This window comes from Paenibacillus antarcticus (genome assembly GCF_001637225.1).
In the GTDB taxonomy this organism is placed as follows: Bacteria; Bacillota; Bacilli; order Paenibacillales; family Paenibacillaceae; genus Paenibacillus_AQ; species Paenibacillus_AQ antarcticus.
The window spans coordinates 1-115,343 of sequence record NZ_LVJI01000030.1; the positions used below are offsets into that span (position 1 = coordinate 1).

The window sequence follows — 115,343 nt, forward strand, 5'->3', positions numbered from 1 at the left end:
GAAGTATGGATAACGTTGTCATGTAGTGGCAAGTATGGGGCGTCTAGCTTCATATGTTTCATTCTGTAAAGCAGGTCGAACACGCCGTTAAGCAGTACATCCATTTCTACAACCATGAACGCTTTCAAAAGAAACTAAACAACCTGAGCCCCTACGAATACAGGACTCAGGCTGCTTAAATATTGCTTTTTGTTAATTGTCTACTTGACAGGGGTCACTTCAAAAGACGAATAGTCTACTTATGTAGATGTAATTTGATAGTGGATGATCTTTTATAGTATCCACTATCAGGTACAGTGCAGGTTAAATTGCGTATCGATATTCAAAAAAAATTAATTTCCAGAAATACCAATTGAATGATTGTTTGTTTTTAATATTAAGTATTCAATGACATTATCATCAGTTTGGTCGAGTTTGAAAAATGGCTTATTGAAATCCAACACATAATCTTTAAAAAATATAAATAGAGGACTGTCACTCTTCTTAGACCAAGGCACTTTGGAGATTTTTTTTTTGATTTGATTTATTTTATTTTGTGTCTCCTTCTCCAGGCTACAGTGTCCAGAAAAATCATGTATTGGCAAAAATAAATTACTAAGCATAAAGTCTTTGACTTTTTGTCGATCTAAAGGTCCATTAAAATATTTATCATTAATTTGTTCAATGATTGTATTCATTATTTCGTTAATTAAAGCCCTTACTTTTGAATAGCGGTATCTACGCTTCTTAGTATCTAAGTAGAACATAATAGAACCTATTGTAAAGTAACTTTGGTCTGTTTTTAGGTAGTTAATAAGTAAGCTTTCAGGAAGGTCTCGTTGAAATCTGCGCATAAATAGTATTAGATTATTAAGTTCAATATAATGTGTGTTTATGTTGAATTTTAAAGTTTCAAGGCACTTTTTAAAGATTATATTTAATGATTGATCTAACAAATTTTTTTTGGAATATGAACTGAATTTGGTCATAAACTTAATGAATTTTTTTATATGAGCGGAAGTTATAGAAAAGATCAAAGAATAGTGTAAAACATCAGTAAGTGACATAAGGTAGTAAGACTTTATTTCTGAGCTTTCATTCTCAATAAATTTAAATATTTCTTCAAGGTGATTATCGAATGAATTGAATACATAACTTATGATTTTTTCGGACTGTTTAGGGTATTCTGCCATAATCCATCGTAGCTCATCAATTAAGTTGAAATTTAATCTATCAATTTGTTTTTTTGTGAAACCAACATTTGTGATTGTATGTTTAGTGAAGAACTTCAGAAAATATTTATCAAGAATAGTTTTAAATTTTGGTACCCACATCCTGTCTTTTAAAAAAGGACGAACTTCGTAGAATACTTTGGATTGGTTTATATCAAGCTTATAATATTTACAAGTCTCATCATATAAAGAACGTGTTATTTCTAAGATATCTTTATTATTTGAAAATATAAATATATCATCAATAAAGCGAACAATTTCATAGTCTTTTTTATGATATATTTCTTTTTTCTTTAATGAGTCGTAGACAATTAAGTCAATTCTCGATAGAACTATTTCTGCGACACTTCTTGAAAATTCAGGTCCTACAACTATTCCATTTGTTTCATTGTAATTAGCTTTTTGCATTAGCGAATCTAAAATGTAGGAGAATCTATTTTTTTCCCGTAATAAATCTTTAGCTAGTTCTTTTCCACCCAAATATGCCCAATCAATACTATGAGTATAAATGTGGTCAAAACAACTTTTAATATCAATTTTCAATAAATATTTGTACTTCATCTCAAGGCTTTTAAACAAATTGTCTTTGTAAAAATTAGTGATTCGGTTATATTTCCATTTCACGAAGAAACTATCTACGTACTCTTCGGAATCATTATTTTTATACTCTAAATTCTCGTCAAGTAAAAATAGCATTTCATTTTGTATTTTATCTTCTGATATTTTCTTTGTAGTATTGATTCCGGATGGGTATCTTACTGAAAAAATAGAATTGTTTTTACAATACTCAATGAGTTCAAAACCAAATTGTTCAATGAATTTTTGCATCTGAAGCTGGGAGAAAGGATGAACTAAACTTAAAAATCTTTTTGTCGTATCATCTTTCCATATTGAAAACTGAATTGGTATAGAATACTCATTACCATATTCCGCCAAATTAAGATTGATATTAGACCAAACTTGATTATCCTTTATATGTCGATAAAGCTCAACATTAGAGTAGATAAGGGGGATTTCATAGGGTAAAGTGTCTGTCAGAATAAAAATTTTACTGTCGATTTTCATCCAATATTCTCCTTTCTTTGGAAGTATGATATGATTATATTAGAAACGTTGGCTGCGGTACAGTAGTTCCTAGTTTTACTGCCTATTATCTTTATTAATTTGGGATGACTTGGATTTTATCCGGAATCCTGAAAAAACACAACCACCAGTTTGTACGGGCCAATGTTCTAACTTTACGACTGTAGGAGTAGGTGGGGAATTAATGAGTATTATTACAGATGAAATGCTGGAAAGTTACTTATTGTTACTTGGATCAAGGCTACGAACAGGGACAGATAAAATAACACCTACAAATTTCTATTTGGAGAAATTAGATAATTATCAAGTGATTAAAAATAAAGTTCAAGATGGGACTTATAAATTTACTAGATTAAAAAAGATTAAATTAGATAATGGAAGAACAGTATGTATACCTACTATTCGTGATCGTTTAACCATGGAAATATTAAAGGATAGAATAAAAAAAAAATATAAAGTTAGATATAATCATAGAGATTTTATTATCAAAACTATCATTGGAAAATTGAACAGTGGTACTCCGTTTCATGTAATTAGATTAGATATTAAAAGTTTCTTTCCAAGCATATCACATAGTAAATTATTGCAAAAACTTAGGAATGCCTCTTTATTGAGTTACAGTGAATATGAATTAATAAAACGATTATTAAGATTATCTGAAGGTAACATAGGAGTACCACAAGGGTTATCGGTTAGTAGTATTTTGTCTGAAATATTTTTGGAGAGTTTTGATGGTGATTTAAGAAGATTACATCCAAGGATTAATTACTATTGCAGGTATGTTGATGATATTATTATTTTTATTAATGGTCACCTGTCAAAAACAGAGGAAATTGAAGTGAGAAGACGCCTTGAAGAAATCTTTGAACATCACAATTTAAAGTCAAATATCGAAAAAGAGCAGATAATTAAATTGTCAAAAAAAGTTAAGGATGATTTTGACTATTTAGGTTATAACTTCAGCTATGACAATGTTAAATTAAAAATAACAATATCAGAGAATAAAGTTAATAAGATAAAGGGAGTTATAGATACTTACTTCGATAACTTTCAGCAAACTCATAAAAATGTTCATTTATTGTTAGAGCAGATGAAATATATTACCAGTAAAAAAAGTCTTTATAAGAACGGAAGATTTTTAGACAAAAGAGGTGATTTAACCTACTATAATCGAAAGATTTACTATGGAATAATTGAAAGTTATAAAGAAATAGGTGGCGAAAGTGAATTATGGAATTATTTTGATAGATACATAAAGGGCAAGCTATTAAGTTGTAGAAAGAAAAATTTAATAACTGGTGGGGAAACTCTACGAGAATTGCACAGCTATTCGTTTAAAAGAAATTTCATTCAAAACAATATTTATAAACTAAATAAGCTTAGGAAGTATGAACTTATTTCGTTACTGATGGAGTTAGATAAGTCACTGGTGTTAAGAACTCTTTCCAGAGAAAATAGGATTCAACTCCTCGAAAGATACTTTAAACTAGTAGACCTTTGAACTATGTTGGTAATCCTTATAGGGAAGAAAATATTGAAGAAAGACACTTGCAATTACTATTGCAAGTGTCTTTCTTATCTGTTAATTGATTTTAATAATATTATCATATTGGAAATATTTGTATCGGGTGTGAGTGTGAAACTTCTTGATGCTATCGGTTGAATACTTCAACAGTAAGTTACATTTATTTTCTCATAGACTCAGGACCTTCTATTTCTACAACATGTGTAGTGTTTTGTTCATTAACACTCGAAAAAATGAAAAAAATCGTAAGTGACGGGGTAAGAAGGGAATGAATTTTCAAATACTAATGCAATAATAGAAATATTTTAAATTGGAAAACTCAAATAGCTATATATTTGCCTCAGGTTCATATTAAATAATTGGAAGGATTATAAGAGAACAGGTCGAATTTAATATATACAGGGATTATAATGGAGAATTTACAAATTAGGAGAACAAGCATGAAACGAATATATTCGATACCTAAGTTGTTTTGTACATTAGTGATTATGGTGATATTGGGAATGGTTTTCACAAAAATATTTAACAACAACAAATGGCTAACCATTACACAACAAGACGTTGATTCATTATTAAATACTGTTTGGCAGGTTCATGCAGGAATTACAACTTTGAGCATAGCTATATTGGCATTATTAATTGGATTTAGTCAACAAAAAAAATATGGTATGAAGGTGTTAGATTTCTTATTAAAGGAAAATAGAAGGTTTGTAAAGTTCCAAGATGAAGTGATTTTAGGTTTGGTACTAATCCTTGTCCAATACTTCTTTGTAGCTTATTCAGCATTAGCGGGTGCAATCTTCATTTTTACTATTAGTATATTATTGACTATTCATATGCTTCACTCTAGCATTAAGTTAATACTTTTCGAAGAAGTAGTCAAAAATGAAATGAAAGCCTACATATTAAAACAGTGTAAAGATGCTATAGAAAAAGAAAATCTTATGGTTGAATGAGGCAGAGATATGAAATATTCTTTAAATCGTTTGTATTTGCATACAATAGATCTCATAAACAAAAAAGAGATTGATGAAATCAACCAAAACATAGACTTGTTTGGTGATATCCTAAGAACAATTGTACAAGAGAGCAAAAATCCAACTAAATCACAGTTTATGAAAGTATGGTTACAATATGTTGATCAAATCGGTGAGAAATTAATTGAGAATGGTTTGGCAAAGTTGGCGGTTGGTATGTCGAGATCGTTGTATGCAGTTATAGAAAGAGAGCATCGTGTTCCATTAGTTTTTGGTAACATGATAAAAAATTTATTGAAGCAAATCCCTGAACAGAAAAGCAGTGAATCGGTAAAAGAGTTGAACCTATTGTTTTTGCTTGACGATATGTTTAATAATACTGGTATATATGATGGTCAGTATTATAACCATGATGTTGTGATTGAGTTCAGTAGATATTACTATTTCATATCAAAAAATAAATTTCTAAATGATTTAGAAAAATCATCCCTAATATCAGAGTTATTTCAGCACTGTATGTATCTAATGTATTACAAGAGGACAGAAGAAGATTTGGAAAAGATACAAATCGTATCTAATATAATCTTATACTTGCTGAAAACAATGATAGATGAAAAAGACGTTGCTAACTTTAATCAGAGTATAGACATCCTAAAAGAATCGGATTTTTTAATTCGTGATAGTATTAATCTTGTATCAATGCATTTAAAGATTGCCGTGTACCTTTATTATCTTGGTATTAAAGAACCGCTAACTTCTGAGGGTAGACATCAATATAAAAGAATGATGCTTTCGGGAAGCGATTACTGGCGTGATCTATTATTTGGTACCAGTCTTTGGGGTAATTATAGCGAAGTCCAAAATGCATTGTCTAGTTGGGAACGTTTAGAAGGAAGTAATGCAAAATGGTTGATGATGAAGAGTGTTGTTAGAGAATTTTTTCTTTTTTATGATTTGGTCTCTGGAAATTTAAACATCGATCGCATCCCAGAAGATATATTGAACGAATCAGAAGTATTCTCGTTCATTAGTAGTCACTTCAATGGTTCGAAAATCAATGTAGAGACAATTCAAGAATATCATCAATTCAAGAAAATGATTGGACTTGATGGAGATGAAGAAAGTGCCCGGATTGAAATCATGTTATTAAGTGAGCAAATATTGATGCGATATAAAGAGATAAAGTTCAAAGAAGTAAAGATTGCCTCTAAAGCAGTGGATGTTATAAATCATAACATAAAAATTATTGAGGAAGAGAGTAAAACAATTACTTACAATAATCCTTACTTTATTTCAGCGGGCAATGGATTTGACGTTGCCGAAGAGTTAGAAACATATATGTTTAACTATAATTTTAGTACTCATATTCAGTTTATCGCTACTAAAAAAGAAGCGAAAATAGAATTTTATCTTAGAACATATAAAAGAAAATTAGAAGATTTCATTTTGGATGTCTTTGAACAGAAAGGATTTATCAAAGAATCCTTGACTTATGAAGAAAGACATAAGATTAGTAAATTGTTTAGGTTAGTAGATTCAATTACTAATGACGAATCTGTAAATATCAATAGTTTTATATATGGTATTTCATCAAACACGAGTATTTTATATCGAGAAGATGAAAGTGAAAAGATTCGGTTACAAAAATTTATAGAGGGTATGAATGCCTTTGAAACGGATTATTTTGTATGGGTAGGTTTTGATAGTAAACTAACACGACTCTTGGTAAGAGATATTGAAGTTAAAATTAATGATTTATCCGATATTGAGATCAAAAAGGAAATGGAAAAGAACAAGTTGAGTGATGGACAGTTCAATCTCAATATCGTCAACGATGTTTCTGTCTTATTTAACGAAGATGAGGCTACCGAATACTTAAAGTTAAGTAGGAAAATAGTATCTATATCGTTGAGATTTGATGCAAAAATAATAGATATACCGGGATTTATTATAAAAGTAACCAAATGATCAATACTAGACGAAATTATTTGTTCTGTTCCTTTCCACAAACGAATTAACAAGTGTTTCTTTATTTGGAAACAGCTATTACCTGAAAGGGGGAATCGAGTAGAGTTTGAATCTGATGAATAAAGAATTTTGTATATTTTTCAGCGGATAACAGACTGAAATCGCTTGAGTGAAGCCTGTTAAGTTATAAGTGTAGCTCTCAAAATCACAAACAAGGTTATGGCGGGATAGTAATGGATCTAATAGATAGAAGTCTAAGTAAGGCGTTCGTATCACTCGTAACTCTTAAAATTAGTAACTCCAGAACTTTCCGAATTGGTCAATAGATAACTACTCACGGAGAACGTTAGAGATTTTTTCTGCTGCTATAGCTGACGCAAAGGCTGCGATGCAATTACCAGATAAATTAGTCAAAGATCTGCTGGAAGACCCTACGAATAGAGAAGAGATTTTTCGCTGGATTCTTGAAGGCATAGAACCTGGTCAAATGACGAATGAACAATGCCCATTCATTAATTTTTCGTAAGGGAATGGATATTTTTTAGTAACTTCATTCTTCAAATCAATAGGCAGCATGTGAACATAGATCCTTGTGGTTTCAATGGATTTATGTCCAAGAACCTGCTGCAAAATTTCAATGGGCATTCCTTCTTTTATACAGTTCACAGCAAAGGTGTGTCTCATACTATGGACAGTGTAATCCCCCTTCATTCCAATCGTTGTGTATATCTTGTCCATCCAATATTGAACATTTCTTATACTAATAGGCTGCCTCGTATCATAGCACCTCTTCGTGAAAAATGGATCTTGGTTTCTCACATCCCATTCATAAATTCCCGTTCGTGCAAGAAAATCTAGTATAGCAATCTTTACCTCAGGGTACATAGGTACATACCTCTTGGTGTTATTTTTGCTTTTTCTAATAAATATAATATTTTCAGTGATATTAAAATCACAAATCCGGAGGCGGACTGTTTCGGATATTCTGCAACCAGTAGTTAATATGAAATATATGATCGACCAATTTAGAAATGGCCAAGAACCGATTTTAGCGGTATTCAGTAATGGTTCTATATATTCGTCTGGTAAATAACGGGGGTTGAGATCATCAGCCCAATTCTCAAAACGATGGCGTAGATCTTCACTAATATACTTCCTCGTGTACGCAAATTCGAATAGATTTTTTATTATTGCTTGTTGATACGTATTTTTTGTTTTAGGGGTGAGATCTACCCCTTTTTTAGGGCGACATGTTCTCAAAAATTCATATAGTAAATCATCATTTAGATCAATAAGTTGAATAAAACTCTTTGTTGTCGACTAATTTAAGTTAAGAAATACGTTTACGAAATGTTACGGTCAGTGTGCAGAAAAAACTGACCCTCTTTGTTTTCCAAAGATACATATTTACCCCGTACATGCACAGATAGGCATCTGCCCACATAGAATAAAATGACCGTTAACGCAGTAGGTTGTTGTATTCAGTAGGAGGTGTCATCTTTGTCTGGACTGATCAGTATGATTGCTTTATTTATCAAGGAACTCACGCTTCTGGTATCTTACGTCAAGAACAATGCATTTCCCCAACCTCTTTCCGAGAAAGATGAGAGCAAGTACTTAAAGTTGATGGCCGAAGGAGACGGCTACGCACGAAATATGCTGATTGAACATAACTTACGACTCGTAGCGCATATCGTCAAGACATTGTGAACACGATCCGATGTAGTTTTGTTGGACAAGTTACATTATTTATAGAGCACATGTGGGGTGCTTAATATTGATGGTTCTGAATGATGTAACCCTACAATAAAGCCCTGCTATAACCAATAAAAAAATCCCGAAAATTGAATAAATCCATGATAAAATCGGGGATGAATGGACAAAGCGGAAACCTCAAACCTCAAACCCATCATGCTTAAATATTGCATTATTTCTGTTTGTAGTAGCCGTATAAAAGTTTATCTATGTCGAAAATTGTAGAATAATCGAGATATCATATGGAAAGTAGGGCTTTTTTATCATTTATTGTATTAAATTTGTTTATACATATCATGTTTGTTATTATTAACCTATATTTACCAATATGTATGGCTCGATAATATACCTCACGTTGAGATAAGAATTACACCTTGCGATTTTTAGGATCATATTATTCTCGTACTGATACCATTTAAAGTAAGAGAGTTTAGCAAGTGCGGTAATTGAGGTGGAGCCAGTAAGATTTCTGGAGCTGGCCAGTTCTCATCACAAATATTACGAGGTTTATGTTTTGAAGAAAAGTCTAATGTTACTAGCAATATTCTTGCTTATGTTTACTGCTTCTCCATAATTCTCATTTGCTACTAATGGGGATACGTTTACAATAACAATGTATATGAATTTGATAGTGAAACTTATAAAAAAGTAAAACAATACAATAACTTGACCGTAGAGCTGTTGTCAGCAATTGATCTCTTTTTTGTTTTAGACACCAAAGAGGAAGTAATAAAAGTTGATAACGTTTCTTATGAAGTACATCATGATACAGAGTCAAATATAACTATAATTTCAGCTCAAGGGACGCTGATTACTGGTGAATCATTCGTATTGAAAATAGGGTATGACAAAAAAGAGAATGCAAATGGTGATATAATTATTTCGGTTCCTTCTATTGGTAATGAATTTCCTAAAGAGACATTCATACATTTCAATAATAATGAGTGGATTTCACTAGAAGATATGCATGAGATTATAGAAAGAAACAGCCAGACAATGGTAATGCCAATGGCTGACAATCTATCTTATGTAAAATCATCTAAATATGGTAACTATACTTTTTCAAATATACAATGGAATACTACCAATCTCGTTTCAAATAATGATAATAACTTACAGATGAAATTTCAGCCACTATTTTCGAGTATTAATACTTGGAAGGACCCTTATGGTAATACTGGAGAATTAATCAAGAAGCAGTCTGAAATCTTCACTGTATTGACTCGATATCAATCATATGCAACTACATCTCCATATGCTATTGCATACACATATCCGATAGTGAGAGAAACAAGTCAAAAAACTATCCCGATTGCACTTTCTTACGCAGGAATAGGATCAGAAATTCAGATTCCAATTGGTTCAACTAACACTAAAACAGATGGTAACCCTGCTCGCTGGGATCTCAATATTATTTCGATTCCATTACAAGATTCAAACGGAAGAGATCTTGATAAATATACTATTCAAGGGACAACGAAAATTACTGGAGCAGGTAGTAATGTTAAAATTCAGGCAGGTATTTATGTGGAAATTGGAGCCATGTATTCCTTTGGTAATAGACCAGTCCAGTGGACAACCTTTATCGATACTTATACACATGATTTTACTGCAAAAGTCCAATAAATATTCGCGAGTACTATTCGCAACTGTTGAACCTAGCACTGTTCCACCTTATCAGAGCAAAATAGCTTGCGTAACTCTATTTAGCACCAACAAAATCTTAGATTCTACGCAATGTAAATACAGAAAGATGCTGAACAAGCCGCATCTTAGTCCTCTCCTATCGGATTATATCTTCGAATTTATCCTACTTATGGAAAGATTGGTTTCTGCATTTTGCTAAGCTATGATGACTGGTAAATGAAACATTCATTAAGTACTAGGTCTGCATCTGTCTATTCTTGTTTGTTGTTGAGTAGGACATACAACAAACAGGTATAGCAGATGTTTTTCAATTTTAATCTTATATATATATTATGAAGTACTGATTTGGGTTTTGAGCCAAGTTTTCTTTTTAAAAATACATGGAGGTTGGTTATTAGCCAGTCTTTCAATAGGGGTGTGAGAGTATGAAAAACCTCCTGATTTTATTTTTGCTAATTATTCTCATCTCGGGATGCAGCAAAGATAACATAAAGAAGGCCACAGATTATTTATTGATAAATCAAGAAAATGAGATCTCGGTTGTTGTTTTTACAAATAAATCAATGGAAGATTCATTTATAGAAACATTACAGCAGAAAATAGATTACATTAATAATAACTTGAAAATTGATAAATCGATTACTAATGTATCTTTTATTGATGTTAGAGAAGATCAAAAATATAATTACGAGAGTATATTTGACTTGAAAACATATCCCCAAATTATTCTTTTTGAGAATGATGAAATCGTTTTGGTAACTACGGATTCGGATGAACTTGTCCGGTATTATGAGTAATAATCAGACTATTCCTATTTAAAAAAATAAATTTCAGGAAAATTTGGCGTAAACTTGGAAATAGCATTGCAACAAGAACCACATTCCAATGTAGCTCGAAGTATTTCTGAATTTCTTTATAAAGATTCTTGACACAACTTTATAATCTCTCCATTCTGCTGTATAAACGAGGTCTTCTTTTTGTCTTTTTAGCAGTAACCCCTATCCAGTGTCGAATGAATCCATCATTCAAGAATTAATTCATTATACCCATGTAATATGGTTACTAGAACTTGTAAAATACGATTGTACGCACGGTCAGGCTGAATTATATAACTTAAAGCTCGCTTTACCGGTAAATTAAAAAGGTCGATTATGGTCAGTTATCACTATGATTGACCTTTTTTTGTTATGTTCGTTTCTTGAGTTATTTTTCAAATCTATCGCAACTGTAGAAATACCCTAATACGATAGGGAAGGTGAATAGTAAATAAATACCTGAACAAATTATGAGAGCGGAGCCTGTTATATAGTCCGTAATATTTTAATAATTTGTATTTGTGGGTTTAAGGGGAGATTTAAACCATTCCACTTTTGCCAAAATACATATTTCCCCCGTACATGCACAGATAGGCGCACGCCCACATAGAATAAAATGACCGATACGCAGTAGGTTGTTGTATTCAGTAGGAGGTGTCATCTTTGTCTGGACTGATCAGTATGATCGCTTTATTTATCAAGGAACTCACGCTTCTAGTATCTTACGTCAAGAACAATGCATTTCCCCAACCGCTATCCGAGAAAGATGAGAGCAAGTACTTAAAGTTGATGGCCGAAGGAGACGGCTACGCGCGAAATATGCTTATTGAACATAACCTGCGACTCGTGGCGCACATCGTCAAGAAATTTGACAACACAGGCGAAGATCTCGAAGATCTGATCTCAATTGGGACAATTGGCCTGATTAAGGCAATTGAAAGTTACCAACCGAATAAAGGAACGAAATTAGCAACATTTGCTGCTCGGTGTATTGAAAATGAAATATTAATGCATTTGCGTTCCCTCAAAAAAACACGTAAAGATGTATCTCTCCACGATCCCATTGGAACGGATAAAGAAGGTAACGAAATCACTTTGATTGATATTCTAGGTAGTGAAGCAGACGACGTGGCGGATCTCGTTCAACTGAAGATTGAGAAGAGTAAAATCTATCGTAACCTGGATATATTGGACCCACGTGAACAGGAAGTCATTAAAGGCCGATTCGGACTGGAGCAGGGCGGAGAGGAACGAACGCAGCGGGAGATTGCGAAGGAACTTGGGATTAGCCGTAGCTATGTGTCACGTATCGAGAAGCGGGCATTGATGAAGTTGTATCATGAGTTTTATAAGGTGAAGAGGTAATAATGAGCCTGCTAGTGTGACTAGCTATATTAAATATAGCAGCGTTTTCGCTAACAAACATATCGTATTCGTTGATTTCATGAAGTACGTTTAGTTATCCTGTACGGAGTAAGGTATATAGCGCTTTATAAAAAGCGTCTTCATCATGATGTTCAACTGGGGTGCAGTTCAACTCCAGAGGGACATCTTTTTTCGTACTTTCAGTATGACGTTGCATCTTTAAGATATAATTCCGGAAACGTAAATGGTACTACTTTTTTGTGTATTTTCCACCCTCCCCGCAATCTATTCGACAACCTAGTCTGCGGAAACTTTCGCACTTCTATTAGATCAGTCATTTGAATAAATTGGATAGTGATGTACCTGGTTTATTAACTAGAATCTTCATTTAAGCGAAGGCATAGGTGATATTTATGGACAGGTATTGTCGAAACATACGTTAAAAGGAAGTCATGTAGAAATAGCAGATATCAACAATGAATAGGTTATTGACATTAAGGATATCTCGTGAAATACTGTGATAAATGCGATACAAATTGTATCGAGAGTCTCGTTTTAGTACGAGTGTTTATGTGTAGTGTACTAGTAGCTAGGAACAAAATAGTTGAGAAGGAGGTTTATGAAATGAAAGTTTCTACTCGAAAATATGTCATTTTCTTGTTAGTTATGACATTTATGACTGCACAGATGTTTAGTTTGAAAAACCCTTCGGTTCAAGCCGCATCGTCGGAAAGTGACGGTGTAGTGAATAATGCGGTAGTTACTGAGAATCAACCAGGTCTAACACCTATTATGGGTTGGTCAAGTTGGAATGCATTTAGAATTAATATTAGTGAACAACTTATTCATGAACAAGCAGATGCGATGGTGAGCAGTGGCATGCAAGATGCAGGATATCAATTTGTGAATTTGGATGATGGATGGATTGGTGGACGAGATGCATCTGGGGTGCCTCAACCTAATCCCAAATTTCCAAGTGGTATGAAATCATTAGCGGATTATATTCATTCTAAAGGATTAAAGGCGGGAATTTATACAGACGCAGGCAGAAAAAGATGTGCTACGATTTATGACAATGACCCATATACAACCGTAGGAGATGGCAGCTATGACTATGGTCAACTGGATTTTAATACATACATTAAAACATGGGGATACAATTTTGTGAAAGTTGATTGGTGTGGTGGACAAGAAATGCGCCTCGATCAGGAAACCGAGTATAAGAAAATCAAGCAATATATCGATAATATAGGGATTTCTACGTTATATGAAATTTGCAGTTGGGCATTCCCTGGGGCGTGGGTTACCGATGTGGGATCGCAGTGGAGAATTTCTGGAGATATCTCACCTCATTTCTCATCCATTACAAATATTATTGATATCAATGAAAAATGGGCTCAATATGCAGGACCGGGCCACTTCAATCATATGGATATGTTGCAGGTCGGTAATGGAATGACCTATGAAGAGGATAAATCTCATTTCAGCATGTGGGCTATCATGGCTTCACCTCTCATTGCGGGTAATGACTTACGTACGATGTCCGCACAGACGAAGGAAATCCTTACGAATAAAGAAGTGATTGCCGTTAACCAAGATCCTATGGGGATTCAAGGCATTCGTGTGGTAAAAAACGGGGACAAAGAAGTGTGGGCGAAGCCGTTGGAGAACCGCTCCAGTGGTGCAGTGGCATTATTTAATCGGAGTAATTCAGCGACGAATATAACTGTGAACTGGAATGACTTAGGGATATCTGGATCAGCATCTGTTCGTGACTTATGGGCTCATCAGGATAAAGGTTCATTTAGTAGTTTATATACAGCTAATGTTCCAGCACATGGTATCATAGTTCTTAAGATCAAAGCTAATTCAGCATTTGGAATGGATAATTTCCAGTTTAGCAAAAACTCAAAACAGGATATTGCTGTCTCCATGGCAACGGACGGGAAATCGTTCATTGATTTGAAAAAAGGTAGCGAATTACTAGTTAATGGTCAAGATTATGTCATTGACGGAGAACGATTAGTTCTCAAAAAAGAATATTTGAAAGCACTAACGAATGGTAATATCACATTTACCATGAATTATAGCGAAGGATGGTCACAAAAGATTAGTATCGAGATTGTAGGTCAAGATGGTTTCGAATACTTAAGTGATTTACCATGGGATAAAGCTGTTAGCGGATGGGACGTTGTGAGAAAAGATAAAGGTGGGCCGGAAGGATATGATTTGAAAATAAATGATGTCGTCTATCCAAAAGGGATATGGACGAATTCCAACTCTGAAATTATATATAAACTCGACGGCAAGTATCACGAATTTAAAGCTTTTGTTGGGAATGACGACTTTCAGCGACCGAATGGTAGTATTGTATATCAAGTATGGACAGATGGCACGAAGCGATTTGACAGCGGTCTCATGAAAGGCTCTGAGAAGGTAACGAAAGAAATTTCCTTGAATGTAGCTCAGAATAACGAACTTAAATTGATTGTCCTTGATGGTGGAGATAATAACTGGTACGACCGTTCTATCTGGGCCGATGCCAAATTATTGTTTAAAGATGACAATGCGACACTCAGTGGTATACAAATTGGAAGCACCATGCTCGATGGTTTCGACAAAAATAAATACGTATACGATGTAGAACTTCCTCCTGGAACGATGACAGTACCGACTGTCACGGCAACGACATACAACTCTTATGCTAAGGCAGTCGTTACAGAAGCTACAGCACTTCCGGGAACGACAACAATTAAGGTGACGGCAGAAGATGAGAAAAGTACGCAGTTGTATTCCATTAATTTTAAGGTTAACGATCCCGTAACAGTAACAGGCGTTCAAATAGACAAACCGGCAGTTACATTAAAAGCTGGTGCAACGAGTGAACTCATTGCAACGGTATTACCTAACAATGCCACGAACAAGAACGTAACTTGGTCGAGTTCTGATGTAACTATTGCTAAAGTGGAAGTGGCGAATGGAAAAACAGTTGTAACCGGGGTGAAAGCGGGTAATGCAACGCTCACAGTGACAACCGCTGACGGAAAATTTACGGCAGTAAGTCAAGTCACGGTGGGAAGCAATACCCCGGAAGGTCCCATTGCGACCTTATCTGGTGATAATTCGGTCAGGGCAGGACAGCTATACAGTGTGGTGTTAGGCCTAGGAAATGTGATAGACAATGTGTACGCTGAAGATATCTCACTGAATTATGATTCAAATGTATTTGAATTTGTATCCGCCCAATCCATTAAATCCGGCGTTAGTCTTATAGAGACTAAACAAGCTGCACCGGGTAAGATTCGTTTGATTGTAGCTAGCCAAGGAGCAAGCGAAGGTATAGTAGGCGATGTTCAAATGTTGGAGTTGATTTTCAAATCGAAGAATTTAGAGCAATCGGCTGTTGGAAGTATTGCAGTAGTAAGTGCCATGATCGCAGATGGCATAGGCAACGAGATTGAAGCGGGATTGAATACGCTTAGTGTTCAAATATTATCGGGAATTTCGGGTGATATGAACAACGACGGCAAAGTGTCCATTGGGGATTTGGCCTTCGCAGCGGCGAACTACGGTAAAGATGACTCGAGTCCGGACTGGAATCAAGTTAAGATTGCAGACATCAACAATGACAAGGTCATTGACATTAGCGATCTCGCAGCTATAGCGAACAAAATTATTCAATAGTCACGTGCAACACACAATGGAGGGGAGAAGTAATCCCCTCTTTTTATGATACGGAAAACGATGGAAGATAGGTTTCAGCTGTCCTCCTCATAAAGGGAACAGAGGAACGTTGCTGAATACCCGAATCGGTTTCGATCCGTAGTTAACATGGTAATAACATCACAAATAAGATAAACCGATCACTGTTGGTCTACAACAGTGATCGGTTTATTTTTATTTGACATCTGGTCGTGTTCAGAAAGTAGGATTAGGAAAAAGGTGAATAACGTATAGCTCAACTATTTTTACATAGGATTTCTAGAGCAATAGATATATTATGATGATTACAGGAAAATATTAGAATGAAGTATTTCCAAATCGAATTAGGGGGAGAAGAGGATTCGTTATTTTAAAAACACTATAAAAATGAAAATTATGATTTCCTTTTTAGTCGTACTAATTTTACCCACAGCTTGTATAAGTATCAGTTCTTACGTTATTTCTAAATCTTTACTTACTGAGAGAGTCAGCGAATCCTTCATGGATAACTTATCGTACCTAGGTCAATCCCTGGAGTTTGACATGGGGGAGTGGATAAGGATCATAGATCTACTACAGGTAAATCATACGATCGAATCTATATTCACTTCAGAATACGACAACGAGACAGAATATTTCTTTGACGTAAAAAAGGCGGGACAGGTATTCGATGATTGGGCATATGCCTCTAATATGTATACATATATATCATCTCTAGTAGTTGTTGGGGATAATGGGAAAGTCATTCGGTATGGAGAAGATGTAGGGCGTTTGAACGTTGAAGAACTGTTGCAGAAAGACTGGGCTAGAAAGATAGATCAATCCAATGGTGAACTCGTATGGATAGGTATTCATGAGAATTATGCAGGTATTCATTACCGTAATCCATATGTCGTCTCCCTTACCAAAAAGTTAGATTATGGGGGAAGTCAGGCTTTAGTATATATAAGCTTTAAATCACAGTTCTTTTTTGATAAGTTGAATACCAAACATGATCCGAATAACGATTTATTCTTACTCGATTCACATAATCGAATCGTATATAATCGTGATCCAAGTCTTATAAATCAGTTATATGAGAATCATCTTAATATTCAGAGTAAAGGATATTCGATGATTACCAATCAGAGTGGTGAAAAACTTTTAGCAGCAAGAGTGACGATATCTAATACGGGATGGAGTGTGGTAGAGACAATTCCGTATAAGACGCTAACACAAGGGAGCACAATGATTTTTAAAGTCACTACCATTGTATTTCTACTATCTTTTCTTGTAACCGGTTTCGTATGGTTCTTAATTACCTCTAGAATCGTTAATCCGATTCAACGACTTACGAGAACGATGAATAGGGTGCGAGGTAATGAGCAGATTGTGAGGGTGGAAATTCAGAGCAATGATGAAATTGGTCAATTAAATCGAAATTTCAATTATATGATGGAACGTATTGATCGATTGCATCAAGATAATTTGCGAGAGCAAGCAGAGAAGAATGATGCGGAATATCGTGCATTGCAATCTCAAATCAATCCTCATTTTCTTTATAATACGTTGAATTCAATACGTTGGATGGCGATCATTCAAAAGGCTGACAATATACGTGAAATTATTGAGGTGCTTGGTCGCTTACTGCGAAATACAATCAAAATGAACGATACAATTATTCCGATTCGAGTCGAACTTGAATTGTTAAGAGATTATATTCAAATTCAGAAATTAAGGTACAACGATAAATTTGAGGTAGAATTTTTGTTCGATGAAGAAATAACCGAATATCAATGTATAAAATTTATATTACAACCGATTATCGAGAATGCGATTTTCCATGGAATTGAGCCCAAAGAGGGACGTGGAACCATTACCATTCGATTGTTCATAGAATCCGAAGTTTTATGGATAGAAATCTATGATAATGGGGTGGGGATGGAGCAAGAAGTATTGAATAAACTACTAATGGCTAACGACAAGAAGGGGAGTATCGGGTTAATCAACGTCCATGAACGAATACAACGAACTTTTGGACAAGACTATGGTCTTTTCGTTGAAAGTGAGTGTGGAACCCATACTCTAGTAAAGATTAAGCAGCCGGTTATTACATCAATTGCGGAGGGTAACGATGATTAAAGTACTTATTGTTGATGATGAGATGTTATCGAGAGTTGGAATTAAGTCTTTAATAGCTTGGAATGAAAAAGGCTATATGGTTGTGGGAGAAGCGGAAAATGGAAGAAAAGCATTTCAACTCATTCAGGAGCTACAACCAGATATTGTAATTTCGGATATAAAAATGCCTGTAATGAACGGAATTGAATTAATTGAGCAAGCCAACAAAGGACCGTATCAACCTGCTTTTATTATTCTTAGCTCCTATGATGATTTTGACTATGTAAAACAAGCGTTGATGCTTGGTGCCAAAGACTACTTTCTCAAACTGGAGCTAACCCCGGAGCAGCTCTTGGGAGCGATGGATAGGATTAAGGATGAACGATTTGCCGAACAGAAACAGTTTCCTAAATTTAAGCAGTCTTATGTTGAACAATTAACGGCGAATGATTACCAAATCGTTAAAAATAATTTTCTCAAAGAGATTATTCAGGGCAGAAACTGCGAAGAGGAAGAAATCCAAAGTAAGCTAAATGCACTAGGTATTTTACTTCCTAAGGAACGACTTCAATGTGGGGTGGTTCTCATTAATGGGATGGAGGTTTACCCAAAATATAAAAAAAATGAACGTCACCTATTCCAATATACAGTTGAAAATATCATTTCGGAAATCGTATTAGATTATCGGTTTGCACATGCTGTAGTTTCTCAGTCTAAGGAAATTATCATTGTTTTTGCACATGAAGAATCCGATCAAATGGACCATGATATGCATGAACTCATGAGAGCAATCATGAAAGCGTTAAAAGTATATTTAAACATTACGGGGTCCACGGGTACTTCCAAAATACGTAATGGATATCATTCCATTAAACACAGCTATAAAGATGCCTTGGAGGATGCCAACCAAAGTTCTCAAGTTAATTTGATCCGTTTTGAGGTAGGTAAAGATGAACTTGTATCGGAGATCAATCATTTCATTAAAAATTTTGAACATGTTCTACATACTTTTGATATGGAGAAATTAAAGCACTGTCTTGCTCAACTTATCGAAAAAATAAAGAGAGTCTCAGATCGGTCTAAAGATGTTCTGAAAAGTCTTTGTTCTACATTGTTGCTGTCGATTAGTAATTTCATTACCAATCAAGCCAAGAATTTGACACTGGAAGAAGTATGGGGTTCAAACCCTTTTCATTCCATAGAACATTTACATACAAACTTTGATTTTATTGTATGGTTCGAGGAGTTTGAGAATTCTATATCTAGTATATTCAACAGCTTGGGTGAATCTAGTAAATTAATTCATCAAGCGAAACAGTATATTCATAAACATTATTCTTCGAATGTCTCACTTGAGGGCATCGCTGACGAATTGAATATATCACCGAATTATTTAAGTACTTTATTCCGTAAGGAAACAAGTGAAAGTCTAGTTGAATATTTGACGAGATACCGTATTGATAGAGCAAAGGAATATTTATTAACGACTCATTATCGGGTGTATGAGATTGGTCAAATGGTGGGTTATGAAAGTGAGCAGTATTTCAGCAGAGTATTTAAGAAAGTTGTAGGTATGCCACCTGCAAAGTATAAGCTATAGATCGCATGATGCTATGAATGGGGGTGCAGCATGAATAGAACTTTACGAGTATATGTGAAATCATTCGCCATGATAATAATGACGACAGGTTTACTGTTAGGATGTGGGATAAACAACAATAGCAAGCTTCAGTTCGTCGATAGTCTGGACGCTAACGGTATTATCGAGGAAGAGAAAACGGTGTTGAAAATATATGTTGATTCGATCAGAGCGCAGGATACCAACTTTTTGGATGTAGTTCATGCATTTGAAAGGGATACAGATTATAAATTGGAATTCAACTTAATTCCTGGGGACGGGAAGGATATTTATAAGAAGATTGATATTGATCTCGGCTCCAAAAAGAGTGATACCGATATTATTCTTTTTTCGAATCCAATTCTTTTGGACAAGTATAGTGAAAACAATATGTTACTTCCGATAAATGACCTCATAGATGAGCAAGCGTACGATGTGGATCGTATATACGGTGATTACATCACTACATATAATGATAACATTTATAGTTTACCAGCTGGTGCAGGACGCTGGGCCGTATACTATAACAAAAAAATATTTGATGATGCCCACATCCCTTATCCATCAGGTGCATGGACATGGGATGATTATATTGAGACTGCACAGAAATTAATGGTTGCAGGCCACAAGTTCGGTTCCTACATGCTGGATTATGATAACTATCTGTATTTTATTGCAAGACAAAAGGGGATACCTTTATATAAAGAAGATGGATTATCCAATTATGATCATCCATCCTTTAAAGAAAGCTTAAGGCTCTTCGCGGAAATAGGAAATGTTTATCAAATTCAGCCGAATTGGCTAGAGTTCAAGACGAAGAAATTACCTTGGGACGGGTTTATGACAGGCGAGTATGGATTGACTTTGATCGGAACGTGGTACACCAACATGTTCTTAGACAAGAAATTATATCCTCGAGATTGGGAGTTTGGAATTACGCAATTACCTACCCCTTCAGATGGATTAGGAGACAATAATCTAGGAAATGTAAATAGTATTGGAATAAATAAATATAGTAAGCATCCTTTAGAAGCTTTTGAGTTTGTTAAATATTTCGCAGAGAATAACTATAAGTTTACAGGTGACTTACCTGCACGTATCGACTTAAAGGAAGAGGACCGAATGAGCATTTTTCGAAAAACGGAAGAGAAGTTGAACGGGGAAGTTACGGCTCAGCAATTTAATGATGCGTTATATAACACTGATTTAGGATTTATGAAGGAAAAAATATCTGGGCCTGTGGCCTTAGAGTATAGCCAGATTATTTTAGAAGAGGGAGAATTATATTTGATTGGTGTCAAATCGTTAGATGATGCGGTTCATTCCATCAAAAGCAGAGTAGATACATTGATCACAGATAAAGGCGTACAATAACAGCACTAATAATATATTGAGTAGTCCGAGGTGCCTATTTATTAGGTACCTCGGATTTTTTGGGTTTTCGTGATGATTTACATTAAATCTTAAAATAATCCAATATTTCAATAGATAAGATAAGAAGTGACTCGATCGCGAGTTAAGATCACCTTCATGTCCAATAAATTGAATTGGATAAGATAAGTTCGCAAAGGATTATGCATTAATACAAGCTATGAAATCTTCTATACTGAAATTGTAATCAACAATATAAATCAATGGGGGTATAGAAATGAACAGACGATTAAAATTGGTTCTCGTCGTTTCCATGTTAATAAGTTTATTAGCAGGTTGCGGATCAGGCGGAGCGACGGATACAAATTCAGCAGAGGGAACACCTAATTCTTCTGAATCAACGACTTCAACAACGTTGAGAATCTATGTGGATGGAAATCGTGCCAAAGATAGTAACTTTTTGAGTGTGGTAGAAGCATTCAAAAAAGACACAGGTATTAACTTGGAATTTAATATTGTTCCCGGTGATGGCGTTGAAATATATAAAAAAATAGATATTGAGCTAGGAGCAGGTGACAAGTCTACCGATCTTATACTTCTGACGAATCCGATTCTCTTAGATAAATATGCTAAAAGCGGATCATTACTCCCCCTAAATGACTTAATAAGTACAGAAAAGTATGATGCAAAAGGAATATTTGGTGAATATTTGAATGAATATGACGGTAACATTTATAGTCTTCCGTTTGCAGTTAACAAATGGGCTGTCTACTACAATAAGAAAATTTTTGACGATGCAAATGTTCCGTATCCTTCAGGGGCTTGGACGTGGGATCAATATATCGAAACGGCCAAGAAATTAACAGACAAGGATAAAGGCATTTATGGTTCATATATGCTTGACTATGATAACTATATGTACTTAACTACACGTCAAAAAGAAGTTTCAGGCTATAAAGAGGATGGAAGTTCGAATTATGACAATCCAATGTTTAAGGACTCGTTACAATTTTTCGGAGATTTAGGTAACAAACACAAAATACAACCAAGCTGGCTAGAATTTAAAACGAAAAAATTAGCATGGGATGGTTTTATGACAGGGAAATATGGGATGCATGTTATTGGAAGTTGGTATACGAATATGTTCTTGGATAAAGAAGCTTATCCTCGTGACTGGAAATTCGGAATGACAGAGTTGCCGACACCAGCTGATGGCACCGGTAACAACAATATTGGTATAGTCCAAGGGTTAGGGATCAATGTTAACACGAAAAATCCTAAAGAAGCCTTTGAATTTGTGAAATATTATGCGGAGAATGACTACAAATATTCAGGTAACTTGCCTGCACAAGTTAAGTTATCGGCGGAAGATATTAAAGGGATGTTCCAGACCCTAGTGGATAAGCTAGATGGAGAAATAACGGTCGATGATATAAACAAGGCGATGTATGATAATAATCTTGGATTCTCAGATGAAAAAATTGTTGGTACTGCGGCTTCGGAATATAGCAGTATCATATTGCAAGAAAGTGAATTGTATCTAATCGGAGAGAAATCACTAGATGATACTGTTAAATCCATTAAAGAACGTGCAGATCAAGCGATTAAAGATCAGACATCGAAGTAAACTTAACGATTCTGATTCATGACGGGTTGGGCTACCATAGTGTAGCCCACCTACTATTTTGAGGGGTGAATAGGCTTGAGATCATTAAGAGCTATGCTTAGAACAGATGAAGCACGAGCAGGATTATTATTCGTTCTTCCATTTTTCATTGGTTTTCTCACATTTAATATATTTCCACTTATATACGCAATATTCATTAGTTTTGTAGATTATAACACGTTGAAACCAAGCTTTAATTTTATAGGATTTGATAATTTTGTACGGATATTTCATGATCATATCGCATTGAGTGCCTACGTAAAAAGTTTTATATATACATTGGTATATGTACCAGGTGTGATCATTCTTTCCTTTCTATTAGCCTCTCTCCTGAATCGGAAGTTCTACTTCAGACCAGTCAGTCGGACGATGATATTAGTTCCATACGTTGCGAACGTAATTGCAATTGCTATGGTGTGGTCAATCATATTGGATCCATATGACGGTCCAGTAAATGCCTTATTAAATCTTGTAGGAATTGATAATCCACCGTTGTGGTTAGGAGGGGTAAGTACTTCTCTTCCGACCATTGCACTGATTAATGTGTGGCAGAATATTGCATTCCAGACGATTGTATTCTTAGCTGCATTACAAGGTGTACCTAAAGATTTATATGAAGCAGCAGAACTAGATGGGGCAGGAAGATGGCGCAGAATAAAACATGTAACCATTCCGATGGTCTCGCCAACAACTTTTTTCCTCATCATTACGAGTATTATTAACTCTTTTCAGAACTATGCATCGGTGCGTTCTTTGACGAATGGAGGACCTGGGGTTTCTTCAAGGGTTATCTCACTAAATATTTACGAGGAAGCATTTACGTATAATCGATACAGTTATGCGGCAGCCCAAGCGATCATTTTATTCGTTATTATTTTAATTATTACAATCATCCAATGGAAGGGGCAAAAGAAGTGGGTTCATTATTAAAGACTAACAATAAGCTCCAATCCAAATTCAAGTTATCGACTTTTCTAATTTCCTTCGTAATCTTTCTGATGGGTCTGATGATGATTGTCCCCTTCTTGTTTATGATCTCTGCGGCATTTAAGACAAATGCACTTGTGTTTGCTGAGCCGCTTAACCTGATACCGGAAACGATAAATTGGAATAATTTTCAGACTATTTTTAAACACGATTATTTCTTCAAATGGTATGGCAACTCAGTCTATATTGTTATTTTAACCATGGCTGCTCGATTCATTGTCGTAACGATGGCCGCTTACGCTTTTGCAAGATTGAATTTTCCATTCAAAGAGGCTATTTTCTTTCTCTTTATTTCAACGATGATGATTCCACCGGATACAACGATTATTGCGAGATACATGTTGTATAAACATTTGCATATTTACGATACAAGTTGGGCATTAATTCTTCCTGCAACCTTTGATGTATTCTTTATATTCTTACTAAGGCAGTTCTTTATGGGTCTACCTAAAGAGATTTCAGAATCTGCGGTCGTGGACGGATGTTCACAGTTTAAAATCTATTATCGAATTATTCTCCCGCTTGCTGTTCCAGCACTGGTAACGATGTTGTTATTCACCTTTATATGGACGTGGAATGATTTTGTTAATCCTTTTATTTTTATATCGAGTATAGATAAGCAGTTAGTCACCGTGGGATTGGAATACTTCCAGCAAGAGGCGGGTACGGATTACGCATTACAGATGGCAGGGGCTTGTATTATTGTGATTATTCCAGTCATTCTCTTTGCTCTATCACAGAAATATTTTATTCAAGGAATTGCAAGTACCGGTATTAAAGGTTAAACATTAAAAACTTCTTCTACATCTAAAGGAGATACGTATAATGAAATCGGTATTTTTACCAATAGATCAAAATGGAAATGTAGTACATGCACATGGAGGACATATACTCAAGGATCGTGGGAAATTCTATTGGATCGGTGAAGACCGCACTGATCGTAATAAGGTTTCGTGCTATGTTTCGACCGATCTCGTGACTTGGTCCTTCTGTAATCATATTCTGACCGTTGATTCCCACACGGCTTCGCATTGTGTGAGAACTTCTCCAGAATTGGATATACCTGAGCAGCAGGCGGAAATCGGTCAAGGATGTAACATCGAGCGTCCCAAAGTGTTATATAACGAAACAACACAACAATATGTGATGTGGATGCATTGGGAACGTCCTTCCGACTATAGTCACGCACGTTGCGCCGTAGCCGTGTGTGATACCATCGATGGGGATTATACCTATTTGGGAAGTTTTAATCCGATTGGGCATATGTCACGTGACTGTACGCTATTTAAAGATGATGATGGTATAGGTTATTTTATTTCGGCAGCACGAGATAATGACGACTTACACATCTATAAACTCTCGGATGATTATTTAAGTATTGATAGATTGGTGCATGTTCTGTGGCCAGGTCAGCAAGGAGAAGCTCCAACACTGTTCAAGCGCAACGGTCTTTATTATATGCTGACTTCAGGTTGTACCGGTTGGGCACCGAACCAAAGTGGCTATGCCTATGCAACTTCCATATCAGGGGATTGGTGTTTGCCTAAAGATCTGGGCGACGAAACAACGTATCGCTCCCAGCCCACCTGTGTAATACCGCTAGAAGAGCAAGACGGCAGTATGAGTTACTGGTATTTAGGCGATCGGTGGGGTGGCAGTCATGACGACTATTACAAATCAAAGTATGTGTTGCTTCCTTTGAACTTTGTTTCTGATACGGAGCTAATACTAGATTGGCAGGATGATATCGACCTTCCGGTCGGTTAGACGTATTCAAGTACTAGAGCAACAATCAATAATATAATGATAAATCCAATTTCATTGAAAAAAATCCGCCGAAAGCTCTAGGCTTTCGACGGATTTTTTGTGTGATCTAAAGCATAATAGCTAACTAACTCCGCTCAATAATTGTATTCAACGTCGTACGATCTAAACCTTTCACCAAGGTGATCAGTAATTCTTTAGCCGCTTCATAATCATCTGTATGTATGATGGAAGATGATGTGTGAATGTAGCGGGAACAGATTCCAATGACTGTTGAAGGAACACCGATGCCACTAAGATGTACTTGACCAGCATCTGTGCCTCCTGGTGAGACAAAGTATTGATATTTAATCTTGTGCGTATCTGCCGTATCTTGTACATACTCGACAAGTCCGCGATGTGTAAGCATAGAAGGATCGAAAATCCGTAGTAATGCACCATTTCCGATATGTCCGAAGGATTGTTTGTCACCTGTCATATCATTGGCTGCACTAGCATCTAGAGCAAAGAAAATATCAGGTTGGATCAGATTTGCTGACGTGCGAGCGCCTCGTAATCCGAGTTCTTCTTGGACAGTTGCACCGATGTATAACGTATTCGGAAGTTTCTCTTTGTGGAGCGCTTCTAAACATTCAATAGCAAGACCTACACCATAGCGGTTATCCCATGCTTTTGCCATGATTTTCTTAGGGTTGGCAAGTGGCGTGAAATCGCAGATAGGGACGATTTGTTGTCCTGGATGAATACCGAAAGATTCTGCCTCTGCTTGATCATCTGCACCAATATCTAGATACATCGATTTGATGTCAACGGGTTTACTACGTAGTGCTTCATCTAGAAGATGCGGTGGAGTGGATCCTACTACACCGATAATAGGGCCGTTGTCAGTCATAATCTGAAGACGTTGTGAAAGTACAGCTTGGCTCCACCAACCTCCAAGGGGTTGGAAACGAATCATACCAGCTGGCGTAATCCCGGTTACAATAAACCCTACCTCGTCAAAATGTCCTGCTACCATCACTTTAGGGCCGTTCTCATCTCCGCGAAGAACACCAAAGAGACTTCCTAATCTATCTTGTACAAACTCTTCCGTATATGATGACATGGCATCTTTAACCCATGCCCGCAATTCTCGTTCAAATCCTGATGCAGCTGGAAACTCTGTAAGGTGGCGGAACAAATCGATCGTCTTTTGATTCATTGAAAGAAAACTCCTTTTTAGTTATGTTATGACGATGTTTTTCATCGTATTAAGTATGAACTTTGTCTTATAGATTGTCTATAACAGAAACGACCTGCACCATTTTCGTTAGAATGGAATAACATGCAATGGGTGAATGCACCGTATTAGGCAAAAGAAAGGAGCACATATCATGAATTTGACGTTGAAAAAACGCATTGTGATTTATGTGTTGTTTATTTTGTTGATAATCATATTGCTGTATCTCTTTTAATTTCGAACTAACATATGAGTTGTTTTGTGGGTGTCTTCGAGTTCTTTCGAAAGACGCTCATTTTTCTATTTCCAGCTATTCATTTCCTTTAGTTCTGTGTTGGTGATTGGAAGTATCAATTATCACGAATAACTTGTCACTTATCAATGAACACTTTTATTTTGCATAAAAAAATACGTCCAATTTAGGGATTATGCCCAATATACTTAGAACTATTCATCATGTACAATGTAATAAATGTAAAATAACAGGAGGGTTTATAGCTTATGCCCATTCGTAAAGAGTCCATCCAAATCATTTCAGCGCTTCGTTCTAATCTAGAATCATGCATATTAGGGAAATCCATGGAGATAGAATTGTTGCTAACTTCACTTCTTGCTGGTGGTCATGTTCTTATTGAAGATGTCCCAGGTACAGGTAAGACTCAGCTGGTAAAGGCGCTTGCGAAATCCATTAGTGGTAATTATCGTCGTATTCAATGTAATCCTGATATTTTACCAAGTGATATTACGGGTGTATCTATATTTCACCCACGAGACCAACAATTTTATTTTCGTCCCGGTCCAGTGATGACCAATATATTGTTAGTGGATGAAATTAATCGTGCTACGACTAAATCTCAATCAGCTCTACTTGAAGTGATGGAAGAGAGGAATGTTACGGTGGATGGAGAGACACATGATCTCCCACACCCCTTTATGTTAATTGCGACTCAGAATCCGATTGATTTCGAAGGGACATACACGCTTCCAGAAGCTCAGCTTGACCGGTTCATGATGAAGATTAATCTCGGATATCCAGATGCATCTACAGAGAAACAATTATTGTTGAATCATCAAATAGGGCAACCAGTAGATCGCTTGGAACCCGTCACCCATATGGAGCACATCGCTATGATTCAGCAAGAAATTCGAAATATACATATAAATGAAGTGATTGTTGACTATATGCTTGAATTAATTCGAAGAACACGTGATCACCAGGCTGTTCTTTTAGGTGCTAGTCCAAGAGCATCATTAGCTTTTATGATGGCATGTAAAGCGTATGCGTTTCTACAAGAAAGAGATTACGTACTCCCGGATGATGTTAAGAAGCTAGCCCCTTACATCTTATCCCACCGAATTTTACTTCGCTCAGAATCACGTCTTGAAAGTATACATGTCGAATCTGTTCTAAATGGCATTATCCAAGGGGTCAATGTACCTGTGACCATGATGATGGGCGATAAAGGATGAGTTCTATCTTCAAGTCCATTGGAAGGGGACTACGCAGGCCTAGAGTGCAAGTGGTCCTTATTGTATGGGGAATCAGTCTATTATATTTATTGTTTCAAGGTGGCAAGACTTCTTCCATGCTATTCGCGATGTGTAGCATACTTGTGGGTTACTTACTGTTAGGCGGATATAGTGGAATGAGTAGAGCAGTGGGCAAGCGACAACTTACATTGGTTAATGAACAATTTGATCTGCTACATGCAGGTGAGCAGATGAATGTTAAGCTTAACGTTAATATTCCTGGGTATCTTCCATTTCCCTATATTATTCTTCGAGAAGTACTAAGCAAACATAATGGTCAATCATGGTCTTTTGAAGAGAGTGTGATACCTAGTTTTCGTGGGCAAGCACAGCTAGTATTTAGGACGCCACCATTGGAACGAGGTAGATACCATTTCAAGGATACAGACTGCGTGAGTGAGGATATCTTTGGATTACTGGAGAATAAAGGAACCATTCATGCTCCAGGGCAATTTCGAGTTATGCCACGTACAGTTTTTATTCCATATTGGCAGTTATTCGATCGTAATTCTCGTCTCGTTGGGCCTCAGACAGCACTATCTTCTTCTCGCAGGGAAACGACACAGATCAACGGTGTACGTGATTATGTATACGGGGACCGCTTAACGAGAATTCATTGGAATGCGACTGCGAGAACGGGGGCTTGGAAATCCAAAGAGTTTGAACATGAATCTGTTCCCAAAACGATGGTCATTCTGGATGCGATAGCAACACATTACAGTTCAGAGGCGCAGTTTGAGCTTGCCATTTCTGTGGTATCTTCTCTACTGGAATATAGGAACCGTGAACGATTTGGAATTGGGTTGTGTACTCTTGGAAGTAGAACGAATGTGATAGCGTCAACAGAAAGCGTACTTGAGCGGCAGAAGATGTTACATCACCTCATTGATATGGATGCTGATGGTGTAGGCCAACTACTTCCAAAGCTTGAATCGGCATCTCGCCTCTTTCCGCAAGGCGCTTATTTCATTCTAGTGAGCCCTAGTAGCGGTCCATCTGTGCTGGAGTTAATACGTTGGGCGGATATTCGTGGGATGAGTCCCACACACCTGCATATTCTTAATTCAAAGGGTGATTTATCGAAAGATTGGGTCTCTGCATTAAGACGACGCGGTATCCATGGGTGCGCTGTTTCTGCACTAGAAGATCTACCTAACGCAATAGGAAGGGGATACGCATGACCAACCGTAAATATTTCCTCAAATATGATTGGTTAACCTCGGTTTCCTTTCTTTGGATATGGATCGTTGCACAGCAGTGGCTGACTTACACTGAACCGTTTTGGTTCAAAGAAACCACTTCATTAGTAGGTAGAACCCTCATTATAGTAGTGTTGATTGAGGTCTTGCTACCGGTTAAGAGGATTTACCGGATTCTTCTCGAATGTGGGATCATTCTCTTAGTGCTTCGATATACCCTGATTGAATACGATGTTTACAAGCCGATTGGTGAAGGGTTTGATTATTATATCAGCAGGTTTCACCCCTATATCTGGTTTGCATTTGGTGCAGCGTTAATTTGTCTGTTTCTTGCTAAGTTTATAATGACTCAAAAGCGGATCCTTGTGTTCATGGGACTTAATATTGTTGCAATCGCTATACTTGATTCCTTCTCTTCCATGATTCTTTGGGATGAAGCTGCATGGATGGTACTTGCTATGATGGGATGGTTGGTAAGTCATCACTTTCAAGGATTCAAAAGGAAATACCCTGAAGGTTGGAGAAATCTGCTTGAATACCCATTCGAAATGATCGCTCATATTGTACTGATTTTCTCAGTAATCTTTCTACTGGGCGTCAACATGCCTAAGATTTCCCCGATATTACAGGACCCCTATTCTGCATGGACAGGGAGAAATGAGTCTGTAGGGGAAAGGGAAAAACAACCAGAGGTTGGAGTGTTAGATGTACAACCATCCGTGTCAGGTTACAGTGTTGAAGATAATGAGCTAGGTGGCGCATTTGAATTCGACTATTCTTTGGTAATGACGGTTCATTCTCCTAAACGAAATTATTGGCGTGGAGAAACAAGAAGCATCTATTCGGGAACAGGCTGGGAAAATGAATCCAAAGAGCCAAATAAGTTTGAAGATGTTGTCGTTGAGGAAGAGCTGAAACAAGCTACTGAAACTATGTTACAGACGGAGAAAGTTCAACAGACGATGAAGTTCCAAGATAGTAACGAGTTTCCAGTACTATTTGGTGCATATGCGATTACCTCTGTGCAGACGCTAGACGGCGAGAAGGATATGCGCGGAATTCAGTGGAAGGATTCACAAGCAGAACTTCATTGGAATAGTGAGAGTAACCCATCACAATATCCAGAAACGTATTCGATCACTTCGGAAGTTCCCATTGTTCCAGTAGAAGAATTAAGAAAGAAATCCTTCGAAGATTTGTATGGGGATTCTAATGAAAAGGATTATTTGCAAATACCTGATGGTTTCCCAAAACGAGTTAAAGAACTTGCTAAGGATTTGACAGAATCAGCTGTAACTCCGTATGAAAAGATAACTTTATTACAAACATATCTACAAACGAACTATGAATATACGAACACACCAAATCTATCTCTCAAAAAAAGTGATGATTTCGTGGATAGTTTTTTATTTGAGATTCGTGAAGGTTATTGTAATTACTTCTCAACCTCAATGGCCATGATGTCAAGATCTCTTGGCATTCCAGCTCGTTGGGTCAAGGGGTATGCTCCAGGAAGCCAGCCACAAATGGATGAGTTCCGTATGATGCGACCAGAGCAGATGGATCCAGATTCATACAGGGTGACTAATGCTGATGCGCATTCATGGGTGGAAGTTTATTTCGGGCCATATGGTTGGATTCCAATCGAAGCAACACCAGGGTTTACTATGCCTCTTTATACTGGAAGCGAGAGTGTGGATGAGACGGAAACGGATCAGCTGAATAGTGAAGAGGGAGACGATAAAGAAGGAGTTAACTCGACTTACTGGGGATTGAAATCGCCTTGGATCAAAGGGGGAGTTATCACAGTAATTACGGTGCTACTCTTATGGCTGGGTTATATAGGGTGGCGCTCGGGTGATTCTTTACATTTCTTAATACGTCGACTACGGATGAGAAAAAAACTATCTCCAGCTGAGAAAGTGGTTATTGAGACTGAACGTTGCTTAAGATATGTGCATAAACAGGGCATGACACGTGAGAAGCATGAGACATTACGTGAAGCCGTTATGAAGTGGCAGGAGAGTGCCCCAAATCTAGAGCCAACCTTAAGTGCTCTTCTACAAATTTTCGAGAAAGCACGGTATAGTCCTGAAACAATTGCGAGTGATGAATGGCGTGTGGTACAGAAGGTTGGAGAACAGCTAAAAGTCTCTTTAAGAGCTAAAAATAAAAGGTAGTCATAGCCTCGTCCTTTTTGCTTATGCAAAAGGGGCGGTTTCTTTTGTAATAACTCATGATATTATGGTATAGTTTGTCGTATGAAACTGAGGTGACTTGACTTGTTTGAAATGTTGCTGCCTAAAGTACGGGTGAATACAGTATTTGATATCGATTTGGAAGATCTATATGCACAGGGATACCGAGGGATTATTACGGATTTGGACAATACGCTTGTAGGTGCCAAAGCACCGCTTGCCCATCCGGAATTGATCGCTTGGTTTGAATTGGTGAAAAAGAATGGATTTCAATTGATCATTGTATCCAACAATCATCTAAAGCGAGTATCGGATTTTGCTACTCCATTGGACATTCAATATGTACACGAAGCCCGTAAACCTTCTCTTAAGTCGTTTAATAAGGCAATGAAGATGATGGGACTTTCAAATACAGAGACGATTATGGTAGGCGACCAAATGCTGACTGATGTATTAGGTGGTAATCGGCTTGGGTTACTTACAGTATTAGTACTACCCATCTCGGTTCAGGACGAAGGATGGGGAACAAGAATCAATCGGAGAGTGGAGCGCATTGCGCTTAAGAGTCTTCGAAAAAAAGGATTATGGCTCGAGGAGGAACATAAAGAATGAAAGAATCTATTGGCGAGCAAGAAGCCATGAACTGTAGCGGCTGTGGTATTACACTACAAACCGAGCAATCAGATCTACCGGGTTACGTACCACCCAAAGCGCTAGAACAAGAGCAGATTATTTGTCAGCGCTGTTTCCGTATTAAGAATTACAATGAATCATCGTCCGTTACGGTGGATCAAGACGAATTCTTGAAACTGTTAAGCCAAATTGGCAATAAGAATGCACTTGTTATTCATATTGTTGATCTGTTCGATTTCCAGGGTAGTATGATCTCTGGATTACAACGTTTCGTGGGGAATAATCCTGTTATCCTTGTGGTAAACAAGATTGACCTTCTTCCGAAAGTGACGAACTGGAACAAAATTAAGAACTGGGTTCAACAACAAAGCAAAGAAGAAGGTCTTAAAACGGAAGAAATCGTGCTAGTTAGTGCCAAGAAGAACCAAGGATTTGAGCGCTTGCTTGAGACGATAGCTACTTACCGTGGAGATCGAGATGTGTATGTTGTTGGTGCAACCAATGTAGGTAAATCAACTTTAGTGAATCGTCTCATCCGCGATTACAGTGACCTTGAACAAGAACTAACGACTTCTCGTTATCCAGGTACTACGCTAGATATGGTTAATATACCACTTGATGATGGACGTTTTATTATTGATACACCGGGTATCGTATACCCTTGGCGTTTCAGTGAGCTCGTGAGCCGTGAAGATCTCGGAGCAACGATGCCTGAAAATCCGCTTAAACCAATGGTTTACCAGTTGAATGAAGGTCAGACCTTATTCTTTGGTGCTATGGCTCGATTTGACTTCATACAAGGTGAACGCCAATCATTTACATGCTTCCTTAGCCCGCAGATTGTGATTCACCGTACGAAGTTAGAACGTGCGGACTCACTATATGCAGACCATGCAGGAGTGATGCTGACTCCCCCTAACCAAGCTAATTTAGCGAAGCTTCCCGAATGGACAAGACACGAATTTAGTCTTAAAAAGGGTACTCGTTCAGATGTGTTTATCTCAGGTTTAGGTTGGATCAAAATCAATAGTGATCAAGGCGCTTTAATAGCAATCCATGTACCACGTGGTGTGAAAGTTCTAACTAGGCCTTCTTTGATATAGACGAATCAACAGAAAGCGGGTGAAATAAGAATATGTTATGGAGTGAATTATCTTCAGAACAGAACAAGAGGATGCTTCTCGCGGTGATCGGAGATCCTATCGCTCATTCTAAATCCCCTGTCATGCATAACGCTGCTTTAGAAGCGCTTGGTATCGAAGGGGAGTATTTCCCCCTGCACGTTAGTCCTGAGGATCTGGGTAGTGCGATCTCAAAGTTCAAAGAGCTTGGATTCAGAGGGATTAATGTGACTATTCCGCATAAAGTAGATGTAATGAAATATCTAGATCAAATAGACGACTCCGCCGTTCGGATTGGTGCAGTGAATACCATTGTGAATGAGAATGGTATTCTCACCGGATATAACACGGATGGGATTGGTTACGTCCGTTCGTTGAAGGATGAGACTCATGTTGATTTGCGTGGGAAGTCAATTATGGTCTTAGGAGCGGGTGGAGCCGCTCGCGGCATCATCTCTGCACTTGCTCAAGAAGACCCGAAGACCCTTGTAATCGCAAATCGGACTGAGGACAAAGCTATCCAAATGGCAGAGGAATGGAAATCAGTGGTGAACATCTCAGCGATCACCATAGACAAAGTGTCTGATATTCTGGCTGACATGGATGTTGTAATTAATACAACGTCTATAGGGATGCATCCTAACACGTCTCATACGGCTATCGATCCAGAATTGATTCCACCTGGAATCATCGTTAGCGATTTGATTTATAACCCGCTAACGACTGAATTTCTGAAGAAGAGCCATGAAAGAGGATGTACCATACATGGTGGTCTTGGCATGTTTGTCAATCAAGGTGCATATGCCCTTGAATATTGGACGGGGAAGCCTGCACCAATTGAGATGATGCGGACTGCGGTCTTGAAGAGTCTTCAGAACTAAGTAAACAATAGGCTCTAAATCTAACTAGTACTTGAAAAAAATGTGTAATGACAGAAATTAGCGAAGGTGACGGAATTGTACTGCAGAAGCGTGAGCGCTCGCCTTTACCATCGGATTTCTACCGCTATAAGCGGTATATGATCAAGAAATCTGATGGTAACAGCGATCGAAAGTACAATCCGTCACCGTAGCGCTCATCTACAGACTGTTTTCAAACACTAGATTATGTTAAGCCACCAAAATATTAATTATTTGAATTGAAGGAGCTTGAATATTACATGTTAACCGGCAAACAGAAACGTTTTTTACGTTCACAAGCACATCATTTGGATCCTGTATTCCAAGTAGGTAAGAATGGAACGAATGATCATTTGATTCGTCATATCGTAGAAGCTATTGAGAAGAGAGAACTTATGAAAGTTACAGTTCTTAACACTTGCCTTGAAGATAAAAATGAAATCGGAGCAGAATTAGCTAAACAATCTGGTGCGGAATTAGTTCAAGTTATCGGAAAAGTGGTTGTACTGTATAAAGAATCAAAAGATAATAAACAAATTCAACTGCCTTAAGTTGGGGAGGATTCAGCATGAAGATAGGTATCATGGGTGGGACCTTTGATCCACTTCATATCGGACACTTGCTTGCAGCGGAATCGGCTAGAGATTCTTATCAGTTAGATGAGGTCTGGTTTATGCCAAGTCATATTCCTCCTCATAAAGAGAAGGCTGGAGCGACGGGTGAACAACGCTTAATGATGGTAACCGAAGCGATTAAGGACCATCCTTCTTTTAGAACGCTGGATATAGAGGTGAGAAGAGGTGGCGTTTCCTACACCATAGACACCATCGAAGAACTTCAAGAGATCTACCCATCAGTTGCCTTCTATTTCATCATTGGAGCAGATATGGTTAACTATTTACCTAAATGGGATCGAATTGAGGATTTATCCGAGATGCTAACGTTTATTGGGGTGGGTCGTCCAGGTTCACCTTTAGATCTGCTTACACTTCCGTCCTATTTACAACATAAAGTGCTACTGGCTGACATGCCACTTGTGGATATTTCCTCTTCTGAGATAAGAGAAAAAGCAGAAATGGGGCATTCCATCCGTTATATGGTGCCTGAACGAGTGTATGAATATATAATAAGGAGCGGGTTATATGAAATTCAGCCGTGATGAACTTATTAAAGTCGTATCAAGTCAGATGCCGGAACAACGTTGGCAGCACACCCAAGGTGTAATGGATACGGCAGTAAAGCTTGCAGAACAATATGGCGCAGATCCTGTGAAAGCAGATTTAGCAGCAATTTTACATGATGTAGCTAAATACTGGCCGATAGAGACGTTAAGAACGGTTCTCTCGGACAATCAGTTATCTGATGATCTCTTGTTATACAACAAGCAACTTTGGCATGCTGAAGTAGGTGCTTTTGTAGCAAGTCATGAATATGGAATTGAAGACATTGAAATTTTGGATGCCATTCGCTATCACACAGCTGGTAGGGTTGGTATGACTAGACTTGACAAGGTGGTATGTCTAGCTGATTATATTGAGCCGGGAAGAGACTATCCTGGTGTGAATAATATTCGGGAACTAGCCAACCATAGTCTAGAGGGAGGCCTAGTAGCTGGGTTGGATTCTACAATCAGTTTACTAGTGTCACGTAGGCAAATAATATACCCGTTAACGGTATTAGCACGTAATGATTTGATAAAGCAAATGGGGGCGAATTCATGAGTCAAAAGTTTATTGGACCTGAGAAATTGTTGGATTTAGCGGTAACTGGCGCGCAAGATAGAAAGGCAATGGACATCGTTGCACTGGATTTAAGAGGGGTATCTTTGGTTGCTGATTATTTTGTTATTTGTCATGGTAACTCTGATGTACAAGTTCAAGCTATTGCTTCCGAAATTCGTAAGTCGGCTATGGAAGCAGGTACTAACATTCGTGGAATCGAAGGAATGAATTCCGCTCGTTGGGTATTGATGGATTTGGGAGACGTTATTGTTCATGTATTCCACCGCGATGAACGTGAATTCTATAATCTTGAGAAATTATGGTCTGATGCTAAGGTAATGGAATTAGTATGAGCTTAGTTGCGGGTACAGTTGTTTCACTAGAAGTGGCCCGTGAGGTGTCTCCATATGGTTTTTTTCTATATGGAGATGATTTCGATGTGTTACTTCATTACACGGAAATTACAGAAGAAATAAAGCCTGGCGACATATTAGAAGTATTTATATTTTTTGATACAGAAGGCCGCTTAGCTGCAACAATGAAGAAACCGTATTTGACACTTGATGGACTAGCTAAGTTGGTTGTGGCAGATATTAATCCACGCCTCGGTTGTTTCCTCGAAATGGGACTTGGTCGTCAGTTGTTGCTTCCTATACGTGAATTACCTGAACTTAATGAGTTGCACCCACGTGTAGGTGATTCTGTATTTGTCACCATGGAGCACGATAAACAGGGAAGATTGCTTGCTAAGTTAGCTGGAGAGTATGAGCTGGAAACGTTAACCTTTGCGGCACCTTCCTCTTGGATGAACCAATGGATGGACGCAACCGTGTATAAATCACTTCAGATGGGCACGTTCGTGCTTGTCGATGGTGGCGTGGTTGGATTCGGGGTTATTGGACTCATTCATTCTACGGAACGCACGCGCATGCTTCGTCTTGGCGAAGAAGTGAAGGTACGTATTAGCCATATTCGTGAAGATGGAAGAGTCAATCTTTCCATGGTCCCTCTGAAGGAGGTTGGACGTGATCTGGATGCTGAGAACTTATTGGTATTCCTCAAGGAACGTCCAGGTGGAGGAATGCCTTATTCTGATGCTACACCGCCAGATATTATCAAAGAACGATTTGGCATTAGTAAATCAGCATTTAAACGAGCAATTGGTAAGTTGCTTAAAGAAGGCTTGATTACGCAAAAAGAAAATTGGACGTATCTCGTGAATCCGGAGTCTACTCCAAATGAAGAGGTACAGTCTTAATCCTATACTGAATCATGGTATTCGAAAGAGAGTGAGGTGTCATTATGTCATCCTACCGGAAATTTGCATATGTCTATGATGAATTAATGGAGGATATGCCATACCCTGACTGGATACGTTTCGCCCGAACGGCTTGGGAGAAACATGGGATGCCTCATACTGTAGCTGAGCTGGGTTGTGGGACGGGTAGCATTACCATACCACTAGTGAACTCTGGATTTGAAGTGACAGGTATTGATCTTTCATCGGATATGTTGTCTGTTGCCCGCGGCAAGATGGATGGAACGCCGCAGGGTAGTCGTTTTCAACGCGAAGGAAGTATACGGTGGGTTCAACAAGATATGACAGCGTGGGAATTGCCAGAACCGGTGGATTCTGTGATATCTTTTTGTGACTGTATTAATTATCTCGTTGAAGAATCGGATGTTATATCTATGTTCGCGCGAACATATGAGGGCTTAAAGCCAGGAGGAACGTTCCTCTTTGATGTACACCATCCCAATACGATGAAACGTTATGATGAAGAACAGCCGTTTGTGCTGGATGAACGTTCTGTTTCTTATATTTGGACATGTGATCTAGATCAGGAACGTTGTGAGATTGAGCATCATTTAAGCATTTTTGTCCGTGATGAACAAGGTGGAGATCAGTACCGACGTTTCGAAGAGATTCATGTTCAGCGTGCGTACGATCCTGAGTGGATGAAGGTGGAACTCGTAAAAGCTGGATTCCGTGATATCAAAATTTATGCGGATTTTGAATGGACCGAAGCAGATGAGGATGCGCAGCGGCTCTTTTATGTGGCAATCAAATAGTTGTATCTTTATGAAGCCCTGTGATATTCAGGGCTTCATTTTTTTGATGACTACATCATATTTGGCGTATACTTGAGTAGTGAGTTTTTAGAAGTGACGAATAAAATTAACGTATAGGAGTGGATCAAATGGAATTTAAGAATAGCACAGCTATCATTACGGGTGCAGGAAAAGGGATCGGCCTAGCTATAGCAACTTCACTTGCTAAGGAAGGTGTGAATTTGGGTCTGATCGCTAGAACAACTTCAGATTTGGAAGTGCTTCGTAACACACTAACGGAAGCTTATGGTGTCAAAGTTAGTATTGCGACAGCAGATGTTTCTGTGAAGAGTGAAGTCGACCACGCTGTAGAGGTATTGAAAGAGCAATTGGGTTCCATTGATATTCTGATCAATAATGCTGGGTTCGCAGAGTTCGGAACATTAGTGGATATGGATTCTGATGTGTGGGAAAAAATGATCCAGGTTAACTTGATGGGTACTTATTACGTTACTCGTGCAGTACTTCCTACAATGATAGAGCAAAATAGTGGAAATATCATCAATATCGCATCAACTGCAGGAGAAAAAGGATTTGCAACGGGCTCCGCTTATTGTGCTTCTAAGTTTGCGGTATTGGGCCTGACTGAATCTGTGTTGCAGGAAGTTCGCAAATTCAACATTCGAGTTATGGCTTTGACACCAAGTACAGTCAACACGGATTTAGCTAAGAATGCTGGCTTGAAAATAGGTGATGAAGATCGTATGATGCAACCTGAAGATGTAGCTGAGTTAGCACTAGCAACATTGAGACTTCCACAGCGTGTGTTTGTGAAAACAGCTGGGCTATGGACAACGAATCCACAATAATGAATGCTTAAATAAGCCTTGGATCCTTTGATCCAAGGCTTATTTGTACTGGGTTTAGGCATGGCATATAGGATATAATCATATGCTCCTATTGTATTTCCAGTTCTCAACGATGTTCTACAAGGTCGATACTTCCAAGAATGATGTGTGCTAGACCAAAGCCTAATACGCCATACGCGGCAAGTTTATACTTGCTACCAAGCAGTGCAGCACCCGATGCGGATACGACAGTTCCAAGAACAGCAGGAATTATTCCTTCACGCATATGAACACGCTCCCTTAGATTGGTTTGGAAAGACAGATAGTAGTGTTTGTTTCTTGTTAATAAATTATACAAAATGATGGTTATGCCCGGTCGCAATTAGCTGAAGAATTCATCATATGGAATCGGGTCTCTGGTTGACTTATCCTCCTTGTTTCTGTATAATATGGTTCATCAAAATGCATATTTTAAACGTTGATGAGGAGTAATAATTTCGAGACTTCACTCAGAGAGCCGGCGGTTGCTGTAAGCCGGTTGATAGACCGAAACGAACTTACCTCGGAGTCATGATATGAATATGGAAAAGTCAAAGACGCTGCAATTTAGGTCGTCAGATTTCTATATATAAAGTATCATCGTCTTGCCCGCGTTAAGGGTTCAAAGTGAGTGGAAGACAAAGCATGTATTCCGCTAACTAGGGTGGTACCACGGGAATCTAACCTCTCGTCCCTAGCGATCATACGCTACGGATGAAGAGGTTTTTTTGATGAGTAAATACGCTACATATTATATCGCGCACAGTTGCGAAGGGGGAACACAAGTCATGAGCGAACAACAGCCACAAGGCCAGGGTTATCAGGCACAAGCCATTGAACCGAAATGGCAACAATATTGGGATGAGCATAATACTTTTAAAACAGGGGAAGATCCAGCGAAGCCTAAGTTCTACGCTTTGGATATGTTTCCATACCCATCGGGAGCAGGTCTTCATGTAGGGCATCCTGAAGGTTATACAGCGACAGATATCGTATCGCGTTATAAACGGATGCGTGGTTATAATGTTCTTCATCCTATGGGTTGGGATGCTTTCGGTCTACCAGCAGAGCAACATGCTATAGATACAGGAGAACATCCAAAGGGATTTACAGTTCAGAATATTAATAATTTCCGCCGTCAGATCAAATCTCTTGGTTTCTCATATGACTGGGATAGAGAGATTAGCACGACGGACCCTGAATATTACAAATGGACGCAATGGATCTTTATCCAATTGTATAATAAGGGACTTGCTTATGTCGCTGAAGTGCCAGTCAATTGGTGTGAAGCATTGGGTACAGTACTTGCGAATGAAGAAGTTATTAATGGGTTGAGTGAGCGCGGAAATCATCCTGTCGTTCGTAAACCGATGAGACAATGGATGCTGAAAATTACAGAGTATGCGGATCGTTTGTTGGATGACCTAGAAGAACTAGATTGGTCTGAAGGTATTAAAGATATGCAACGTAACTGGATTGGTAAATCCAAAGGCGCTGAAGTGAAATTTGAAATTCAAGGTCACGAGGATCAACTTGTGGTATTCACAACGAGACCAGATACGTTGTTCGGTGCAAGTTACTGTGTCCTAGCTCCGGAGCAAGAGTTAGTCGCTCGTATCACGACAGAAGAGCAAAAGGCAGCTGTAGAGGCTTATAAGGTTCAAGCTTCACACAAAAGTGATCTAGAACGTACAGATTTGGCTAAAGACAAAACGGGTGTCTTCACAGGGGCTTATGCGGTTAATCCAGTGAATGGCGCTACGATGCCAATTTGGATTGCAGATTATGTTCTTGCTGGATATGGAACAGGAGCGATTATGGCTGTTCCAGGTCATGATAGTCGTGACTGGGAATTTGCCAAACAGTTCGGACTAGAAATTATAGAAGTGGTTAAAGGCGGTAATATTGAGGAAGAGGCTTACAGCGGAGACGGAGATCATGTTAACTCTGAATGGCTTAATGGTTTACAGAATGTAGAGGCTATTGCGAAAATGATCGCTTGGCTAGAAGAGAGTGGCAAGGGTCAAGGTAAAATCACATATCGTCTGCGTGACTGGTTATTTAGCCGTCAGAGATATTGGGGAGAGCCGATTCCCATCCTTCATCTAGAAGATGGAACGATGAAGACTGTTCCTGTGGATCAATTACCACTTGTCCTACCAGATGTGGATCAAATCAAGCCATCAGGTACAGGGGAATCACCACTTGCTAACGTTCTTGAGTGGGTGGAAACGATTGATCCTGAGACTGGAATGAAGGCTCGTCGTGAGACGAATACGATGCCTCAGTGGGCAGGAAGTTGCTGGTATTACCTACGCTTTATTGATCCACACAATGATAAAGAGCTATGTTCCAAGGAGAAGCAGCAACAGTGGCTTCCAGTAGACCTTTATATCGGTGGAGCAGAGCATGCAGTACTTCACTTGTTGTATGCACGTTTCTGGCATAAGGTTCTGTATGATCTAGGGATTGTTGATACGAAAGAACCATTCCATAAACTTGTAAACCAAGGAATGATTCTAGGTACTAATAACGAGAAGATGAGTAAATCCCGTGGGAATGTCGTTAACCCAGATGAAATCGTTGAAAGCCATGGCGCGGATACCCTTCGAATCTATGAAATGTTTATGGGTCCATTAGAAGCTACTAAACCATGGAATATTAGCGGAGTAGAAGGAAGCCATCGGTTCCTTTCTCGTGTATGGCGTCTATTCGTCAATGATGAAGGTAATCTAAATAGTAAAATTGTCGATGGTGAAGGCAGTGATGAATTTAAACGAGTGTGGCATAAGAGCATCAAGAAAGTAACCGAAGATTTGGATAACTTACGATTTAATACAGCGATTAGTCAGTTGATGATCTTTGTTAATGAAGCTTACAAGACAGATGAGTTGCCACGTCGTGCTCTAGAGGACTTTGCGCAACTTCTGTCCCCAATGGCACCGCACATTTCCGAGGAGTTGTGGCAGCGCCTTGGACATGAAGACAGTATCACGTATGAACAATGGCCAACATATGACGAGTCGTGGACTGTGGATTCAGAGATCGAGATTGTCGTGCAAGTGAATGGTAAAATTGTACAGCGTACCTTGATTTCAAAAGAAACGAATCAAGAGGACATGCAAGCGCATAGTTTAGCTCTTCCAAGTGTGGAGCAAGCCATTGCAGGTAAAACCATCCGTAAAGTCATTGCTGTCCCAGGAAAATTGGTTAACATTGTTGTTAGCTAATATCACCTAATAATTCATCTAGTTTCTCAACATCTTCAATATATTTGTTGTGGGTCGTAGTAATTAGATTATGAAATACGCCATCTAAACTGTGGTTTAATTGGGATAAAGCTTGTGCAGTAATACCTCCAGGTACGGCTACCAGGTCTTGAAGTTGAAGAGGTGTTAGCCCACCTTGGGTTAATAAGTTGCCTGTACCAAGCATCATCTCACTTGCGAGACAGGTGATTTCCTCACGGGAAATGCCTGTCATCTCCACAGCAGCATCGATCCATTTTATTAAGAAGAAACTCATAAACGCAGGCCCGCAGCTAGTGAAATCAGAATTAATGCGAGCCTGCGTTTCTTTTATTTCTATCGGTTTGCTGATGAAAGAGAGCAGGTCGTGCAGAATTTGCTGATCTTCCTTTTGGATTCGGCTACCATACATAACTAATGAGGCGCCACTTCCAACCTTATGAGTTACGCTTGGAATGATTTTGGCAATCTTACAAGATAGATTATTCTCCAAATGATGTATTTGTACAGGACTAGTAATAGAAACGAGAAGTTGATCTGATTGAACGTGATCTTTAATTTCTTGTATCAAAGTGGCAAATTGAAGAGGCTTAACACAGATGAATAGAATATCGCAGCTTCTTACGGTGTCGATATTGTTAAGAGATACATTTAAACCTTCATGGCGTTCGGTGAGTAAATGGAGTTTTTCCTTTGATCGATTACTTATAAATAGCTGCTGAGGCGTTATTGCCCCAAAATATATGAAGGAATCTATTAAGAGGCTTCCCATACTACCGGTTCCAATAAGTCCTATCCTCATGTGGCATTCCCTCCTTTCATAATTACGGTAATGACATAACCCTTCTTCTTAACATATGCATTAGAACCTTTACCTCATGACGAATTTACAGATTAGAACAAGTAATTTTATTTATTTGTCTTAAGATGATGTATTCGAAATATTGAAATTTCTTTCCATTCCAATGTGATAGGGGTGTAGTGAGATGAAACGTAAAGCAATAGGTATTATGGTTGCCTTATTAGGTAGTGGAGGAATTCTATTATCTGGTATTGGGGAAAGAGGAAATATTGAGGGTTGGGAGCCTTTAAACTTACAAGTGGCGCAAGCATTAGGAGAGGAAACGTCTTCTAACGAGAAGCAGGGGGTTCAAGAAGTATCCACGAGCAATGTAGTAGGCTCAGCGGCTGATTCGAAGTTAACTGAAATCACAGTCAATGAGAATAGTGTTAATTCTCCCCCCTTGGATAATAAATTAGGGACGTCGACTGTCGCGCAGAAGGTGGATCAAGTGAAGACGAATGAGCAGACGTCACCAACGGCTACTACGTCAGATGCTGCAAATATTCACAAAATAAATGTGAACACCGGCGGAATTAAAGAATTAATGGAGCTTCCGGGTATTGGAGAGAAAAAGGCTCAGGCTATAGTAGACTATCGTAATCAGAATGGACCTTTTCGGAAAATATCAGATCTTAATGATGTAAAAGGGATCGGAACGAAAATGATGGCGAAAATTGCCCCTTATGTCGAATTGTAGATTATAATATACAATAAAGGAATACAGAGGGGGAGAATGAAATGACAGATACACGTAAAGACTGGGATACATATTTCATGGACATTGCATATATGGTATCTACTCGTTCTCGTTGTTCTCGTCGACATGTAGGAGCGGTACTAGTTCAAGGTAAGAAACTACTCGGAACAGCTTATAATGGAGCTCCGATGGGGATGCCAGATTGTTCAGAAGCAGGTTGTATGATCTCTGAGGAAGTGTCTCTGGTCCATATTGATGGGGAACAACAGATGATAAAGAAGCAACGTTGCATTCGTACCATCCATGCTGAACAGAACTTATTACTTTTTACAGACCGTATTGATCGAGAAGGTAGTACAGTGTATGTAACGGATGAACCTTGTTGGACATGTGCGAATATGTTGGCTAACAGTGGTATTGTTGAGATTGTATTTCACAGATCCTATCCTAAAGATACGGACAAGGTAACTCAGATGATGAATAGTAAAGGGATTGTTTTTCGCAAGCTTCAATCGTATGAACCGCCTAAAGATACATTAACAACGGTTTCGAACTAGATTTATATATAAATTATATATTGTGAGTATTGAATAGAGGAAACACCTCTTTTGCGAGTATAGCCGCAGAAGAGGTGTTTTTATTTGTCTAAGAAAGGAATGTGATGAGAGATGCAAGATAGACCCCTGTTGTTATTTACCTTATGTTGGATTGCTGGAAGTAGTGCTGCATGTCTATATTCGGGCTTTACATTAGGTTGGATATGGGCTATTGCTTCGGTTGCACTTCTAATATCTATGATTCTATTTAAAGTAAGAGTGGGAATGATAGTTATAGTATGGCTTGCACTCACGGTATCAGGTGGATACTGGGAGTGGCATGATCATTCTAATGTGTCAATGGTACCTCAAGCTGTGAAGCAGGACATATCTATCCTTACTGGCATGCCAGTCGATGTAGAGGGTGTAATTATCTCATCCGTGGAAGTGGATGGGGATCGAGCGGATATGAACGTGAAGTTGTCTGGAATAAATTCATCTGAAATATTGGAGACCGTACTGGTGCAAGTGAAACTTTTAACGAAGGAGCAACAACAAAAGGCACTAGAATGGCAGCGTGGTGATGAAATAAAACTAAGCGGTACCCTAGAGATCCCTGCACCTGCGCGCAATTTTGATGGTTTCGACTATCGAAAGTATTTGCGTACGAAAGAAATACACTGGATTGTGAAGGTAAAAGGATTACAAAACACAGTGGTGCAATCTCCAACTTCATGGAGTATATCAACACTTTTTCGAGTGAATGATGCGTTAAGAGCAAAGCTTGCATCGAAGCTAGATGCATTGTTTCAAGAGCCTCATGCTGGGTTTATGAAAGGTCTGATTATAGGAATGCAAGATGATGTAGACCCAGTAACATATAATCAATTCTCTCAACTTGGTTTAACACATATACTAGCTGTATCGGGTACCCATGTTGCTGTATATGTGGCCTGCTTAATGATCCTGTTATCGTTGTTTAGACTTTCACGTGAGAAGATACTCACAATCATTATTTTACTAGTGCCTGCTTATGTACTTCTTACGGGATTCAGCCCTTCAGTTGTTCGGTCTGGTATAATGAGTATGATTACTCTTTATGCAGCAAGACGAGGATTACTGAAAGATGGACTTCATATTATTAGTGCGGCTGCACTCTTGATGTTGGTGTGGAATCCTTATTTATTAATAAATGTAAGCTTTCAACTATCGTTTATCGTTACGTTAGGTTTGATTATATATGTACCTTTGGCGATGCCTTTGCTCAGTAGAGTGCCTCGTAAATTAGCGGGTGCGTTAGGTGTAACGGTTATAGCTCAGTTTACTTCTTTTCCGTTAACGATATATTATTTTAACCAGTTCTCGATGCTATCTGTTGTAGCTAACCTGATACTTGTCCCACTCATTTCCGCAATAGTGATGCCACTTGGAATGGTTTCATTAGCACTAGGGTCGATCTGGATGCCTGCTGGCAGATATGTGGCATGGGTTGTGGAATGGCTCGATAATATGAGCTTTACGTTGGTCGAATGGATGAATATTCATCCAGCGTTTATAACGATATGGCGTTCACCCTCTATTGTTTGGATTTGTTGTTACTATATTTTGTTGTATGTCCTACTGAGGTTGGGGAAATTATGGGTACATCATGTTCAACCACTTCCAATATCTGTTGACGATACGATTCCTTTAGAAGGCGTAGGCGTACATCATATGCAACAGCTACAAGAGCGAGGGAATAAGTTAACTTGGAAACAGTACATCGTGGCTCCACTGATACTCTCATTTATTGTCTTACTGTATGTGGGATATCAACCTCTGTCTCTGAAGGGAGCGGGACTGGTACAATTCCTAGATGTTGGTCAAGGTGACAGTATTCTAATTACAACGCCTGAAGGGAAAAATATTCTTGTGGATGGCGGTGGAACATTAAATTTCAGCAAACAGTCCGACTCATGGAAGGCTCGAAAAGAACCCTTTGAAGTAGGAACTAAAGTGCTTGTGCCCTTGTTGAAAAAAAGAGGTATTCATCAGCTAGATGCTGTTATTCTTACGCATGGAGATCAGGATCATATTGGTGGATTACAAGCAGTACTAGATCAGATCCCTGTGAAGGCCATTTTATTTAATGGGACATTAACGGGTACGTCGACGCTCGAAAAATTGTTATTAACGGCTCTCGTGAAAAAAGTTCCCATTTATGCTGTGCATCAATCGATGGAGATGCATCCAGATCCATTTACGAGTATGATATTCTTATCTCCAGAAATGACACAAGATGAACAAATAGAATTGCCTATCATAAAGGACCAGAATCATTCTTCTTTAGTGTTTACACTCGAAATGAATGGTGTGCGCGTATTATTAACTGGAGATATGGATGAAGCGAGCGAGAATGAAATCTTAGAGGACGCAACAAATTCGATATTCCAAATTCAGGGTATAGATATAATAAAGATTGCTCACCACGGCAGTAAGACATCTTCTTCTAAAGAGTGGCTTGCCAATTTGAATGCTACAACAGCAGTTATCTCTGTAGGTGTTAATAATTCCTATGGTCATCCTAATTCTGATGTGGTTGATCGGATCTTAAATCAAGGCTTAAGTATATTTCGAACGGACCAGCAAGGAGAGATTCAAATGAAACTTCATCATAAAAAGGTATGGGTTAGGAATAAACTTAAATAGGTCATGTGGGGGCTTGAACTTCATCTCATACTCTTGTAAGATTTCCATAGAGAGTCTTATAACCTGACTATTTATAGTTAACTTTCATGATCAATCTCCACTTGTTATGGGGGTTGAGTTTTTTGTGATTAGATGACATGTATTTTAGATACATAATCTTTTGAAAATTATTATAAAAAAATGATTACAAATTGCAACAATTTGCTGGTCTTACACGTCAGTAAGATTGCAGGGAGAGGGGGATCCTTTGTGGTAGAGCTCGGACTCATTAGAGCGGCTCAATCGGGCGATCGCGACGCTCTAATTACCCTATTACGAGATATTGAACAACATGTATATCGGACGGCCTATTATATCTTGAATAACGAACAAGACGCACTGGATGCTGCTCAGGAATCATTAATCCGTATTTATACTCGAATTGACTCTTATGAGGAAAAAGCGAAGTTTAAGACATGGGTACAACGGATTGTGACTAATATATGTATAGATAAATTTCGTCGTAATAAACCAACGGTGTCTATGGATGAACATGAGTTTGTTTTTCCAGATAAACAGGATGTAGAACAATTAGTATTGTCATCTTACATGGCAGAGGATATTCAGGAAGCAATCAATCAACTGCCAGAACATCATAGAACCGTTATTGTATTAAGGTATATACAAGATTTCTCCTACAACGAAATTGCTGATTGTTTGAATCTTCCACTAAATACGGTTAAATCATATCTATTCAGGGCAAGACAGCAATTACAGAGTATGCTTCAAGAGTATCAGAAAGGAGGTGTATCAGGATGAAATGTCCAGAGGTGATTGAATGGATGCACCGTTATTTGGATAACGATCTAAATGAAGAAAATACGACTCGGATGATGGAACATATTGCCCGTTGTCCAGAATGTGCGGAATCTTTCCGTATGCTTAAATCACTGTCTCATGAGCTTGCAGAACTTCCTCTTGTCAATCCGAAATACAGCTTGGTCGATGCTATTATGCCCCAACTTGATGCTTTGGATCGTGCACGGCTTGAGAAGTGTGCTTCGAAAGAGCGTTCGTCTGATGAAATGGTTCCTGTGTCTCCTGTAATTGTCCCTAAGAGACGATTGTTCACAGGTACGGCAGCAAGAACTGTGATTGGCGCTGTCGCAGCTATGGGCATACTAGGCGTAGCTATTTATGGTTATTCTCCACAAGAAATTGAAGATGCTGAGATGCAACAACCCGTTGCTAAGGTCTCCGATAAGGTCGCCTCTGCCGAGCAGAAGACTGTCGATAATAATGCTGCTACTAATAATGCAGATATTTCAGTGGCTACTTCTGGTACGACTCAGCAGGATGGTCTTAGTTCTGATTCAGTAGATAGCCTGAATAAGGAACCCATTGCTCCAGACCCAACGGTAGGAAATGAAGGAAGCGTTCCTTCAGAACAGGATAAAGCATCAGACACATCCGCTGGGACTAAGAGTTCGGATCCAAGTTCTACGAAAGTAGCGGATACACCGAAGCTAACCAAAGAGGATCCGCCGAAACCATCTAAGGATGTTGCGGATAAATCTAGTGCCCAAGATAAATCTAGTGCCCAAGATAAATCCAGGACGGTAGAGCCAGTTCAAGGGCTAGCTTCCAGCAGTATGAATGAAGTTGTCCCCAAAGATACGAGTATTAGTGATGCGCCGAAGGCAGTAACCGTTGACCCACCAATTCCATCTCAAGATAGCCTTATGACGCAAATAAGAGCATTTGGTTTGGATGCAACTCAGTCATGGGAATCACCGGATGGGAAAGTGCAAGCGACATTGGAAGATCAGAAACTGGTTATATATCAATTACCCTTAGAAATGGAAATAAAAAACTCCATAATTCAAAGTATTGAATTAAATGGTACTTGGGTGTCGGGGGAATGGTCTGCGGATAGTAAAGTGTTTACGTATCAGTTATCTCAAGAAGGTAAAGTGTCTAGTTACACTTATCCTAATGATGCGGCAGCAGTTGTAGCTCCATAAAATATTTTGCGAAATAAACGCACCGTTCATGAAGCATAAGAATATGTTATATTACGGTACAGTCGCAGTAACACTTAGATATTCAGCCATCAATATAAATAAGGAAGCCCTAATCGTTATGGCCACTGGCAGGGAAGTTTCTAGAGCTTTCTGTTGTCGGTGTTTATATAGATGTGCTGGGACATAAGGAACCTTGAGTGAAAGCTCGAGGTTCCTTTGTTATGGTTTGAAAGTCATTTTTTTGGTAGAATCATTAAAGAGCATTCAAGGGGTTATGCGTAGAAGTAAAAGAGAGGGAGATACCGTGGATATCAAAACAGCAACGAAAGCTATCAAACATGGAGATGTTTCTCCTGTGTATCTGCTATACGGATTGGAGAAGTATCAAATAAAAAAGTTTACTACCTTGTTAGAGGAGCAATTGCTTCAAAAGGAAGATCGTGATTTTGCCATTGTGAACTATGATCTGGCGGATACACCACTTCAAGTTGTCATTGAGGAAGCAGAGACAGTACCTTTTATGGTGCCACGAAAATTAATCTTTGTCCGAGATGCCTCTGTTTTCACAGCAGGTAAAGAGGGCGGTAAGATTGAACATCGTATTGAAGCGCTATTGGAATATATGAAGAATCCTGCTGAATACAGCATCCTTATATTTCTCGTATATCATGAGAAGTTAGATGAACGGAAGAAAGTAGTTAAGGCGCTGAAAGCTGCTGGGGTTGTTCTTGCGTTCGCTCCATTAGGGGGAGAGGAATTACTAGGCTGGGTGACTAAGGAGACGAAGCAGAGAGGCTGCGTATTAGCACAAGGGACAGCTGAGGCACTCATTAGAAACGCAGGAACACAACTTCAGACATTAACAGCAGAACTGGATAAGCTTTGTTTATATGCTGGAGAGGGTGGGACGATTGATCTCGATACCGTGGAGCAGTTAGTAGCCCGCAGTACGGAACAGAATGTCTTTGCACTAGTTGAGAATATTGCTAATCTGCGATTAGAACAAGCGCTGGGTATATTCTATGAGCTTCTTAAACAACGCGAAGAACCAATTAAGATAGCGGCGCTCATCACAAGACAGTTTCGAATTATTTTACAGGTGAAGGAATTGGCTAGTCAAAGTTATTCACAGCAACAAATTGCATCACAGCTTAGTCTTCATCCATATGCTGTTAAAATAGCGGGTGAGCAAGCTAGAAAGTTCAAATCAGGGGATCTTAGACAAATATTGAATAGGCTTGCGGATTTAGATTTCCAGATGAAGACGGGGAGAATAGAAAAGGTACTTGGATTAGAGTTATTTTTATTACGATTACAAAATTAAAATTAATATTGCATGCTAAAAAGTCCTGATCAGCTAACTTGCTGTTCAGGACTTCTGCTTTTGTCGTATGAATAGCGCATCTTATGCTTGAGCATTAAGGGCGTTAAGTTTTTTCGCCAAGCGAGATTTCTTACGAGCAGCTGCATTCTTGTGGATCAAACCTTTAGTTACAGCCTTATCCAATTTCTTGGAAGCCAATTGAATGGTAGTATTAGCAGCTTCAACTTCATTATTTGCCAGCGCGTTGTCAGCAGCTTTAACAGCTGTACGAAGCGCGGATTTTTGGGAAGCGTTGAGCGCATGACGTTTGTCGTTCGTTTTTACGCGTTTGATTGCGGATTTAATATTTGGCATTGCATTCACCTCCTGAAAGACATTCGATAGATATCGAAATGATTCACAACTTAAAATAGTTTAGCATGGGGCATTATAAAAAGCAATACTAAAAAAGGGTTTGAATAAACATATCGCTTCTCTCGCACACTATCATGAGAAGAAGAAGGAGGTTAAATACGGATGACTTTAGATTTGCAGAATTATAACGTTCGTACAGATCTTGCTGTAGATGCTAAGGAAATGGCAGAAAAAAGATATAACGCACCTATTCCAGGTGTAGATGAAGAAGTTTCTGAGCAAGACGGAATCAAAATCACGCGATTAAATGTACTGAATGACGAAGGGTCAAGAATGATTGGTCGAGTGAAGGGGCATTATGTGACGTTAGAAGTGCCAGGACTTCGTGATGGTGATACGGGTTTGCAAGGAAGAGTAGCTGAGGCGTTGGCTCGAGAATTCGAAGATTTCTTAACGCTGATTGGGATAAGTAAGACTAAATCGGTCTTGGTCGTTGGTCTAGGGAACTGGAATGTTACCCCTGACTCTTTAGGGCCACTTGTTGTAGAAAATATATTAGTCACACGCCATTATTTTGAGTTGGTACCCGATCAGGTTGCCCCCGGATATCGGCAATTAAGCGCAATTGCCCCAGGCGTACTCGGGGTAACTGGGATTGAATCAAGTGAAATTGTACAAGGAATTATAGATCGTACAAAACCTGATCTGATTATTGCTGTGGATGCGCTCGCATCCAGATCGCTTGAACGGGTAAATACGACCATCCAGATTGCTGATATAGGTATTCACCCTGGATCTGGGATAGGTAATAAACGACGGGGATTAACAAAAGAAGTACTAGGTGTACCTTGTATCGCTATTGGTGTACCTACAGTTTGTTATGCGTCTACGATTGTGAATAATGCGATCGAATTGATGAAGAAACATTTAGATCAGGAAACAAACCAAACGAAAGAAATTATCGGGATGTTGGACGATATGCCTGAACAGGAACGTCTAGGCTTAGTTAAAGAAGTGTTAGAACCTCTTGGGCATGATCTGATTGTGACACCGAAGGAAATTGATAAGTTTATTGAAGATATGGCCAACATCATTGCTACAGGGTTAAATGCAGCCTTACATGAGGCGGTTGACCCAACTAATGTAGGTGATTATACACATTGACGATTAAGGTGTGCCGAAGAAGTTCCGAATCTATCGGAACTTCTTTTTTTTTGTATTTTGGTTCTAGTGAATCTCTAAAGTTCATAGATTTGAAGTATAAGAGATTTCAGGAGGACATAAGACATGGAAAGTAAATGGTTTCAAATTTGGAATATACGCAAATGGCGAGCTAAATGGATGTCTATTCTAACAATGGGACGCACTTTTTTACTACTGACGTTAAGTTCGATGGTTTTCTTCGTACTCTTAGGCGTTGGTGGGATAGCGGAGAATAAATTCAATTCTTCGCCGGTATCATCCATGAAGGGTTTTGCTTCATCGCTTTCTAGTGACTTTTTTAAAGATATGCTGGGAATGGAGATTCCCCATCTGAGTAAAGGGCAAACATCTTCCACTTTTTCAGGTGAGAAAATGACCACATTTGTATTTCAGTTACTTACCAGTGTGAATCCGGGAGATCCTAGAAGTCTATTAGCGCGTGAATTACCAGGTATGGATGCAAATGATCCAGTTCTACTTCGAAGTGCTTCTGGGAATGTAAATATGGAGGCTCCGGAGGATTACCATCCTGATTCTGCTAAGGTTGTAGACAGTGCCAAATCACAAGAAAACGAAGGTGTTCTCCCAGACCCGATCACTCCGGAACCAGTCACTAAGCCTGGTGATGACAAGGATCCGGATAAAGAAATTTCGAAGGAAACACCTGTGGATAGCAACAGTGAGGTGCTAATCTATCATTCTCACGCTCGTGAAGCATTTAATCCATTAGTAGGAACATTTAGCACTAATCCAACCTCAGCATTACCCTCCCAAAATGTCATGCAGGTGGGAAGTTATATCGCGAGTGAACTGAAAGCTAAAGGTGTTGCTGCAATTCATCTGAAAGATGACTATCCCTCTTATATAAAAGATTACAGTTACAAGTTCTCTTATAAATATTCCCGTCAAGCAGTTAAGACAGCACTTGCACAAAACACTAAATTAACGTACTTGCTCGACATTCACCGTGACTCCCAGCGTCATAAAACGACAACGGCTGTGATTAATGGCGTAAGTTATGCACAATTGTATTTCATCATTGGGCATGAGAACAAAAATTGGAGAGAAAATGAAGCTTTTGCTAATTCTATAAATAAACGTTTAGAAAAATCTTATCCGGGCATATCAAGAGGTATATGGGGGAAAACAGCAGAGCAAGGTAACGGTGAATATAATCAGTCGCTCTCACCCAATAGTATTGTGATTGAGATTGGTGGGGTTGATAGTACGGGAGAAGAACTTAAGCGGACATCTCGTATTTTGGCGGATACGATTTCTGATGTGTATTTCGCAGATCAGAAGGCGAAGAAGGCGAGTGCCGCTAAATCTGAATCCACAACGAAGAGTGGCAACTAAAGCGCTAAATGGATACCTAAAAGGAGGGGGACGCTAATGTCTCGTTTCACTAAAAAAATGTGGATGATTAGTTTGTGGGCTGGGTTAGGACTTCTAATAGGGATACAGTTAGCAAATCCTAGCCGGGCCTCTTCAATCCAACCTAATATCAGTAAGGTGACCACGCCAAAATCGGTGCAGGAGATTACAGTGCCATTACCACAGGGTATTCCAAACTCAGGCACTGCGGGATCTTATACCATTACAGTACAGGCGAATCCTGCTCCTGTGCAGAAAGATATTATTTCTGAACAGCAACAAGTGGAGGCGCCTGACTATTCAGATAAAACACCTAAGCAGATTTTAATACCAGAGAGTTCTAAACCGACAGTCGATGTATTAGCAGATAAAACGGCCAATTTATTACAAAAGGCATCTCAAGAGAGTATTCAATTCGTGGTATCCCTATTCAGTTCTGCGACGAAATAAGTATTATAAATGACCTCCAATTTTTTGAAATGTATGTGGGATTGCCGCTGTTACCTACAACTGTTATAATGAGGTGATTGATACATCAGGCTGTTTGTGGGGGTAAGGCATGACGGACGTATTCGAAAGACAAAAGAAAATTCGTAATTTTAGTATCATTGCACATATAGACCATGGTAAATCTACTTTGGCTGACCGTATTCTTGAGCATACGGGTGCACTGACTTCTCGAGAAATGCAAGAGCAAGTGTTGGACAAGATGGATCTCGAACGTGAACGTGGGATTACAATTAAGTTGCAAGCTGTTAACTTAAAGTACCTTGCTGACGATGGGGAAGAGTACATTCTGAATTTAATTGATACACCTGGACATGTGGATTTCACGTATGAAGTATCACGAAGTCTTGCAGCTTGTGAAGGCGCATTACTTATTGTAGATGCTGCTCAGGGGATTGAAGCTCAGACGCTCGCTAATGTCTACTTAGCGCTGGAGAATAACTTGGAAATTTTACCTGTTATTAACAAAATTGATCTTCCAAGTGCGGAACCAGAACGAGTAAGACAGGAGATTGAGGATGTTATCGGGTTGGATGCAAGCGAAGCAGTACTAGCATCAGCGAAGGCAGGAATAGGAATTAGGGAAATATTGGAGCAGGTTGTAAAGCAAGTTCCATCTCCGACAGGGAATCCTGACCAACCGCTTAAAGCTTTGATCTTTGACTCTCACTATGACGCTTACAAGGGCGTTATTGTATATATCCGAGTCATTGACGGTAGCATTAAAGCGGGATCCAAGATCAAGATGATGGCGACAGACAAAACGTTTGAGGTTATTGAGGTCGGTGCCTTCATGCCTAGCATGACCATCGTGGATGAACTGAAAGTGGGAGATGTCGGCTTTATTGTTGCTGGTATCAAGCACGTTGGGGATACACGAGTAGGGGACACGGTAACCAATGCGAAGAACCCTACGGCGGAAGCATTACCGGGTTATCGTTCAATTAATCCAATGGTGTATTGCGGATTATATCCAATTGAGACTTCGGAATATGTAGATTTACGAGAAGCGTTAGAGAAACTGCAGTTAAATGATGCATCGCTAACCTTTGAGCCGGAGTCTTCTAGTGCGCTTGGTTTTGGATTCCGTTGTGGATTTTTAGGGCTACTCCATATGGAGATCATTCAGGAACGTATTGAGCGTGAATTTAATATTCCACTCATCACTACTGCACCAAGTGTTATCTATCGAATCGCGATGACCAATGGGGATATGATTACGATTGATAACCCATCTAATTATCCGGAAATCGGTAAGATTGACCATGTAGAAGAACCTTACGTTAAAGCATCCATTATCGTACCGAATGATTATGTGGGTATGGTTATGGAACTGTGCCAGAACAAACGTGGAGAGTTCGTAAACATGGAGTACTTAGATGATAAACGCGTAACGATTATCTATGAAGTTCCACTGTCGGAGATTGTCTATGACTTCTTTGATAAGTTGAAGTCCGGTACGAAGGGTTATGCATCGTTTGACTATGAAATATCGGGATACCGTACATCAAATCTTGTCAAAATGGACATCTTGCTTAACAATGAACAAGTGGATGCTCTTTCATTCATCGTACATCGCGATCGTTCGTTCAATCGCGGGCGTATTATATGTGAGAAGCTACGCGAAATTATTCCGCGTCAAATGTTCGAGGTTCCTATTCAAGCAACGGTAGGTACGAAGGTAGTCGCACGTGAAACTGTAAAAGCAATGCGTAAGAACGTATTAGCTAAATGTTACGGTGGAGATATATCTCGTAAGCGGAAGTTGCTTGAGAAGCAAAAAGAAGGTAAGAAGCGCATGAAGCAAGTCGGAAGTGTTGAAGTTCCGCAGGAAGCATTTATGGCGGTACTGAAGATCGACGACTAAGTAAGCAAGTATTGCGTAGATTTAGAGTAAACACAGGGGAGCCGCTGCGGCTCCCCTTTTCTAACAATATAAGTATGATATCTAAAGAATGAAGGGGATTATTATGGCTGAACTTAAGCATAACAAGCAAAATGGACATCTGGGAAGCCGTAAGCCTCAAGCGGTTTATTTGCACATTCCTTTTTGCACAAATAAGTGTTTTTACTGTGACTTTAATTCATATGTGTTGAAAGATCAGCCGGTAATGGACTATTTGGTTGCCTTAGATCGTGAAATGGAATTGACGGTTAAACAGACACCTCCGGGTCAGATTAAGAGTATCTTTGTAGGTGGAGGTACACCAACGGTTCTTAAACCTGATGAAATGGCTTATTTCCTGAAGTCAGTTCGTACGCATTTCCCAGATTGGTCTGACGATATTGAATTCTCGATGGAAGCGAATCCTGGAACAACGGATCTTGAGAAGTTGACGGTCATGAGAGAAGGCGGTGTGAACCGTGTCAGCTTCGGAGTACAGGCATTTCAGAATGATCTGCTTTCAGGAATCGGAAGAATTCATAATACAGATGATGTGTATAAAAGCTTAGAGAATGCTCGCAAAGCAGGCTTTGATAATATGTCGATTGATTTGATGTTCGGTCTACCTAATCAGACGCTCGAGATGTTATCTGAGAGTGTAACGAAGGCTTTAGAGCTTAATTTGAATCATTACTCGATATATAGCTTGAAGGTGGAAGAAAATACACTTTTCCATACAATGTATCAGAAGAACCAATTGCCTTTGCCTCATGAAGATGATGAGCTTCAGATGTATCTTTTGTTGATGGATCGGATGAAACAAGCGGGATACAATCAATATGAAATTAGTAATTTTTCTAAATCTGGTTTTGAAAGTCGTCATAACATGACGTATTGGCTCAACGAAGATTATTACGGTCTGGGTGCAGGTGCACATGGCTATGTGGGGCGTCAGCGCCATATGAATATCAAAGGAGTCAATCCTTATGTAGAAGGTGTAAAACAAGGTCTTCCACGCTTAGATAGCTTCCCTATTTCGAAAGAAGAAGCAATGGAAGATTTCTTAATGGTGGGACTACGTGTTATGCAAGGTGTATCCAAAGCCCATTTTGAAGAGCAATTCGAAGATCATATGGATATCGTGTTCGCGAAACAGCTTGATAAAATGTTGAGTGCAGAACTTCTGGAGGCGACTGCTGAGGGTTATCGGTTGAGTCAAAAAGGAATATTGTTTGGAAATGATGTCTTTGCTGAATTTGTAGGATCAATCGTGACAAATTAACGTCTTGAACTTTTATGCGTGCTGTTGTATATTTATTCATATTGATTGGCAGCATGTGTAAGGGGGAAGAGGTATGTCAGTGTTATGCAGAAAAGCAGTTCCAGCAGATGTGGAACATCTTTTTATAATGATAGAGGGTTATGCTAAAAGGGGAATCATGCTCCCGCGTTCTGTCAAGGTATTGGAACAACAACTAGATCAATTTGTTGTAGCAGAACACTTAGGCGTAGTGATCGGTTGCGGTTCATTATGCCGACTTGGGACAGATTTAGTGGAGATTCGTTCACTAGGTATATTGGAAGACTATAAAGGCCAGGGAATTGGTTCAATGCTGGTAGATGCCTTAATTGAGGAAGCGAGACAGCAGAATATTCCTAAAGTAATGGCCCTAACATATGAAGTTTCGTTTTTTGTGAAGAATGGGTTTGAAGTCGTAGAGAAAGAAATTTTCCCTGAAAAGGTGTGGACGGACTGCGTATTTTGCAGTAAACAACATTGTTGTGATGAGATAGCTGTGCTTAAGATACTGAACTGACTTGACAACAATTAGGTCAGTTTGGTATTTTTGTATTAGCAGTTAGCACTCATTGCTTGTGAGTGCTAACGAAGATGGAATATAGATAGCTGCGAGGAGGAGAAAGAGTTGTTAACTGAACGCCAAAGAATGATATTGAATGTTATTGTTGACGATTATATCCGTTCTGCCGAACCTGTCGGTTCTCGCAGCATTTCCAAGAGACCTGATGTTGGGTATAGCCCAGCTACGATACGTAATGAAATGGCCGATTTAGAAGAATTGGGATTTCTTGAACAACCCCATACTTCTGCTGGTAGAATACCTTCACATAAAGGCTACCGTTATTACGTGGATCACATGACTCCATGGAATTCTATCGCTCCAGCTGAACTAAACACGATTCGAACTTTTTTTGCAGAAAAACTGAATGTCATGGAGCAGGTCATCCAACAATCAGCTATGATTCTTTCCCATATGACAAACTATACATCCATTTTACTTGGACCAGAAGTGTTTCATACGTCTTTACGTCACTTTCAGTTGCTACCTCTTAATGAGACGACAGCAGTGGCTATTATCGTAACAAGCACTGGGCAGGTAGAGAATAAGACAGTAGCTATTCCCGCAGGGGTATCTGTTTCGGAAATGGAGAAAGTGGTGAATCTGCTTAATAGCAAGTTAGTTAATGTACCACTCTTCAAGTTGAAATCTCGTTTGTATTCCGAAGTCGCTCAAGAGCTTGAGAGATACACCTCTCATTACGAAGAGCTGCTCATCGTACTGGATTCTGTACTGGATAGTGAACATGATCACCAAGTGTATTTAAGTGGAACAACAAATATGCTCACGCAACCCGAATTTAAAGATGTTGATAAAGTCAAAGATATTCTCGATTTACTTGCAGAAACGCCTACACTTATGAAAATGATGACGCCAACCGCTGGAGAAAGTGGTATTCAAGTAAGAATTGGTACAGAGAATGATCATCAAGCGTTCGCCAATTGTAGTTTGATTACAGCTACCTACTCTCTGGAAGGGGAGTCACTAGGTACCATTGGTATATTGGGACCTACTCGGATGGAATATGCGAGAGTCATGAGTATTATGGAGATTATTTCTAAAGATTTGACAACATTATTATCACATTGGTACAAATAGGGAGTGAGAATAAATGAGTCAGGGACAGCAATCCGTTCGTGAAGGTGAGGAGCGATACGCTACCTTGCTTAACAACAGCAGTGCAGTCCGCGCCATTACTTCTGCAGTCGAAGGTACACTCGGTCCTAAGGGACTCGATGTAATGCTAGTGGGTACCAGAGGAGAAGTAATCATTACCAACGATGGCGTCACTATTTTGGACAGAATAGACGTAAGTCATCCTGCAGCAAGCTTACTTATTCAGGTAGCTCGATCTCAGCAACGGAAAGTAGGAGACGGCACAACCTCTGCAACGGTATTAGCGGGTGCGCTAGTGCAAGAAGGAGTTGCTCAGATTGTGAAGGGGGTCCCGGCCTCCAAAGTCGTCTCAGGCATGCAACAGGGAATTGAATTCGCAATCGAGTCAATGGAACGTCGAACCAGGAAGATTACAGGCCTCATGGATCCTTTGTTAGAGAAAACAGCTTATGTTGCTGGACGAGAACGAAGAGATATCGTGAAGCTAGTCATGGAAGCCGCTTTAAAGGTGGGCATGGAAAGACTCAAGGACCCTACATTTCATTTGGCTGATTGTGTGATTGCGATTGAGAAAGCTAATAATGAAGTATTCGAAGGTTTGTTATTGCGCCAAAAGCCTATGCATTTCCTTGGAAATAAAGTTCTTAAGGATATTCGAGTATTAGTACTTCAAGATGCGTTAGAACCAGAAACCTTAGATGAAGAAATATTAACGACGGAAGCAGGATTTGCCCGTTATATGGAATTAAGGGAACAGTTCGGCAGAGAGTTAATGAACTTGACTCATCTGGGTGTGGGTGTCATCTTGTTGGAACGTGGGATTCATCCTGATGCTGAACAGTTCTGTCTGGATCATGGTATACTGGTCATTCAGCGCATTAGTCGTGTTGATCTAAGTCGAGTATGTGAAATGACGGGCGCCGTTCCTGTTAGACGTACCGCGTTACATAAAGATCCAGAACAACTGCAACGTATATTAGGAAGCTCACCGCGGGTCGCTTATGATGAAGAGCTTGAGCGTGTTCGTATGCAAGCTCAAGATAGTAGTCAGGAACCATTCGTGACTGTGGTTGTTGGAGCAAGTACGGCCGAAATCGTGGGGGAATCAGCACGGATCGCAGGAGATGCGGCATCTGCCTTGCAGGCTGCCGTATCAGGAGGCGTGCTGCCTGGTGGAGGCACAACTGAGTTGGCTGTTTCCTATGAATTGGAGCGTCACCGGGAAATAGTTACAGGTATGGAGGCATACGGTATTGCTGCAGTTGCAGCAGCCTTAAGAAAGCCTATGTCTCAAATTTTGCTGAACGCGGGTTATAATCCTCTTGAGAAATTAGAGGAGGCACGTGCAGCTCAGATTGCAGAGAATAGCGACAGCATGGGAATCGATTGTGACACAGGACTCGTAATTAATTATGAGCTTGCTGGAATTATAGATCCTGCTCTCGTCAAGTCTCATGGACTGAAAGCTGCTGGTGAAGTCGCAACAGCAGTCCTTCGTATTCATAATGTGATTAAGATGAGGGAAGAAGATGGACGGTTGAATGATTAGGATTACCGTTATTCTTATTGAACTCATATAACATAATCAAAATTTGTAATGAATTCATTTTAAAGTTTCCTAAGGAGGTGAAGACATCATGAAAGAAGAACAACAGGACATTAACACGGTTCCAGAAGATACAAATAATATTGAAATTATTGAAGAACTAAATGAGGAACAATCAACGTCTTCGCTTGAACAAGAACCGGTATCTATACTTGAGCTGGAGCGCCTACAAGCACTTGCGGATGAGAATCAACAACGTGTTCTACGTACTCAAGCAGATTTCGATAACTATCGCAAACGTACGCAGAAAGAGAAGGAAGAATTCGCTAAATATGCATCTACTAAGCTAATTACTGAGCTTTTACCAATTGTAGATAACTTTGACCGAGCGTTTAGCGCGGTTGTTGAAGATAATCTGAATGAGTCTTTTTCAAAAGGGATGAATATGATTTATCGTCAATTGGAAGGTGTACTACAGGCAGAAGGTTTAGTTCCTATGGACAGTGTGGGTCAACCATTCAATCCTGAATTTCATCAAGCCATTATGCAAGTTGAGAGTGAAGAATACCCAGAAGGTACTGTTGTTGAAGAAATTCAAAAGGGTTATATGTTGAAGGATAAAGTACTTCGTCCCGCAATGGTAAAAGTAAGTCAATAGTTGATGAATTAGGATTATCTAAATATTGTTATATAGAATTACAATGATGACCATATTGAAGGAGGAATTTTAGAATGAGTAAAGTAATTGGGATTGACTTAGGTACAACGAACTCATGTGTTGCAGTTATGGAAGGCGGCGAAGCCGTAGTTATTCCTAACCCAGAAGGTGCACGCACAACACCATCAGTTGTAGGTTTTAAGAAAGACGGGGAGCGTATTGTTGGTGAAACAGCAAAACGTCAATCGATCACTAACCCTGACCGCACAATTATGTCCATCAAACGTCATATTGGTACAGATCATAAAGAACAAATCGATGGTAAAGATTACACTGCACAAGAGATTTCTGCGATTATTCTACAGAAGCTTAAATCAGATGCAGAAGCATACTTAGGACAGACTGTTACGCAAGCGGTAATCACAGTTCCTGCTTACTTCAATGATAGTCAACGTCAAGCAACGAAAGATGCAGGTAAAATTGCTGGTCTTGAAGTTCTACGTATTGTCAATGAGCCTACGGCTGCAGCACTTGCATATGGTATGGAGAAGACAGAGGATCACACGATTCTTGTATATGACCTTGGTGGTGGTACGTTTGACGTATCTATCCTAGAACTAGGCGATGGCTTCTTTGAAGTAAAAGCAACAAGTGGTGATAACCGTCTTGGTGGGGATGACTTTGACCAACTCGTTATTGATCATCTAGTAAGTGAATTCAAAAAAGATCAAGGTATTGATCTAGGTAAAGATAAAGCGGCTGTACAACGTTTGAAAGATGCTGCAGAAAAAGCGAAAAAGGAATTGTCTGGTGTATTAACTACAACGATCTCCTTGCCGTTCATCACTGTAGTTGACGGCGTACCACAGCATTTAGAGATGAACCTAACTCGTGCTAAATTTGATGAATTGACAGCTACTTTGGTTGAACGTACGCTTGGTCCTACTCGTCAAGCGCTGAGTGATGCTGGAATGACTGCTAACGATATTGATAAAATCGTTCTTGTTGGTGGATCTACACGTATTCCTGCTGTTCAAGATGCGATCAAGAAATTGACAGGTAAAGATCCTCATAAAGGTGTTAACCCGGATGAAGTTGTTGCACTAGGTGCAGCTGTTCAAGCAGGCGTATTGACTGGTGATGTGAAGGACGTAGTTCTTCTTGATGTAACACCATTGTCTCTTGGTATTGAAACTGCAGGCGGTGTATTTACGAAGATGATCGAACGTAATACGACGATCCCTACAAGTAAATCTCAAGTATTCTCTACTTATGCAGATAATCAACCAAGTGTTGAGATTCATGTTCTACAAGGTGAGCGTCAAATGGCTGCTGGCAACAAAACGCTTGGACGCTTTATGCTAGGAGATATTCCTCCGGCACAACGTGGTATTCCACAAATTGAAGTTACTTTTGATATTGACGCTAACGGAATCGTTAACGTATCTGCAACAGATAAAGGTACAAATAAAACTCAGAAGATTACTATCACATCTTCAAGTGGTTTGAGTGATGATGAAGTTGAACGTATGATGAAGGATGCTGAAGAGCATGCGGAAGAGGATCGTCTACGTAAAGAGTTGATCGAAGCTAAGAACAATGCTGACCAACTTGTTTACTCAACAGACAAAGTGATTAAGGATCTAGGTGAGAAGATCGATGCATCTGAAATCGAGAAAGCTGAAGCAGCGAAAGAAAAAGTGAAATCAGCTCTAGAAACAGATAACATTGAAGATATCACTAAGGCAACTGAAGAGTTGACGGAAATCGTTCAACAATTGTCCATGAAGTTGTATGAGCAAGCTGCTGAGGCAGAGCAAGGTACTGAAGGCGAAGCTGAAGCAACTGGCGCAGCTAAAAAGGATAATGTTGTTGATGCAGATTACGAAGTTGTTGACGAAGATAAAAAACAAGAGTAACCTATAGAAAGTTTCCTTCATAAATTGTGGTAGGAAAAGGGGAAGGTCAAAGCTGGGGCATCCCGTGCTTTGGCTTTCCCTTTGTTACAATGAACAGCAACTATTTATAAGATAAATAAGATGGTATGGGGTGGAAGAGTGGCTGAAAAGCGCGATTATTACGAAGTGCTGGGCGTTAGCAAAAGCGCACCAGATGAAGAAATTAAGAAGGCCTATCGCAAACTTGCACGACAATATCATCCAGATGTGAACAAGGCCGATGATGCTGAAACAAAGTTTAAAGAAGTTAAAGAAGCCTATGACGTACTAAGTGATGGGCAGAAGAGAGCTGGATATGATCAATATGGACATGTTGATCCTAACCAAGGAGGATTCTCTGGTGGTGGCGACTTCGGTGGTGGTATGGGTGATATATTTGATATGTTCTTCGGTGGTGGCGGACGCCGTGATCCGAATGCACCACAACGTGGGAACGATCTCCAGTACACGATGACTATCGAGTTCAAAGAAGCTGTATTTGGTAAAGAAAATGATATTACTATTCCACGTACGGAGAATTGTGATACATGTCATGGTTCGGGTGCTAAGCCTGGAACGAAACCTCAGACTTGTCATGTGTGTCATGGTAGTGGACAAGAAGAAGTTGTACAGAATACACCATTCGGACGTATGGTGAATCGACGCACTTGTTCGACATGTAGTGGTAACGGTAAAATCATTAAGGAACGTTGTACAACTTGTCAAGGACAAGGCAAAGTTAAAAAACAACGTAAAATTCATGTTAAGATTCCTGCAGGTGTAGATGATGGAGCACAATTGCGGATGACGGGTGAAGGTGAAGGCGGAGTACGCGGGGGTCCATCAGGTGACCTGTATATTGTTATTCGCGTGAAATCTCATGAATTCTTTGAACGTGAAGGTGACGATATTTATTGCGAGATCCCGCTGACTTTTGCTCAAGCTGCTTTAGGTGATGATGTTGAAATTCCAACATTAACTGAAAAAGTAAGGCTTAAGATTCCAGCAGGTACTCAGACGGGTACATTCTTCCGTCTCAGAGGTAAGGGAGTGCCACGTCTTCGTGGTATTGGCCAAGGAGATCAGCATGTTAAAGTTGTGATTGTTACGCCAAGTAATCTAAGCGATGAGCAAAAAGATTTACTTCGCCAAATTGCCTCTTTAGACGGCGAGAAGACACATGAACATGAACAATCATTTTTTGATCGTGTGAAGAAGGCTTTCCGCGGAGATTGATCCATTATTAACTATCATAGGATTGCATAGAAATTGTAAGCTCAGCCTTTATGGCTGAGCTTTTTTTGTATTTGTTAACACGCATAATTAGAAGAATGAAGCGGTAACCTAGGGGTATGAAAGCGTAGGTGAGAATAGAAGATGGGTGAAAGAAATATTCTAGCTTATTTCAAAAGTCCTGAAGAAGCAGATCAGGTATCACGAAAGCTTGCGTCATTACGGGTTGTTGATATGTCCATTAACCGATTTGGTTCGTACATGGGAGGTGAGCTTAATCCTTCCGAAGGGATTCTTACGGCTGCTTCTACACTGAGTGGCGGTATGAGTGATAGAGGTCAGGATGGGACGCGAGGATTTGATATTCTACTAACCGTTGTGACAGAGAATGATTCTTTCGATCAAGCTATACGTATTATTGAAGAAGCTGGAGGTATGGTGTAGTCATATCCTAATTTAGAGGAAGGAAGGTTGAATGGAATGACCAAATATACGCACGAGAAGAATGTGAAAATGACAAAGACAGAGAAGATTATTGAACTGATGTCCGCCAAACAAGAAGACGTAGAATTCTCAGCACTCGAAGCAGATCAGGAAGATGTTGAAGCAATAAGAAGAAGTGAAGCAGCAGATGGGCGACAGTTAAAAAGAATGAATCGTGACGAAAAATAGTTCCTTCACTTGGATCATGAACGCATAAGGGTTGGAATGGATTAGAATATGGCTATGTCGTCTATATATGGACGACATAGCCATTTAATTATATAGTTGAAATTTTGTACACAGAACTCTTTGTATAGTACAATGATATTTATGCAAAAGTACGAGGGGGATATTTACATAATGTTATGGCATGAGTTTACGATACATACCACGGAAGAATCAGTTGAGATGATTTCTAATTTCCTGCACGAGGCAGGAGCGGGTGGCGTGTCCATTGAAGAATCAGGAACGTTAAATAAAGTACGGGATACGAAATATGGTGAGCTATATGATATGCCACTTAATGATATTCCAGAAGGGCAGGCTGAGATCAAAGGCTATTTCTCTTTGGAGTTGGAGCTTGACTCGATTACGGTAACGTTGAAGCAGCGAATCGAAGAGCTGGGTGAGTATGTGGATACCGGTGATGTTCGTTATGAGAGCAAGACGGTCAATGAAGATGATTGGGCTGATGCATGGAAGAAATATTTTAAGCCCTTGCGTGTATCCAAGACCCTAACGATAAAGCCAACATGGGAAGAATATACTCCTGAGTCTGAAGATGAGAAGCTTATTCATTTAGATCCGGGAATGGCATTTGGTACGGGTGCGCACCCAACCACATCTCTTTGTCTACGCACGTTAGAGAATGTGATTAAAGGTGGCGAAGAAATTATCGATGTCGGAACGGGGTCAGGTATATTGGCTATCGGCGCCATTCTACTTGGAGCAAAGCATGTTCTAGCTGTAGATTTGGATCCTGTTGCAGTACATAGTGCTAAGGAGAATACGGCTTTTAATGGAATGCAAGATCGTATTACGGTTAAAGAAAGTGATCTACTCTCGGTATTCAAGCACCAATCAGAAGGCGTGAATTTAGGCGTGACTGTGCCTGTTAATATGGTTGTTGCAAATATTCTAGCGGAGATTATTTTATTATTGATTGATGATGTGTACCAAGTGTTGGAGCCTGATGGAATCTTTATAACGTCCGGAATTTATAAGAATAAAGAACATGTGGTTCAAGAGGCGCTTAAGCTCGCCAATTTTGAAATAATCGATGTGAATCGTGAAGAAGAATGGATTGCCTTTGTGGCTAGAAAGAGGTAAGTATGGATTTTCTAAATAAGATATTGATTTATCCGATCGACAAAATGCCGTTTTTCTTAATAGCGATCGTGTTGGCTTTTACGGTACATGAGTTCTCGCATGCCTATTTCGCCAATAAATTCGGTGACCCAACAGCGAAGTTGTTAGGACGAGTGACCTTGAATCCAGCTGTTCATTTTGATTTGTTTGGTATTATATTGTTAGTTATTGCAGGATTTGGTTGGGCAAGACCCGTTCCCGTGAACCGTGATAATTTTAACCGTCCACGACTAATGGGCGTCATTGTATCTATTGCAGGGCCGCTTAGTAATTTTGTGCTTGGTGTAGTGGGTGCTTTGATTTATGCAGGTCTTGTACAATTCGGTGTTCTAGATTCCATTACGAATCTGAAATTAGCTGAAGCGATTGCGACCTTGTTCTATTTCATTATTATCATGAACTTTTTCCTATTTCTATTTAATCTTATCCCATTACCTCCTCTGGATGGGTACCGTGTGCTGGAAGACGTTGTACCACGTGAAGTTAGAGGTAAATTACAGAAATTTGAACAATGGTCGATGTTAGTATTTCTACTAATTCTGTTTATTCCAGAACTTCAGAAATATACGATTGCCCCTTTGTATACCGCAGCTATGACGATGTATGTGAATTTTATTAATATGTTTATGGTGATGTTTGGGGCTTAATTTATGTAAGGATAGGATGTGGATAAACAATGCAACGATACTTTGTATCTGTGGAACAATTCAAGGACAATACAGTAGAGATTACTGGGGATGATGCGAGACATATTACGAAAGTGATGCGTGGTAAGGTAGGAGATAAGATCATTGTAAGTGACGGTCTATCTCGCGAAGCGTTAGTGGAGCTATCAGTATTAGAGCAAGATCTAGTTACTGCTAATATCGTTGAACATCTCGATATGTTACAAGAAGCACAAGTGAAAGTTACTGTGGCACAGAGTCTTCCCAAAGGGGATAAGATGGAGACGGTTATTCAGAAGTGTACAGAAATCGGCGCTGTGTCCTTTGTACCATTTCTCTCAGAACGGACCATTGTTCAGTATGATTCGAAGAAAGAAGAGAAACGTCTAGATCGATGGCGTAAGATTTGTAAAGAAGCTGCTGAGCAAAGTCATCGTAATATCGTTCCAGTAGTTGAGCCTTCAATGACATGGTCTCAGCTTATGAAGTCATTTTCAAAGTATGATGCCGTATATTTCTGTTACGAGAAAGAGCATGGGTTACAATTACGTGATGCTCTGACTCCCTTTATCCAAAGTGTAACAACCGGTAGTGCACCTAAAGTGCTTCTCATGGTTGGTCCAGAAGGTGGATTTAGTGAAGCAGAATGCCGTAAAGCTGAGGAAGCGGGCGCTATAAGTGTAGGATTAGGACGTCGGATTCTTCGCTGTGAGACTGCCGGTATGGTTGCCCTTTCCTGCATATTATATGACTTTGGTGAAATGGGCGGAGTCTAACGCACGCTATTCACCATCCATAGATACTTGCGGACAATCACACGTTTTAGCGACAATATGGACAGGGATTTCATTTCCAAGATAGTGGAAGTGAAATCCTTGTTGTTATTATTTTTAATACTATGGAATGTTGGGGGTCATCATCTATGGCACGCAAAGAGATCTCAGCAGGTGGTGTCGTGTACATGAAAGAGCAAGAGGGTCTTCGGATACAGCTTATACTGGACCGTTACGGCAAGATATCCTTACCGAAGGGTAAGATGGAGCTTGGAGAGACGATTGAAGAGACCGCTCTGCGTGAAATTGAAGAGGAGACAGGCATACTTGGAGAAATTGTCTCCCCTGTAGATATTATCGCGTACACGTATCAGAATCCCGTTTATGGTGAAGTTAATAAGGAAGTACACTATTATCTAGTGGAAGCCAAGAGTGGTCATCTGAAACCGCAGGTTGAAGAGATCAATGAAGTGTCATGGTATGATTCTATGGTGGCTTGGAATCGTCAGCTAAAGAGTGGTTATCGAAATAATGATGCTATTCTTAAAAAGGTTCTGTTACTATTAGGAGTAAATGTCTGATAGATCTATATAGATATACGATTATCTATCCTTCTCCAAAGTGGGAGATAACATATAGGCAGTGCTATAAGCGAGCATAGAATGTTAAATATCGTCTGCGAATGGGCAATTTGGCTACCCAAGTCGCTGGATATCCATGCGGATACATGATGTAACTGTTGAATAAAGGGCATGAATAAAGCGGCACCACCAACATTCAATACGACATGAGTCCAAGCAACAAATTTGCCTGAGGGAGTACTTCCTGCTGTAGCAATAACCGCAGTAAGGCAAGTACCTATGTTTGAACCAAGGACGATAGCAATACCAACCTCTACGGGAAGTGATCCAGAACTGGCCAGCCCCATCGCAAGACCGATGACCGCTGCACTACTATGAATAAGAGCGGTTAGGCATGCTCCAGCAGCTATTCCCCAAAGGACATTCTGAGAGGCGCGATCGATGAACCATGCGAAGACACCGTAGGTATCCAATGTGGGGCCAATGGATTGCATGACACGAATGCCAAACATGACTAGTGCAAATCCAGCTATTGCGAGAGAAATGTATTGTATGGGCTCGTAGAGATGCTTGAACCGGCGAAGTTTCCACGAATCTCGATCGTTAGCGACCACAGCAATGGCCCATATCGCTAGGGCTAGAAGTAGCAGAGGTGCTGCGATCTTTCCTATCTGTAAACCGATTAACTCGGTCGTTAGACAGGTACCAATGTTGCTTCCCAGAATAATACCAATTGTTCTAGCGTAGGTGAGTAGACCGGCATTCACAAGCCCCATGGTGATGACGGTTACTGCTGTACTGCTTTGTAGAATGGCAGTAATGACTGTGCTGAATAACATGCCCTTGAGAGGGGATTCGGTTGCTTTTCTTAGGAAAGAGGTCAAGAAGGGACCGGCCCAACGTGCTAAAGCGACTTCCATGACTTTCATACCGAAGAGAAAAATGGCGAGTCCGTATATAATGGGGAAAATAATAGATTGGAACATAGAGTGAGTCTCCTTTAGTGATTCTTGTCCTATGATTTACTTATATGTTCATGGCTCTACAGCCATGACAAACATGACAGAACCTGTGGTGACAACATGTGCACGTGCAGGTATATATTAGGGAGTGAAGTATAGTGGCATCAGTTATTTTACATCGTAGTCAGAAGAAAAGATTGGAACAAGGACATCCTTGGGTATACAAAAGTGAAATTGCAACGGTAGAAGGGGAACCAGAAGCAGGACAATTGGTGAATATTCTTAATCATCAGAAGCGCTATCTCGGGACAGGTTATTATAATGCTGCTTCACAGATCACGGTTAGAGTCGTTTCTTACAAACCGCTGGAAGCAATGGATAAAGCTTTCTTTGTTGATCGCTTCCAGAACACGCTACAGCATCGTGAGCGCTTCACCAAGGGAGAGAAAGCTTATCGATTGGTCTATGGTGAGGCGGATTTCTTACCTGGTCTAATTGTAGATCGATTCGGTGATGTACTTGTCATCCAATTGTTAACACTTGGTATGGACGTGTGTCGCAATGATATTGTGGAAGCATTAGTACAAGTTATGAAACCACAGGGAATTTATGAACGCAGCGACGTATCTGTGCGTGAACTAGAAGGCCTGGAACAAGTGAAGGGTCCTTTGTACGGAGAGTGTCCACGCCATGTGACCGTTCGTGAGAATGGTCTTGCTATTAAAGTCGATATTGTTGAAGGACAGAAGACGGGTTATTTCTTCGATCAACGTGAGAACCGCGCTTCGATTGAGCCTTTAATGACAGGTTGGGGTGGAAGAAGTGGCATCACCGTACAGGAAGTTGAACAAGATGGTATTACGAAGGAACTACCAGTGAATAAGAGTGGCAGTGTTGTTACATTCCCTTATTGGGATGGAGCTACAGTGTTAGAATGTTTCTCACATACAGGTAGCTTTACACTACACGCTTGTAAATACGGAGCTAAGAAGGTAACTTGTCTGGATATTTCTCAACATGCTATTGAGAGCGCTCAGGAAAATGTTGATTTAAATGGATTCACAGACCGAGTAGAGTTCGTCGTAGATGATGCTTTCCAATATCTCCGCACACAGGTTAAGGGTGTCGATGAGAGGGAGAAAAGATCTACTCCGGGTACAGGAAAGAACAAGATAGATACTTCTAAACCGATGACTCCAGGTGTTGGAAGAACATGGGATGTTGTTATTCTTGATCCTCCAGCATTCGCTAAAACGAAGAGTGCAGTTCCTGGGGCATCTCGCGGTTATAAAGATATTAATCTTCATGGGATGAAGCTGGTAAATGAAGGTGGATTCCTCGTAACGGCAAGCTGCTCTTACCATATGCGTCCAGATATTTTTCTAGAGACGATCCAAGATGCCGCATTAGATGCAGGTAAGATTCTTCGTCTAATTGAGTGGCGTGCAGCGGGTAAAGACCATCCACAGATTCTAGGTGTGGATGAAGGTCACTATCTTAAATTCGCTATCTTTGAAGTACGTAGTAAATAATGTTCAAAAAAAAGCATCCTTTTCTCAATTTATTTGAGAGAAGAATGCTTTTTTTTGTCGCCTCAATAAATGAGGATTTATCAAGTTAGTTATGGATCTATTATAAAAAAATAAATTTTTATTGCTTGATATCCCATTTATTTATGTTATTAAATTGACCGACATTGGCGGGTTTACCTTCGATGATATCCTTAGAAACGGCTTGTAAACGTTTCTCGGAATAGATGGCAAGTGCAGGAAGATCCTCATGAAGTATGGCTTGGAGCTGATTGTAAATAACAAGGCGCTTGGCTGGGTCAGTTTCAGTCTCACCCTGAGCAATAAGTGCGTCCACCTGTGGATTATTATATTTCAGGAAATTATTCTCGTTATTGCTTTGAAACAAAGTTAAATATAAGCTCGGTTCAAAATAATAATCACGATTAAAGATCGTTAAATCATAATCTCCGCTGTCTACTTTTCCAATCAATGTACTGAAATCGAATTTTTGTATTTTCACATTCACACCAACAGCAATTAAGTTCTGAACGAGTATGTCGGCAGCCTGTTCGCGAAGTTTGTTCCCTGATGGGACAAGCAGAGAAACCTCACGTTGTGAATCCCAATTGGTTTCTTGGAGCAACTGTTTTGCTTTTTCAGGATCATACGTATATAACTTGGTTTCTTTGGCGTAGTAAGGGTGATTGATCGGTACACCTCCATCGATAATATCTGCCTGACCTTTAAACAGTTGATCAACGATCAGTGGACGGTTAATCGCATAAGCGAACGCTTGGCGCACTTTAGGATCCGTGATCTTCGTTACATTGAAAAAAAGTTCTGCTGGTTCGGATGGCGTACTTGAGGTGAGGTTGATATTAGGAAGGTTTTTTATAGTTTCATAATCTGTGATTGGGATCAGTCCAACAGGTAAGGAGTTTAATTGAATTTCATTGGTTTGCAGTTGAGCTACCAGGTTGGTTGCAGGTAGTACTTTCACGATGATTTTATCCAACTTAGCAATATCGAGATAGTAGTTCTCGTTACGTACTGCTTCAAAATATTGGTCTTTGGCAAATTTGGAATATTTGAATGCACCGATGGTTACCGTTGGATTCTGGAAATAGGGATCTGTGGCAAGTTGTTCAGGGTTTATATCTTTTAAGATGTGTTCTGGCAAAAAGTTGATATTCGTACCGAATTTTTCTTTGAAGATATTAGGGTCAATGGGTGTCTTACTCTTTACTTCAAAGGTTTGTTTATCAATAATCTTCAACCCTGAAATTTCAGTTTGTCCTGCAGGGATTTTACCAGCATCATCTAATCCTTCAACGAAAGCAATTCGAACGGTACTTTCAACCTTGGGATTGAGTGCAGTTTTTAAAGTGAAGGCTACATCAGCTGTCGTGAAAGGGGCATTGTCATTCCATTTAGCGTTCGGATTCAATTTAACGGTAAACGTTTGGTTATCTGTTGATTCAATAGATTCGGCAATCTTAGGGACGAATTCAAATGATTCAGTTAGATCTAAGAGTGAATCATTAATAATGCCGAGTACAGTTTGGGAAGCGGAATCTCCTTGATGGTTAATTTGGTTTAAAGTTGTAGGGGAATTTACAATACCAATGGAGACTACTTTTGGTTTTGCAGTTGCTTCTATCTTCTCCGCTATGGTGGTATCCGTTTTTTCTGGTGTAGTACTTTGCTGAGTATCTGATTTATTTGTAGTTGAACTGCAAGCGGAAAGGATAATAACAAACATAGTTAATAAGTTAATGAATAGCATGCGTTTCATTGGAAGTTCCCCTTTATGGATCAGATTGTTGAAAATGGTCATTAAGTTATTGCTTTGGATCTAATGCATCTCGAAGGCCATCGCCCATGAAGTTAATGGCTAATACAGTGACCAACAGGATTGAACCAGCAGGTACCCACAGCCAAAGTTGATTGGTTAATACGGTTAAAGATTGAGCATCGCTTAGCATATTTCCCCAACTAGGTGTTGGTGGTTGAATCCCCATCCCGAGAAAGCTAAGTCCTGCCTCACTTAAGATAGCAGCAGCCACACCGAACGTAGCATTGACAATAATGGGGCCCAAGGCGTTGGGTAGAATATGACTAAACATAATGCGCGCTGGACTGAGTCCAAGGGCAACGCCTGCTTTTACATAATCCAATTCCTTCAGCGATAGCACACTTCCTCTAACTAGACGTGCTACGGTAGGCCAAGAGAATAGGGCTAGAACAAGAATGATGGTAGTAAGACTTGAGCCCAGTATACTGACGACGACCAAGATGACCATTAAATAAGGAAATGACATAAAAATGTCGGCAAGACGCATGACGATCATATCCATCCAACCGCCATAATAAGCAGAAATTAAGCCAAGTATGGTGCCTATAGTGACGTAGATGGATACGGTGATAAAGCCGACGATGAGAGAAATTCTAGTCGCATAGATCAGTCGACTTAGAACGTCTCTACCCACTTGATCCGTACCGAGCAAATGAGTAGTAGAAGGGGAGGCTGAGAACACAGCAGTCAATTCATTGGGATTATGTGGCGTTAACCATGGAGCGAATAGTCCAGTAAGTATAAGTAGGATGATAACGACAAGTCCTGCTACGGCCAAACGGTTTTTCCTGAAACGACGGATGATCTGCTGGGTGTATCGTTCTTCAGGTTCAGATTCTATCATTTGGGCAGCGTCCATTCGCGTAGTTGGGTTCACTCGGATATCGGTCATGGACATGTACATTCCTCCTTCTAGTTATATTTGACACGTGGATCTGCGACAAAATACAAAATATCCATGAATAAATTGGTTGCGAGTACAATAATCGCTGCTATGAAATTTAAGCCCATTAGGGTGGGATAATCTCTAGATAAGATGGATTGCATCGTTAGCTGCCCAATACCTGGCCATTGAAAAATTTGTTCAATAATAATGCTACCACCAAGGAGCAATGGAATTTCCATACCGAAAACGGTGATGATCGGAATAAGCGCATTACGCAGTGCATGTTTATTCGTTACGATAAACGCATGCAAACCTTTGGCGCGAGCAGTTCGTAAATAATCTTGTTTGAGCACATCGAGCATACTTGCACGTACATATCTTATTTTCTTGCCGATAATAGCAATCGTAAGGACGGAGACGGGAAGAATGAGGTGTTTGATTCGATCCGCAAAGTTGTCATCACCTCCAATCGTCAGCATCCCACCTGTAGGTAATATTTTAAAGTGAAGAGCAAACAGATAGATTAGACCTAATCCAAGAAAAAACTGTGGCATAGAAGTCCAAATAAAAGATAAACCAGTGATGATGTAATCGAAACGGGTATTTTGTTTGACGGCACTTAGAATGCCGATTGGAATAGCTATTAGCAGTCCCAAGGTTAAAGAAATGGAAGTTAACATAAGTGTGGGTCCAATACGTTCTCCAATGATATGTGTAACAGGAGCAAAGGAGCTGAACGAATAACCGAAACCACCTTGAAGTAATTGCCAAAGCCATTTGAAATATTGAATGATGAGGGGATCGTTAAGTCCTAGCATCTCCTTTTTTGCTTCCACTAATTGTTGGGGTGTATTAGGATCGATGAACATATCAACGGGATTGCCAGGTGCTAGATTGACAATACAAAAGTTGAGAATGGTAATGCCTATTAATACGGGTATCGCAATAAGCAAACGTCTCACAATGTATGGGAGCATATAGGGCTTCCTCCTAACCTAAGGGATAATGACATGCAACCGTATGAAGGAAGCCCGTGAGAAGCGGTTCTTCGTTCTTACATTTGTCTTGCACATAAGGACAACGTGTATGAAATCGACATCCCATAGGTGGGTTCGCGGAACTTGGGACTTCACCCTGTATAATCAATCGTTCTTTGTTGCGTAGTTTGGGATCAGGCAACGGGCTTGAATTTAATAAAATCTGGGTATATGGATGCTTGGGATGATTGAATAAATCGGCTTTGTCTGCTAGCTCTACGATTTTTCCTAGATACATAACGGCAACGCGCGTACTTATATATTTCACTGCACCTACCCCGTGCGCAATGAACAAATAAGTGAGATTCAACTCTTGTTGCAAATCCTTAAGAAGATTCAAGATCTGCGCTTGAATAGATACATCGAGGGCTGAGACAGGCTCGTCACATACAATGAACTTGGGCTTCAAGGAAATGGCTCTTGCAATCCCAATTCGTTGCCGTTGCCCGCCAGAGAATTCGTGCGGATAACGATTTTTGTAGGAGCGGGGCAAGCCCACCGCATCTAATAATTGATCGACATTCTGCTGTACCTCATGGGGCTTAACAAGTTTATGTACAATAAGGGGTTCAGATAGAATATCATTGATCTTTTTTCGCGGATTTAACGATGAATAAGGGTCTTGAAATATAATTTGTATGTTTTTGCGAATCGGCTTTAATTGTTGATTAGAATACTGAGTGATATCTTCATTCTGAAAAAAAATCTTACCGTTGCTTGGATTCTCAAGCCGTACTATAGAACGACCAATGGTGGATTTACCACACCCAGACTCTCCGATGAGCCCTAGCGTCTCCCCTTCGTAGATATTCAGACTGATGTCATCTACAGCTTTGACATGTCCTACGGTCCGAGAGAAGATTCCTTTTTTAATGGGATAGTACGTTTTTAATCCCTCGATCTGGATCAATGGCGTCTGGGATGGCGACTCTTTGGCTTCGATCATTTCATACCCCCTTAATACAGCCAGCATTTCACTTGGTGATTAGGCTTTATTGTCTTTAAAGTCGGTTGTTCATGAATGCATTTCTCTGTAGCGTACTCACAACGGGAATGGAACCTACAACCTTGAGGCATCCGCTGTATGGAAGGTACAGAGCCAGGAATCCCGAATAATCGATTGTTGTCGTTATTCTCCGTACCTGGAATGGATTGTAATAATCCTTGTGTATAAGGGTGGAGAGGCTTCTCAAATATGGAGAAGACATCGGCTTCTTCAACAATTTGGCCTGCGTACATCACAATTACTTTGTCAGCCATTTCTGCAACGATACCCAAGTCATGTGTGATTAGCATAATTGCCGCACCACTTTCTTCTCGGAGCTGTTTCATCAGTCGCAGTATTTGAGCTTGAACAGTGACATCAAGTGCAGTGGTAGGTTCATCTGCAATAAGAAGCTTGGGTTTGCAAGCAAGGGCTATAGCGATCATGACACGCTGGCGCATTCCGCCGGATAATGTATGTGGATATTCTTTTAGAATGGCCTCGGGCCTTGAAATACCAACTTTAGTCAGCATTTGAATTGCGTAAGCCTTTGACTCCTTACGATTTAGCTTCATATGCAGACGGATCGTTTCTATTAATTGATTACCAATCGTAAATACTGGATTGAGGGAGGTCATAGGCTCTTGAAAGATCATTGCGATTTCTTTACCTCGAAGCTTACGAAGGTCTGCCTCTGATAGCTCAGTTAGGTTAGCGCCATTAAACCAAATCTCCCCTTGTTGGATGCGACCTTCCTTACCAAGCAATCTCATGATGGATAAGGATGTAACGCTTTTTCCACAGCCAGACTCTCCTACGATTCCGATCGTTTCACCAAGTTTTATCTGAAAACTGACCTCATCGACAGCTGTCACATCGCCTTGATCAGCACGGAATACGGTTTGCAATCGATTGACTTCCAGTAAGTTCTTCATCACTTACACGAGAACCGGAGCTTTTGTGTCGCTAGGGATAGCTGGAATATAAGCATTTCCTTTCGTCGACTGCAAGAATTCTGCTTTTGCTTGCTCGAGAACTTCCTTTCCATCAACTAGTAGTTCATATGCTGAAAGCGCGATAATCTTTGCGGCATGAATCATACCTTTAAAGCCGATGGGGGAACCAAATGAAGCAGTAGCTTGCCATGTATGTAACGGAATGCCGACAGCTGAGCAGGTTGTTCCGACCTGTCCGACGGGTGTAATCCATGAGACATCACCAAGGTCTGAAGATCCTCCGATACTCCCCCCAAGTGTTTTATAACTAATAAATTCAGTTGGCAGAAGCGTATTTTCATGGATGCCGAGTAGGGCAAGCATTCGCTGAGAGTTTTCTCGCGATGTTGGATCAAGCGTTTGAACAAGTGCTTCTGCAAAGGCATGATCTTTCTTCGTAAATTGGAGTGGACCAACATCTTCTCTTTGCTTGAACATAAGCTGATTCAGGGTATCATTCACGTTAAAATCGTAGGCGCCCGCTTTGATTTCAAAGCTTACTTCCGTCTCAGTCATTAATGCAGCGCCTTTGGCAATCTTGATCACACGTTCGAACAACGCATCGACTTGGACACGATTTGCGCCTCGTAAGAAGTACCAAGTACTTGCTTTATCCGGCACAATGTTGGGTGCAATTCCTCCGTTCGTGATGGTGTAGTGAATGCGAGTGCCATCGATTACATGTTCCCGCAAATAGTTAGCACCTATGTTCATTAATTCAACGGCATCCAGAGCGCTTCTACCCAAGTGAGCAGTTGCAGCATGAGCCGTACGTCCAGTGAAAAAGAATTCTACGGATGTAAGTGCTGAAGTTCTGAAATTAGACACCATATTTGCAGTTCCCGGATGCCATGATAGTGCACAATCTAAATCATTAAAGGCACCTGCTCTTGCCATAAATGTTTTCCCAGATAACACTTCCTCAGCAGGACAGCCATAATAACGTATCGTACCTACGATAGGGTCTGCTTCAAAGTGATTTTTGAGAGCAATAACGGCTGCAACACCAGCTGTTCCTAGTAGATTGTGACCACATCCATGACCAGGACCGTTTGTATGAACTTCTTCTTTTACAACCCCTACCGTTTGGGATAACCCAGGAAGAGCATCATACTCACCTAAAATTCCTATAATGGGATGTCCTGTGCCGAATTCTGCGACAAATGCAGTTGGAAGATCTCCCACATTTGTAATGATAGAAAATCCATTAGCCTCTAAAAGAGATTGTTGTTCTTGTGAAGCAAAGTTTTCGTTAAATGCAATCTCTGGGGTTTCCCAAATCTTCTTAGCCATATCTACAAATTGGTCTTTGTGGTCATCTAACCACTGTACTAAATGTTGTTTACTCAAGTTATTCCTCCTTTTGGTCTCATTGATGTTACATAGATGCATGAATTAACCCAACAATTTAACTGTGAATAATGGGGATAATATAGCATATTAATTATTCGATGTATATTAACATGGAATAGAAATCTTCTATTCCATAAGAGTGATACTCTATGGCAATGCTTACACCCTTGATAGAATGCTACAGTCTGAATTTTGTGAATTCGTTATAACCTATACGAAGCAACAATGATTACGGAAACATAGAGATGTCCTATTCTCTAATAGAAGATGGTGATCGAACTTCAATTGACTTATCTGGAAAATTTATGATAATTTTAAGACAAATTTTAATCCCTAATTTATTTGATGTAAGTCAGATGAATATAGGAGGTCATTAGAATTTGAGAAAAAATGCGATTGAGCAATGCTTAAATACCCATTATTCATGTGGGTATAATATTAATTAATATTTGAAAGGTGGAAAAAGAAATGAGTAGCTTAAATTGCCTTGTATGCAAGTCTGATTTTAGCGTGGAAGAAGATGCAACAACGGGGGAAATCGTGGAATGTTCCTCATGTGGTCAAGAGCATGAGGTGCATGCTGTTCACAACTTAATAACTATAGCGCTCGCTCCTGAGATTGAAGAAACTTGGGGTGAGTAAAAGGGGTTGGATTATGAGCAATCATACAGATGTATTAATCTGTGTAACTAAATTACGCGAGGAAGAAAAACGCATATCTGATTTTCTTAAAGAGGATGGATTTAATGTTGAGATTAACCTTGATTCCATGGATTTGCCTCTGGAAACAGAACAATCTGAGCAAGTCGGATTAGCCCTCATTCGGTGTCTTTCGCAAAAACAGGCATTAAGTCGATCAACTCTGCTGGAGTTAGCAGGCCTTGAAACGCTCAATTCAGTTAAGGCGATTACGATTTGTACCAATAAAATTCATCAATCTATTGTGTTTCATAAAGCTAATATTCCGCAACCCAGATTCAAAGTGGCCTTTACTGCATCTCATATTACGGAATCGTTCGACGACTTTCATGATGGGTTTGTGATCAAACCTGCGAGTTCTTCTTGGGGACGAGGAATTGCTAGAATTGTCGGAAAAGATAGCTTGGATACATGGATTGCGGCAAGGGAATCTTTAGATCCCACGCAACAATCCTTCCCAGTACTGGTTCAAGAATTTATTGATAAAGGCGATTTCGATATCCGAGTTGTGATTGTTGGAAGTAAGCCCATTGTAGCTTTCCGGAGAGTATCCATCGACAACTGGAAGACCAATACACATCTTGGTGCGGAAATTGAAACGATGGATATCAACCCAGAAATCAGATTTATTTGTAAGCAATTAATTGATGTTTTGGGAGAAGGTATTTATGGATTAGATTTATTTTATGATTTCAAGAATAACTGTTATCTCGTGTGTGAAATTAACCAAAACCCTGAATTCGCCAAGTCTTGGAAAGTTCATGGTGTGGATGTTGCGGATCATATTGCTCAATATTTAAAACACAAAATAGCATATAAAAGTAAATTTGCTCAAATCATTAATTCTTAATGAAGGAGGAACCATGGCAGATTCCGTAATAAATAAAGATAATTACTTCTCGCTTTCATTCGTATTATCTAGAGTTCTTAATTCAGGGGTCATTATGAGTATTGAAAAGAATGAGAATGAATTAAAAGGTCTAGAGAAGAGCATTGGCAAGATTACCAAGGCTAAACACGTAGCTTTATTCAATAGCTATACAGGTGCCGTACATGGTGCATTATGGGGACAGAATATTGTACATGGTTCATCTACTCGACTAGAGGAACCAAGTAACCAGGAACAGAAATTTTTGAATTGGTTAGGCGTTAAATTAGAGAGTGATCTAGATATTGAACTTGGTTTTACAACCATTTTAGTGAATTGGGAGAATCTTAATGACTTAGAGTCCTTGGTTTCATCAAAGACCAAGGACTCTAAGGATCACACACTAGTATTAGATTTCACAGATTTAGGTTTTGGACCATGTGCAGCATTAGCCGTAAATGATATTTCAGTTTGGAAGAAAGCGGAGAGATTAAAGATTTTTGGTGCTTTTGATTTAAAAACGATGTGGACGCAAGAAGAAAGTGATTCTGAAATTGAGCCAGCCATTCAGTTTAACTATCGGTTGAGCCCCCTCGTGGGGGCATGTGTGAAACTAACACTGTTAAGGAGGAATCGCAGGGATGAAGACTGACTTTATACAAAAGCTGTTGGAACTTCCAACAGACGACTGGATTACAGCTGATCTGGCTTATACGGGTGGCCCTGCGGTCATTCCTGAGGATGTCAGAAAAACAAATTTCCCAATCATCACCAAGGAAGACGTCATGCAGATGTTAATCTCGATCCAGCAGGATCCAGATCGTGTGATCGATGAATTTACGGAGAAGTATCGTCAGTATGTGGGAGCCAATTATGCGATTTCTACAGCAAGCGGGACTTCTAGTCTTCACCTTGCTCTAGTGGGAGTAGGCGTACAACCAGGGGATGAGGTTATTCTGCCAGCGTTCACGTTTATTGCTACGGCACAGGCTGTTGTAGCTGCCAAAGCGATTCCGATATTTGTAGATATTGATCCGCAAACCTATTGCTTGGATCCTGCCAAAGTAGAGAAGGCGATCACAAGTAAAACGAAAGTGATCATGCCCGTCCATGTGCATGGCTTGCCAGCGGATCTCTCGAAATTAAGTGAAATAGCTAAGAAATATGCTTTACGCTTGGTTGAAGATGCTTCACATGCGCATTCAGCTTCGATTGATCATCAAATATGTGGTTCCATCGGTGATGGGGCTGGTCAAAGTTTAATGGCAGATAAGAACTTTCCTGTTGGAGGAGAAGGTGGAATAGCCTTCTTCAAGGAGAAAGAAGATTACGAGCGAGCCTTAGCTTTCCTCGAAGATTCGGGTATTGATTACAGAATGTCTTGGATAGCAGCAGCTTTTGGAATCAGTCAGTTAGAGCGTCTCCCGTATTATGATGCTATTCGAGCGAGAAATGCAGGATATCTCACGAAGGTTCTGTCGGAGACGAAGCTCTTTAGAGGTCCGATTGTACCCGAAGGTTCGAAACACAGCTATAACATGTACCGAATCAAGATATCGCCAGAGAATTTGGGTTTAGAGGATCTTCCTGATTATAAAGTGAAGGATGCTATTCAAGAACTGGCGATGAGTGAAGGTGTGTTTGCAAGAGAATGGCAGAATGTTCCGATCCCAGGGCATCTTCCTTTTAAGAACAAGATTGGTTTTGGGAACGGTTATCCATTTACATTATCTGAGCGGGATGATTTAGGTTATGACATTCATAACTTCCCGGAAACGCTGAATATGTTGCGGTCTACCTTAACGATATGCAGAGAATTAAGATCACCTATTGAATATGAAAGAATTCAAGCTTACGCCTTAGTTTTCCAGAAAATTGATGCTAATCCGGACATCATTCGTCAAATTGTAGAAAGAAACACGAATGACTCAGTCTTGTATGAAAGGGATGCTAGATTAGGATGAGTACATCGGATGATCGTATAAAACGAGTAGCTATCTTAGGCGGAACTGGTTTTACAGGCGCTGAAATCTACAGGCTGTTAAGCAAACACCCTTTTTTCAAGGTGGAATTTGTCTCTTCAGAATCGAAAGCTGGAAGTCCCGTAGATAAACACTTTATGGCGTTTAGGCATGGGAAGAAATCGAATGCTCTTAAATTTAGTAAAATTTCTGACTTGAATAGTAACTATGACATCATATTCTCCTGTTTACCGACGGGGGTTCTGCCCCAATTTATTAATCAGATATCCCTGCATACGGACTATATTTTCAATGTAAGTGGTGATTACAGAGTTTCGGACCTGGATCTCTTGCACAAACATTATCCAGAGACGCTACAGCATGAATTCGAAGGATCTAGTTATTACTATATTCCTGAGTTTAGTGAAATTGATCATCAAGTTAAAGTTGTAAATCTCCCAGGTTGTATGGCTGTAGCAACGATATATAGCTTATATCCACTATTGGCCCATGACTTAATTGAGAACCGTATCGTATCTGATGCTAAAACAGGCTCTAGTGGAGGCGGGAAAACGACGACCGAGCATCATGCTGAGCGTACGAATAATTTTCGCCCGCATAAAGTACATGGGCATAGACATAAGCCAGAGATCGAATTTGCCTTCAAGACTTATTTTCAAAAAGAAATTGATCTACAATTTTCTACGTTTAGCCTTGATCTACCTAGAGGCATCATGGTTACGTCATATTCGGTTCTAAAAGAGGGTGTTTCTGAGATTGATGTGAAAAAGGCCTTTTATAGCACATATTCATCCACACCGTTTATTCATTATTTCAATTCTAACGTTGGACATAATTCTAATCCTATGATCAAAACGGTAGCGGGTACGAATTACGCCGAAGTGGGTGTATATATCGACGGAAAGAATTGTGTATCTATCGCCAGTATAGATAATTTAATAAAAGGTGCTGGGGGACAAGCGATTCAGGCTGCAAATCTCTATATGGGTTTCCCAGAGGAGACCGGGTTGCGATCTGAATTGGAAGGGGTATGGCCTTAATGGATCACTTATACGTTATTAAATTAGGAAGTAGTACCCTGGTGAACCATCCGGAAATATTTGAGGAAATTGCTGCAATTGTACACAGAGGTGGCAAGATTCTCTTGGTAGCAGGTGGCGCCGAAGGGATTAAACAGAAATATAACAGTATCGATCGTGAGATGCCATTTCTTACGTTAGTCAGTGGGGATGAAGTTCGTTACTGTTCGCCTGAAGAAATGCCTATTATTCGCGCTGCTTATGACGAATTTATTATTCCGATCGTAAATGATAATTTGAAAAAACATCATCTTGAAGTGTACTCGCAATCTGGTGGAGAGAATGACATCGTCTTTGGCGCAAAAGCTAAACCTCTGAAAGTATTAAAAAACAATAAACCTATCATTGTCAGAGATTCGTTATTTGGTAACTACACAGGCTGTAATGTGGAATTCTTGAAAGCTACATTAGCTACATTTGATGTCGTGTGCCTGACACCTCCCATCATAGATAAAGAGCTTGGCGAGTTCATTAATATTGATGCTGACGTGTTAGCAGCGCATTTAGCGATCGAGTTAGAAGCGCAACATCTAAGGTTTGTCACGAGTACGTATGGAATACTTACGACCATAGAAGATGAAAGATCAACCATTTCGGATGTTTATTTAGGTGACGAAATACATTCGATTAAAGGAAGAATGAAACAAAAGGTACGGGCTGCAAATTTAGCGATTCATCATGGGATTTGCGATGTATGTATTACCGGACCTCATACATTAGAGGGCACAGGTAAAACGTGGTTTTGGAATATGGAAAAAGATCTAAATGATATGGACTTGTTGAATAAGGTTGTGCGTATTCCTTCGATTTCTCAAGGTGAACATGAACTAGCTCGCTATTTGTTGGATACGATCCAATATCCAGGCGTTTCAGGCCGAATTGATGAAGTTGGTAACATTGTGTTTCAAAAAGGCAATGGACCTAACAAGCTCTTGCTTTTAGGGCATTTGGACACAGTTCCGCATATTTGGAAGGTAGAAAGTGATAGTCAGGGTATTACAGGCAGAGGTGTAGTAGATGCCAAAGGGTGTTTCGTAAATTTTATTCATATGTTGAGAGATGCTGAGGTACCTTCGAACGGTTCTTTACTGGTCATTGGTGCCGTAGAAGAAGAAATATCCTCTTCTAAAGGAGCGCATTACATTAAGGATCATTACAGTGCTGACGCTGTGATTATTGGTGAACCTAGTGGAGAAGGTAGTCTAACGTTGGGCTATTATGGACTTTATAAATTGGAGATTACGATCAGTCGACCGCAAGAACACACCGCTGCCAAGGATGCGCTGAGTGTCATCGATCAATTACATGTGGTTGTCGAAGAAATACGTTCAAGGGTGCAAAATATAGACCCACAATGCCTTTCTTCACTCATTGATATTCAACACACCAATGACAAAGGGATACTCACGGTAACAGGGATACTCAATTTTAGGATTTCACCACCTGCTGGCAAGGCATACGCTTCGAAGATCGAATTGGATTTCGGCGAAGAGGTAATTGTGAAGGTCTTACGGGCAACACCAGGATTTGCGAATCCACGTAATTGTGTATTGGTCAAAGCATTTATTCGTAGCTTCGCTAAGGAAGAAAAGTCCATTCATTATATAAAAAAACGGGGCACCAGTGATATGAACACATTGGCAACGACATGGGATGCTACGCCAATGGTGGCTTATGGACCTGGAGATTCCAGCTTAGATCATACGAATCATGAATATTTGCATATTCAAGAGGTGGAAGCAACCAGAACTATTCTTAAAGAAGCGGTTGGAGAATGGTTTAGGCTGAAAGGGAGTGAATAATATAGATACCTTATATGAGTATGAGCCTATTCCGTATTCAGAGCACCTAAATAACTTGGTTGCACTCACCAAAGAGGCAAGGAAACTGATTATAGATATGGCGGCATCTGAGACGGGGTGCCATATTGGTGGGAGTTTATCCGTTATAGATCTTCTTATAGGGGTGTATTCCAAGTATGTAAAAGACGAGAATACGACTATTGTTCTTAGTAAAGGCCATACAGCGGCGGCGTTGTATGCCACTCTTTATCTTTATGATCTCATTGAAGATAACCCTGCGGAATCATATGGTCAAAAGGGCTCATTATTTACAGGTCATCCCAATCATAAACTTCCGCATATTCCATTCTCCACAGGGAGCTTAGGACATGGTATTCCTTATGCAGCAGGATGGGCATTAGGGCAAAAAGTGAAGAATCAAGATGGATTAGGGATCGTATTAGGTGGCGATGGTGAGCTACAAGAGGGTCTATGTTGGGAAACAGCTCAAATCATTCAAGCCAAATCAATCTCAAATTTTGTGTATATCGTAGATTGTAATGGCGGTCAGAATGATGGGTATGTGAGTGACATATCGCCGATTCATAACCTGAGACAACGATTCGAATCTTTTGGATTTCAAGTGGAAGAAATAGATGGTCATAACATGGAACACATTTTAGCAGCCTTAGAACTCAGTCATGAGAAACCATTAGCTCTGTTAGCAACAACGATTAAAGGAAAGGGTGTAGAAGCTATTGAGGGGAATCCCGACGCTCATTATGCCAAAATTCCAGAGAGAGTCGCTAGCAAATGGAAGAGGAGTTTAGTATGAGCAAATCAGGAAGGGATTCATATAGGGATGAACTCACAAAGTTAGCTTTTAGTAATGAACAAATCATTTGTATTGAAGCAGATTTGGGTGGTAAGAACCATCCGTTTGAACAAAGTCATCCCGATCGTTTTTTTAATTTAGGGATAGCAGAGTTGGCTAGTATTGATATAGCGGCTGGACTGGCAGAAGCGGGATTTGTTCCGTTTTTTTCAAGCTTTGCTTCATTTGCAGCTGTTAGAGCTGCGGAAAGTATAAAGTTAGCCATGGGATATATGGAGAAAAATATTAAAATAGTTGCTGCTTATGGTGGTGTTTCAGGGGGATGGTTTGGAACGACGCATCATTGTTTAGAAGATATTGCGATTATCCAATCGTTCCAGAATATCCGAATTGCTTGTCCCCATGGAGAGTTAGAGACGAGAAGAGTGATAAGGGAAGCGGCGGAATCGAAGGAACCCTATTATATTCGTCTGGCTCGCAATGCTGTTTATGACAGTCTGGATCGAGCGGAGGAAAGTAGCTGTAAGGATATTCTTATTGAAGGTAAAGTACACACCAATGCCAAGCTATGCTTGATATCCATTGGGGAAGAGGCGACCGAGTTATGTAAAACGATTGTGCAAGAGAATGATTCGGTTGTTCATGCACATTTATGTTACGTAGATATAATAAGTTTAAAAAGTTATATCGGTGATTTAAAGCAGCTCTCCGATACAATTCTTGTCGTTGAAGAACATCGAGCTACAGGAAGTTCAGCTTCTAATCTAGCTTTATTAATGCCTGAATGTAAAGTCTACTCCCATGACTGCGGTGAGAAGTGGCCCATGTATGGTGGCACGCATAAAGATGTACTTGATTACTTAGGGTTTGGACTTGAGCCTCTTCAACAGCAAATACATTTAATAGGGGGTACTGATGGTTTTTAGCGTTCTAAAACCAAGAAATTTCCGTCATTTTTTCTTATCTGACATCATTTCTGGATTTGGAGTAGGCATGAGCACCATTGGAGCGAACTGGTTTCTTATGGATCAGACCGGTTCTATCCGACTGATTGGATTCATGCTTTCTCTAAATGTGATTGCAGGTTTAGTGATTTCGCCCTTTGTTGGCACGTTGACAGATAAATTTAATCGCAAAAAAATTATTTTATGGACTAATTTATTTCGTACCTTAGGCATAGCTGCGGTGATTGGTCTCTTTTTAATATTTGGATTTCATACGGAGTATCTTTACGTGTTTACGATCATTAACGGCATGAGTTGGTCCATTTATATGTCAGCATCGAGAAGTTTGGTTCAAGAACTTCTGAGCGAGAAGGAACTAATCAATGGTAATTCTTTAGTCGAGATCAGCTTACAGGTCGGTATGTTTATGGCGGGTGCGGCTTCCGGTATATTGTATAAATATTTTGGATTCGAACTTATTCTCGCGATCAATGCCATTGCGTTTATTGTAAGTAGCTATTTCTTATACCGAGTTCATTACGATCCGATTGTGATCGAGAATAAAGAGGAGACCTTTTATGCTAACTTCAAAGATGGCATTAGCTACTTGAAGGAGAGGCCCTATATTTTCTGGATAGGTGTTGTGGCGATCGTTCCATTAATTTCTACGATGATCTATAACGTCGTTCTCCCGGGCTATGTAAATAACTCCGTTGGCGGTGATTCCATTGTGTTCGGATTATCCGATATGTGTTATGGCATAGGAGGACTGATATCAGGGTTTATTGCAGCACCGTTTGCTCGAAAAATAACAAAACAAGGCACAATTGCACTCTTTTTCCTACTATCCATTAGTACGTTACTTGCTTTGGCATTTAACCAATATATATTTGTCTTATATATAGGAAGTGTATTCATTGGTCTAACGAATTCTTCGTTAAGAATCTTAATGAATACAACGATCATGGAGACGGTATCTAAGTCTTATATGGGTAGAGCTTTATCTGTGTGGATGGCGATTTCGCTTCTATTACAGACTGTTTTCGCAACAGGTCTAGGTGTATTGATCGAACGTTATTCTGCAGGGGTAGGTTTTATTTGTATGAGCGTTCTCATGTTATTAGGTTTTGCACTCTATCAAGTGCTAGGAAGTAAAGTGAAAGCCAAAAAAACCTTAACCGTTTAATGAAGTGGAGGGAACGAGATGAGTAGTGAAAAGATAGTCGCATTTGTGGAGCCGAGTTTTTATGGGGTAAGTTTTGTTAGAGCAGCATATGAGCAGGGTTTCAAGATTATTGCTATCGTATCTTCTGATGAAAATCCTGTGAAGTATGGGTACGAGGGGATTTATCATGATCTGATTATTGCAGATATTCGAGATGAAGATGCTTTGTTTGAAGCGATTACGAATTCTGAATATCACAATAAACTCGATGCTTTGATACCTGCGACCGATTATGCCTCACATCTTACAGCGAAGGTTGCACAACGACTGGGTCTTAAAGGAGTGCCTTATGAGGCAGCGCTCAAATCAAGGAATAAAGATTTGGCCAGAGAAGCTTACGCAGCTCATGATGTTCCGAGCGCAAAGTTTAAGAAAGTTAAAACCTATGAAGAAGCAGCATTAGCAGCAGAGGAGATTAGATATCCGATCGTCCTGAAGCCAACCAATGCTTCGAGTAGTCAAAATGTGTTTTTTATCAATAGTTCAACTGAGCTGAAACAGGCTATGGCTGAAATTATTGGTTTTAAAGAAACCTATATGAATTTTAAAGTCCGAGAGGAATATCTAATAGAAGAGTATCTGGATGGACAGGAATTTAGCGTGGAACTCTTTTTACAAGACGGGAACCCGATATTCTCTACCGTTACGGAAAAAACAACATCACCACTACCTTACTTTGTTGAGATCGTGCATACGTTACCTACTTCAGTTTACTCTGAGCGAGGAGAAGATATCATCAATACAGCTGTCAGTGCTCTAAGGGCGATAGGACTTATAAATGGGCCCAGTCACGTAGAGATTAAGCTTACAGATGACGGACCTCGAATTATTGAAGTGAATGGCAGACCTGGTGGAGACAATATTTCCTCTGATTTGTTAATTCAAGCCTTAGGGTTTGATATCTTCAAAGCGACAGTGAGTTATTATTTGGATCTTCCCATCGACATTCATATAAATCACAACAGAGCCGCATCTGTAGCGTATTTGATTGCTGATAAAGATGGAACAGTTTCGAATATTCGAGGGCTTGAACATATCGATAATCATGAAAATGTTATTCGTTCTCATTTTTCAGTTCAATTAGGGGATCAGATTTCTGTTCCTAAAAGTTCGGATGATCGATTGGGCTATGTTATTACGGTTGGCAGCACGCCAATAGAAGCCAGAGAATCCGCGGTAGCATTAATACGAAATATTGAATTGATTTATACTTAAGGAGGCGAATTCACGATGGGAATTGTAGTTCTTTACGGAAGTTCTCGAAGAGACGGAAATTCAGACACGCTGGCAGATTTATTGGTCGAGGGATTAGATGTGGATCGAATATATTTGTCGGACTATAATCTTCAACCCATAGTAGACTATCGTCATACTGAAGCTGGAGCATACCCAGACGATGATTACCATGAACTAATTGACAGAGTATTGGAGCAGGATACGATTGTGTTTGCGACACCGATCTACTGGTATGGCATATCAGGCGTTTTGAAAACCTTTGTTGATCGTTGGTCTCAATCATTACGTGAAAATAGGGAACATTTCTTAGCCGAAATGTCTGCGAAAAAAGCATATGTCATCGCTATTGGGGATGATGAACCACATGTGAAAGGACTACCTCTTATCCAACAATTCCAATATATTTTCGATTTCACACGTACTCAATTTGACGGTTATATTATCGGTGAGGGAAATAAACCGGGTTCGATTCTGGAGGATGCAGCTGCTCTTACTCGTGTGGAAGAACTAAGGCGCAGATTCACGATTAAGGACTGATCATAGTTGTTGTTATTAAATAATCCACCAAGGATGTACTTGGTGGATTATTTGTGTTTGAATTTACGACTTAGTCATCGGTATACATCAATATGGATATAATCTATCAGTTTAGGCGTAAGGCCGAGTATGTTATAGTATATAGTAGCGGTAGGAGTCGATTTTATTGTAACTTCATGGAAATGTACCTCGCATATTGGTATTATTGGTCGTTAGGATACTTCCATTTTACTATTTAATGCCTCGGTGCATTTTTGTTTTTTCTATATAAATAGCAGGAAGTAGTTTGGATAGTTCAAGAGACCCTTGTCCCATCCGCTGAAGTGAATACGAAGAGGCTATTTCAAATAAAGGAGGCATCCCATGTCGGTTCATTTTCTTTTAGGACGTTCGGGAAGCGGTAAGACCACAAGTATCATGCAAGATATCTCTACACGACTGAGCAGAGAACCTCAAGGTAAACCTATGATTCTTCTCGTGCCTGAACAGGGCTCTTTTCAAGCTGAACACGAATTGGTTACATCAGGTCCTATCAACGGAATTGCGCGGGCACAGGTGCTTAGCTTCCAACGTCTAGCTTATCGGGTCATGCAAGAGACAGGTGGATCGGCACGTGTAGGCATTAGTGAAGAAGGAAAAAGAATGCTGCTCTACAAAATCATCCAAAGGCGTAAAGATGAATTGAAGCTATTTGGTCCATCAGGTGATCAAATGGGTTTCGTAGGTCGTCTTAGCAAACTCTACACGGAGATGAAACGCTATTGTATTGATGCTAATCATGTAGGGGAACAGATATCACGGATGCACGTAAACGGATCGGGCACGCCAATTTTACGAGATAAACTAGGAGATATTCTAACGCTCTATCGTGATTTCGAGCAAGAATTATCTCCTTTATATATGGATAATGAAGATCATTTAATGACGCTAGCAGAAGCTATTCCGAATTCTTCTTATATAAAAGATGCAGACATCTGGATTGATGGTTTTCATGGGTTCACACCACAAGAATTTATGGTGTTACAGCAAATGATCTCGTGTGCTTCTTCTGTAACGATAGCACTTACGCTTGATAAGGCCTTTGCCCCAGGGATGTTACCTCATGAACTGGATCTATTTCATCCATCAGCAACCACCTATGTGAAGTTAAAAGGAATGGTTACGGAACTAGGTGTGGACTCAACAGATACCCTACTAGGACCGGATATTCTTCCAAGATTCAAAGAAAGTCCAGAACTTGCTCATATGGAACAAGGGTACGATCGTCGTATTCCTTGGCGTGGTGAATCAGTAGATCATGAGAATATGGATCAACATGGCATCTCTATTCATGTAGCAGTAAACCGTCGTGCAGAAGTGGAGGGGGCACTGCGTGAAATGCTTCGACTCGTTCGTGAGGAAGGGGCTAGATTTAGAGATATCGCTATCTTTGTAAGGCAAATAGGAGATTATGAACCTATCTTAGGTCCGCTTTGTCGCGACTATGGCGTTCCGTTCTTTCTCGATCAGAAGCGGAGCGAACTTCATCATCCTTTGGTAGAGTTTATTCGCTCTTCTCTAGATATTGTGAATCGGCGATGGAGATACGAAGATGTGTTTCGTTGTATCAAGACAGATTTACTGCTCCCATTAGATGGTTCTCTAGATCGTACGGATATGGATCGGCTAGAAAATTACGTATTAGCGTGCGGAATTCAGGGATACCGCTGGACAGATGAACGCCCATGGAGAGCGACACCGAGTCTTTCACTTGAAAATGACGGCATAGATCGGCAGAAGAACGGTGAGCAGTTACTTGAATTGATGGAACGCTGTCGTGCAGCGGTTAGTGGACCATTGTTTTCTTTTGAGAAAAGATTAAAGGCAGGGAAGACCGCTCGTGATTTAAGTACTGCGGTATATCTTCTGTTGGAGGATGCGGGTGTTCCACAGAAACTAGATGCTATGAGCCATGAAGCTTTAGAATCTGGTCAACCAGAAGCAGCACGAGAACACCGTCAATTATGGGGTGCTATTCTAGATTTACTTGATCAAATTGTGGAGTTAATGGGTGAAGAGAATATCAGTGTTGAACTGTTTACAGGGATACTAGAAACAGGACTAACGGAAATGAAGTTGTCTTTAGTGCCACCATCCATCGATCAAATATTAATTGGAAACATGGACCGTACACGTACAAGTGGTGTGAAATATACGTTTCTATTAGGGTTCAATGATGGCGTTGTTCCTGCTGTTATCCAGGAAGATGGTGTATTGACGGAAACTGAACGTATGTTATTAACCGATACAGGGATGGAGCTTGCTCCAAGTATCTCGCGGAAGTTGTTAGACGAAAGATTTCTTATTTACAATGCGTTAACTTCAGCGAGTAAACATGTGTGGATTTCTTATGCGTCAGCGGATGAAGAAGGCAAAGTACTCTTACCTTCAGAAGTGATTCGACATGTAAAGAAAATGTATCCATTGTGCAAGGAACAACCACTATTAGGACAACCACAACGAGAGCAATCACTCAAAGAACAACAAGATTATGTAACCAATCCGCAAGTGACGTTAAGTCATTTAATTGTACAGCTACGTAAATGGAAGAATGGCGCTGATATTCCTGACTTTTGGTGGGGAATTTACAATTGGTATTTACAACAAGCGGAGTGGCGTGAGCCTCTGTCTATGCTGCTACGATCATTGTTCTATGTCAATGAGACATTACCGTTGGAAGCTGATACGAGTCGTAGGTTGTATGGCTCTAAGGTAAGAACTAGTGTGTCGCGGATGGAGAAATTTGTTGCTTGTCCATTCTCGCACTTTGCTTCGCATGGCCTTAAGCTGAAGGAACGCCAGATGTATCGCTTAAAGGCGCCTGATATTGGTCAATTATTCCACTCAGCGTTAAGTGATATGGCTACACAATTTCAGAATCGAAGTATTAGTTGGGGAAGCTTAACGGCTGATGAATGCCGGCAGGAAGCAAGCATCGCAGTGGATCGCTTAACACCACTTTTACAAGGAGAAATCTTACTTAGTTCCAAACGATATGCGTATATTTCAAGGAAATTAAAGAATATTGTCGGAAGAGCCTCCATCATTCTTGGTGAACATGCAAGACGAGGAAACTTTGAGCCTATTGGATTAGAGCTTGATTTTGGTCCAGGGAAGACGTTACCTCCTTTAATCTTTCCACTACCGAATGGTTCAGTCATGGAAGTTATAGGTCGAATTGACCGTGTAGATATGGCGCAGGGAGCACAAGGGATGATGTTGAGGGTTATTGACTATAAATCCAGTCAGAACGATCTTAAGCTACATGAGGTGTATTACGGATTATCGCTTCAATTATTAACCTATTTGGATGTGTTGTTAACGTATTCGGAGGAGTGGTTGGGAGCGGCAGCGATGCCGGCTGGTACGCTATATTTCCATGTACATGATCCATTGTTGCAATCTGCGAATGGGATGAATGCTGAGCAAGCTGCGGATGAATTGCTCAAACGGTTCAAAATGAAGGGGCTTCTGCTATCCAATCGGGATGTAATTGCACAGATGGATACGTCTTTAGATAAAGGGCATTCAGCTATACTGCCAGTTGCTGTAAAGTCCGATGGAAGTTTCTACAGTAGTGCAGCTGTGGCGACATCGGAGCAATGGGATAGTCTATTATCCTCGGTTCGGAGCAATATTGTGAATATAGGAACACGGATTACGGAAGGTGATGTCAAGATTGAACCTTATCGGATTCAGCATGAGACAGCCTGTACGTTCTGTTCCTATAAGCCAGTCTGTCATTTCGATGAAAATGTTGAGGGTAACCATTATCATATCATGGGCAAACCGAACAAATCACAAGTATGGGACATGCTGTCAAAGACTCAAGGAGGAGATACACCGTGATTGAAATGGCTAAGCCGGAAGGTAGTATGTGGAGTGACGATCAGTGGAAGGCGATTTCGCTTAGCGGTGATCATATTCTTGTGGCTGCAGCAGCAGGTTCAGGAAAAACAGCTGTATTGGTTGAAAGAATCATACGTAAAATTATGAATGAGGAACAAGGGTTTAGTGTAGATAAATTACTCGTCGCGACATTTACGAAGGCAGCAGCGGCTGAAATGCGCCAGCGAATTCGTGAGGCATTGGATAAGGAATTAGAGAAGGAGCCAGATAATGCACACTTACGTCGACAGCTTGCATTATTAGGTAAAGCATCGATTACAACACTTCATTCATTTTGTATGGAAGTGATTCGTCGTTACTATCAGTGGATTCCTTTAGATCCGGGCTTTCGTATCCTGAATGAGAATGAAGCGGAATTGCTACGACAAGAAATTCTGGAGGAATTATTTGAAGAGAAGTACGGCGAGGCAGAAGACGGAGGAATCTTTCTACGTCTTGCTGATTGGTTCAGTGGTGAACGTAGTGACGATGCGCTGTATCTCCTTGTGCAGAAACTGTATGACTTCTCGCGTAGCCACTCTTGGCCAGACGAGTGGTTACGTCAAATGGCATCAAATTTCTCCGTTTCTGATCCGTCCGAGCTAGATGATAGTCCTTGGGTGAAGAGTATTGTCAAGGATGCTAAGTTGTCTATGGCTGGTGCAGCGGGTTTATTACATCAGGCCATTTCAATAGCGATGTTACCTGGGGGACCCTCACCGTATGTAGATAATTTAAGAGATGATTTGGAAATGGTCGAATCCCTTAAAGAATGTCTTGAGGACTTCCCTTGGAATGCTCTTTATGATGCTTTCCAAACGATCTCATTCGGTAAATTGAAAAGTTGTCGCAAAGATGAGACAGATCCTGATTTACAAGAACGTGTTAAGGAATTGCGAGATAGTGTGAAAAAAATATTGAATGATCTTAAAAGCTCATTGTTCGGTCGATCTGCAGAGACGTTCATGTCAGAACTTCATGAGGTTGCTCCAGTGATGGCGGAGCTATCTGAGGTTATCATTGCCTTCAGTCAGCGTTATCAAGAACAGAAACGGGCTAGAGGGCTCGTGGACTTCAGTGATCTAGAGCATTACTGCTTGCAGATTCTGCGACATCCTGATTCGTCTGTCGATCAACTCCTTCCATCTGATGCTGCTATTGAATATAGAAAGCACTTTGACGAGGTGCTACTGGATGAATATCAAGATACCAACAGTGTACAGGAGGATATCGTAAATCTGATTTCTAGAGATCAGCCAGGGAATCGGTTTATGGTAGGGGATGTCAAACAAAGTATATATCGATTTCGTCTTGCAGACCCTGGACTTTTTCTGGACAAGTACGGCAGATATGGCTTAGAGGGTGAAGAAGGAATCGTTATTGACCTTGCTCGGAATTTTCGCAGTAGACATCAAGTATTGGATGCGGTAAATGTACTATTCCGACAAATGATGGATGAGACTGTAGCAGAAATCACCTACAATGAGCGGGCAGAATTAGTATATGGCGCATCATTTCCTGGTGCGCAAGAAGGTGAGATTGATTCGACGTATACCCCAGAACTACTATTAATTGATCGTGGTAATGGCGGTAAATCAGGCGAAGTCGAGGTGTCTGAGGGAGAAGAGAACACCCTTTTACAAGAAGGTGAGTGGGTGGAGATGGAGACTGCTCAACTAGAGGCACGAGCCATTGCAGCTAAGATAAAAGAAATGACAGGGGAAACTGGAGATCCTATGCTCATTTACGATAAGTCCTTAAAAGTAATGCGTCCTGTCGCTTATGGTGATATCGTTATTCTTCTTCGATCTGCTTATATTTGGGGACCTCTGATTATGGAAGAATTACGACAACAAGGTATTTCTGCTGATGGAGAACAGAATCAAGGTTATTTCGAGGCAACAGAAGTTGCGATTATGTTGTCTCTACTGCAAGTGATAGATAATCCTCAACAGGATATTCCACTAGCGAGCGTTCTACGATCACCTATTGTTGGACTAACGGAGGAAGAATTAGCTCAGATTCGCGTGTGCGCTAATGGTCCTTTCTATGAAGCTGTAATTGCAGCTGCAGGCATGGAGAAAGATTTCGAAGGATATGTGCAGCTGGATACGCAAGAACCGATTCATAGCGTGCATAAAGAATTGGCTGCGACATTAGAAGAAGTTCCTATGATTATGAATGAAGCGCTAATTCTACCATCAGACAATAACAAGACTACAGATATAAAGGGTATTTCTTCTGAGCTACGATATAAAATGCAAGAGTTTCTTAGGAAATTAGAAGAATGGCGACAAGAGGCGCGTCGAGGAAGCCTAGGAGACCTCATATGGCACATATATGGTGAGACTGGTTACATGGACTGGGTAGGTGGATTACCTGGAGGAGGGCAACGTCAGGGCAATCTGACAGCTCTTTATGACAGAGCTGTTCAGTATGAACAGACGACATCATCGCGTGGATTATTCCGTTTCTTAACATTTATCGCAAGGCTCCGTGATCATGGTTCTGATCTAGGTAGTGCAGGAAGATCGGATAAGCAAGATAACGCAGTCAGAATAATGACGATTCATAAGAGTAAAGGGTTGGAATTTCCAGTTGTCTTCTTAGCGGGAATTGGAAAGACATTCAATCAACAGGATTTGAACTCACCCTTTCTCATGCATAAGGATTTGGGATTTGGACCGAAGTTCGTGGATCAAGAGATGCGGGTAAGTTATCCCACGTTGCCTAACCTTGCGATACGCCGCAGATCGCAGCAAGAACTGCTTGCTGAGGAAATGCGGGTGCTGTATGTAGGGTTAACACGACCAAAAGAGAAGTTAATCCTTGTGGGTACGACTAAGGATCTTACTAAAAAAATATCATCATGGACGCAAGTTCAGAGTCACCAACCTTATATGCTTCCTGATTATGTGTTATCGAGGGGACGCAGTTATCTGGATTGGATTGGTCCAGCCCTGATTCGACATCCCGATGCAGAACTACTGAGAGGAATTGGGGGCGTAGCGGGACCAACTTCTCAGGTATTGAATGATGTTCCTTCATCATGGATGGTGTCGGTTCTTTCGGCGGATGAACTTTCACAAGGCTTAATCGCGGGTACGGATGGAGATCAAGAGGTTTCTCAGAATCGTGAACTAAAGTTACAAGCCATGTTGAATAGAGAAGCCATACCGTTGTCAGCAGTGGAGAGTAGTGAGGTAACAGCTGCTGCTGATTTAGTGAATATAGAGAATAAGCTTGGATGGAAGTATCCATATGCTATAGCTACGACACTCTCCGCTAAAACGTCCGTAACTGAGATGAAGAAGTTGCTCTCCTTACAGGAGCTTCCATCTTTGGATTGGATAGAAGAGAAGAAAGTTCAACATCAAGAAGAATCTACCTTGCAGCTTAGACGTCCTAAATTTATGGAAGAGAAAAGCATGAGCCCAACAGAGCGAGGAACGGTGTACCATACGCTTATGCAACATATTCCACTTCGTGGAGAACCCGTGAATACTACAGTAGTTCAAGAAACCCTTAATCGACTTGTTGAATTACAGATCGTGACGAAAGAGCAAGGCGACATGATCAACTTGGATCAAGTGGTAGCTATGTATGATACCGAGATGGGAACGAGATTACTTGCTGCCACATGGATTGAGCGAGAATTACCTTTTAGTTATGCGCTCTCGGCAACAGAAGCTCATCAAGGACTGAATTTTGTGAAGATTCTATCGCAATCTGATGAACAGGAATCATTAATGACTGCAAGAGAGTTGGATCATGAGACAGTGTTAATTCAAGGGGTTGTGGATTGTATTTTCAGAGTAGATGGGAAGTTAGTTCTCCTGGATTACAAGACGGATCGTGTGCTGGAACAACGTGGTGGAGTTGAGGCTCTAGTAGAACAATACCGTTTCCAATTAGAGCTCTATGGTAAAGCATTAGAAGATATCATGGGTGAGCCTGTAAGTGAGAAGTGGTTGTACTTCTTCGATGGATCACATTTGATTCAGATATAATTCGGGTAGGTAAGAGATTAGGGGGAGAAATCAAATGCGAATATTGCATACAGGCGATTGGCATTTCGGACGGACATTGGAAGGGCGCAGTCGGTTGAAAGAGCAGGAGGACTTTGTTGATGAACTGGTACGTATGGCAGATGATCAACAGGCAGATCTCATATTAATGGCTGGGGATGTGTATGATTCTGTCAACCCTCCAGCTATGGCGGAACAACTATTCTATGAGGCTTGCGCAAGGTTAAGCGAGGGGGGAAGACCACTGGTAGTCATAGCGGGCAATCATGATCAGCCTGAGCGAGTGGCTTCAGTATCGCCCTTGGTGACTCGACAGGGTATTACGCTTGTTGGGCTTCCGGCGGCGGACGCTGTGACGATTCATACACCTCGTACAGGAGAAATTGCCAAGATTGCTGCACTCCCTTATCCATCGGAAGCCCGACTTAATGAATTGTTAGTATCCGAGGGAAATGAGGATGATCTGCGTCAAGCATACAGTGCTCGTGTCGGTAAATTAATGAGTATGTTGTCGCGTGAATTTACACCGAAGACGATCAATTTGGCGATGAGTCATATTTATGTGTTAGGTGGTGTGGAGACAGATTCTGAGCGTCCTATTCAGGTTGGAGGTGCTTATACCGTCGATCCATCTGCTCTATCTATTGGTGCACAGTATACGGCCCTAGGACATCTCCACAGACCTCAGGCTGTAAAGGGGGAGGGTATGATTCGTTATAGTGGATCACCTCTGGCATACAGCTTCTCAGAAGCCGGACAAGCCAAGTCGGTTGCGATGTTGGATATATCACCTGGAGGACAGCCTGTTCTCGAAGAGCTATATCTATCTTGTGGGCGACCACTCGTTCGATGGAGAGCTAAGGGTGGTCTTGAAGAAGTCAACCGCTGGCTGGACGAGGGACTGGATGAGCGTGCATTTATTGATTTGGAAGTATCCTTGACTGAAGCGTTATCTCTTGCCGAAATTCAGAGACTACGTAAGAGCCGTGAAGGATTAATCCATATCCGTCCTATATATCCAGATATGGACGTGGTAGAGATGGAAATTGAGCGTTCGCGGATGCCTTTACATGAAATTTTCCGTAAATTCTATCAGCGACAGACGGGGGGAGCAGTACCCGATGATGGAATGGTACAATTGTTCCTTGAACTTGTTGAAGAGAACGGGACGCTTCAGGAAGAAGGGGATGCACAATGAAGCCAATTACTCTAAAACTCGCTGGACTACAAAGTTATCGTGAACCGCAACAGATTGATTTTGACGAACTTACGCAAATGGGGTTGTTTGGGATATTCGGTCCTACGGGTAGTGGTAAATCCACCTTGCTTGATGCCATAACACTTGCGCTGTATGGCAAAGTGGAGCGGGCTGTCAACGGAACACAAGGGATTATGAATCATTCGGAAGATTCATTGTTTGTATCTTTCACTTTTGAATTAAATTCATCTGAAGGACCACAGCAATATCGTGTAGAACGTCGGTTTAAGCGAACGAATGAATTATCTATAAGTAATACGATTAGCCGATTTATTGAAGTTACGCCAGACGGGGATCAAGTAATGGCAGATAAATTGGCAGATGTCACTCGCTGTGTAGAAGATAAAATTGGACTCAAAATGGATGATTTCACAAGAGCTGTCGTTCTACCTCAGGGGAAATTCGCTGAATTCTTGTCCTTGAAGGGAAGCGAGAGACGGCAAATGTTGCAACGTCTATTTCATCTTGAGCAATATGGTGATCAATTAGCGCTGAAGTTAAGCCGTCGGGTGAAAGAGAATGAAGCAGCTCTTCAGAATATTGTGGCAGAGCAGCAAGGTTTGGGGAATGCAGGCAATGAGGCTTTAGAAGAGGCTAAGAAGCAATGGATTGAAGCGATAGCTGAAGCCGAAACTTCTCGAAGCAGACTTAATGAAATTAAGGTGCAGGCTGAGCGTTTATCCAGAGTATGGGAATGGCAAATTGAACGTGACCGGAGACAAGAACAATTAGTACAACTTGGCGCTTTAGAACATGAAATTCTCATGTTAGAGGACAAACTTGCTAAAGCGAGTGTTGCTCAGCAACTTATGCCTTTGCTTACGCAAATGCAGGAGAGCAAGAAAGAGCTTATAGACCGTGAAGAGAAGTCTGCATTATTGAATATTTCATCAAAGGAAGCTGAGAAATCATCTATTCTTGCAAGTGAGACGGATGAGGCTACACAGCTCATGCTATCCACTGAAGAACCGAAGTTACTGGTTAGGCAGGAACAATTGGAGCAAGCATGTAAGCTTCAACAGGAACGAGATCATCTCCGTAGCGAGTGTGATGAGCTTGAGAAGAAGAGAGCGGACGTTGTGCTTACGCAGGCTGATCTAAATGGAAAGCTGCAGAAAGAAAGTGAGCTACTTAGTAAGGGGCAGACTAGACAGGCTGAATTACAGGCAAGCTTAAAACCATTAGAGACCAGATCCCAAGAGCGGGAATTCATTCATAAAGCATTACAGCGCAAACAACATATGCAGTCTATGGAGCAGCAGCAGGAAAGTGTAACTTTAGAAGTTTCGAAACAGGAGAAAATGGTTGCTGAAATAAATGCCAAGTTAACTAGCTCTGAGCGAGATATAAAGATGAACGAGGAGAATCATAAATCCTTCTTGGTACAGCTTTCTTCCCATTTGTCTGGATTAATTGTTCAGGAAGCTACGATAGGTCAAGCGGTTATTAGACTGGGTTGCGAGGATGAGCGCTTACGTAAAGAACTCAAGAATTCAGAGATTCATGCTCTTTCACTGACTTTAGCAGCACAATTACAAGAAGGGAATCCATGTCCCGTATGTGGCTCGGAACATCATCCAGTCCCGGCAACGGTTGGTGAAATTTCCGACGATCTTATGATACAGACTGCGCAATTGGATAAGATACGTGTTATACAGTCACAACTTCAAGATCATCGTCTAACGTTTCGCCAGCTTATGAATGAGAGTAGAACGTTAATAGATCAATCTGGAGCAATGCTTCCTGAACAAGATAATTCACATGTAGCTGTGGCGAAAGAGCAGTTCGAAATGGGCGAAGAAACGTCAGTTCAATTCTCTATAGATTATTGGACAGGCCTGATCGAACAATTGGAAGAGGCATCTTTGAGGCTTACGAATATGAGCGCGGACTTGCGACAAGAAGTGACAGAATTAAAGCAGAAACAAGCTACAGTTCAGCAACAGCATATGAAATATTCGGCAGAAGCAGAAGCGATAATGAATGTTCATGCAGACACCAAGGTTAGACTCGATCAATTAACATCCGAATTGATGAAGGTACAGCAGCAGTGGATGCAAGAATTTCCAGATATCCCTATGGACGAACTTGACCAGAAGTTTCAGCTTATGCAGAAGAAAGATACCGAAGTTGAAACAATCAAGGAGCGGCTAGAGATCAGCGTTCCCTTCCTAGAGAGCAAACTGTTAGCTGTTAAGTCCCTTGAACAACAAATTGGGGATTTAGATAAGGCTCTTATCCAATGGAATACAATATGGCATTCAAAAAGTGAATTGCTGAAAGAGAAAGTAGAGAAACTCTTAGCTTGGGTAGGTGAGGGTTCAGCGGAAGTATTACTTGAGGCATGTATTCAGCAACTCCACAGGGTAAGAGCTACAGCGGCGCAAGCGAAGAGTGCGCGACGGATAGCAGAGGAATTGAAGAATGAAGCCATCAGAGGTGCTGTTATAGCACAGCAGGCTGTGGAATCGGCCGCAGATCATTATAAAGCAGCAACAAGTCGTTGGGAGCAGATGTTAAAAGCCTCAACTTTATCGACTGCGGATGAAGTGGTTGCTGGTAGTTTACAACGTGAAGAAGAGCAAAGATACGCTGATAAGGTACGGAAGCATCGTGAGAATGAGCGAGAAGTTACGTTACAGCTTGCGCATGTCGAAGACAAACTTTCAGGGAATTCCATCACCGAAGAAGAGTGGCAGATGTGCAAGGCTCAATTGGAAGAATACCGAAAGAGTGATGAAGCAGCAATCCAATTGAAGGCGAGAGCAGAACGTGATCTAGAAGATGTAGAGCAGAGACACGCAAGGTGGGCGGAGTTGGAGGATAAGCGTTCAGAACGTCAGTCTAACGGGGAGCAACTCTCTAAGCTACAATCGTGTTTACGGGGAAATGCCTTCGTGGAATATATCGCGGAAGAGCAGTTAATGCAGGTTAGTCAGGCAGCGTCTCAGCGCCTTCTATTTCTCACTAGACAACGTTATGCACTAGAGGTGGATTCCGGAGGTGGATTCGTGATTCGCGATGATGCAAATGGCGGAACACGTAGACCAGTATCCACGTTATCCGGCGGAGAAACATTCCTGACATCCTTATCTTTAGCGCTTGCCTTATCTGCCCAAATTCAACTGCGTGGGCAGTATCCTTTGCAATTCTTCTTCTTGGATGAGGGATTCGGAACACTAGATCCAGAACTACTTGAGATGGTCATTACTTCCTTGGAACGCCTTCATAGCGACCATCTTTCCGTGGGCATTATTAGCCATGTACCTGAACTACGTGCGCGATTACCTCGTAAATTAATAGTATTGCCAGCAGAGCATGCTGACGGGGGGTCTCGCTTAGTTATGGAAAATATGTAGAGATAAATACAGTTGTGATGTCTGTCACAGTAACAGCTACAAGCTGTTGTTATAATACAGTTAATAACCGACATCACTTTGAGAAGTACCTCGGCGGACTTATGGGAGGGAGATTGTTTTCCCTATTATAAGTCCGTACGTCAAGCAGCTTTTTGCAAGCTGACTGGGTACTTCTTATTTTTTTTGCTTTATGGATGTTATTCTGCATATTAATCAGTATCCATTCGCCCAGACCTGAATATGATGATTGTAGATCATGGAGTATTTAGGAGGACTAGACCAGATGGAAAAAGTTGATGCTAAGCAAGTATGTCACCACCACATGCATCGTTATGTGAGAGTGGTCATTGTGGATGGAAGAAGTTTTGATGGTTTTGTAGATAATGTAGATGATAACCACCTGCATTTAGCGGTACCTGTTGGTCATGAAATGTACTGTGATCATATGGAAAATGCTAGTATTCCGAATGAGAACATGGCTCCTGTTGGAGGATGTGGATGTAACACGCATCTACCGTCACCGTATGGAACACAGCAAGGTTATGGGAATCCATCGTTTGGATCTAGTGGATATCCGGGTGTGGATGTACGTGCTTTTGTCCCAGGATACTATCCTCCTGGATTTGGCTACAATCCATACGGGAGACGGCGCTTTAATCGTCTGCTACTGCCGCTAGTTGCATTGACTGCCATTTCTGTTTTGCCATTTTATTAAATATACAAATACCGATTGAATGGGCAGGTTCTAAGGTAAGAAAGATGACCTTAAGGACCTGCCTTACTTTTTTATTTAAGAGACGTTTTGTTTTGACTATTTGACATTGGACGAGCCTATTCTTTATCCAGTATGATAAAATAAATAAAAGTTTGTTAAGGGGGCAATATAGTGGATTGTTTATTTTGTAAAATTATAGAAGGCAGTATTCCTAGTAACAAGGTGTATGAGAATGAGAACATTGTGGCATTTCACGACATACAGCCTGCGGCTCCTACACATGTATTAATTATTCCCAAGGTACATATTGCTTCCATGAATGAGGTTTCTCCAGAAAATATGCCAATCATTGCAGAAATTCATCAGGTAGCACAGAAACTTGCAGTAGATTTAGGTATTGCCGAATCGGGATATCGACTCATTAATAATTGCGGTCGTGATGGTGAACAAACGGTGCACCATATACACTTCCACCTGCTTGGAGGTGCCAAATTAGGGGCGCTAACGGGTATCTCTAACTCTCATCAATAAGGGTATGGAAAAAAGTGTATTGTATCAGATTACGAAAAAAATAGCTGTAAGGTTGACACCTTATTTCACTATCACCTATAATAAAAGTTGATGAACCGTGTTAATACTCTTGGACGGTCTGGTCGGAGGGAGGGAAAACTGGTGTCTGAAACGAAAGTTCGTAAAAATGAGACAATCGATGCTGCACTTCGTCGCTTTAAACGTTCCATCGCTAAAGATGGCGTCTTGGCTGAGGTGAAAAAACGTAAACATTATGAAAAGCCAAGCGTTAAGAAAAAGCTGAAGTCTGAGGCTGCTCGTAAGAGAAAGTTTTAAGGGGAGCTAACAACTATGAATCTTAGCGAGCGATTGAACGAAGACATGAAACAAGCAATGAAGAGTCGCGATAAATTCAAACTCTCCACTATTAGAATGATTCGTTCGACAATCATGAATCTTGAAATAGATTTGAAAAGAACTTTGGATGATTCCGAGGTGCTTGAAATCCTAGGTCGTGAAATCAAACAGCGCAAAGATGCCCTCCAAGAATTTGAAAAAGCAGGACGCGATGATCTATCCGCTAATGCAAAAGCAGAAATCGAGATAGTCGGCCAGTATCTTCCCGCTCAGCTTACTGAAGAAGAAATTAAAGTCATTGTACAGCAGACCATCCATGAAACCGGTGCTTCTTCGAAAGCCGAAATGGGGAAATTAATGAGTGCCCTGATGCCTAAGGTTAAGGGACTCGCTGACGGCAAGCTTGTTAATCAAGTAGTTCAACAATTTCTGCAATAAACAATAACGGAACATCCCTCGATTTTGAGGGGTGTTTTTTATTTTTGAAACTTCAACAGGTATAGGACGTAGTAAGAAGGATAAGTTGGGTACATAATATAGACTTGAGTTGGATATGAATACGACAGAAAGGAGGAAGAAATTTGACGAATATCAAAAAGAAATGTTCGCTTTTTGTCATGAGTCTACTCGTCATGATGTTGATTCTCCCTGTTCTAGGTCAAATAGGAACCGTCTTTGCGGCGCCTGTATCTCCGACAGAGACTAAATCGGGGACAGTGTATATTATTCCGATTGACCAAGATATTGAAAGAGGACTTCAGAAGTTCATGGAGCGTGGATTTACAGAAGCTAAAGAAATGAATGCGTCCCTCATCGTGCTGGAAATAAACACGCCTGGTGGAAGGATAGATACAGCTCATAATATTGTTGACATCATTCGTAATAGTGAAATTCCTACGGTCGCTTACATACGGGGAGATGCTGCTTCGGCAGGAAGTTATATTGCCTTAAATGCGGATAAAATTGCTATGGCACCAGGTAGTATGATTGGTGCGGCGGTACTAGTAGATGGCATTACAGGTAATCCTATTGAGGACCCTAAGCTCGTATCCTATTGGAAGTCGCTTATGTCCAGTGCAGCTGAGGTTAGTAAGCGTGATCCGAAGATTGCTCAGGGCATGACAGATGTGAACATGGTTGTTGAAATGCCTGAAATTAACGATACGAAGGAGAAGGGCGAGATCATCTCACTGACTAGCGAACAGGCATTGAAAGTGGGGTATGCAGATACCATTGCTAATACGACAGATGAGGTCGTTAATTGGATGGGTTACTCGACGGATGATATGTTTCGTGTCGAACAATCTGGTGCTGAGAAATTTTCTGAGTTCTTAACGAATCGGATTGTGATGACTTTACTTCTGTTTATGGGAATTGCCGGAGTCATCATTGAATTGATTGTTCCTGGATTTGGAGTTCCTGGGATTCTAGGTGTTACTGGATTCGTGCTCTATTTCTTTGGTAACTATGTTGCTGGATTTGCTGGATCAGAGACATGGGTACTCTTTATCATTGGGATTATTATGCTGGCGCTTGAATTGTTTATTCCAAGCTTCGGGATACTAGGTTTGCTTGGGTCAGTAAGTCTTATTGTTGGCGTAGTACGTGCTGCTTATAGCACTTCTCATGTTGCGTTATCATTAGGAATTGCAAGTATTTCTGCATTAATCGTAATCATCATAGTAGCAATAGTGTTTAAGAAACGTGGCATATGGAATCGTTTTATATTGAACGACACGTTAAGTAAAGAAAAAGGGTTTATTCCGTCGGCTAGTAAAGAGAATTTACTTGGTAAGAATGGGATTAGTGTTACACCACTTCGTCCTGCAGGAACTGTATTAATTGATGGAGAGCGGTTTGACGTCGTCACAGATGGAGAATTTATTGGTAGTAACATGACGATTCATGTTGTGAAGGTTGAGGGTTCTCGTATTGTAGTTAAACCAATTGTTGATTAGTGTTTAATCAAATATAGATTATGGAGGATGAATCAATTTATGGATACAACATTAATTCCTATTTTGTTGATTGCTGTTGTGGTAATCATTGTGTTAAGTGTATTCTTTAATTTTTTCCCAGTTATGCTATGGATTGCTGCCCTGTCATCAGGCGTACGTATTAGCATTATCACATTAGTTGCGATGAAATTGCGTCGTGTTACACCAAGTAGAATTGTTAACCCTATGATTAAGGCTACCAAGGCAGGTTTAGGGCTTGATATTAACCAGTTGGAAAGCCATTATCTGGCAGGTGGGAACGTGGACCGCGTAGTCAATTCATTGATTGCCGCTCAGCGCGCTAATATTCCATTGGAATTTGAACGTGCTGCTGCCATTGATTTGGCGGGTCGTGATGTACTTCAAGCTGTTCAAATGAGTGTCAATCCACGCGTTATTGAGACGCCTACGGTTGCTGCTGTTGCTAGAAACGGGATTGAAGTCAAAGTTAAAGCACGTGTTACTGTACGTGCGAATATCGATCGTTTAGTCGGTGGTGCAGGTGAAGAAACGATTATTGCTCGTGTAGGGGAAGGTATAGTAACAACTGTCGGATCAAGTGATTCTCATAAAAATGTATTAGAGAATCCAGATATGATTTCTCGTACGGTTCTTTCCAAGGGATTGGATGCGGGGACAGCCTTTGAAATCTTATCCATTGATATCGCGGATGTTGATATTGGTAAGAATATTGGAGCCTATCTACAAACTGAACAAGCAGAAGCAGACAAGAGAATTGCTCAAGCGAAGGCTGAAGAACGTCGTGCAATGGCTGTAGCTCAAGAACAAGAAATGAAGGCTCGTGTTATTGAGATGAGAGCGAAAGTTGTAGAGGCTGAATCAGAAGTACCTCTAGCAATGGCAGAAGCACTACGTTCCGGACGCCTTGGCGTAATGGATTATATGAACCTCAAAAATATCGAAGCAGATACTCAAATGAGAGGATCTATCGGTAAAACTGGTGACGGTGGAGATAGTTCTAACACTCCCAAAAAATAATAAGTAGGGAATGATGTATCCCATGGATTATATTTGGCTCGTGATTGCTGCTTTAGGTGTTATTTCAGCGATAACTAACAAAGGGAAAACAAAGTCAAAGAATAACCCAAGCAGCATGCCGACATTTGGAGGGACCGGAGAACATTCGCCAGAACCTATATCTACTAGAGAAAGCGAAGACTCTGTCAGAGATTTCTCTCCAGGTCCTGATTACAAGACGGGTGAAGGTGTTTCTCAGATGTGGGAAGATACGATTGAGAATCGAAATCTTCAAATGCAAAAAGATATTGATCGTGTCACGGCTGCTTTAGATAAAATATCAACACCCTCTTCCGCAGAGTGGAATGCTTATGATAATTCTGATGAGGAATTAAAGCAGTCCAATTCTTCAGGCATGGTGAACCAAGCGGCGAATGGCATTGTTTGGTCTGAGATATTAGGGCCTCCACGTGCCAAACAACCATATAATAACCGGCAATCCTAGAATGGTTAAGATATAACGTAGACACAACGTAGACACATAGTATACAGTTCGAAACCGACCTTTATTAATCTAAGGTCGGTTTTTTTGTTGTGCTGAACTAGCTGTGTGAGTTCATACCTTCTATTGAAGCCTTGTTGCTGTTTGGATATTAATTGAGGCATTTATACGGGATGACGTAATTAAAGTCTTAGAATGGCCCCTGTGACCTTTTTGAGGATGAGTTGACACTTAAGTGAGTCTGTTATCCGTTGGGGATTATGTAGCGTATATTCGTTAGCAATTGCTTTCATAAAAATGATGTTTCCAGCATAAGGTTTAAAGTACAGGAAGGGGGAAGGCCTCCGTATGACCCGGATCAGTCGCAAACTTCGGAATTGGACATATGAGAAACTAGATTTGCCTCAGGACATTGTGTTTAATCTACCTCGTTTAACTATGATTGGTAACAAAGAACTCTTTATCGAGAATCATAATGGTGTGATTCATTTCTCACCGGATAAGTTAATTCTTGCACTTACACAAGGGTCGCTTGAGATAGAGGGATCGGAACTTATGATTCGGTCTATTTTACCCCAAGAAGTGTTGATAGAAGGAACGATTAAGCAAATAAAATACATAGGAACGGAGGAGAGTCATTGAAAATCCCAACATTAGTCTATTGGCGTGGATATGTCGGAATCACAGTTAGGAATGGACATCTGGAATCATTTATAAATGCTTTAAGCCAGATGGGCATTCCAGTGTGGGATGTTAAACCGTCTCCATCACAGTCACTTGAGATGAAAGTGTTATTATCTGATTTCCATGCTCTCCGCCCTCTTTTGAAACGGACAGGCTGCCGCATACATGTCGATACCCGGATAGGATTCCCCTTTGAAGTGGTGAAGTTGAAGAAACGTCGATTTTTTGCTGTTGGCATAGTAGCTTTTTTTACAATTTTATTCCTCTTATCATCTGTGATATGGGATGTGAAAGTAGTAGGTAACGTTAAACTCTCAACAGATGATGTACTCGTTGTAGCGAAGAAAGAGGGGATTTACCCATTTCAGTGGATATTTCGATTAAATCATTTGGACGAGTTATCACTTCAGATAAATAGAAAGTTACCTGGAACAGCATGGGTTGGGGTAGATCGCAAAGGGACTACAATTACGATTCAAGTTGTAGAATCCTCAATACCCGAGACGAAACCATTGCTCAGTCCAAGGCATTTAATCAGCAGAACAGATGCAGTAGTTACAAGTGTTTTTGCAGAACAGGGTCTTCCCTTGGTTGCAAAGAACAGTCGTGTTAAGAAGGGACAAATCTTGATCTCTGGTTTGTTAGGGGACGAGGAGAACTCTCAGGCTGTCGTTGCTAAAGGTGAAGTGAAGGGGTTAGTGTGGCATGAGTACAACATTGAAGTGCCCACTGTACAGCGATATAAAGTATATACAGGAGAAATCAAGAACAAAAGTTATCTTGTACTAGGTAATCGTGGGGTACAATTATGGGGTTACGGTAAAGTTCCATATGCTAAATATGATGTTGTAACGGAAACAGATCCTCTCACTTGGCGATCCACTAAATTACCAATGGGTTGGATGACGGAGCATGTGATGGAAACGGAAGAGAGAAGCGAAGTGATTACGATAGAAGAAGCGAAAAAACAAGGAATAGAAGGTGCAATCCGTGATATTATAGCGAAATACGGTAGTGATTCAACCATCATTAGCCGAAAAATTTTGCATGAGAAGAAAGAGAATGGTAAAGTTTATATGAAAGTTCTTTTTGAAGTGGAAGAAAAAATTGAAGAAGAGTTACCAATAGCGTACAACCAAGGAGACTGAGGCTATTTGTCAGAGAATACACACAGTATAAAGGTGTCATTTCAGAGCGCAGGTGAAGGACTAGCTATATTTGGTCCACAGGATATTTTTCTTAAGATGATTGAGGCACAAATTCCCGCAAAGATTGAGTCGCGTGAAGCTGAGATTACAATACGAGGTGGGGACCGTGAGGTTCAAATGCTTCAACAGTTGTTTGATGTGCTATTACAATTGGTACGCAACGGATACGTCTTAACGGAACGCGATGTGATGTATGCAATAGATTTAGCAAAGGACTTTAGAGCTGATCAGTTATTAGATTTGTTCAAGGGTGAAATAACAACTACCTTTCGTGGTAAGCCTATACGTGTCAAAACGATTGGTCAAAAGCATTACGTCACAACGATTAAGAAACGAGATATTGTGTTTGCGATCGGTCCTGCGGGGACGGGGAAGACATATTTGGCTGTTGTATTAGCGGTTGCTGCACTGAAAGAAGGGTCGGTTAAGCGAATTGTTCTGACACGACCTGCTGTAGAGGCTGGTGAGAATCTCGGATTCCTACCCGGTGATTTACAGGAGAAAGTAGACCCGTATCTGCGTCCGTTATACGATGCTTTATTCGATGTGATGGGACCAGATCAGACTGCAAAAGCATTAGAACGGGGACTTATTGAAATTGCTCCGCTTGCATATATGCGTGGCCGAACGCTTGAGGATGCATTTATTATTCTAGATGAAGCTCAGAATACAACACCTGAACAAATGAAAATGTTCTTGACTCGGCTCGGATTCGGCGCCAAGATGGTCATTACAGGTGATGTTACACAAATAGACCTTCCAAGAGGAAAAAAGTCGGGTTTGGTAGAAGCGAATGCCATATTAAGTTCGATAGCTGAGATTGGTTTTGTGTATTTCTCGGAGCAAGATGTTGTCCGTCATTCATTGGTTCAAAAAATTATAGTTGCCTACGATCGAGCTGCAGAAAATCAAGGCTAGAGGGGATTAACTCTATGGACTCGAAAGAAACGTCATCAGGCAAGTCATTTTCATATAAGGATGTCAGCTACAAGTATAGCGTGTTAACACGCTATACTCTGTTTTTATTTATAGTTGTGTTATTCTATGTTTCACTTGCACCTAAGGTATTGCCCGAACGTTATGATATACATCGAGGTTCATACAGCGAGAAAGAAATAACGGCACCAGTACAAATCCCCAATAGTAAGGCAACGTTAAAAGCACAAGAGAAAGCAGCTGAACAAGTTAAGCCTGATTATAGTATTATTTCACTTCGAAATGATTTGCTAGTTGTTCAGATTCTTGATCGCATTGATCGACTTAATCAAGATGATCAAGTATCCAATCAGGATAAAGTTACAATTTATAGTAAGGAAATTCCACAGAGAGCTCAGGAATTTGTGCAAAATTTCGTGAATAGTAGCCGAAGTTCAGGAGCATACTCCGATAATCTGATGGATGAAATGCTGCGAGTGATTAACCAACAGACATATCGTATTCCAGAGGAAACGTTTATAAAAATACCTAGACTTACAAGTGAAGATATTCAGGCTATGAAACCCGTGGCTCGGAATATTGTTGAGAAATTGAGTAATGATCAGATCATGGATGCTCAAACAGCTCGAGCTAAAGTGGCGGAAGCCGTGAGTACAAGCTCTCTTAGTCAGCGGACATTACGAGAAGTTGTGCAAGAAATTGCACGATTGGCGCTTACAGCGAATAAATTTTACGATGAGGAAACAACGAAGGAAGCCAAAGTTCAGGCACGCGAGGATACAGATACCGTTTTCATTAAGCAAGGCGACATTCTCGTAAGTAAGGGACAATTTGTCACTGATGAATTATATGCCTTTTTAGATGATAATAAGCTTCTGAAGAACGAGGTTAATTATTGGCCACAACTAGGGCTTTTCTTGTTATCATGTTTGTTGGCATTTGGACTGCATATGTTCATTCGCCAATCTAGTGCGGGTAAATATAGATACAATAATTCACAGTTATTGATGCTTGTCCTTATTTTTGTTATTACGGTTCTTTCAATGAACATGGTAAGTATAGTGCAGAATAGTGTTCATCCTTATATAGGTTACATTGCTCCAGTGGCTCTGGGTGCAATACTTGTATCGTTACTTATGGATGTTACATTGGCTTTCTTTTGCGCTATGATATTTAGTATATTGTCTAGTGTGATATTAAATGTTAATCAGGGACAAATTTTTGATTTTCATTTCGGGTTCTTTACAATGGTTGTTTCATATGCCGCTATATCTGCTATTCATAAGGCTAGCCAGCGATCTACCTTACTTAAGGGTGGTATCATGGTGAGTCTGTTCGGATCGATCGCTGTATTTGTGTTGATCTTAATTGACGGTAAGGATTGGAGCCAGATACAAACGTTATATACCCTTGCCTTTGCGTTTGCAGGGGGGCTACTAACGGCAGTTCTTGTTATTGGACTGATGCCATTTTTTGAAGTCACATTTGGAATTTTGTCTGCCTTGAAGTTGGTAGAATTGTCTAGTCCTAATCATCCGTTACTTCGTAAGTTACTTACAGAGACACCTGGTACTTATCACCATAGTGTTATGGTAGGTAATCTTTCAGAAGCAGCTGCCGAGGCTATTGGTGCAAATGGATTGTTATGTAGAGTTGGTTCATACTATCATGATATAGGTAAGACGAAACGACCGAGTTATTTCATTGAGAATCAGAATCATATGGAGAATCCACATGATTCTCTTGATCCTAAACTTAGTAAATCAATTATTATAGCTCATGCTAGAGATGGCGTGGAGATGTTGAAAGACTATAAGTTGCCCAAGCTCATTAGAGATATTGCTGAACAGCATCACGGAACAACATTTTTACATTTCTTTTATCACAAAGCATTGAAAAAAGCTGAGGAACAAGGCGTAGAGCCTGAATTCACAGAACTTGACTTTCGCTATCCTGGTCCAAAGGCGCAGTCTAAAGAAGCTGCTGTTGTTGGGATTGCAGATAGTGTAGAGGCTGCGGTTCGTTCATTACGCAATCCTACGGTAGACCAAGTGGAGACTATGATTGAGAAAATAATAAAAAATCGCATGGATGACCATCAGTTCAATGAGTGTGACCTCACTATGAAGGAATTGGATATTATCGGTAAAACATTGAAAGAAAGCGTGATGGGGATATTCCATTCTAGAATTGAATACCCAGAAGAAATAAAGAAGACAACGAAGATCGTCGAGAATGACAATAGAAAGGATGTTTAACATATGAGTCTACAACTGGCTTGGAGTAACGAGCAGTCGGAATATGAAATCAATGCTTCTTTAATATCTTTGCTTGAGTCCGCTTTGCAAAAGGCTGGAGAGGCTGAAAGTGTAATCGATGGGGAGGTTGCACTAACCTTCGTGAATGATGAACAGATTCATGAGTTGAATCGGGATTACCGCGGCATTGATCGTCCGACAGATGTGCTTTCTTTTGCTATGAATGATTCATTAGACGATGAACTTGAAATTGTCTATGAATTAGGAGAAGGAGAAGAGATGGAAGAGATTCCTGATGTGTTGGGTGATATTATTATCTCTGTTTCCCGAGCGAAATTACAAAGTGAAGAATTTGGTCATTCATTGGAGCGCGAAATTGGGTTCTTATTCGTTCATGGATTCTTGCATTTGCTTGGTTATGATCATCAAGACAAAGCTTCCGAAGATGAAATGATGGGCAAACAAGAGGCTGTTCTCGTTCAAGTGGGGTTGAATCGATAATGAGTAAGAAATCCTTCTTTTCTTCTTTTGGTTTTGCGGCGGAAGGAATCAGATACGCCATGACTACTCAGAGAAATATGAAGGTGCATGGGGTGGTAGCTCTATTGGTTATAGTGGCTGCTGCTGTTTTGCAATTATCGAGCATACGATGGCTGTTTCTTCTTCTAGCTATCACCTTAGTATTAACAGCAGAGATGTTTAACACAGCTTTAGAGGCTGTTGTAGACCTTATATCAAGTGATATCCATCCTTTGGCTAAAGCGGCCAAGGATACTGCCGCAGGAGCTGTGCTTCTTACTGCGGCTTTTGCAGTGGTTGTAGGAATTGTGGTCTTCTACAGACCCCTTGTGGCGTTATTTGGGGGATAAAATATAGTATTGATCAAAAACTAAGGACATGCTTCCGATGCAAGTTTTTTTACGAAGTATATCAAGAAGTAACGCTTTAAAAAACTTTAAGCGTATGCTTCCGATGCAAGTTTTTTTACGGAGTATATCAAGAAGTAACGTTTTAAAAAAACTTTAAGCGTATGCTTCCGATGCAAGTTTTTTTACGAAGTATATCAAGAAGTAACGCTTTAAAAAAACTTTTAGGAGGTCTCATATGGACTCGAAGTCGTTGTTGGAAGAAGCTATTAAAGCGCGTGAGAAAGCCTATATTCCGTACTCACACTTTGGTGTAGGTGCTGCGCTGTTAGATAGCGAAGGACAGGTATATCATGGATGTAATATTGAGAATGCAGCCTATGGGCCTACAAACTGTGCTGAACGGACAGCTATGTTCAGTGCAATTGCGAATGGTCATCAGGCGCGTAGTTTTAAAGCAATCGCAGTTGTCGCAGATACAGAAGGACCCGTTGCTCCTTGTGGTGTTTGTCGTCAAGTGATGGTAGAACTGTGTGATCTGGATATGCTAGTTATTCTAGGCAATCTAAAAGGTGAAATCCGTGAAACGACCGTGCGTGAGTTATTACCGGATTCCTTTGGTCCATCGGATCTAATCAAGAAATAGTAATGCTACTGAAATGATATTCAAGATATAGAGGAACATTTTTAGGAGGAAAATAATTAAATGGCAAAATTTAAATCAGGCTTCGTAGGGATTGTTGGAAGACCAAATGTGGGTAAATCAACATTGATGAATCAGGTGATTGGACAGAAGATCGCAATCATGTCTGACAAACCACAGACTACCCGTAACAAAATTCATGGTGTGTACACAACAGATCATAACCAAATCGTATTTCTAGATACACCCGGAATTCATAAACGCCAATCCAAGCTTGGTGATTTCATGAATCAGACCGCTCTTAACACTTTAGGTGAAGTAGAAGCTGTGTTGTTCCTTGTAGATGCAGCTGAAGGAATGGGTGGCGGTGATCGCTATATTGTAGAACAACTTACGAATGTACGAACACCGATTATTCTAGTGTTAAATAAAATTGACCGTATTGAACCGCAAGCATTATTACCTCTTATTGAGAGTTATCGTAAGCTGTATGATTTTGCAGAGATTATTCCTGTATCCGCGAAGAACGGAAATAATGTCAATACCTTATTAAAGGAATTGGAGAAGTACTTACCAGAAGGACCGCAGTATTATCCTGCAGATCAGATTACAGATCACCCAGAGCAATTTGTATGTGCTGAGCTCGTTCGTGAGAAAATACTTCATTTGACGAGAGAAGAGATTCCACATTCCATCGCAGTTATGATTGAAGATATGAAAGTTCAGGATAATGGTGTGGTGCATATTTCTGCTGTAATATTTGTGGAAAGAAGTTCGCAGAAGGGTATTATCATTGGTAAGCAAGGTGCGATGTTGAAGGAAATTGGACAGTTAGCACGTCATGATATTCAGAACTTGTTGGGGTCCAAAATTTTCTTGGAAATTTGGGTCAAAGTTAAAAAAGATTGGCGCAATCAAGATCGAGTTCTTCGTGATCTAGGTTTCCACCGCGGAAACTAGAGCTTTTATACTGGTTGGTAGGAATTGCAACACATATAACCTCGTACAAAGCACATCCTAATTTTGAAGATGCAGACGCATTTCCAAAGGAAAGGATGAATACGTATGCGAGATTTTTCGTGGAAGTATTTTGCGATGACTGGAGATGTCGATGCTTATTTGTTATTCAAAGAAGCAGGCGGCTCTTCAGATCAGGTGTTGTTTGCAACAGAACCAGTGGTAGAAGAGATGGTTGATTATGAAGAGAACGAATGAGTGGTTGCTCCGTGAATGGTTGGGGGAAGAGGCATGCTTTACAGGGTGGAAGGGATCGTCATCCGCAGCATGGACTACGGTGAAGGGAACAAAATCATTACGCTTTGCACCGAAAACGCGGGGAAAATAGGAGTACTTGTTCGAGGTGCAAAAAAAGTAAAGAGCCGGCATGCTGCATTGACGCAGCTGTTTACGTTAGGTGAATATGTATTTTTTCGAAACGGGACGGGATTAGGCACATTAAATGCAGGTGAAATATCGGTGTCTCATTATCGTTTGCGTGGAGATCTCTATATGGCAGCTTATGCATCCTATGCTTGTGAGCTGCTTGATCGTATTCTTTTAGATGAGGAGACAGGAAGCTTCTGGTTTCAACAGTTGAAGGCTTGTCTCGGTGAACTGGAAGAAGGGAAAGACCCTGGAATTATTCTCAACGTATATGAAATGAAAATGTTACAGACTGCTGGATACGCCCCAGAGTTGGATGCCTGTGTCTCATGTGGGCAATCACGAAGTGATGAGGACTTACTCATAAGTCCTCGCCTTGGTGGTGTATTATGTACGTATTGTCGGCATATGGATCCTCAATCTTTGAAAATTACGCCTCGCGCATTAAAGTTACTGCGTATATTTGAAAGGCTTGATCTAAGAAAACTTGGGAATATTGATGTGAAGGAAGAAACTAAGCTGGAATTGAAGAAAGTCATGAGATCCTTTATAGATATGCAATTAGGTGTGAATCTTAAGTCGAGAAATTTCCTGGATCAGATGGATAAATATGAAATTTGACGAATGGGATAATATCTATTAGTATATTATAAGATTATATTTATTTAATTATAACATGCATTGATCGAGAAAGTAGCGATTTAGATCCTTTAGCGAGTTGGGAACGGTGAAAGCCCAACGGAGAGAAATCGTGAAAAGGCAACTCGGGAGCATGAATGAATGATAAAAGTGGATTCTGCTTTAGCTTTAAGCGCAAGCATAATCAAGTAGGGTGGAACCGCGGGATATAAGCTCTCGTCCCTATGTCTGTTCAGCAGGCGTAGAGACGAGGGCTTTTTGCTGTTCAGACAGGATATGTGAATGTAATAAACCTGAAAAAAAAGCAAAGGAGCGATGCTAGAATGAATTTTCAACAAATGATTCTTACACTACAGCAGTTCTGGGCAGATCAAAATTGTATTATTGTCCAACCGTATGATACGGAAAAAGGTGCGGGTACCATGAATCC

At 40.2% G+C, this 115,343-nt stretch carries 100 protein-coding genes, 1 pseudogene and 1 other annotated feature (1 of these 102 running past the window's edge); of the genes and pseudogenes, 88 read left to right on the top strand and 13 right to left on the bottom strand.

Features of this window, described 5'->3' with window-relative positions:
* Positions 1-53: 53 nt before the first annotated feature.
* Positions 54-179 carry an IS3 family transposase gene (locus PBAT_RS24900; protein WP_084403254.1) on the top strand — a complete coding sequence of 42 codons (126 nt, stop codon included), beginning with the start codon at positions 54-56 and terminating at the stop codon, positions 177-179.
* A 153-nt stretch (positions 180-332) separates the two neighbouring features.
* On the opposite strand, the gene PBAT_RS18710 is transcribed toward PBAT_RS24900, so the two are convergent.
* Positions 333-2,276, bottom strand: a complete 1,944-nt coding sequence (locus tag PBAT_RS18710; RefSeq protein WP_068651769.1) for an RNA-directed DNA polymerase — start codon at positions 2,274-2,276, stop codon at positions 333-335.
* A gap of 202 nt (positions 2,277-2,478) precedes the next feature.
* Here PBAT_RS18710 and drt3a point away from each other — a divergent pair, with 202 nt between their 5' ends.
* The 3 genes from drt3a (at position 2,479) to PBAT_RS18725 (ending at position 6,764) form a co-directional block, all read left to right on the top strand.
* A complete protein-coding gene (gene drt3a, locus PBAT_RS18715; protein ID WP_068651778.1) occupies positions 2,479-3,795 on the top strand; it encodes an antiviral reverse transcriptase Drt3a in 1,317 nt (438 codons plus the stop codon).
* Between the two features lie 464 nt (positions 3,796-4,259).
* Positions 4,260-4,775 carry a hypothetical protein gene (locus PBAT_RS18720; protein WP_068651780.1) on the top strand — a complete coding sequence of 172 codons (516 nt, stop codon included), beginning with the start codon at positions 4,260-4,262 and terminating at the stop codon, positions 4,773-4,775.
* A 9-nt stretch (positions 4,776-4,784) separates the two neighbouring features.
* Positions 4,785-6,764: a hypothetical protein gene (locus PBAT_RS18725; protein WP_068651782.1), complete on the top strand. Its 1,980-nt coding sequence runs from the start codon at positions 4,785-4,787 to the stop codon at positions 6,762-6,764.
* Positions 6,765-7,247: 483 nt separating this feature from the next.
* Here PBAT_RS18725 and PBAT_RS24905 read toward each other — a convergent pair whose 3' ends face one another.
* Positions 7,248-8,024, bottom strand: a complete 777-nt coding sequence (locus PBAT_RS24905) for a tyrosine-type recombinase/integrase (RefSeq protein WP_169810137.1) — start codon at positions 8,022-8,024, stop codon at positions 7,248-7,250.
* 240 nt (positions 8,025-8,264) lie between these two features.
* Between PBAT_RS24905 and PBAT_RS18735 the strand changes: the two are divergent.
* From PBAT_RS18735 to PBAT_RS18790, 12 genes and pseudogenes are all read left to right on the top strand, one after another.
* Positions 8,265-8,465, top strand: a pseudogene (locus tag PBAT_RS18735) (RNA polymerase subunit sigma-70); the annotation flags it as partial.
* A 720-nt stretch (positions 8,466-9,185) separates the two neighbouring features.
* The gene (locus tag PBAT_RS18740; protein ID WP_068651787.1) at positions 9,186-10,145 is read left to right on the top strand and encodes a hypothetical protein; all 960 of its coding nucleotides are present in this window, start codon (positions 9,186-9,188) and stop codon (positions 10,143-10,145) included.
* A 446-nt stretch (positions 10,146-10,591) separates the two neighbouring features.
* A complete protein-coding gene (locus tag PBAT_RS18745) occupies positions 10,592-10,963 on the top strand; it encodes a hypothetical protein (RefSeq protein ID WP_068651789.1) in 372 nt (123 codons plus the stop codon).
* 681 nt (positions 10,964-11,644) lie between these two features.
* The gene (sigK, locus tag PBAT_RS18750; protein ID WP_068651791.1) at positions 11,645-12,346 is read left to right on the top strand and encodes an RNA polymerase sporulation sigma factor SigK; all 702 of its coding nucleotides are present in this window, start codon (positions 11,645-11,647) and stop codon (positions 12,344-12,346) included.
* A gap of 624 nt (positions 12,347-12,970) precedes the next feature.
* Positions 12,971-16,030: an NPCBM/NEW2 domain-containing protein gene (locus PBAT_RS18755; RefSeq protein WP_068651793.1), complete on the top strand. Its 3,060-nt coding sequence runs from the start codon at positions 12,971-12,973 to the stop codon at positions 16,028-16,030.
* 405 nt (positions 16,031-16,435) lie between these two features.
* Complete coding sequence (locus tag PBAT_RS18760; RefSeq protein WP_084403259.1) at positions 16,436-18,169, top strand: cache domain-containing sensor histidine kinase; 1,734 nt, start codon at positions 16,436-16,438, stop codon at positions 18,167-18,169.
* Entirely contained in the window at positions 18,162-19,748 is a 1,587-nt protein-coding gene (locus PBAT_RS18765) for a response regulator transcription factor (RefSeq protein ID WP_068651797.1), read from the top strand. Before PBAT_RS18760 ends, PBAT_RS18765 begins: the two co-directional genes overlap by 8 nt.
* A gap of 30 nt (positions 19,749-19,778) precedes the next feature.
* Positions 19,779-21,140 carry an ABC transporter substrate-binding protein gene (locus tag PBAT_RS18770; RefSeq protein ID WP_068651799.1) on the top strand — a complete coding sequence of 454 codons (1,362 nt, stop codon included), beginning with the start codon at positions 19,779-19,781 and terminating at the stop codon, positions 21,138-21,140.
* A gap of 274 nt (positions 21,141-21,414) precedes the next feature.
* Entirely contained in the window at positions 21,415-22,764 is a 1,350-nt protein-coding gene (locus PBAT_RS18775; protein WP_068651801.1) for an ABC transporter substrate-binding protein, read from the top strand.
* A 75-nt stretch (positions 22,765-22,839) separates the two neighbouring features.
* On the top strand, positions 22,840-23,733 hold the full coding sequence (locus PBAT_RS18780; protein ID WP_084403261.1) for a carbohydrate ABC transporter permease: 894 nt from the start codon (positions 22,840-22,842) through the stop codon (positions 23,731-23,733).
* The gene (locus tag PBAT_RS18785) at positions 23,718-24,575 is read left to right on the top strand and encodes a carbohydrate ABC transporter permease (protein WP_169810138.1); all 858 of its coding nucleotides are present in this window, start codon (positions 23,718-23,720) and stop codon (positions 24,573-24,575) included. Before PBAT_RS18780 ends, PBAT_RS18785 begins: the two co-directional genes overlap by 16 nt.
* Positions 24,576-24,615: 40 nt before the next feature.
* Positions 24,616-25,557 carry a family 43 glycosylhydrolase gene (locus PBAT_RS18790; protein ID WP_068651805.1) on the top strand — a complete coding sequence of 314 codons (942 nt, stop codon included), beginning with the start codon at positions 24,616-24,618 and terminating at the stop codon, positions 25,555-25,557.
* A 124-nt stretch (positions 25,558-25,681) separates the two neighbouring features.
* On the opposite strand, the gene PBAT_RS18795 is transcribed toward PBAT_RS18790, so the two are convergent.
* Positions 25,682-26,755: a M42 family metallopeptidase gene (locus PBAT_RS18795; protein WP_068651807.1), complete on the bottom strand. Its 1,074-nt coding sequence runs from the start codon at positions 26,753-26,755 to the stop codon at positions 25,682-25,684.
* Positions 26,756-27,274: 519 nt separating this feature from the next.
* Here PBAT_RS18795 and PBAT_RS18800 point away from each other — a divergent pair.
* The 14 genes from PBAT_RS18800 to PBAT_RS18860 all read left to right on the top strand — a co-directional run bounded on the left by PBAT_RS18800 (position 27,275) and on the right by PBAT_RS18860 (position 38,995).
* Positions 27,275-28,243, top strand: a complete 969-nt coding sequence (locus PBAT_RS18800) for an AAA family ATPase (RefSeq protein ID WP_068651809.1) — start codon at positions 27,275-27,277, stop codon at positions 28,241-28,243.
* Entirely contained in the window at positions 28,240-29,484 is a 1,245-nt protein-coding gene (locus tag PBAT_RS18805; protein ID WP_246168281.1) for a DUF58 domain-containing protein, read from the top strand. Before PBAT_RS18800 ends, PBAT_RS18805 begins: the two co-directional genes overlap by 4 nt.
* Positions 29,481-31,682 (top strand): transglutaminase TgpA family protein, encoded by a 2,202-nt coding sequence (locus PBAT_RS18810; protein WP_068651811.1) that lies wholly within the window; start codon positions 29,481-29,483, stop codon positions 31,680-31,682. Before PBAT_RS18805 ends, PBAT_RS18810 begins: the two co-directional genes overlap by 4 nt.
* A 102-nt stretch (positions 31,683-31,784) precedes the next feature.
* Complete coding sequence (locus PBAT_RS18815) at positions 31,785-32,312, top strand: YqeG family HAD IIIA-type phosphatase (protein WP_068651813.1); 528 nt, start codon at positions 31,785-31,787, stop codon at positions 32,310-32,312.
* Positions 32,309-33,436, top strand: a complete 1,128-nt coding sequence (gene yqeH / locus PBAT_RS18820; protein ID WP_068651815.1) for a ribosome biogenesis GTPase YqeH — start codon at positions 32,309-32,311, stop codon at positions 33,434-33,436. Before PBAT_RS18815 ends, yqeH begins: the two co-directional genes overlap by 4 nt.
* Positions 33,437-33,468: 32 nt before the next feature.
* Positions 33,469-34,335 carry a shikimate dehydrogenase gene (gene aroE, locus PBAT_RS18825; protein ID WP_068651817.1) on the top strand — a complete coding sequence of 289 codons (867 nt, stop codon included), beginning with the start codon at positions 33,469-33,471 and terminating at the stop codon, positions 34,333-34,335.
* 47 nt (positions 34,336-34,382) lie between these two features.
* Positions 34,383-34,526 carry a hypothetical protein gene (locus PBAT_RS25335; protein ID WP_157091328.1) on the top strand — a complete coding sequence of 48 codons (144 nt, stop codon included), beginning with the start codon at positions 34,383-34,385 and terminating at the stop codon, positions 34,524-34,526.
* Between the two features lie 87 nt (positions 34,527-34,613).
* Positions 34,614-34,904, top strand: coding sequence for a ribosome assembly RNA-binding protein YhbY (gene yhbY, locus PBAT_RS18830; RefSeq protein ID WP_068651819.1), 291 nt, complete (start codon positions 34,614-34,616; stop codon positions 34,902-34,904).
* A gap of 17 nt (positions 34,905-34,921) precedes the next feature.
* Positions 34,922-35,512: a nicotinate-nucleotide adenylyltransferase gene (locus tag PBAT_RS18835; RefSeq protein WP_068651821.1), complete on the top strand. Its 591-nt coding sequence runs from the start codon at positions 34,922-34,924 to the stop codon at positions 35,510-35,512.
* Positions 35,496-36,074, top strand: a complete 579-nt coding sequence (yqeK, locus tag PBAT_RS18840; protein WP_068587726.1) for a bis(5'-nucleosyl)-tetraphosphatase (symmetrical) YqeK — start codon at positions 35,496-35,498, stop codon at positions 36,072-36,074. The genes PBAT_RS18835 and yqeK overlap by 17 nt, the downstream gene beginning before the upstream one ends.
* Entirely contained in the window at positions 36,071-36,427 is a 357-nt protein-coding gene (gene rsfS / locus PBAT_RS18845; RefSeq protein ID WP_068651823.1) for a ribosome silencing factor, read from the top strand. The genes yqeK and rsfS overlap by 4 nt, the downstream gene beginning before the upstream one ends.
* On the top strand, positions 36,424-37,332 hold the full coding sequence (locus PBAT_RS18850; protein WP_068651825.1) for a CvfB family protein: 909 nt from the start codon (positions 36,424-36,426) through the stop codon (positions 37,330-37,332). Before rsfS ends, PBAT_RS18850 begins: the two co-directional genes overlap by 4 nt.
* A gap of 44 nt (positions 37,333-37,376) precedes the next feature.
* Complete coding sequence (locus PBAT_RS18855; protein ID WP_068651827.1) at positions 37,377-38,147, top strand: class I SAM-dependent DNA methyltransferase; 771 nt, start codon at positions 37,377-37,379, stop codon at positions 38,145-38,147.
* Positions 38,148-38,275: 128 nt separating this feature from the next.
* A complete protein-coding gene (locus PBAT_RS18860; protein ID WP_068651829.1) occupies positions 38,276-38,995 on the top strand; it encodes a 3-ketoacyl-ACP reductase in 720 nt (239 codons plus the stop codon).
* A 106-nt stretch (positions 38,996-39,101) separates the two neighbouring features.
* Here PBAT_RS18860 and PBAT_RS18865 read toward each other — a convergent pair whose 3' ends face one another.
* Positions 39,102-39,260: an asparagine synthase gene (locus tag PBAT_RS18865; RefSeq protein ID WP_068537747.1), complete on the bottom strand. Its 159-nt coding sequence runs from the start codon at positions 39,258-39,260 to the stop codon at positions 39,102-39,104.
* A 183-nt stretch (positions 39,261-39,443) separates the two neighbouring features.
* Positions 39,444-39,712, top strand: a binding site (T-box leader).
* 89 nt (positions 39,713-39,801) lie between these two features.
* Between PBAT_RS18865 and leuS the strand changes: the two genes are divergently transcribed.
* A complete protein-coding gene (leuS, locus tag PBAT_RS18870) occupies positions 39,802-42,243 on the top strand; it encodes a leucine--tRNA ligase (protein WP_068651831.1) in 2,442 nt (813 codons plus the stop codon).
* On the opposite strand, the gene comER is transcribed toward leuS, so the two are convergent.
* Positions 42,236-43,063: a late competence protein ComER gene (gene comER, locus PBAT_RS18875; protein WP_068651833.1), complete on the bottom strand. Its 828-nt coding sequence runs from the start codon at positions 43,061-43,063 to the stop codon at positions 42,236-42,238. The genes leuS and comER overlap by 8 nt on opposite strands.
* A 184-nt stretch (positions 43,064-43,247) precedes the next feature.
* Here comER and PBAT_RS18880 point away from each other — a divergent pair, with 184 nt between their 5' ends.
* The 6 genes from PBAT_RS18880 (at position 43,248) to holA (ending at position 50,353) form a co-directional block, all read left to right on the top strand.
* Positions 43,248-43,802, top strand: coding sequence for a ComEA family DNA-binding protein (locus PBAT_RS18880; RefSeq protein WP_068651835.1), 555 nt, complete (start codon positions 43,248-43,250; stop codon positions 43,800-43,802).
* Between the two features lie 41 nt (positions 43,803-43,843).
* Positions 43,844-44,359, top strand: a complete 516-nt coding sequence (locus PBAT_RS18885) for a deoxycytidylate deaminase (protein WP_068651836.1) — start codon at positions 43,844-43,846, stop codon at positions 44,357-44,359.
* 111 nt (positions 44,360-44,470) lie between these two features.
* Positions 44,471-47,026 (top strand): DNA internalization-related competence protein ComEC/Rec2, encoded by a 2,556-nt coding sequence (locus PBAT_RS18890; protein WP_084403262.1) that lies wholly within the window; start codon positions 44,471-44,473, stop codon positions 47,024-47,026.
* Between the two features lie 249 nt (positions 47,027-47,275).
* Positions 47,276-47,824: an RNA polymerase sigma factor gene (locus tag PBAT_RS18895; protein WP_068537742.1), complete on the top strand. Its 549-nt coding sequence runs from the start codon at positions 47,276-47,278 to the stop codon at positions 47,822-47,824.
* Positions 47,821-49,029 carry an anti-sigma factor family protein gene (locus PBAT_RS18900; protein WP_068651837.1) on the top strand — a complete coding sequence of 403 codons (1,209 nt, stop codon included), beginning with the start codon at positions 47,821-47,823 and terminating at the stop codon, positions 49,027-49,029. The genes PBAT_RS18895 and PBAT_RS18900 overlap by 4 nt, the downstream gene beginning before the upstream one ends.
* 304 nt (positions 49,030-49,333) lie before the next feature.
* Entirely contained in the window at positions 49,334-50,353 is a 1,020-nt protein-coding gene (gene holA, locus PBAT_RS18905) for a DNA polymerase III subunit delta (RefSeq protein ID WP_068651838.1), read from the top strand.
* Between the two features lie 81 nt (positions 50,354-50,434).
* Here holA and rpsT read toward each other — a convergent pair whose 3' ends face one another.
* Positions 50,435-50,707, bottom strand: coding sequence for a 30S ribosomal protein S20 (gene rpsT / locus PBAT_RS18910; RefSeq protein ID WP_068537739.1), 273 nt, complete (start codon positions 50,705-50,707; stop codon positions 50,435-50,437).
* A gap of 162 nt (positions 50,708-50,869) precedes the next feature.
* Between rpsT and gpr the strand changes: the two genes are divergently transcribed.
* The 17 genes from gpr to PBAT_RS18995 all read left to right on the top strand — a co-directional run bounded on the left by gpr (position 50,870) and on the right by PBAT_RS18995 (position 67,895).
* Positions 50,870-51,871 (top strand): GPR endopeptidase, encoded by a 1,002-nt coding sequence (gpr, locus tag PBAT_RS18915; protein WP_068651840.1) that lies wholly within the window; start codon positions 50,870-50,872, stop codon positions 51,869-51,871.
* Between the two features lie 123 nt (positions 51,872-51,994).
* Positions 51,995-53,266: a stage II sporulation protein P gene (locus PBAT_RS18920; protein WP_068651842.1), complete on the top strand. Its 1,272-nt coding sequence runs from the start codon at positions 51,995-51,997 to the stop codon at positions 53,264-53,266.
* A 36-nt stretch (positions 53,267-53,302) separates the two neighbouring features.
* Entirely contained in the window at positions 53,303-53,734 is a 432-nt protein-coding gene (locus PBAT_RS18925; protein WP_068651844.1) for a hypothetical protein, read from the top strand.
* Between the two features lie 109 nt (positions 53,735-53,843).
* On the top strand, positions 53,844-55,658 hold the full coding sequence (gene lepA / locus PBAT_RS18930; protein WP_068651846.1) for a translation elongation factor 4: 1,815 nt from the start codon (positions 53,844-53,846) through the stop codon (positions 55,656-55,658).
* Positions 55,659-55,761: 103 nt separating this feature from the next.
* Positions 55,762-56,958, top strand: coding sequence for a radical SAM family heme chaperone HemW (hemW, locus tag PBAT_RS18935; RefSeq protein ID WP_068651848.1), 1,197 nt, complete (start codon positions 55,762-55,764; stop codon positions 56,956-56,958).
* A 73-nt stretch (positions 56,959-57,031) separates the two neighbouring features.
* A complete protein-coding gene (locus PBAT_RS18940; RefSeq protein WP_068651849.1) occupies positions 57,032-57,493 on the top strand; it encodes an N-acetyltransferase in 462 nt (153 codons plus the stop codon).
* Positions 57,494-57,601: 108 nt separating this feature from the next.
* Positions 57,602-58,633, top strand: a complete 1,032-nt coding sequence (gene hrcA / locus PBAT_RS18945) for a heat-inducible transcriptional repressor HrcA (protein ID WP_068587690.1) — start codon at positions 57,602-57,604, stop codon at positions 58,631-58,633.
* Positions 58,634-58,646: 13 nt separating this feature from the next.
* Positions 58,647-60,200 carry a TCP-1/cpn60 chaperonin family protein gene (locus PBAT_RS18950; RefSeq protein ID WP_068651852.1) on the top strand — a complete coding sequence of 518 codons (1,554 nt, stop codon included), beginning with the start codon at positions 58,647-58,649 and terminating at the stop codon, positions 60,198-60,200.
* Positions 60,201-60,288: 88 nt separating this feature from the next.
* The gene (gene grpE / locus PBAT_RS18955; protein WP_068651855.1) at positions 60,289-60,855 is read left to right on the top strand and encodes a nucleotide exchange factor GrpE; all 567 of its coding nucleotides are present in this window, start codon (positions 60,289-60,291) and stop codon (positions 60,853-60,855) included.
* Between the two features lie 74 nt (positions 60,856-60,929).
* Positions 60,930-62,774, top strand: coding sequence for a molecular chaperone DnaK (dnaK, locus tag PBAT_RS18960; RefSeq protein WP_068651857.1), 1,845 nt, complete (start codon positions 60,930-60,932; stop codon positions 62,772-62,774).
* Between the two features lie 138 nt (positions 62,775-62,912).
* Positions 62,913-64,028, top strand: a complete 1,116-nt coding sequence (gene dnaJ, locus PBAT_RS18965; protein WP_068651859.1) for a molecular chaperone DnaJ — start codon at positions 62,913-62,915, stop codon at positions 64,026-64,028.
* A 141-nt stretch (positions 64,029-64,169) separates the two neighbouring features.
* Complete coding sequence (locus PBAT_RS18970) at positions 64,170-64,469, top strand: hypothetical protein (protein WP_068651861.1); 300 nt, start codon at positions 64,170-64,172, stop codon at positions 64,467-64,469.
* Positions 64,470-64,505: 36 nt separating this feature from the next.
* Entirely contained in the window at positions 64,506-64,697 is a 192-nt protein-coding gene (locus PBAT_RS18975) for a YfhD family protein (protein WP_068651863.1), read from the top strand.
* Between the two features lie 171 nt (positions 64,698-64,868).
* Entirely contained in the window at positions 64,869-65,837 is a 969-nt protein-coding gene (prmA, locus tag PBAT_RS18980; RefSeq protein ID WP_068651865.1) for a 50S ribosomal protein L11 methyltransferase, read from the top strand.
* A 2-nt stretch (positions 65,838-65,839) separates the two neighbouring features.
* Positions 65,840-66,523: a site-2 protease family protein gene (locus tag PBAT_RS18985; RefSeq protein WP_068651867.1), complete on the top strand. Its 684-nt coding sequence runs from the start codon at positions 65,840-65,842 to the stop codon at positions 66,521-66,523.
* Positions 66,524-66,552: 29 nt separating this feature from the next.
* A complete protein-coding gene (locus PBAT_RS18990; RefSeq protein WP_068651869.1) occupies positions 66,553-67,317 on the top strand; it encodes a 16S rRNA (uracil(1498)-N(3))-methyltransferase in 765 nt (254 codons plus the stop codon).
* A gap of 146 nt (positions 67,318-67,463) precedes the next feature.
* Positions 67,464-67,895 carry an NUDIX hydrolase gene (locus tag PBAT_RS18995; RefSeq protein ID WP_068651871.1) on the top strand — a complete coding sequence of 144 codons (432 nt, stop codon included), beginning with the start codon at positions 67,464-67,466 and terminating at the stop codon, positions 67,893-67,895.
* A 5-nt stretch (positions 67,896-67,900) separates the two neighbouring features.
* On the opposite strand, the gene PBAT_RS19000 is transcribed toward PBAT_RS18995, so the two are convergent.
* On the bottom strand, positions 67,901-68,881 hold the full coding sequence (locus PBAT_RS19000) for a Na/Pi cotransporter family protein (RefSeq protein ID WP_068651873.1): 981 nt from the start codon (positions 68,879-68,881) through the stop codon (positions 67,901-67,903).
* A gap of 134 nt (positions 68,882-69,015) precedes the next feature.
* Here PBAT_RS19000 and PBAT_RS19005 point away from each other — a divergent pair, with 134 nt between their 5' ends.
* Complete coding sequence (locus tag PBAT_RS19005) at positions 69,016-70,389, top strand: class I SAM-dependent rRNA methyltransferase (protein ID WP_068651875.1); 1,374 nt, start codon at positions 69,016-69,018, stop codon at positions 70,387-70,389.
* A gap of 118 nt (positions 70,390-70,507) precedes the next feature.
* Here PBAT_RS19005 and PBAT_RS19010 read toward each other — a convergent pair whose 3' ends face one another.
* From PBAT_RS19010 to PBAT_RS19035, 6 genes are read right to left on the bottom strand one after another with little or no spacing between them, the layout of a single operon-like run.
* Entirely contained in the window at positions 70,508-72,163 is a 1,656-nt protein-coding gene (locus PBAT_RS19010) for an ABC transporter substrate-binding protein (protein ID WP_068651877.1), read from the bottom strand.
* Positions 72,164-72,209: 46 nt separating this feature from the next.
* Positions 72,210-73,121, bottom strand: coding sequence for an oligopeptide ABC transporter permease (gene opp4C / locus PBAT_RS19015; RefSeq protein ID WP_068651879.1), 912 nt, complete (start codon positions 73,119-73,121; stop codon positions 72,210-72,212).
* 14 nt (positions 73,122-73,135) lie between these two features.
* Positions 73,136-74,086 carry an ABC transporter permease gene (locus PBAT_RS19020; RefSeq protein WP_169810139.1) on the bottom strand — a complete coding sequence of 317 codons (951 nt, stop codon included), beginning with the start codon at positions 74,084-74,086 and terminating at the stop codon, positions 73,136-73,138.
* Positions 74,087-74,099: 13 nt separating this feature from the next.
* The gene (locus PBAT_RS19025) at positions 74,100-75,092 is read right to left on the bottom strand and encodes an ABC transporter ATP-binding protein (protein ID WP_068651881.1); all 993 of its coding nucleotides are present in this window, start codon (positions 75,090-75,092) and stop codon (positions 74,100-74,102) included.
* An 11-nt stretch (positions 75,093-75,103) separates the two neighbouring features.
* Complete coding sequence (locus tag PBAT_RS19030) at positions 75,104-76,066, bottom strand: ABC transporter ATP-binding protein (RefSeq protein ID WP_068652006.1); 963 nt, start codon at positions 76,064-76,066, stop codon at positions 75,104-75,106.
* A 3-nt stretch (positions 76,067-76,069) separates the two neighbouring features.
* Positions 76,070-77,476 carry an amidohydrolase gene (locus PBAT_RS19035; protein WP_068651883.1) on the bottom strand — a complete coding sequence of 469 codons (1,407 nt, stop codon included), beginning with the start codon at positions 77,474-77,476 and terminating at the stop codon, positions 76,070-76,072.
* A gap of 471 nt (positions 77,477-77,947) precedes the next feature.
* On the opposite strand from PBAT_RS19035, the gene PBAT_RS19040 reads away from it, so the two are divergent.
* The 33 genes from PBAT_RS19040 to glyQ form a co-directional block, all read left to right on the top strand.
* Complete coding sequence (locus PBAT_RS19040; RefSeq protein ID WP_044877923.1) at positions 77,948-78,121, top strand: lysine biosynthesis protein LysW; 174 nt, start codon at positions 77,948-77,950, stop codon at positions 78,119-78,121.
* Positions 78,122-78,134: 13 nt separating this feature from the next.
* On the top strand, positions 78,135-79,028 hold the full coding sequence (locus PBAT_RS19045; protein ID WP_068651885.1) for a RimK family alpha-L-glutamate ligase: 894 nt from the start codon (positions 78,135-78,137) through the stop codon (positions 79,026-79,028).
* Between the two features lie 13 nt (positions 79,029-79,041).
* Positions 79,042-79,698 (top strand): degT/DnrJ/EryC1/StrS aminotransferase, encoded by a 657-nt coding sequence (locus PBAT_RS19050; RefSeq protein WP_068651887.1) that lies wholly within the window; start codon positions 79,042-79,044, stop codon positions 79,696-79,698.
* Positions 79,688-81,010 (top strand): DegT/DnrJ/EryC1/StrS aminotransferase family protein, encoded by a 1,323-nt coding sequence (locus tag PBAT_RS19055; RefSeq protein WP_068651889.1) that lies wholly within the window; start codon positions 79,688-79,690, stop codon positions 81,008-81,010. The genes PBAT_RS19050 and PBAT_RS19055 overlap by 11 nt, the downstream gene beginning before the upstream one ends.
* Complete coding sequence (gene argC / locus PBAT_RS19060; protein WP_068651891.1) at positions 81,007-82,068, top strand: N-acetyl-gamma-glutamyl-phosphate reductase; 1,062 nt, start codon at positions 81,007-81,009, stop codon at positions 82,066-82,068. The genes PBAT_RS19055 and argC overlap by 4 nt, the downstream gene beginning before the upstream one ends.
* Complete coding sequence (locus PBAT_RS19065; RefSeq protein ID WP_068651893.1) at positions 82,068-83,909, top strand: M20/M25/M40 family metallo-hydrolase; 1,842 nt, start codon at positions 82,068-82,070, stop codon at positions 83,907-83,909. Before argC ends, PBAT_RS19065 begins: the two co-directional genes overlap by 1 nt.
* Positions 83,902-84,723, top strand: coding sequence for a 1-deoxy-D-xylulose-5-phosphate synthase N-terminal domain-containing protein (locus PBAT_RS19070; RefSeq protein WP_246168280.1), 822 nt, complete (start codon positions 83,902-83,904; stop codon positions 84,721-84,723). Before PBAT_RS19065 ends, PBAT_RS19070 begins: the two co-directional genes overlap by 8 nt.
* A complete protein-coding gene (locus PBAT_RS19075; protein ID WP_068651895.1) occupies positions 84,720-85,649 on the top strand; it encodes a transketolase family protein in 930 nt (309 codons plus the stop codon). Before PBAT_RS19070 ends, PBAT_RS19075 begins: the two co-directional genes overlap by 4 nt.
* Positions 85,639-86,853 (top strand): MFS transporter, encoded by a 1,215-nt coding sequence (locus PBAT_RS19080; protein WP_068651897.1) that lies wholly within the window; start codon positions 85,639-85,641, stop codon positions 86,851-86,853. The genes PBAT_RS19075 and PBAT_RS19080 overlap by 11 nt, the downstream gene beginning before the upstream one ends.
* Before the next feature lie 18 nt (positions 86,854-86,871).
* Positions 86,872-88,107, top strand: a complete 1,236-nt coding sequence (locus PBAT_RS19085) for an ATP-grasp domain-containing protein (RefSeq protein WP_068651899.1) — start codon at positions 86,872-86,874, stop codon at positions 88,105-88,107.
* A gap of 15 nt (positions 88,108-88,122) precedes the next feature.
* Entirely contained in the window at positions 88,123-88,665 is a 543-nt protein-coding gene (locus PBAT_RS19090; protein WP_068651901.1) for a flavodoxin family protein, read from the top strand.
* Positions 88,666-89,028: 363 nt separating this feature from the next.
* Positions 89,029-92,553 (top strand): helicase-exonuclease AddAB subunit AddB, encoded by a 3,525-nt coding sequence (gene addB, locus PBAT_RS19095; protein ID WP_068651903.1) that lies wholly within the window; start codon positions 89,029-89,031, stop codon positions 92,551-92,553.
* A 5-nt stretch (positions 92,554-92,558) separates the two neighbouring features.
* Positions 92,559-96,602: a helicase-exonuclease AddAB subunit AddA gene (addA, locus tag PBAT_RS19100; RefSeq protein WP_068652010.1), complete on the top strand. Its 4,044-nt coding sequence runs from the start codon at positions 92,559-92,561 to the stop codon at positions 96,600-96,602.
* A 34-nt stretch (positions 96,603-96,636) separates the two neighbouring features.
* Positions 96,637-97,818: an exonuclease SbcCD subunit D gene (locus PBAT_RS19105; protein WP_068651905.1), complete on the top strand. Its 1,182-nt coding sequence runs from the start codon at positions 96,637-96,639 to the stop codon at positions 97,816-97,818.
* Positions 97,815-101,237 carry an AAA family ATPase gene (locus PBAT_RS19110; protein ID WP_068651906.1) on the top strand — a complete coding sequence of 1,141 codons (3,423 nt, stop codon included), beginning with the start codon at positions 97,815-97,817 and terminating at the stop codon, positions 101,235-101,237. The genes PBAT_RS19105 and PBAT_RS19110 overlap by 4 nt, the downstream gene beginning before the upstream one ends.
* 283 nt (positions 101,238-101,520) lie before the next feature.
* Positions 101,521-101,952 carry a hypothetical protein gene (locus PBAT_RS19115; RefSeq protein ID WP_246168279.1) on the top strand — a complete coding sequence of 144 codons (432 nt, stop codon included), beginning with the start codon at positions 101,521-101,523 and terminating at the stop codon, positions 101,950-101,952.
* Between the two features lie 171 nt (positions 101,953-102,123).
* Complete coding sequence (locus tag PBAT_RS19120; protein ID WP_068651910.1) at positions 102,124-102,483, top strand: histidine triad nucleotide-binding protein; 360 nt, start codon at positions 102,124-102,126, stop codon at positions 102,481-102,483.
* 141 nt (positions 102,484-102,624) lie between these two features.
* Entirely contained in the window at positions 102,625-102,798 is a 174-nt protein-coding gene (gene rpsU / locus PBAT_RS19125) for a 30S ribosomal protein S21 (RefSeq protein WP_036657994.1), read from the top strand.
* 15 nt (positions 102,799-102,813) lie between these two features.
* On the top strand, positions 102,814-103,257 hold the full coding sequence (locus tag PBAT_RS19130) for a GatB/YqeY domain-containing protein (protein WP_068651912.1): 444 nt from the start codon (positions 102,814-102,816) through the stop codon (positions 103,255-103,257).
* Between the two features lie 194 nt (positions 103,258-103,451).
* Positions 103,452-104,777 carry an NfeD family protein gene (locus tag PBAT_RS19135; RefSeq protein WP_420848802.1) on the top strand — a complete coding sequence of 442 codons (1,326 nt, stop codon included), beginning with the start codon at positions 103,452-103,454 and terminating at the stop codon, positions 104,775-104,777.
* Between the two features lie 39 nt (positions 104,778-104,816).
* On the top strand, positions 104,817-105,815 hold the full coding sequence (floA, locus tag PBAT_RS19140; RefSeq protein ID WP_068587649.1) for a flotillin-like protein FloA: 999 nt from the start codon (positions 104,817-104,819) through the stop codon (positions 105,813-105,815).
* Between the two features lie 10 nt (positions 105,816-105,825).
* The gene (locus PBAT_RS19145) at positions 105,826-106,299 is read left to right on the top strand and encodes a hypothetical protein (protein WP_169810140.1); all 474 of its coding nucleotides are present in this window, start codon (positions 105,826-105,828) and stop codon (positions 106,297-106,299) included.
* A 345-nt stretch (positions 106,300-106,644) separates the two neighbouring features.
* A complete protein-coding gene (yqfC, locus tag PBAT_RS19150; protein WP_068651917.1) occupies positions 106,645-106,938 on the top strand; it encodes a sporulation protein YqfC in 294 nt (97 codons plus the stop codon).
* The gene (gene yqfD / locus PBAT_RS19155; RefSeq protein WP_068651919.1) at positions 106,935-108,128 is read left to right on the top strand and encodes a sporulation protein YqfD; all 1,194 of its coding nucleotides are present in this window, start codon (positions 106,935-106,937) and stop codon (positions 108,126-108,128) included. Before yqfC ends, yqfD begins: the two co-directional genes overlap by 4 nt.
* A 6-nt stretch (positions 108,129-108,134) precedes the next feature.
* Entirely contained in the window at positions 108,135-109,106 is a 972-nt protein-coding gene (locus PBAT_RS19160) for a PhoH family protein (RefSeq protein ID WP_068651921.1), read from the top strand.
* 14 nt (positions 109,107-109,120) lie between these two features.
* Positions 109,121-111,382: an HD family phosphohydrolase gene (locus tag PBAT_RS19165; RefSeq protein WP_068651923.1), complete on the top strand. Its 2,262-nt coding sequence runs from the start codon at positions 109,121-109,123 to the stop codon at positions 111,380-111,382.
* 3 nt (positions 111,383-111,385) lie between these two features.
* Entirely contained in the window at positions 111,386-111,883 is a 498-nt protein-coding gene (gene ybeY, locus PBAT_RS19170) for an rRNA maturation RNase YbeY (protein ID WP_068651925.1), read from the top strand.
* Entirely contained in the window at positions 111,883-112,251 is a 369-nt protein-coding gene (locus PBAT_RS19175; protein ID WP_068651927.1) for a diacylglycerol kinase family protein, read from the top strand. The genes ybeY and PBAT_RS19175 overlap by 1 nt, the downstream gene beginning before the upstream one ends.
* Positions 112,252-112,486: 235 nt before the next feature.
* Positions 112,487-112,894 (top strand): cytidine deaminase, encoded by a 408-nt coding sequence (locus PBAT_RS19180; RefSeq protein WP_068651929.1) that lies wholly within the window; start codon positions 112,487-112,489, stop codon positions 112,892-112,894.
* Positions 112,895-112,954: 60 nt separating this feature from the next.
* Positions 112,955-113,851 carry a GTPase Era gene (era, locus tag PBAT_RS19185; protein WP_068651931.1) on the top strand — a complete coding sequence of 299 codons (897 nt, stop codon included), beginning with the start codon at positions 112,955-112,957 and terminating at the stop codon, positions 113,849-113,851.
* A 105-nt stretch (positions 113,852-113,956) separates the two neighbouring features.
* Positions 113,957-114,106 (top strand): YqzL family protein, encoded by a 150-nt coding sequence (locus PBAT_RS24910; RefSeq protein WP_084403263.1) that lies wholly within the window; start codon positions 113,957-113,959, stop codon positions 114,104-114,106.
* A 33-nt stretch (positions 114,107-114,139) separates the two neighbouring features.
* Positions 114,140-114,895: a DNA repair protein RecO gene (recO, locus tag PBAT_RS19190; protein WP_068651933.1), complete on the top strand. Its 756-nt coding sequence runs from the start codon at positions 114,140-114,142 to the stop codon at positions 114,893-114,895.
* 341 nt (positions 114,896-115,236) lie between these two features.
* Positions 115,237-115,343, top strand: partial view of a glycine--tRNA ligase subunit alpha gene (gene glyQ / locus PBAT_RS19195; RefSeq protein WP_068537690.1) — the beginning only. Its footprint extends 772 nt past the window's final position; 107 of the gene's 879 nt are visible here — the first part of the coding sequence; it begins with the start codon at positions 115,237-115,239; its stop codon lies off the right edge, out of view.

Coding starts and splice junctions, on each gene's coding strand:
- PBAT_RS24900 (WP_084403254.1), top strand. CDS start 54: ATGTTTCATTCTGTAAAGCAGGTCGAACACGCCGTTAAGCAGTACATC.
- PBAT_RS19025 (WP_068651881.1), bottom strand. CDS start 75,092: ATGATCGAAGCCAAAGAGTCGCCATCCCAGACGCCATTGATCCAGATC.
- PBAT_RS19030 (WP_068652006.1), bottom strand. CDS start 76,066: ATGAAGAACTTACTGGAAGTCAATCGATTGCAAACCGTATTCCGTGCT.
- yhbY (WP_068651819.1), top strand. CDS start 34,614: ATGTTAACCGGCAAACAGAAACGTTTTTTACGTTCACAAGCACATCAT.
- PBAT_RS18885 (WP_068651836.1), top strand. CDS start 43,844: ATGACAGATACACGTAAAGACTGGGATACATATTTCATGGACATTGCA.
- PBAT_RS19105 (WP_068651905.1), top strand. CDS start 96,637: ATGCGAATATTGCATACAGGCGATTGGCATTTCGGACGGACATTGGAA.
- dnaK (WP_068651857.1), top strand. CDS start 60,930: ATGAGTAAAGTAATTGGGATTGACTTAGGTACAACGAACTCATGTGTT.
- PBAT_RS19020 (WP_169810139.1), bottom strand. CDS start 74,086: ATGCTCCCATACATTGTGAGACGTTTGCTTATTGCGATACCCGTATTA.
- PBAT_RS19050 (WP_068651887.1), top strand. CDS start 79,042: ATGGCAGATTCCGTAATAAATAAAGATAATTACTTCTCGCTTTCATTC.
- PBAT_RS18985 (WP_068651867.1), top strand. CDS start 65,840: ATGGATTTTCTAAATAAGATATTGATTTATCCGATCGACAAAATGCCG.
- PBAT_RS18975 (WP_068651863.1), top strand. CDS start 64,506: ATGACCAAATATACGCACGAGAAGAATGTGAAAATGACAAAGACAGAG.
- PBAT_RS19080 (WP_068651897.1), top strand. CDS start 85,639: ATGGTTTTTAGCGTTCTAAAACCAAGAAATTTCCGTCATTTTTTCTTA.
- PBAT_RS19055 (WP_068651889.1), top strand. CDS start 79,688: ATGAAGACTGACTTTATACAAAAGCTGTTGGAACTTCCAACAGACGAC.
- ybeY (WP_068651925.1), top strand. CDS start 111,386: ATGAGTCTACAACTGGCTTGGAGTAACGAGCAGTCGGAATATGAAATC.
- PBAT_RS18835 (WP_068651821.1), top strand. CDS start 34,922: ATGAAGATAGGTATCATGGGTGGGACCTTTGATCCACTTCATATCGGA.
- PBAT_RS18990 (WP_068651869.1), top strand. CDS start 66,553: ATGCAACGATACTTTGTATCTGTGGAACAATTCAAGGACAATACAGTA.
- PBAT_RS19145 (WP_169810140.1), top strand. CDS start 105,826: ATGATGTATCCCATGGATTATATTTGGCTCGTGATTGCTGCTTTAGGT.
- PBAT_RS18995 (WP_068651871.1), top strand. CDS start 67,464: ATGGCACGCAAAGAGATCTCAGCAGGTGGTGTCGTGTACATGAAAGAG.
- argC (WP_068651891.1), top strand. CDS start 81,007: ATGAGTACATCGGATGATCGTATAAAACGAGTAGCTATCTTAGGCGGA.
- PBAT_RS18760 (WP_084403259.1), top strand. CDS start 16,436: ATGAAAATTATGATTTCCTTTTTAGTCGTACTAATTTTACCCACAGCT.
- rsfS (WP_068651823.1), top strand. CDS start 36,071: ATGAGTCAAAAGTTTATTGGACCTGAGAAATTGTTGGATTTAGCGGTA.
- grpE (WP_068651855.1), top strand. CDS start 60,289: ATGAAAGAAGAACAACAGGACATTAACACGGTTCCAGAAGATACAAAT.
- PBAT_RS19040 (WP_044877923.1), top strand. CDS start 77,948: ATGAGTAGCTTAAATTGCCTTGTATGCAAGTCTGATTTTAGCGTGGAA.
- PBAT_RS19130 (WP_068651912.1), top strand. CDS start 102,814: ATGAATCTTAGCGAGCGATTGAACGAAGACATGAAACAAGCAATGAAG.
- PBAT_RS19045 (WP_068651885.1), top strand. CDS start 78,135: ATGAGCAATCATACAGATGTATTAATCTGTGTAACTAAATTACGCGAG.
- PBAT_RS19165 (WP_068651923.1), top strand. CDS start 109,121: ATGGACTCGAAAGAAACGTCATCAGGCAAGTCATTTTCATATAAGGAT.
- PBAT_RS18900 (WP_068651837.1), top strand. CDS start 47,821: ATGAAATGTCCAGAGGTGATTGAATGGATGCACCGTTATTTGGATAAC.
- PBAT_RS19115 (WP_246168279.1), top strand. CDS start 101,521: ATGGAAAAAGTTGATGCTAAGCAAGTATGTCACCACCACATGCATCGT.
- comER (WP_068651833.1), bottom strand. CDS start 43,063: ATGAGGATAGGACTTATTGGAACCGGTAGTATGGGAAGCCTCTTAATA.
- addB (WP_068651903.1), top strand. CDS start 89,029: ATGTCGGTTCATTTTCTTTTAGGACGTTCGGGAAGCGGTAAGACCACA.
- hemW (WP_068651848.1), top strand. CDS start 55,762: ATGGCTGAACTTAAGCATAACAAGCAAAATGGACATCTGGGAAGCCGT.
- PBAT_RS19180 (WP_068651929.1), top strand. CDS start 112,487: ATGGACTCGAAGTCGTTGTTGGAAGAAGCTATTAAAGCGCGTGAGAAA.
- PBAT_RS18805 (WP_246168281.1), top strand. CDS start 28,240: ATGAGTTCTATCTTCAAGTCCATTGGAAGGGGACTACGCAGGCCTAGA.
- PBAT_RS18925 (WP_068651844.1), top strand. CDS start 53,303: ATGTCTCGTTTCACTAAAAAAATGTGGATGATTAGTTTGTGGGCTGGG.
- PBAT_RS18950 (WP_068651852.1), top strand. CDS start 58,647: ATGAGTCAGGGACAGCAATCCGTTCGTGAAGGTGAGGAGCGATACGCT.
- PBAT_RS19065 (WP_068651893.1), top strand. CDS start 82,068: ATGGATCACTTATACGTTATTAAATTAGGAAGTAGTACCCTGGTGAAC.
- PBAT_RS18860 (WP_068651829.1), top strand. CDS start 38,276: ATGGAATTTAAGAATAGCACAGCTATCATTACGGGTGCAGGAAAAGGG.
- leuS (WP_068651831.1), top strand. CDS start 39,802: ATGAGCGAACAACAGCCACAAGGCCAGGGTTATCAGGCACAAGCCATT.
- rpsT (WP_068537739.1), bottom strand. CDS start 50,707: ATGCCAAATATTAAATCCGCAATCAAACGCGTAAAAACGAACGACAAA.
- PBAT_RS18770 (WP_068651799.1), top strand. CDS start 19,779: ATGAATAGAACTTTACGAGTATATGTGAAATCATTCGCCATGATAATA.
- yqeH (WP_068651815.1), top strand. CDS start 32,309: ATGAAAGAATCTATTGGCGAGCAAGAAGCCATGAACTGTAGCGGCTGT.
- PBAT_RS18765 (WP_068651797.1), top strand. CDS start 18,162: ATGATTAAAGTACTTATTGTTGATGATGAGATGTTATCGAGAGTTGGA.
- recO (WP_068651933.1), top strand. CDS start 114,140: ATGCTTTACAGGGTGGAAGGGATCGTCATCCGCAGCATGGACTACGGT.
- PBAT_RS18710 (WP_068651769.1), bottom strand. CDS start 2,276: ATGAAAATCGACAGTAAAATTTTTATTCTGACAGACACTTTACCCTAT.
- PBAT_RS18795 (WP_068651807.1), bottom strand. CDS start 26,755: ATGAATCAAAAGACGATCGATTTGTTCCGCCACCTTACAGAGTTTCCA.
- PBAT_RS18720 (WP_068651780.1), top strand. CDS start 4,260: ATGAAACGAATATATTCGATACCTAAGTTGTTTTGTACATTAGTGATT.
- yqfC (WP_068651917.1), top strand. CDS start 106,645: ATGACCCGGATCAGTCGCAAACTTCGGAATTGGACATATGAGAAACTA.
- PBAT_RS18890 (WP_084403262.1), top strand. CDS start 44,471: ATGCAAGATAGACCCCTGTTGTTATTTACCTTATGTTGGATTGCTGGA.
- PBAT_RS18810 (WP_068651811.1), top strand. CDS start 29,481: ATGACCAACCGTAAATATTTCCTCAAATATGATTGGTTAACCTCGGTT.
- PBAT_RS19135 (WP_420848802.1), top strand. CDS start 103,452: ATGATGTTGATTCTCCCTGTTCTAGGTCAAATAGGAACCGTCTTTGCG.
- aroE (WP_068651817.1), top strand. CDS start 33,469: ATGTTATGGAGTGAATTATCTTCAGAACAGAACAAGAGGATGCTTCTC.
- PBAT_RS18920 (WP_068651842.1), top strand. CDS start 51,995: ATGGAAAGTAAATGGTTTCAAATTTGGAATATACGCAAATGGCGAGCT.
- PBAT_RS19085 (WP_068651899.1), top strand. CDS start 86,872: ATGAGTAGTGAAAAGATAGTCGCATTTGTGGAGCCGAGTTTTTATGGG.
- PBAT_RS18775 (WP_068651801.1), top strand. CDS start 21,415: ATGAACAGACGATTAAAATTGGTTCTCGTCGTTTCCATGTTAATAAGT.
- prmA (WP_068651865.1), top strand. CDS start 64,869: ATGTTATGGCATGAGTTTACGATACATACCACGGAAGAATCAGTTGAG.
- PBAT_RS19000 (WP_068651873.1), bottom strand. CDS start 68,881: ATGTTCCAATCTATTATTTTCCCCATTATATACGGACTCGCCATTTTT.
- PBAT_RS18865 (WP_068537747.1), bottom strand. CDS start 39,260: ATGCGTGAAGGAATAATTCCTGCTGTTCTTGGAACTGTCGTATCCGCA.
- PBAT_RS19110 (WP_068651906.1), top strand. CDS start 97,815: ATGAAGCCAATTACTCTAAAACTCGCTGGACTACAAAGTTATCGTGAA.
- PBAT_RS18855 (WP_068651827.1), top strand. CDS start 37,377: ATGTCATCCTACCGGAAATTTGCATATGTCTATGATGAATTAATGGAG.
- gpr (WP_068651840.1), top strand. CDS start 50,870: ATGACTTTAGATTTGCAGAATTATAACGTTCGTACAGATCTTGCTGTA.
- PBAT_RS19175 (WP_068651927.1), top strand. CDS start 111,883: ATGAGTAAGAAATCCTTCTTTTCTTCTTTTGGTTTTGCGGCGGAAGGA.
- PBAT_RS25335 (WP_157091328.1), top strand. CDS start 34,383: ATGACAGAAATTAGCGAAGGTGACGGAATTGTACTGCAGAAGCGTGAG.
- PBAT_RS18880 (WP_068651835.1), top strand. CDS start 43,248: ATGAAACGTAAAGCAATAGGTATTATGGTTGCCTTATTAGGTAGTGGA.
- PBAT_RS18755 (WP_068651793.1), top strand. CDS start 12,971: ATGAAAGTTTCTACTCGAAAATATGTCATTTTCTTGTTAGTTATGACA.
- PBAT_RS18800 (WP_068651809.1), top strand. CDS start 27,275: ATGCCCATTCGTAAAGAGTCCATCCAAATCATTTCAGCGCTTCGTTCT.
- PBAT_RS19075 (WP_068651895.1), top strand. CDS start 84,720: ATGAGCAAATCAGGAAGGGATTCATATAGGGATGAACTCACAAAGTTA.
- drt3a (WP_068651778.1), top strand. CDS start 2,479: ATGAGTATTATTACAGATGAAATGCTGGAAAGTTACTTATTGTTACTT.
- PBAT_RS19090 (WP_068651901.1), top strand. CDS start 88,123: ATGGGAATTGTAGTTCTTTACGGAAGTTCTCGAAGAGACGGAAATTCA.
- yqeK (WP_068587726.1), top strand. CDS start 35,496: ATGAAATTCAGCCGTGATGAACTTATTAAAGTCGTATCAAGTCAGATG.
- PBAT_RS18725 (WP_068651782.1), top strand. CDS start 4,785: ATGAAATATTCTTTAAATCGTTTGTATTTGCATACAATAGATCTCATA.
- era (WP_068651931.1), top strand. CDS start 112,955: ATGGCAAAATTTAAATCAGGCTTCGTAGGGATTGTTGGAAGACCAAAT.
- addA (WP_068652010.1), top strand. CDS start 92,559: ATGGCTAAGCCGGAAGGTAGTATGTGGAGTGACGATCAGTGGAAGGCG.
- lepA (WP_068651846.1), top strand. CDS start 53,844: ATGACGGACGTATTCGAAAGACAAAAGAAAATTCGTAATTTTAGTATC.
- opp4C (WP_068651879.1), bottom strand. CDS start 73,121: ATGTCCATGACCGATATCCGAGTGAACCCAACTACGCGAATGGACGCT.
- floA (WP_068587649.1), top strand. CDS start 104,817: ATGGATACAACATTAATTCCTATTTTGTTGATTGCTGTTGTGGTAATC.
- PBAT_RS18790 (WP_068651805.1), top strand. CDS start 24,616: ATGAAATCGGTATTTTTACCAATAGATCAAAATGGAAATGTAGTACAT.
- PBAT_RS18745 (WP_068651789.1), top strand. CDS start 10,592: ATGAAAAACCTCCTGATTTTATTTTTGCTAATTATTCTCATCTCGGGA.
- PBAT_RS18940 (WP_068651849.1), top strand. CDS start 57,032: ATGTCAGTGTTATGCAGAAAAGCAGTTCCAGCAGATGTGGAACATCTT.
- PBAT_RS24910 (WP_084403263.1), top strand. CDS start 113,957: ATGCGAGATTTTTCGTGGAAGTATTTTGCGATGACTGGAGATGTCGAT.
- PBAT_RS18970 (WP_068651861.1), top strand. CDS start 64,170: ATGGGTGAAAGAAATATTCTAGCTTATTTCAAAAGTCCTGAAGAAGCA.
- PBAT_RS19010 (WP_068651877.1), bottom strand. CDS start 72,163: ATGAAACGCATGCTATTCATTAACTTATTAACTATGTTTGTTATTATC.
- PBAT_RS18850 (WP_068651825.1), top strand. CDS start 36,424: ATGAGCTTAGTTGCGGGTACAGTTGTTTCACTAGAAGTGGCCCGTGAG.